At 46.2% G+C, this 115343-nt stretch carries 107 protein-coding genes and 4 pseudogenes (1 of these 111 running past the window's edge); 61 read left to right on the top strand and 50 right to left on the bottom strand.

Annotated features, from left to right (window positions below; genetic code table 11):
* On the top strand, window positions 1–1261 hold the 3' portion of the coding sequence (locus L876_RS0110045; RefSeq protein ID WP_028763693.1) for a Tex family protein. Its footprint begins 1085 nt before the window's first position; only the last 1261 of its 2346 coding nucleotides appear in the window; the start codon falls outside the window, past its left edge; its stop codon occupies window positions 1259–1261.
* A gap of 214 nt (window positions 1262–1475) precedes the next feature.
* Entirely contained in the window at window positions 1476–3458 is a 1983-nt protein-coding gene (locus L876_RS21510; RefSeq protein ID WP_051413066.1) for an LTA synthase family protein, read from the top strand.
* On the opposite strand, the gene L876_RS0110035 is transcribed toward L876_RS21510, so the two are convergent.
* Both L876_RS0110035 and bioH read right to left on the bottom strand, forming a co-directional pair.
* Complete coding sequence (locus L876_RS0110035; protein WP_028763692.1) at window positions 3455–3949, bottom strand: hypothetical protein; 495 nt, start codon at window positions 3947–3949, stop codon at window positions 3455–3457. The genes L876_RS21510 and L876_RS0110035 overlap by 4 nt on opposite strands.
* A gap of 58 nt (window positions 3950–4007) precedes the next feature.
* Complete coding sequence (bioH, locus tag L876_RS0110030) at window positions 4008–4784, bottom strand: pimeloyl-ACP methyl ester esterase BioH (protein WP_028763691.1); 777 nt, start codon at window positions 4782–4784, stop codon at window positions 4008–4010.
* A 4-nt stretch (window positions 4785–4788) separates the two neighbouring features.
* Between bioH and L876_RS23245 the strand changes: the two are divergent.
* Together L876_RS23245 and L876_RS0110025 are read left to right on the top strand one after the other, a co-directional pair.
* Window positions 4789–5016: pseudogene (locus tag L876_RS23245) on the top strand (double zinc ribbon domain-containing protein); the annotation flags it as partial.
* 9 nt (window positions 5017–5025) lie between these two features.
* Window positions 5026–5556, top strand: a complete 531-nt coding sequence (locus L876_RS0110025) for a ComF family protein (protein WP_345939979.1) — start codon at window positions 5026–5028, stop codon at window positions 5554–5556.
* Between the two features lie 18 nt (window positions 5557–5574).
* On the opposite strand, the gene L876_RS0110020 is transcribed toward L876_RS0110025, so the two are convergent.
* From L876_RS0110020 to hslR, 7 genes are all read right to left on the bottom strand, one after another.
* Entirely contained in the window at window positions 5575–6057 is a 483-nt protein-coding gene (locus L876_RS0110020; protein WP_028763689.1) for an MgtC/SapB family protein, read from the bottom strand.
* Between the two features lie 137 nt (window positions 6058–6194).
* The gene (locus L876_RS0110015; protein WP_028763688.1) at window positions 6195–6395 is read right to left on the bottom strand and encodes a helix-turn-helix transcriptional regulator; all 201 of its coding nucleotides are present in this window, start codon (window positions 6393–6395) and stop codon (window positions 6195–6197) included.
* A complete protein-coding gene (locus L876_RS0110010) occupies window positions 6392–6817 on the bottom strand; it encodes a hypothetical protein (RefSeq protein ID WP_028763687.1) in 426 nt (141 codons plus the stop codon). The genes L876_RS0110015 and L876_RS0110010 overlap by 4 nt, the downstream gene beginning before the upstream one ends.
* Window positions 6818–7050: 233 nt before the next feature.
* Window positions 7051–8253, bottom strand: a complete 1203-nt coding sequence (locus L876_RS0110005) for a dicarboxylate/amino acid:cation symporter (protein ID WP_037428376.1) — start codon at window positions 8251–8253, stop codon at window positions 7051–7053.
* Window positions 8254–8647: 394 nt separating this feature from the next.
* Window positions 8648–10189, bottom strand: coding sequence for a phosphoenolpyruvate carboxykinase (locus L876_RS0110000; protein WP_028763685.1), 1542 nt, complete (start codon window positions 10187–10189; stop codon window positions 8648–8650).
* Window positions 10190–10396: 207 nt separating this feature from the next.
* Window positions 10397–11257 carry an Hsp33 family molecular chaperone HslO gene (hslO, locus tag L876_RS0109995; RefSeq protein WP_028763684.1) on the bottom strand — a complete coding sequence of 287 codons (861 nt, stop codon included), beginning with the start codon at window positions 11255–11257 and terminating at the stop codon, window positions 10397–10399.
* A gap of 107 nt (window positions 11258–11364) precedes the next feature.
* Window positions 11365–11757, bottom strand: a complete 393-nt coding sequence (hslR, locus tag L876_RS0109990) for a ribosome-associated heat shock protein Hsp15 (protein WP_037428359.1) — start codon at window positions 11755–11757, stop codon at window positions 11365–11367.
* 262 nt (window positions 11758–12019) lie between these two features.
* Here hslR and gspC point away from each other — a divergent pair, with 262 nt between their 5' ends.
* The 12 genes from gspC to L876_RS0109930 all read left to right on the top strand — a co-directional run bounded on the left by gspC (window position 12020) and on the right by L876_RS0109930 (window position 23690).
* Window positions 12020–12937: a type II secretion system protein GspC gene (gene gspC / locus L876_RS0109985; RefSeq protein ID WP_028763682.1), complete on the top strand. Its 918-nt coding sequence runs from the start codon at window positions 12020–12022 to the stop codon at window positions 12935–12937.
* Window positions 12938–12962: 25 nt separating this feature from the next.
* The gene (gene gspD / locus L876_RS0109980) at window positions 12963–15083 is read left to right on the top strand and encodes a type II secretion system secretin GspD (RefSeq protein ID WP_028763681.1); all 2121 of its coding nucleotides are present in this window, start codon (window positions 12963–12965) and stop codon (window positions 15081–15083) included.
* Window positions 15076–16647 (top strand): type II secretion system ATPase GspE, encoded by a 1572-nt coding sequence (gene gspE, locus L876_RS0109975; RefSeq protein WP_028763680.1) that lies wholly within the window; start codon window positions 15076–15078, stop codon window positions 16645–16647. Before gspD ends, gspE begins: the two co-directional genes overlap by 8 nt.
* Window positions 16648–16650: 3 nt before the next feature.
* The gene (gspF, locus tag L876_RS0109970; RefSeq protein ID WP_028763679.1) at window positions 16651–17871 is read left to right on the top strand and encodes a type II secretion system inner membrane protein GspF; all 1221 of its coding nucleotides are present in this window, start codon (window positions 16651–16653) and stop codon (window positions 17869–17871) included.
* Between the two features lie 67 nt (window positions 17872–17938).
* On the top strand, window positions 17939–18373 hold the full coding sequence (gspG, locus tag L876_RS0109965) for a type II secretion system major pseudopilin GspG (RefSeq protein WP_028763678.1): 435 nt from the start codon (window positions 17939–17941) through the stop codon (window positions 18371–18373).
* Between the two features lie 15 nt (window positions 18374–18388).
* Window positions 18389–18967, top strand: a complete 579-nt coding sequence (gene gspH, locus L876_RS0109960; protein ID WP_028763677.1) for a type II secretion system minor pseudopilin GspH — start codon at window positions 18389–18391, stop codon at window positions 18965–18967.
* 90 nt (window positions 18968–19057) lie between these two features.
* On the top strand, window positions 19058–19429 hold the full coding sequence (gene gspI / locus L876_RS0109955) for a type II secretion system minor pseudopilin GspI (RefSeq protein ID WP_028763676.1): 372 nt from the start codon (window positions 19058–19060) through the stop codon (window positions 19427–19429).
* Window positions 19410–20159, top strand: coding sequence for a type II secretion system minor pseudopilin GspJ (gspJ, locus tag L876_RS0109950; RefSeq protein WP_028763675.1), 750 nt, complete (start codon window positions 19410–19412; stop codon window positions 20157–20159). Before gspI ends, gspJ begins: the two co-directional genes overlap by 20 nt.
* Window positions 20152–21150 (top strand): type II secretion system minor pseudopilin GspK, encoded by a 999-nt coding sequence (gene gspK, locus L876_RS0109945; RefSeq protein ID WP_394229749.1) that lies wholly within the window; start codon window positions 20152–20154, stop codon window positions 21148–21150. Before gspJ ends, gspK begins: the two co-directional genes overlap by 8 nt.
* A 90-nt stretch (window positions 21151–21240) precedes the next feature.
* Window positions 21241–22431, top strand: a complete 1191-nt coding sequence (gene gspL / locus L876_RS0109940) for a type II secretion system protein GspL (RefSeq protein ID WP_028763673.1) — start codon at window positions 21241–21243, stop codon at window positions 22429–22431.
* 1 nt (window position 22432) lies between these two features.
* Window positions 22433–22909 carry a type II secretion system protein M gene (locus L876_RS0109935; protein WP_028763672.1) on the top strand — a complete coding sequence of 159 codons (477 nt, stop codon included), beginning with the start codon at window positions 22433–22435 and terminating at the stop codon, window positions 22907–22909.
* A 22-nt stretch (window positions 22910–22931) separates the two neighbouring features.
* On the top strand, window positions 22932–23690 hold the full coding sequence (locus tag L876_RS0109930) for a type II secretion system protein N (protein WP_028763671.1): 759 nt from the start codon (window positions 22932–22934) through the stop codon (window positions 23688–23690).
* A 76-nt stretch (window positions 23691–23766) separates the two neighbouring features.
* On the opposite strand, the gene L876_RS0109925 is transcribed toward L876_RS0109930, so the two are convergent.
* Complete coding sequence (locus L876_RS0109925; protein ID WP_028763670.1) at window positions 23767–24042, bottom strand: DUF1145 domain-containing protein; 276 nt, start codon at window positions 24040–24042, stop codon at window positions 23767–23769.
* 59 nt (window positions 24043–24101) lie between these two features.
* Window positions 24102–24677 carry a 16S rRNA (guanine(966)-N(2))-methyltransferase RsmD gene (gene rsmD, locus L876_RS0109920; RefSeq protein WP_037428352.1) on the bottom strand — a complete coding sequence of 192 codons (576 nt, stop codon included), beginning with the start codon at window positions 24675–24677 and terminating at the stop codon, window positions 24102–24104.
* 248 nt (window positions 24678–24925) lie between these two features.
* On the opposite strand from rsmD, the gene ftsY reads away from it, so the two are divergent.
* The 4 genes from ftsY to rpoH all read left to right on the top strand — a co-directional run bounded on the left by ftsY (window position 24926) and on the right by rpoH (window position 29348).
* Window positions 24926–26473: a signal recognition particle-docking protein FtsY gene (gene ftsY, locus L876_RS0109915; protein WP_028763668.1), complete on the top strand. Its 1548-nt coding sequence runs from the start codon at window positions 24926–24928 to the stop codon at window positions 26471–26473.
* Between the two features lie 121 nt (window positions 26474–26594).
* Window positions 26595–27287: a cell division ATP-binding protein FtsE gene (ftsE, locus tag L876_RS0109910; RefSeq protein ID WP_028763667.1), complete on the top strand. Its 693-nt coding sequence runs from the start codon at window positions 26595–26597 to the stop codon at window positions 27285–27287.
* 10 nt (window positions 27288–27297) lie between these two features.
* Window positions 27298–28263 carry a permease-like cell division protein FtsX gene (gene ftsX, locus L876_RS0109905; RefSeq protein ID WP_028763666.1) on the top strand — a complete coding sequence of 322 codons (966 nt, stop codon included), beginning with the start codon at window positions 27298–27300 and terminating at the stop codon, window positions 28261–28263.
* Between the two features lie 227 nt (window positions 28264–28490).
* A complete protein-coding gene (gene rpoH, locus L876_RS0109895) occupies window positions 28491–29348 on the top strand; it encodes an RNA polymerase sigma factor RpoH (RefSeq protein WP_028763664.1) in 858 nt (285 codons plus the stop codon).
* 269 nt (window positions 29349–29617) lie between these two features.
* On the opposite strand, the gene L876_RS0109890 is transcribed toward rpoH, so the two are convergent.
* The 6 genes and pseudogenes from L876_RS0109890 to L876_RS0109865 form a co-directional block, all read right to left on the bottom strand.
* Complete coding sequence (locus L876_RS0109890) at window positions 29618–30160, bottom strand: hypothetical protein (protein WP_028763663.1); 543 nt, start codon at window positions 30158–30160, stop codon at window positions 29618–29620.
* Window positions 30161–30310: 150 nt separating this feature from the next.
* Complete coding sequence (gene menE / locus L876_RS0109885) at window positions 30311–31720, bottom strand: o-succinylbenzoate--CoA ligase (RefSeq protein WP_156029400.1); 1410 nt, start codon at window positions 31718–31720, stop codon at window positions 30311–30313.
* Between the two features lies 1 nt (window position 31721).
* Window positions 31722–32765: an o-succinylbenzoate synthase gene (menC, locus tag L876_RS0109880; RefSeq protein WP_028763661.1), complete on the bottom strand. Its 1044-nt coding sequence runs from the start codon at window positions 32763–32765 to the stop codon at window positions 31722–31724.
* Window positions 32762–33562, bottom strand: coding sequence for a 2-succinyl-6-hydroxy-2,4-cyclohexadiene-1-carboxylate synthase (gene menH, locus L876_RS0109875; RefSeq protein WP_245686951.1), 801 nt, complete (start codon window positions 33560–33562; stop codon window positions 32762–32764). Before menH ends, menC begins: the two co-directional genes overlap by 4 nt.
* Window positions 33544–35247 carry a 2-succinyl-5-enolpyruvyl-6-hydroxy-3-cyclohexene-1-carboxylic-acid synthase gene (gene menD, locus L876_RS0109870; RefSeq protein WP_028763659.1) on the bottom strand — a complete coding sequence of 568 codons (1704 nt, stop codon included), beginning with the start codon at window positions 35245–35247 and terminating at the stop codon, window positions 33544–33546. Before menD ends, menH begins: the two co-directional genes overlap by 19 nt.
* 116 nt (window positions 35248–35363) lie before the next feature.
* A pseudogene (locus L876_RS0109865) lies at window positions 35364–35786 on the bottom strand (Lrp/AsnC family transcriptional regulator); the annotation flags it as partial.
* 321 nt (window positions 35787–36107) lie between these two features.
* Between L876_RS0109865 and L876_RS0109860 the strand changes: the two are divergent.
* The 7 genes from L876_RS0109860 to L876_RS21500 all read left to right on the top strand — a co-directional run bounded on the left by L876_RS0109860 (window position 36108) and on the right by L876_RS21500 (window position 44703).
* Window positions 36108–37049 (top strand): LysR family transcriptional regulator, encoded by a 942-nt coding sequence (locus L876_RS0109860; RefSeq protein WP_156029399.1) that lies wholly within the window; start codon window positions 36108–36110, stop codon window positions 37047–37049.
* Between the two features lie 298 nt (window positions 37050–37347).
* Window positions 37348–38295 carry a DmsE family decaheme c-type cytochrome gene (locus L876_RS0109855; RefSeq protein ID WP_428829719.1) on the top strand — a complete coding sequence of 316 codons (948 nt, stop codon included), beginning with the start codon at window positions 37348–37350 and terminating at the stop codon, window positions 38293–38295.
* 14 nt (window positions 38296–38309) lie between these two features.
* A complete protein-coding gene (locus tag L876_RS0109850; protein WP_028763655.1) occupies window positions 38310–40277 on the top strand; it encodes an MtrB/PioB family decaheme-associated outer membrane protein in 1968 nt (655 codons plus the stop codon).
* Between the two features lie 26 nt (window positions 40278–40303).
* Window positions 40304–42856: a DMSO/selenate family reductase complex A subunit gene (locus L876_RS0109845; RefSeq protein ID WP_028763654.1), complete on the top strand. Its 2553-nt coding sequence runs from the start codon at window positions 40304–40306 to the stop codon at window positions 42854–42856.
* Between the two features lie 12 nt (window positions 42857–42868).
* Entirely contained in the window at window positions 42869–43537 is a 669-nt protein-coding gene (locus tag L876_RS0109840) for a DMSO/selenate family reductase complex B subunit (protein WP_028763653.1), read from the top strand.
* Window positions 43538–43586: 49 nt separating this feature from the next.
* A complete protein-coding gene (locus L876_RS21505) occupies window positions 43587–44228 on the top strand; it encodes a TorD/DmsD family molecular chaperone (RefSeq protein ID WP_051413062.1) in 642 nt (213 codons plus the stop codon).
* Window positions 44229–44238: 10 nt separating this feature from the next.
* The gene (locus L876_RS21500) at window positions 44239–44703 is read left to right on the top strand and encodes a hypothetical protein (RefSeq protein ID WP_051413061.1); all 465 of its coding nucleotides are present in this window, start codon (window positions 44239–44241) and stop codon (window positions 44701–44703) included.
* Here the strand turns inward: L876_RS21500 and L876_RS0109825 are convergent.
* On the bottom strand, window positions 44700–45131 hold the full coding sequence (locus L876_RS0109825) for an Lrp/AsnC family transcriptional regulator (RefSeq protein WP_028763652.1): 432 nt from the start codon (window positions 45129–45131) through the stop codon (window positions 44700–44702). The genes L876_RS21500 and L876_RS0109825 overlap by 4 nt on opposite strands.
* A 164-nt stretch (window positions 45132–45295) precedes the next feature.
* On the opposite strand from L876_RS0109825, the gene yjeH reads away from it, so the two are divergent.
* Window positions 45296–46558: an L-methionine/branched-chain amino acid transporter gene (gene yjeH, locus L876_RS0109820; RefSeq protein WP_028763651.1), complete on the top strand. Its 1263-nt coding sequence runs from the start codon at window positions 45296–45298 to the stop codon at window positions 46556–46558.
* Between the two features lie 38 nt (window positions 46559–46596).
* Here the strand turns inward: yjeH and L876_RS0109815 are convergent, their stop codons facing one another.
* Window positions 46597–47208, bottom strand: a complete 612-nt coding sequence (locus L876_RS0109815; protein ID WP_028763650.1) for an energy transducer TonB — start codon at window positions 47206–47208, stop codon at window positions 46597–46599.
* A gap of 273 nt (window positions 47209–47481) precedes the next feature.
* Here L876_RS0109815 and L876_RS0109810 point away from each other — a divergent pair, with 273 nt between their 5' ends.
* The gene (locus L876_RS0109810; RefSeq protein ID WP_081730675.1) at window positions 47482–48198 is read left to right on the top strand and encodes a methyltransferase domain-containing protein; all 717 of its coding nucleotides are present in this window, start codon (window positions 47482–47484) and stop codon (window positions 48196–48198) included.
* A gap of 15 nt (window positions 48199–48213) precedes the next feature.
* Here the strand turns inward: L876_RS0109810 and L876_RS0109805 are convergent, their stop codons facing one another.
* Window positions 48214–48669, bottom strand: coding sequence for a tellurite resistance TerB family protein (locus L876_RS0109805; protein ID WP_028763648.1), 456 nt, complete (start codon window positions 48667–48669; stop codon window positions 48214–48216).
* Window positions 48670–48764: 95 nt separating this feature from the next.
* Window positions 48765–49283, bottom strand: a complete 519-nt coding sequence (locus L876_RS0109800) for a DUF2780 domain-containing protein (protein WP_028763647.1) — start codon at window positions 49281–49283, stop codon at window positions 48765–48767.
* A gap of 164 nt (window positions 49284–49447) precedes the next feature.
* Here L876_RS0109800 and L876_RS0109795 point away from each other — a divergent pair, with 164 nt between their 5' ends.
* The 3 genes from L876_RS0109795 (at window position 49448) to L876_RS0109785 (ending at window position 53026) form a co-directional block, all read left to right on the top strand.
* On the top strand, window positions 49448–50161 hold the full coding sequence (locus tag L876_RS0109795; protein ID WP_028763646.1) for a hypothetical protein: 714 nt from the start codon (window positions 49448–49450) through the stop codon (window positions 50159–50161).
* 90 nt (window positions 50162–50251) lie between these two features.
* A complete protein-coding gene (locus L876_RS0109790; RefSeq protein ID WP_028763645.1) occupies window positions 50252–51676 on the top strand; it encodes a DUF4145 domain-containing protein in 1425 nt (474 codons plus the stop codon).
* Window positions 51677–51745: 69 nt separating this feature from the next.
* Window positions 51746–53026 (top strand): hypothetical protein, encoded by a 1281-nt coding sequence (locus L876_RS0109785; RefSeq protein WP_248674563.1) that lies wholly within the window; start codon window positions 51746–51748, stop codon window positions 53024–53026.
* Here the strand turns inward: L876_RS0109785 and L876_RS0109780 are convergent.
* Entirely contained in the window at window positions 53016–53363 is a 348-nt protein-coding gene (locus tag L876_RS0109780) for a hypothetical protein (protein ID WP_028763643.1), read from the bottom strand. The genes L876_RS0109785 and L876_RS0109780 overlap by 11 nt on opposite strands.
* A gap of 152 nt (window positions 53364–53515) precedes the next feature.
* Window positions 53516–54496 (bottom strand): LysR substrate-binding domain-containing protein, encoded by a 981-nt coding sequence (locus L876_RS0109775; protein ID WP_028763642.1) that lies wholly within the window; start codon window positions 54494–54496, stop codon window positions 53516–53518.
* Between the two features lie 118 nt (window positions 54497–54614).
* Between L876_RS0109775 and L876_RS0109770 the strand changes: the two genes are divergently transcribed.
* Window positions 54615–55817 (top strand): multidrug effflux MFS transporter, encoded by a 1203-nt coding sequence (locus tag L876_RS0109770; RefSeq protein ID WP_028763641.1) that lies wholly within the window; start codon window positions 54615–54617, stop codon window positions 55815–55817.
* An 86-nt stretch (window positions 55818–55903) separates the two neighbouring features.
* Here L876_RS0109770 and L876_RS0109765 read toward each other — a convergent pair whose 3' ends face one another.
* A complete protein-coding gene (locus tag L876_RS0109765; protein ID WP_028763640.1) occupies window positions 55904–56881 on the bottom strand; it encodes a hypothetical protein in 978 nt (325 codons plus the stop codon).
* Between the two features lie 255 nt (window positions 56882–57136).
* On the opposite strand from L876_RS0109765, the gene L876_RS0109760 reads away from it, so the two are divergent.
* Window positions 57137–57739, top strand: a complete 603-nt coding sequence (locus tag L876_RS0109760) for a tRNA-uridine aminocarboxypropyltransferase (RefSeq protein ID WP_028763639.1) — start codon at window positions 57137–57139, stop codon at window positions 57737–57739.
* A 190-nt stretch (window positions 57740–57929) separates the two neighbouring features.
* Here L876_RS0109760 and L876_RS0109755 read toward each other — a convergent pair whose 3' ends face one another.
* Complete coding sequence (locus L876_RS0109755; RefSeq protein ID WP_028763638.1) at window positions 57930–60035, bottom strand: putative bifunctional diguanylate cyclase/phosphodiesterase; 2106 nt, start codon at window positions 60033–60035, stop codon at window positions 57930–57932.
* A gap of 353 nt (window positions 60036–60388) precedes the next feature.
* Between L876_RS0109755 and L876_RS0109750 the strand changes: the two genes are divergently transcribed.
* The gene (locus tag L876_RS0109750; protein WP_156029403.1) at window positions 60389–60688 is read left to right on the top strand and encodes a hypothetical protein; all 300 of its coding nucleotides are present in this window, start codon (window positions 60389–60391) and stop codon (window positions 60686–60688) included.
* An 8-nt stretch (window positions 60689–60696) separates the two neighbouring features.
* Complete coding sequence (locus L876_RS0109745) at window positions 60697–61341, top strand: class I SAM-dependent methyltransferase (RefSeq protein ID WP_028763636.1); 645 nt, start codon at window positions 60697–60699, stop codon at window positions 61339–61341.
* Between the two features lie 16 nt (window positions 61342–61357).
* Here the strand turns inward: L876_RS0109745 and L876_RS0109740 are convergent, their stop codons facing one another.
* The gene (locus L876_RS0109740) at window positions 61358–62065 is read right to left on the bottom strand and encodes a flagellar brake domain-containing protein (RefSeq protein ID WP_051413060.1); all 708 of its coding nucleotides are present in this window, start codon (window positions 62063–62065) and stop codon (window positions 61358–61360) included.
* A 246-nt stretch (window positions 62066–62311) separates the two neighbouring features.
* Between L876_RS0109740 and L876_RS0109735 the strand changes: the two genes are divergently transcribed.
* The 3 genes from L876_RS0109735 to L876_RS0109725 all read left to right on the top strand — a co-directional run bounded on the left by L876_RS0109735 (window position 62312) and on the right by L876_RS0109725 (window position 65751).
* Window positions 62312–63643, top strand: coding sequence for a M16 family metallopeptidase (locus L876_RS0109735; protein WP_028763634.1), 1332 nt, complete (start codon window positions 62312–62314; stop codon window positions 63641–63643).
* On the top strand, window positions 63640–65088 hold the full coding sequence (locus L876_RS0109730; RefSeq protein WP_156029398.1) for a M16 family metallopeptidase: 1449 nt from the start codon (window positions 63640–63642) through the stop codon (window positions 65086–65088). The genes L876_RS0109735 and L876_RS0109730 overlap by 4 nt, the downstream gene beginning before the upstream one ends.
* Before the next feature lie 177 nt (window positions 65089–65265).
* Window positions 65266–65751 (top strand): hypothetical protein, encoded by a 486-nt coding sequence (locus tag L876_RS0109725; RefSeq protein ID WP_248674561.1) that lies wholly within the window; start codon window positions 65266–65268, stop codon window positions 65749–65751.
* Between the two features lie 4 nt (window positions 65752–65755).
* On the opposite strand, the gene L876_RS0109720 is transcribed toward L876_RS0109725, so the two are convergent.
* Window positions 65756–66790, bottom strand: coding sequence for a GGDEF domain-containing protein (locus tag L876_RS0109720; protein WP_028763631.1), 1035 nt, complete (start codon window positions 66788–66790; stop codon window positions 65756–65758).
* A gap of 214 nt (window positions 66791–67004) precedes the next feature.
* On the bottom strand, window positions 67005–67472 hold the full coding sequence (trmL, locus tag L876_RS0109715; protein WP_028763630.1) for a tRNA (uridine(34)/cytosine(34)/5-carboxymethylaminomethyluridine(34)-2'-O)-methyltransferase TrmL: 468 nt from the start codon (window positions 67470–67472) through the stop codon (window positions 67005–67007).
* A gap of 159 nt (window positions 67473–67631) precedes the next feature.
* On the opposite strand from trmL, the gene L876_RS0109710 reads away from it, so the two are divergent.
* On the top strand, window positions 67632–68564 hold the full coding sequence (locus L876_RS0109710; RefSeq protein WP_028763629.1) for a LysR family transcriptional regulator: 933 nt from the start codon (window positions 67632–67634) through the stop codon (window positions 68562–68564).
* Between the two features lie 205 nt (window positions 68565–68769).
* Window positions 68770–69363 (top strand): cysteine dioxygenase family protein, encoded by a 594-nt coding sequence (locus L876_RS0109705; protein ID WP_028763628.1) that lies wholly within the window; start codon window positions 68770–68772, stop codon window positions 69361–69363.
* Window positions 69364–69678: 315 nt separating this feature from the next.
* Here the strand turns inward: L876_RS0109705 and L876_RS0109700 are convergent, their stop codons facing one another.
* From L876_RS0109700 to L876_RS0109690, 3 genes are all read right to left on the bottom strand, one after another.
* Window positions 69679–70554, bottom strand: a complete 876-nt coding sequence (locus L876_RS0109700; protein WP_081730674.1) for a glycine betaine ABC transporter substrate-binding protein — start codon at window positions 70552–70554, stop codon at window positions 69679–69681.
* A gap of 113 nt (window positions 70555–70667) precedes the next feature.
* Window positions 70668–71111 carry a VOC family protein gene (locus L876_RS0109695; protein WP_028763626.1) on the bottom strand — a complete coding sequence of 148 codons (444 nt, stop codon included), beginning with the start codon at window positions 71109–71111 and terminating at the stop codon, window positions 70668–70670.
* A gap of 104 nt (window positions 71112–71215) precedes the next feature.
* A complete protein-coding gene (locus L876_RS0109690; RefSeq protein WP_028763625.1) occupies window positions 71216–72352 on the bottom strand; it encodes an alkene reductase in 1137 nt (378 codons plus the stop codon).
* Window positions 72353–72464: 112 nt separating this feature from the next.
* On the opposite strand from L876_RS0109690, the gene L876_RS0109685 reads away from it, so the two are divergent.
* Complete coding sequence (locus L876_RS0109685) at window positions 72465–73376, top strand: LysR family transcriptional regulator (protein ID WP_028763624.1); 912 nt, start codon at window positions 72465–72467, stop codon at window positions 73374–73376.
* A gap of 273 nt (window positions 73377–73649) precedes the next feature.
* Here L876_RS0109685 and L876_RS0109680 read toward each other — a convergent pair whose 3' ends face one another.
* The 4 genes from L876_RS0109680 to L876_RS0109665 form a co-directional block, all read right to left on the bottom strand.
* Window positions 73650–74228 carry a lipid-binding SYLF domain-containing protein gene (locus L876_RS0109680; RefSeq protein WP_028763623.1) on the bottom strand — a complete coding sequence of 193 codons (579 nt, stop codon included), beginning with the start codon at window positions 74226–74228 and terminating at the stop codon, window positions 73650–73652.
* Window positions 74229–74353: 125 nt separating this feature from the next.
* Window positions 74354–76417, bottom strand: a complete 2064-nt coding sequence (locus L876_RS0109675; protein ID WP_028763622.1) for a S9 family peptidase — start codon at window positions 76415–76417, stop codon at window positions 74354–74356.
* Window positions 76418–76497: 80 nt separating this feature from the next.
* The gene (locus L876_RS0109670) at window positions 76498–77388 is read right to left on the bottom strand and encodes a hypothetical protein (RefSeq protein ID WP_028763621.1); all 891 of its coding nucleotides are present in this window, start codon (window positions 77386–77388) and stop codon (window positions 76498–76500) included.
* An 84-nt stretch (window positions 77389–77472) separates the two neighbouring features.
* Window positions 77473–77862, bottom strand: a complete 390-nt coding sequence (locus L876_RS0109665; RefSeq protein WP_028763620.1) for a nitrous oxide-stimulated promoter family protein — start codon at window positions 77860–77862, stop codon at window positions 77473–77475.
* A 337-nt stretch (window positions 77863–78199) separates the two neighbouring features.
* On the opposite strand from L876_RS0109665, the gene L876_RS22960 reads away from it, so the two are divergent.
* The 6 genes from L876_RS22960 (at window position 78200) to L876_RS0109630 (ending at window position 82257) form a co-directional block, all read left to right on the top strand.
* Window positions 78200–78976, top strand: a complete 777-nt coding sequence (locus L876_RS22960; protein WP_028763619.1) for a hypothetical protein — start codon at window positions 78200–78202, stop codon at window positions 78974–78976.
* 176 nt (window positions 78977–79152) lie between these two features.
* A complete protein-coding gene (locus tag L876_RS0109655) occupies window positions 79153–79440 on the top strand; it encodes a hypothetical protein (protein WP_028763618.1) in 288 nt (95 codons plus the stop codon).
* Entirely contained in the window at window positions 79437–79736 is a 300-nt protein-coding gene (locus L876_RS0109650; RefSeq protein ID WP_028763617.1) for a DUF3630 family protein, read from the top strand. Before L876_RS0109655 ends, L876_RS0109650 begins: the two co-directional genes overlap by 4 nt.
* 8 nt (window positions 79737–79744) lie before the next feature.
* Window positions 79745–80737, top strand: a complete 993-nt coding sequence (locus L876_RS0109645; protein WP_162148996.1) for a serine/threonine protein kinase — start codon at window positions 79745–79747, stop codon at window positions 80735–80737.
* Window positions 80738–80862: 125 nt separating this feature from the next.
* Entirely contained in the window at window positions 80863–81474 is a 612-nt protein-coding gene (locus L876_RS0109640) for a thiol:disulfide interchange protein DsbA/DsbL (RefSeq protein WP_028763615.1), read from the top strand.
* Window positions 81475–82044: 570 nt separating this feature from the next.
* Window positions 82045–82257 carry a DUF1107 domain-containing protein gene (locus tag L876_RS0109630; protein ID WP_028763614.1) on the top strand — a complete coding sequence of 71 codons (213 nt, stop codon included), beginning with the start codon at window positions 82045–82047 and terminating at the stop codon, window positions 82255–82257.
* A 23-nt stretch (window positions 82258–82280) separates the two neighbouring features.
* Here the strand turns inward: L876_RS0109630 and L876_RS0109625 are convergent, their stop codons facing one another.
* Window positions 82281–82487: a cell division protein ZapB gene (locus tag L876_RS0109625; RefSeq protein WP_028763613.1), complete on the bottom strand. Its 207-nt coding sequence runs from the start codon at window positions 82485–82487 to the stop codon at window positions 82281–82283.
* A gap of 593 nt (window positions 82488–83080) precedes the next feature.
* On the opposite strand from L876_RS0109625, the gene L876_RS0109620 reads away from it, so the two are divergent.
* Window positions 83081–83857: a DUF1223 domain-containing protein gene (locus L876_RS0109620; RefSeq protein ID WP_051413058.1), complete on the top strand. Its 777-nt coding sequence runs from the start codon at window positions 83081–83083 to the stop codon at window positions 83855–83857.
* Window positions 83858–83902: 45 nt separating this feature from the next.
* Here L876_RS0109620 and L876_RS0109615 read toward each other — a convergent pair whose 3' ends face one another.
* Complete coding sequence (locus L876_RS0109615; protein WP_028763611.1) at window positions 83903–84511, bottom strand: outer membrane beta-barrel protein; 609 nt, start codon at window positions 84509–84511, stop codon at window positions 83903–83905.
* A gap of 206 nt (window positions 84512–84717) precedes the next feature.
* Here L876_RS0109615 and L876_RS0109610 point away from each other — a divergent pair, with 206 nt between their 5' ends.
* The 6 genes and pseudogenes from L876_RS0109610 to L876_RS0109590 all read left to right on the top strand — a co-directional run bounded on the left by L876_RS0109610 (window position 84718) and on the right by L876_RS0109590 (window position 91069).
* A complete protein-coding gene (locus tag L876_RS0109610) occupies window positions 84718–86064 on the top strand; it encodes an esterase/lipase family protein (RefSeq protein WP_028763610.1) in 1347 nt (448 codons plus the stop codon).
* Window positions 86065–86377: 313 nt separating this feature from the next.
* Complete coding sequence (locus tag L876_RS23020) at window positions 86378–86578, top strand: hypothetical protein (RefSeq protein WP_248674558.1); 201 nt, start codon at window positions 86378–86380, stop codon at window positions 86576–86578.
* A 31-nt stretch (window positions 86579–86609) separates the two neighbouring features.
* Window positions 86610–86798 (top strand): hypothetical protein, encoded by a 189-nt coding sequence (locus L876_RS23015; protein WP_028763609.1) that lies wholly within the window; start codon window positions 86610–86612, stop codon window positions 86796–86798.
* 1 nt (window position 86799) lies between these two features.
* Window positions 86800–86931, top strand: a pseudogene (locus L876_RS22735) (IS4 family transposase); the annotation flags it as partial.
* Window positions 86932–87291: 360 nt separating this feature from the next.
* Window positions 87292–90432, top strand: a complete 3141-nt coding sequence (locus L876_RS0109595) for a ligand-binding sensor domain-containing protein (protein ID WP_051413057.1) — start codon at window positions 87292–87294, stop codon at window positions 90430–90432.
* Window positions 90422–91069: a response regulator gene (locus L876_RS0109590; protein ID WP_028763607.1), complete on the top strand. Its 648-nt coding sequence runs from the start codon at window positions 90422–90424 to the stop codon at window positions 91067–91069. The genes L876_RS0109595 and L876_RS0109590 overlap by 11 nt, the downstream gene beginning before the upstream one ends.
* A 331-nt stretch (window positions 91070–91400) precedes the next feature.
* On the opposite strand, the gene L876_RS0109580 is transcribed toward L876_RS0109590, so the two are convergent.
* Entirely contained in the window at window positions 91401–96371 is a 4971-nt protein-coding gene (locus L876_RS0109580) for a S8 family serine peptidase (protein WP_248674556.1), read from the bottom strand.
* A gap of 264 nt (window positions 96372–96635) precedes the next feature.
* On the opposite strand from L876_RS0109580, the gene L876_RS0109575 reads away from it, so the two are divergent.
* From L876_RS0109575 to L876_RS0109565, 3 genes are all read left to right on the top strand, one after another.
* Window positions 96636–97256 carry a hypothetical protein gene (locus L876_RS0109575; RefSeq protein WP_028763605.1) on the top strand — a complete coding sequence of 207 codons (621 nt, stop codon included), beginning with the start codon at window positions 96636–96638 and terminating at the stop codon, window positions 97254–97256.
* On the top strand, window positions 97256–99703 hold the full coding sequence (locus L876_RS0109570) for a zinc metalloprotease (RefSeq protein ID WP_028763604.1): 2448 nt from the start codon (window positions 97256–97258) through the stop codon (window positions 99701–99703). The genes L876_RS0109575 and L876_RS0109570 overlap by 1 nt, the downstream gene beginning before the upstream one ends.
* 211 nt (window positions 99704–99914) lie before the next feature.
* Entirely contained in the window at window positions 99915–101738 is a 1824-nt protein-coding gene (locus tag L876_RS0109565) for a S8 family serine peptidase (protein WP_028763603.1), read from the top strand.
* A gap of 160 nt (window positions 101739–101898) precedes the next feature.
* On the opposite strand, the gene L876_RS21490 is transcribed toward L876_RS0109565, so the two are convergent.
* From L876_RS21490 to L876_RS0109550, 4 genes and pseudogenes are all read right to left on the bottom strand, one after another.
* Window positions 101899–102150 (bottom strand): MerR family transcriptional regulator, encoded by a 252-nt coding sequence (locus L876_RS21490; RefSeq protein WP_248674554.1) that lies wholly within the window; start codon window positions 102148–102150, stop codon window positions 101899–101901.
* A gap of 316 nt (window positions 102151–102466) precedes the next feature.
* Window positions 102467–102796 (bottom strand): tyrosine-type recombinase/integrase, encoded by a 330-nt coding sequence (locus L876_RS22955; protein ID WP_211237658.1) that lies wholly within the window; start codon window positions 102794–102796, stop codon window positions 102467–102469.
* Window positions 102741–103550: a tyrosine-type recombinase/integrase gene (locus tag L876_RS23180; RefSeq protein ID WP_211237657.1), complete on the bottom strand. Its 810-nt coding sequence runs from the start codon at window positions 103548–103550 to the stop codon at window positions 102741–102743. The genes L876_RS22955 and L876_RS23180 overlap by 56 nt, the downstream gene beginning before the upstream one ends.
* Before the next feature lie 312 nt (window positions 103551–103862).
* A pseudogene (locus L876_RS0109550) lies at window positions 103863–104294 on the bottom strand (FAD-dependent oxidoreductase); the annotation flags it as partial.
* Between the two features lie 329 nt (window positions 104295–104623).
* Between L876_RS0109550 and L876_RS0109545 the strand changes: the two are divergent.
* Complete coding sequence (locus L876_RS0109545; RefSeq protein WP_028763601.1) at window positions 104624–105415, top strand: TetR/AcrR family transcriptional regulator; 792 nt, start codon at window positions 104624–104626, stop codon at window positions 105413–105415.
* Window positions 105416–105560: 145 nt separating this feature from the next.
* Here L876_RS0109545 and L876_RS0109540 read toward each other — a convergent pair whose 3' ends face one another.
* From L876_RS0109540 to L876_RS0109520, 5 genes are read right to left on the bottom strand one after another with little or no spacing between them, the layout of a single operon-like run.
* Window positions 105561–106691, bottom strand: coding sequence for a hypothetical protein (locus L876_RS0109540; protein ID WP_028763600.1), 1131 nt, complete (start codon window positions 106689–106691; stop codon window positions 105561–105563).
* A 45-nt stretch (window positions 106692–106736) separates the two neighbouring features.
* Window positions 106737–107204: a DUF3299 domain-containing protein gene (locus L876_RS0109535; protein WP_028763599.1), complete on the bottom strand. Its 468-nt coding sequence runs from the start codon at window positions 107202–107204 to the stop codon at window positions 106737–106739.
* A gap of 58 nt (window positions 107205–107262) precedes the next feature.
* Window positions 107263–108000 (bottom strand): cupin domain-containing protein, encoded by a 738-nt coding sequence (locus L876_RS0109530; RefSeq protein WP_248674552.1) that lies wholly within the window; start codon window positions 107998–108000, stop codon window positions 107263–107265.
* 30 nt (window positions 108001–108030) lie between these two features.
* Window positions 108031–108384: a cytochrome c3 family protein gene (locus L876_RS0109525; protein WP_028763597.1), complete on the bottom strand. Its 354-nt coding sequence runs from the start codon at window positions 108382–108384 to the stop codon at window positions 108031–108033.
* A gap of 9 nt (window positions 108385–108393) precedes the next feature.
* A complete protein-coding gene (locus L876_RS0109520; protein WP_028763596.1) occupies window positions 108394–109896 on the bottom strand; it encodes a flavocytochrome c in 1503 nt (500 codons plus the stop codon).
* A gap of 187 nt (window positions 109897–110083) precedes the next feature.
* Here L876_RS0109520 and L876_RS0109515 point away from each other — a divergent pair, with 187 nt between their 5' ends.
* On the top strand, window positions 110084–110842 hold the full coding sequence (locus L876_RS0109515; protein WP_028763595.1) for a TetR/AcrR family transcriptional regulator: 759 nt from the start codon (window positions 110084–110086) through the stop codon (window positions 110840–110842).
* A 222-nt stretch (window positions 110843–111064) separates the two neighbouring features.
* Window positions 111065–112156, top strand: coding sequence for a branched-chain amino acid aminotransferase (locus L876_RS0109510; RefSeq protein WP_028763594.1), 1092 nt, complete (start codon window positions 111065–111067; stop codon window positions 112154–112156).
* A 275-nt stretch (window positions 112157–112431) separates the two neighbouring features.
* On the opposite strand, the gene L876_RS21480 is transcribed toward L876_RS0109510, so the two are convergent.
* From L876_RS21480 to L876_RS0109495, 3 genes are all read right to left on the bottom strand, one after another.
* Window positions 112432–113124 (bottom strand): GntR family transcriptional regulator, encoded by a 693-nt coding sequence (locus L876_RS21480; protein ID WP_051413056.1) that lies wholly within the window; start codon window positions 113122–113124, stop codon window positions 112432–112434.
* A 265-nt stretch (window positions 113125–113389) separates the two neighbouring features.
* Window positions 113390–114340: a 1-acylglycerol-3-phosphate O-acyltransferase, YihG family gene (locus L876_RS0109500; protein ID WP_028763593.1), complete on the bottom strand. Its 951-nt coding sequence runs from the start codon at window positions 114338–114340 to the stop codon at window positions 113390–113392.
* 29 nt (window positions 114341–114369) lie between these two features.
* Window positions 114370–115254, bottom strand: a complete 885-nt coding sequence (locus L876_RS0109495; protein ID WP_028763592.1) for a 1-acylglycerol-3-phosphate O-acyltransferase, YihG family — start codon at window positions 115252–115254, stop codon at window positions 114370–114372.
* Window positions 115255–115343 lie beyond the last annotated feature (89 nt).

Here is a 115343-nt window from a genome sequence, read left to right as displayed (position 1 = left end):
GCCACAAAATCAGTGGGAGAAATCACTGCGCACTCTGTCTAATCTAGTCAAAATGCACAAGGTTGAGCTGATTGCGATTGGTAATGGTACCGCCTCGCGTGAAACCGATAAGCTGGCCGGTGAGTTGATTGCCACTGTGAAAGCAGAGATGCCACACCTGACTAAGATCATGGTGAGCGAAGCGGGGGCATCGGTCTATTCGGCGTCTGAGTTAGCCGCGGAAGAGTTCCCTGAGTTGGATGTCTCTATTAGAGGTGCGGTGTCTATCGCACGTCGCCTGCAAGACCCTTTGGCGGAGCTGGTTAAGATTGAGCCTAAATCAATTGGTGTGGGCCAATATCAGCATGATGTGAGCCAGAGTCAGTTGTCCCAGTCGCTTGAGGCCGTGGTCGAAGATTGCGTAAATGGCGTAGGTGTTGACTTGAATATGGCCTCAATGCCACTGCTGGCACAAGTGGCAGGATTAAATAAAACCTTAGCGCGTAATATCGTCGAGTATCGTGACCAGCATGGGCAATTCTCTAGTCGTAAGCAGCTGCTCAAGGTTGCCCGTCTCGGGCCGAAAGCGTTTGAACAAGCGGCGGGGTTCTTGCGTATTGCTGACGGTGATAACCCACTCGATGGCAGTGCTGTTCATCCTGAGGCTTATGCGTTGGTTGAATCTATTGCCAAGGCACAACAACAAGCCGTTGATAGTTTGATCGGCAACAGCGATCTCTTAAAACAAGTCGATGCCAAAGCCTTTGTTACAGAGGCGTTTGGTTTGCCAACTATTACCGATATCTTGGCTGAGCTAGATAAACCTGGACGCGATCCCCGTGGTGAGTTTAAAACCGCAGTATTTAAAGAGGGCGTGGAGGAGGTGAAGCACCTCAAGCCTGAAATGATCCTAGAAGGAGTGGTGACTAACGTGACTAATTTTGGTGCCTTTGTGGATGTTGGGGTGCATCAAGATGGGTTAGTGCATATCTCATCACTTACCGACAAGTTTGTTAGCGATCCCCATACCGTGGTTAAAGCGGGTGATGTGGTGAAAGTCAAAGTGATGGAAGTCGATGTTGAACGCAAGCGGATTAGCTTAAGTATGCGCCTCGATGAGAAGTTGTCAGATAAAGCCAATTTGCCAAGACCTGCCCAGAACAAAACTCATAAAGGTGGACAAGGTAAGCCGCAGAAGTCTTTTAACAAGCAAGCGAAGGCGCCAGCCAATGCGGCCATGGGCAATGCGTTTGCCGATGCATTCGCGAAATTGAAAAAGTAGGGCTGCCAGAAAAGTTAAAGCCGAGTCATGATGACTCGGCTTTTTTGTCTCTCATCGTGGTGAATGAGTCTTGTCCGTTCTTCTTTGTAGCTTTCCTTTTACAATTTTAGAACTTCTTGTTTGTTTTTATGTCAAACTGCCACAGACAGTAACATCAATAATAAAGTGCTCCATCTCGAGAGCGTAAAACAACAAATATATTGCTAGGAAAATCATGGGTAAATTAGCGTTCAGTTCTAAACTAGGGCCATTTCGTGCCATTGTTTATTTTGGCTTGATAGCATTTGCTATCACCACTTTAAGCCGTATTGGCTTAGGTGTTTGGCAGGCCGATCGGGTTGCAGCGGTTGATGGTTGGTCCCATCTGTTGATTCAAGGCTTGCGTGTCGACTTTGCGACACTGTGCTGGTTATGGGGTGTCGCGGCACTAGGCACCGCAATTTTTAGTGGCGATCACTTCGTTGGAAGACGTTGGAATCAGTTGCTGAGAGTCTGGCTGACCCTTGGGCTGTGGTTAATGGTTTTTTTGGAAATTTCAACGCCCTCGTTTATTGAAGAATATGGCTTACGTCCAAACCGTCTCTATATCGAATATTTAATCTATCCCAAAGAAGTTATCTCTATGCTTTGGGCTGGACGTAAAGGCGAGCTGCTTTTAGGTTTTCTGGTCAGTAGCGTCACCTTGTGGGGCGGCTGGAGATTAAGTGGCCACTTACTACGACATGTCACTCAGCCACGTTGGTTATGGCGCCCTGTTCTCGCACTGCTAGTGATTGTTATTACCTTATTAGGGGCCAGATCGAGTTTGGGGCATCGCCCGCTTAATCCCGCTATGGTTGCATTTGCCGATGATCCACTCGTTAATAGCTTGGTGATTAACTCCTCCTATTCACTGTTTTTTGCTATCGATCAGATGAGCAGTGAAGATAATGCCGCTAAGGTTTATGGCAAACTTGAGAAACAACTGATCATTGATACGGTTCGCAAGGAGAGTGGCCGTCCACCAGAGGCGTTTACCTCAGAGACCTTGCCGAGTGTGACGTACAACCCGGCGACTTATCAGGGCAAGCCAAAAAATCTAGTGATTATTTTACAAGAAAGCTTAGGGGCGCGTTTTGTGGGTCACCTCGGCGGCTTGCCTTTGACCCCAGAAATAGATGCATTAGCGCAACAAGGTTGGGCCTTTGACAACCTCTATGCCACCGGCACGCGTTCGGTACGTGGAATTGAAGCGGTTACCACTGGGTTTACCCCCACACCAGCGCGTTCGGTGGTCAAGCTAGGTAAAAGCCAAACTAATTTCTTTACTATTGCTGATCTGCTTAAGCAACGTGGCTATGAAACACAATTTGTTTATGGTGGCGAGAGTCATTTTGACAATATGAAGAGCTTTTTCTTAGGCAATGGCTTTAGCAATATTGTGGATGAAAAGAGTTATAAAAACCCAGAGTTTGTTGGTTCTTGGGGGGTATCGGATGAGGACTTAATGCGCCGTGCTAACCAAGAGTTTGAACAGTTCCATCAGCAAGGTAAGCCGTTTTTTAGCTTAGTGTTCAGTTCGAGTAATCATGATCCATTTGAGTTTCCTGATGACCGTATCTCTCTTTATGAAGAGCCAAAGCAGACACGTAATAATGCGGCTAAGTATGCGGACTACGCTGTGGGTGAGTTCTTTAGGTTAGCCAAGAATGCCAACTACTGGAAGGACACCATTTTTGTCATTGTGGCTGACCATGACAGCCGTGTGGGCGGTGCCGATTTGGTGCCGATATCACGCTTTAGGATCCCTGGTATTATCTTAGGTGATGGCATTACTCCTAAAAAGGATGAGCGAGTGGTTAGCCAGATCGATCTGGCCCCCACTTTACTGTCACTGATGGGCGTCTCGGCTAGCTATCCTATGTTGGGGTACGATTTAACTCAGGTTGCTGACGATTGGCCTGGGCGTGCGTTAATGCAGTATGACAAGAATATGGCCTATGTACGGGGAGATAATGTGGTGATCTTACAGCCTGATCGCGCCCCTTCTGGGTTTAAATATGATTTCGCTTCACAGAAGCTATCGCACAATGAGCAACCAGATGAGATGAAGCAGGCGGCACTGGCTTGGGCACTGTGGGGCAGCATGGCTTATCAACAACAACTCTATCAAACTCCACCGTTGGCACAGCCTACAGAGCAAACGACCTCGCCTTAGATAAAGGTCGATAACCCAGGTTCGCCCTTGGGGTGAGCCTGTTGCTGATAGAAGTGTGACACATGAGCGGCGACCGTCTCATAAAATGAATTGGATTGTTCTGGCTGCGCAGTCGGTGCCTTAGTTGGAACTGGGCGAGGTTCGGCTTGTGGGCTGCGAATATCTCGCCGTGCAAGTGCAGGTTTCATCATCAGTGGTCGAATGATGGCTGGTGCGGCTTGTTGCGCCTGATTTTGCTGCTGTTTACCCTCTTGCTGTTGTTGACCTGCTCCCTGCTGTTTGGCCTGCACCTTTTCATTGAGTTTTGCTTGAATATGGGCTTGATCGGCTGTGCGCTCATTTTGCGGATTGAATGAGCGTTCTTCATGGCTTTTAGCCAGTTGCGGGGCGGGGATGATTGGTGGTCGCTGCTGACTTTCTACCCGTGCAGAGTCTGTCGCGACATTAGTTGTCGCGATGGGAACCTGAGGATAGTTGGTGACCACTAACATAGTTTAACTCCAGCTGTAATGCTTAAATAATAAACAATTTTTCAACTAAGTTAAAGTGCTATCTCGGCAAGGCTGCCAGCCAATCAGTCAAGCCGGTCACAAATTCGCGTTTGTGTGAAAAAAATGGTGCATGAGAGGCTTTAGGCAATACCAGATCGCTAAAGGCTGCCTTAGTTGGCATCAATGGCTGTACTCGACGTGAGACCAACCCGTCTAAGCGTCCCCATACTCGAAACCAAGGCAGTGTTAGCTCATCGAGCTGCGGCCTTAAGTCGACATCTTTCAGCATGGTTAACCCTTGTTTTAACGCGATTGCATCAGGTAACGGTTTAGCCATCACCAGATCCCTGAGTTGCTTGATATCTTGCTTGGCAGTTTCACTGCCCATGGCTTGAATAGCCAAAAAACGTTCGACCATTTTGCCTAAGTCGCGGTCTAATTGGTCCCCAAATTGCCCTAAAACCTGTGGTGGAATACCTGGCCAGCCCTCATCATCTCGTGCCATAAAGCAGGGGGATGAAGCGATAGTCGCTAGCGCCGCGACCTGCTTGGGATAGCGCAGTGCTGCACGGGTGGCAACTAAGCCCCCTAGTGACCAACCTACCCATATTGCCTGTGACGGAACCTGAGCCATAATGTAATCAACCCAGGCATCTAGGTCTCCCTCTATGGCTGAGCTGTTGCCAAACCCAGGCAGATCCACATAGTGAATTTGGTAGTTGTGCATTACATCATGGAGCGGATTAAATACGGCACTGTTAACGCCCCAGCCATGGAGCATGACGATTGGTCGGCCTTGTCCTATAGTTTCAATATGCAAGGATTGCTGAGTCACTAAAATGCCCTTATCTAAATGGAATTTATCTTGGTGGAAACGTTGGCGACAACTGCCGCATGTTGTACACACCTTATTGCTCGCTAGTCTACCTAATCGGTGTTTGATCTGCCATCAGCAGGTGAACCCACCTCATCACGGTATCTGTCATATCTGCTTGACTGCTTGTCTCTATGCTGAGCCGACCTGTCTTGGCTGTGGGAGAGCCCTAGTGATACAGCGGCGCTATTGTGGATCTTGTATGGCAAGTGCCCCGTTAGTGGTTGTGGCGCCATGCAGCTATCACGATGGAGTGGGTGACTATGTTGCCGCGATGAAGTATCAAGGGCAATTTGCGATACTGCAAGCGTTAGTGATTGCTTTAATAGAGCGTCTTGAGGCGCTTGAAGCTGAAGGGATAGTCGAGCGGCCTCAAGTATTAATACCTGTGCCATTACATTCAAGCCGCTTACGTGATCGTGGGTTTAATCAAGCTTGGATTATTGCCAAGGCTTTGAGTCAGCGATTACAGATTCCGCTTGTCGATGATGCCGTAATGCGGGTGACTAATACCCGTCCACAGGCGGGATTAACCGGTAAACAGCGACGCAGAAACCTAGAGGGAGCTTTTGCATTAAAGCGTCACTTTCCCTACCAACGTGTGGCAATTATTGATGATGTGGTCACCACAGGAACTACAGCCAACGCGCTAGCTAAACTGTTTGAGTCGCGCTATATCCATGTACAAGTGTGGTGCCTCGCAAGGGCGGAAGCACCACATTTGCGTGATTAGCAGCGCGCTATCCCTAGGCTAGTAACCGTTACGTCGCCAGTTACGGTACTTGGTATGCACGCCGCGCGTAAAGGCTGAAGAGTACTCTTCTAGTAGATCGACACCATAAAGGATAGATACCACTATGAGTGAAAGTTTAATGGCTATCCAAGGATCGATCACGGCAATGCAGACACCAATGGCAGCCAAAGACCATATTGCTGCCGCAGAAGTGACGCCTACGACAACTCCCTCTTTTGCTAACATGACCCCTGCACCGAGGAAGCCGATTCCCGTCACCACTTGACCAATAATCCTTGAGGGATCAGACATGCTGGTGGCGACTGACATTGATGCGGTAATAAATATATAAGTACCCAATACAATTAACGATGAGGTTCTAATACCGACGGGTTTTCCGCGAAGTTGTCGTTCCAAACCGATAATAATACCGCAGGCAATAGCACAACCTAAAGACTCCCAGGTAAAAGGAGCGATTGTAAATAAGGTGTCAATATTCATGCCGGTAAAACCCTATAGAGTGATCAATATAACCGCTCACTGCACGGCTTTTTCGCGGTGAGATAGCGGGGAAATTTTCGGCGATTTTAGTTTAAAACATTTAGCTGTCAATAGGATTTTGAGTCGTTGGACTGCAATTACATTGACTGACTGTCATCGAAGATCTCTTCGATGGGCAGTTGAAACAATTTGGCTATTTTAAAGGCTAGCGGCAAACTGGGATCGTACTTATCTTTTTCTATCGCATTAATTGTTTGTCGTGAGACGTCGAGTTGGCCAGCAAGATCGGCCTGGGTCCAGTTGCGCTGAGTGCGCAATAGTTTGAGTTGATTCTTCATCCGTAACGTACTCTGCCTGAGATAATGCCTACCATATAAGTGATGGCGAGGGTGACGATTAAATAAGAGGCTTTGAGATCGGGAAGTATATTAGCGATGTCCAGTACCGAATATGATGAAAAGCCAACGATAGTCACGCCCACCGCTAACGCCAGTGCATCCAGCTGTATTTTGCGCTCCATCTCATCGAGTTGGGTTAAAAAGCGCTTGAAGGCCAGTGTCATCAAGATACCTATGCTGCTGTGCAGGATAAACAGGGTGGCAATTAACCAAGTGGCTGGTACCGGTGTTAGCTTTAATAGGTAAGTGGTCAACACTAAGCTCCCCGCCCACATTAGTGCCAAAAGGTTAACTTTGTTGGCATTTTTAATATCTTTGGCTGGCAGTCCTTTGGCACAAATTGCATCGAATATGTTTTTCATCATAACGTCCCTCTTAGTGGCTTTAAAAGTAAAGCTTATTTGACATTAAAGGTAGTGTTTAACTAAACTCATGTCAAGTGTGTTTTACATAAAGATTGGTTTGCTTTACATTTTTTGGTAGCAAAAGTAGCGTGGTATCTTAGCGGGAGAGCGGCAGCTTATTGTGGGAGTTATGCTGTGAGGAAACTGGGTGGACACGTATTCGCTAGCGTCCACCCAGTGTTTAGCTGTCATTATTTGCCTTGAGTATATTTATCCATGATGAGGGCACAGGCGGCGTCACCCGTGATATTGAGTGAGGTTCTGATCATGTCAAAGATACGGTCGAGTGCGAACAAAAGAGGTAAGCCATCGATGGGAATTCCTGCTGCAAGCAGTACTGCCACGACTAAAAACGAAGGGCCAGGTACACCCGCTTGGCCGATTGCCCCTAAGGTGGAAGTGAAAACAATCGCAGCATAGGCTGTAATCGAAAGATCGATGCCATACATTTGTGCAAAAAACATCGCGACTAGGCCGTAGTAGATAGCGTTACCACTCATGTTAATGGTTGCACCAAGCGGCAGCACAAAAGCAGCTGTGGCTTTAGAAACCTTGAGCTCGTTTTCGCAGGTTTCCATATTAACTGGCAGTGTTGCCATTGAGGAAGCCGTAGACAGCGCCATTACCTGAGGCTTTTTCATGGCAGAGATGAATTGCTTGGCACTGACCTTAGAAAATAGCTGCACTATCAGCGGAAAGAAGAGAAAGCCGTAAATTAAAATAGCTGCCACAAAGACGGCAAATAACTTAAACACTACTTCTAAGGCATCAAAGCCAAAGGTACCAACAGAGTCTGCCATCAGGCCAAATACCCCAATAGGTGCAATGATCATCACGCAGTTAATCATCCATACAAACGCATCGACGATGGTGTTAAGCGTTGCGAGGATGGGTTTAGCTCCGTCACCCTTTACTTTGGTGAGTGCGATACCAAAGAAGATACTAAATACCAATATTTGCAGTATGTTACCCCCGGTTAACGATTCGAACACATTGGTGGGGATCATGCCGATAAAGGTATCCATGACACCGGGTAGCGCACCATGTTCATTGGTGACCACCATCAAATTTTGACCCGAATGGGCGCTAAATTCTATGCCGCTACCAGGTTTAAATAGGTTACCCATGAACAATGCCAATGAGACTGCGATGCCTGAGGTGACAATAAAAAATCCAAACGTGCCGATACCGATTTTTCCAGCTGACGGGCTGTCGCCAAGACTTGCCGCACCAGAGATGATGGACACTAACACCAGCGGGATGACTAACATCTTGATTAGGTGAATGAAGATGGTGCCGAGTGGTGCAAAGATGCTGGCATCTTCCCCCATGATAAAGCCGACCAGAGCACCGATGATCATGGCGATCACCACCTGTACGCCGATATTGCGCATGAGTTTGTTCGTTTTATTCGCCACGTTGGCCTCTTAGTTAACTGAGCAGTGAATTGGGTAAAAGTATAGGGTTAAAGTTGATGACTTTGGCGGCGTTAAACTAGCATGTTGCCGATATAGAAATTGTGAATAGGTGCGGATCCTTCATTTAATTATGGTAAAGATCGGTTTTATGCTGAATTTATTATGCTATTGATAAAAAAATGGCGTCAAAAATAAAGATTGCTCAATATGCATGGTGCTTAAGGGGGAGGTATTATGGAATCGGCAAAAATGCTCTATTAATGGTCAAAAAATAGTGATCAAAAAAATCCCAACCAAGTAAACTTGATTGGGATTTATAACACTCGTTAACCTTGTTTCAGGTCATTTAGCCTTGATGTTGATTAAGAAGTTAAGCCTTAGGGCCTGCACTCTTAATTGCATCAGAAACATCGTATTTAACGAAATTTGCCGCAAACTCTTCTGCTAGTTGCTGGGCATACTTGTCATACTCTGCTTTGTCAGCCCAAGTGTTTACAGGATTCAGTAAGTTGCTATCAACACCTGAAATAGTCACAGGGACTTCGAGGTTAAGTTTGTCGATATGCACGGTCTCAACATCTTTCAACTCACCACTAACGATAGCATCGACAATTGCACGTGTAGTTGGGATATCGAAACGCTTACCCACACCATGTGGCCCCCCGGTCCAACCTGTATTCACTAGGTAAACCTGACTGCCAAACGATTCTATACGCTTCATAAGTAGTTCAGCGTAAACACCCGCTGGACGTGGGAAGAAAGGCGCGCCGAAACAGGTTGAGAAGGTAGACTGAATAGCTGAAGTTGACCCCATCTCAGTTGAACCGACTTTAGCTGTATAACCCGACAAAAAGTGGTAAGCCGCTTGCTCTTTGGTGAGCTTAGACACTGGTGGTAAGACACCAGATACATCACAGGTTAGGAATACCACTGCATTTGGCTCGGCGCCACGGTTTTCCTCTTTGCGTTGAGCGATATGCTCAAGCGGGTAAGCGGCACGGCTGTTTTCAGTTAGGTCAGTGTTGCTGTAATCAGGTACACGATTGTCATCCATGGTCACGTTTTCTAGCACGGTGCCAAAACGGATTGCATCCCAAATGACGGGCTCATTTTTCTGACTAAGGTCGATACATTTTGCGTAGCAACCGCCTTCGATATTAAATACGCCACCAGGTGCCCAACCATGTTCGTCATCACCGATAAGGAAACGCTTAGGATCGGCTGATAGGGTCGTTTTACCTGTGCCAGATAGACCGAAGAACAAGGTGGTGTCGCCATCAGTGCCTACGTTTGCCGAGCAATGCATTGGCAATACGCCCTTTGCTGGCAATAGGAAATTTTGCACTGAAAACATAGATTTTTTCATCTCGCCTGCATACTTCAAACCTGCGAGAAGCACTTTACGGTCGGCAAAGTTGATGATAACGGTTGCATCAGAGTGAGTGCCATCACGTGACGGGTCACAAGTGAAACCTGGTGCGTTCATGATCTGCCAGACAGGCTTGTTTGCCGCGTTAAACTGCTCTGGTACGATAAACAGGTTGCGGGCAAATAGCTGATGCCAAGCCGTCTCTGTGGTTACATTAATTGGCTGATAGTGCTCTATGTCGGCACCCACTTCTAGTTCAGAAACAAAGGTCTCTTTGTCTGAAAGATAGGTTTCAACTCGATCCCAAAGTGCGTTAAAGGCATTCATTTCAAATGGCTTATTTACTGGGCCCCAGTCGATATCATTTTCTGAGCTTGCTTCTTTGACGATAAATCTATCATTGGGTGAGCGGCCTGTGCGTTCACCGGTTTTTGCCACTAATGCACCATTCGCCGTTAGCTCTCCTTCGCCACGAGCGAGTGCAAACTCAATGAGTTGTGCTGTTGAGGGGTTTTTATGAGTTTGCTTAGATCCATCCGCCATCTGTAAGGTCTCCATCTTTTGAGTAGGTTAAGTTACCGGTCTATGCCAGCTTGTTATTGTTTTTTCTGCATGCTAGGAGCAGAGCCGTGATTGTAACGTAAGCGCAACGGAATGTGTGAGGAAGATCGTGAAATTAGCTAAAAAAAGAGGGTGCTCACAGGCACCCTCTTAATGGTCTAGTTTGACAGCGTCAATAATGGCGCGTCGTTACTGCTGGGTATCAGAGGTCGGAGCGTTATTAAATAAGGCTTCAACATCAATAGAATCAAAGCTATAGTTGCTGTTGCAATACTCGCATCCCATATCAATTTTGCCTTGTTCTGCCAAAATTGAGTCAAGTTCAGCTTTTGCGACCGTACGAAGTGCCTGACCGCTACGTTCACGCGAGCAGGTACAAGAAAACGTGACATCAATGGGATCGAACAGGCGAACCTCTTCTTGATGATACAAACGATGCAGTACCTCTGTGGCGTCAAGCTCAAACAACTCTTCAGCTTTAATGGTACTAGTGAGCTGCTCTAGGTGCTCGAACTCTGCATTGTGGTCGCTTTCACCTGGTAGCACTTGTAGCAACATCCCCGCGGCTTGCTTGCCGTTAGCAAATAAGCGAATCGCTGTGGGTAGCTGCTCTGATTGGGCAAAATATTGCTCTAAACATTCAGCTAAGGTGGGTTTGTCTAGTGCAACTACACCTTGGTAGCGCTCACCATTGGTGGGCGTTAGAGTGATCACCATGTGACCTTGACCCATGAGCTGAGCAATATCGGCATCGGCTGGAATATCACCATCCCAACGAGACACACCGCGCAACTGCTGCAGGTTGTTACCGTTAATCACTGCGAGTGATACTGGGCCAGTACCTTGTACCTGAACACTGATATCACCATCGAATTTCAATGTCGCGGTCAGCAGTGATGTTGCCGCCATCAACTCACCTAACAGGCCTTGGATTGCTGCTGGGTAAGTGTGGGCCGCAAGGATCTCTTGGTAGCTTTTTTCAAGTTGAACGATTTGACCGCGAACATCGGCATTGTCAAATAGGTAACGGTTTAATGTATCTTTACTCATTTCAGTCTCACGGTTACATTTTGTAGACGCCGATTTTTCAGCATCAATTAAATTGCTATATGGTGTTTAGTGGCCAATTTTTCAACGGTTATACCGCATTAAAATCACTAACTTTCTTTAAAACGGATCAGCTGACGACGCTGTTTCTTATCTGGCTTGGTATCTGGCGCTGGGTTATTCAGCACGTTTAAACGTCTGGCTTCGGCATAGGTGGCTCTTTTGGCGATGCTTTCACTCGTTTCTTCATACAAGGTTTGTGCGATAGCCGCCTTGTGACGTTGTTCGGATAACTGCTTAATGACGACCTCTCTGTCGTCATGCCCCTGTCTGAGCCTAATGATGGCATTGACCTCAGCCTGTTTACTCGACTTGGCGCGTTGACCGTTATAGTGTACTTTCCCGCCATTGATCATCTCTTTGGCGATGGCGCGAGTTTTATAAAAGCGCGCTGCCCATAACCATTTATCTAAACGAACTGAAGAGGGGGGTTCAGATCCCATGGTTATTACCTCTACTTAAGTGTATAAAGATGGGTGAGTTCACATGCTGGGCAATAAGTTCCCTGTATCACGGTGCAATCACCTAATATAGCGACCGACTTCACACCCTTTTTAGGCGCGTAAAGTTAGCATATTTAGCCCTTATAGGCCAATTTAGCTAGTGTTATGGGCTTGTTGCCGATAGCAGGGTAGGTTAGCATGAGTCACAAGTTCCTAAATTATCATAATCAGATTAGAGACCTGTATAGAGGGTCCACATAATATGGATTTATTAGACAAAGTTATATCTAAGGCTGCGGCCATCCCGCACAAGCCTTTGAGCGCCGCAACTTTTTGGCTAGGACTAATCGTTGCTATCTATTTGTTGGCGCAGATCACATGGAAGTTAGTGCCTGTTTCGGATACGCCGCAGACCTGGCAAGCTAATCCTATTTCCAGTAGTTCATCTGAGCAGGTGAGCCTTTCTGCATTGCAAAGTCTTGCGCTATTTGGCAAGGCGGACCTCAATGGCGGTAAGCCTAAAGTTGCGCCTGTCGAAGACAAAATTATCGATGCACCCAAAACGTCACTCTCTATTCAGCTCACGGGGGTCGTGGCATCTACCTCCGAACAGAACGGTTTAGCTGTGATTGAGTCTAGCGGTAGCCAAGAGACGTATGGCTTAGGCGATAAGATTAAAGGCACATCGGCTTCGCTTAAAGAGGTGTATGCCGATCGCATTATTATCTCTAACAGCGGGCGATATGAGACCTTGATGCTTGATGGTCTTAAATATGAGACTCAAAGTCAGGCTAATCGTCAGTTACAACAAGCCAAGCGTTCGCGTGGTGTCGAGCAAATTGATCAACGAGACAATCAAGCTGTCGCCGAAGAGCTACAGAGCTCACGTGATGAGTTACTTGCCGATCCAAGTAAAATTACAGACTACCTTGCTATTTCACCGGTTAACAGCGGTGGAGAATTACAGGGGTATCGTTTAAACCCTGGCAAGGATAGAGAACTATTTAAACAAGCTGGCTTTAAAGCCAACGATTTAGCAAAATCAATCAACGGCTATGATCTGACTGAAATGAGCCAAGCATTGGAAGTGATGGCGCAACTGCCAGAATTGACCGAGATCTCCTTGATGGTAGAACGAGAAGGTCAACTGGTTGAGATCATGTTTAGTTTGCCGCAATAAAAAGGGTTTTAGGGGAAGTCATTAAATGAATAATAACAATATTCGCCGCAATCTTATCGCTGGCGTTGTGATGGGGGCGTCTTTGCTGGCACCGCAACTTGCGTGGTCTGAGCAATATGCGGCTAACTTTAAAGGTACGGACATCCAAGAGTTTATCAACATTGTTGGTAAAAATTTGAATCGCACCATCATCGTTGACCCAACGGTTCGCGGCAAGATTAACGTGCGCAGTTACGACTTACTTAATGATGAGCAGTATTATCAATTTTTCCTAAACGTATTGCAGGTTTATGGTTATGCGGTTGTCGAAATGGACAACAACATCATCAAAATCATCAAAGATAAAGATGCTAAAACTTCAGCGATTCGCGTTGCCGATGATGACGCGCCAGGCCTTGGCGATGAGATGGTAACCCGTATTGTTGCCCTCTATAACACCGAGGCAAAACAACTCGCACCACTGTTACGCCAACTTAATGACAATGCTGGGGGCGGTAACGTAGTTAACTACGACCCTTCCAATGTCTTGATGATTTCTGGCCGTGCAGCTGTAGTAAACAAGTTGGTTGAGATTGTTCGCCGTGTCGACAAGCAAGGTGATACCGAAGTACAAGTGGTGCCACTTGAGTTTGCTTCTGCCGGTGAAATGGTGCGTATTATCGATACGCTTTACCGCTCAACTGCCAATCAGTCACAACTTCCAGGCCAAGCGCCTAAAGTGGTTGCCGATGAGCGCACTAACGCCGTGTTGGTCAGTGGTGATGAAAAGAGCCGCCAACGTGTTGTTAGTCTAATTAAGAAGCTCGATGCTGAACAGGCCACAACAGGCAACACCAAAGTACGCTACTTGCGTTATGCCAAGGCAGAAGATTTAGTTGAGGTGTTAACTGGCTTTGCCGAAAAGTTGGCGAGCGACCAAGATAGTGGTCAAGCTCAGGGGGGCCGCAGCAAGCGCCGTAATGAGATCAATATTATGGCTCACGCCGATACCAATGCCTTGGTGATCAGCGCTGAACCGGATCAGATGCGTACCATTGAGAGTGTCATTAACCAGTTAGATATTCGCCGCGCGCAAGTATTAGTTGAAGCCATTATTGTCGAAGTCTCTGAAGGCGATGATGTAGGCTTTGGTATTCAATGGGCGACCGAAGCGGGTGGCGGTACCCAGTTTAATAACTTAGGTCCAACTATCGGTGAGATTGGTGCGGGTATCTGGCAAGCTCAGCCTACAGAAGGTGATTATATTCGGGATCCGATCACTGGTGAATATGATAAGAAAAATCCAGATAAAAAAGGTGACATTACACTACTTGCTCAGGCGTTAGGCAAAGTCAATGGTATGGCGTGGGGCGTGGCGATGGGTGACTTTGGCGCGCTGATCCAAGCTGTGTCGAGCGATACTAAATCAAATGTACTTGCAACGCCTTCTATCACCACCTTGGATAACCAAGAAGCCTCATTTATCGTTGGTGACGAAGTGCCTATTCTGACAGGTAGTCAGAATTCCAGTAACGGTAACAGTAATCCTTTCCAAACGGTTGAGCGTAAAGAGGTGGGCGTAAAACTTAAAGTCGTACCACAGATCAACGAAGGCACCACAGTTAAGTTGACCATTGAGCAGGAAGTCTCTGGCATCAATGGTAAGACAGGTGTCGATGTCACCTTTGCGACTCGTCGTTTAACCACGACTGTCATGGCCGATTCAGGTCAAATCGTGGTGCTAGGTGGCCTAATTAACGAAGAAGTACAAGAGAGCGTGCAGAAGGTGCCTTTCCTCGGTGATATTCCGGTTATTGGCCACTTGTTCAAGTCATCTTCAAGCGGTAAGAAAAAGAAAAACCTGATGGTGTTTATTAAGCCGACCATTATCCGTGACGGTATCACCATGGAAGGCATTGCTGGCCGTAAGTACAACTATTTCCGCGCGTTACAGCTTGAACAACAAGAGCGTGGCGTTAACTTGATGCCAAGTGCCGATGTTCCGATTTTGGAAGAGTGGAATCAAGAAGCGTACCTGCCACCAGAAGTGAATGACGTGCTGCAGCGTTATAAAGATGGCAAAGGGCTAGATACGCAAATGCGTGAGACTGACCCTGCACTCAAGCATATTTCTGACAACAAACAGCAAGATGCGACCGATGAGTGATCTGCAAGCCGCTCAGAATGATGAGTTAGCCCAAGTATCGAGTGAACTTGGGTTAGCCTCAGAGGCCGAATCCGATGAAGTTTTTCACTCAAGTAGCCGTGAGCGCTTGCCGTTTGCGTTTGCCCACAGATTTGAATTGGTGTTAGACAAAACCCAAGATGGTGCATTAACACTGTATCACACGGCGACAACGCCACTGGAGGCGATGTTAGAGGTTCGCCGTTATACGGGGCAGGAATTGGCATTAAGCCAACTTGACGCGAATGTGTTTGAAGCCAAACTCACCCAAGTTTATCAAGCTAACTCTTCTGAAGCGCAACAGCTGATGGAAGATATTGGCAACGAGATGGATCTGTTTACACTGGCTGAAGAGTTACCACAAACAGAAGATCTGCTCGAGGGGGATGATGATGCACCGATCATTAAATTGATCAACGCCCTACTGTCTGAAGCGATCAAAGAGGAAGCGTCTGATATCCACATCGAAACCTACGAGAAGCAACTTGTGGTGCGTTTCCGTGTTGATGGTGTACTCAAAGAGGTGCTTAAACCTAACCGTAAGCTGTCGTCGCTCTTGGTCTCTCGTATCAAGGTGATGGCACGTCTGGATATTGCAGAGAAGCGTGTGCCGCAAGATGGCCGTATCTCATTACGTATCGCTGGTCGTGCGGTCGATGTGCGTGTCTCGACAATGCCATCGAGCCATGGTGAGCGTGTGGTGATGCGTCTGCTGGATAAAAATGCCGGCAACCTTGACCTCAAACAGCTCGGTATGACAGATGCCATTCGTCACCAGTTTGATGAACTTATCCGTAAGCCGCATGGTATTATTTTGGTGACCGGTCCTACGGGGTCGGGTAAGAGTACGACCTTGTATGCTGGGTTGACTGAAATTAACTCCATCGACACCAATATTCTGACCGTCGAAGATCCCATTGAATATGAGTTAGCCGGTATTGGCCAGACACAGGTGAATACTAAGGTTGATATGACCTTTGCCCGTGGTTTGCGTGCAATCTTACGTCAAGATCCCGACGTGGTGATGATTGGTGAGATCCGTGACTTAGAAACAGCTCAAATTGCTGTACAGGCTTCATTGACGGGTCACATGGTGATTTCGACACTGCATACTAATACAGCCTCGGGTGCGATTACTCGCCTACAAGATATGGGTGTTGAACCTTTCTTGGTCTCATCGAGTCTATTGGGTGTGTTAGCGCAACGACTGATCCGGACCTTATGTCCTAAGTGTAAGACACCACACACACCCGATGCGCGTGAATGTGAACTATTAGGCATAGAGCCTGATGAGGCACACACCATCTATCGTGCCAATGGGTGTTCAGCTTGTGGAAACAATGGCTATCGCGGTCGTACTGGTATCCATGAGCTCTTGGTGGTCGATGATCATGTTCGTGAATTGATCCACACTGGACGCGGCGAGTTAGCGATTGAAAAACATATTCGTCTGTCTGTGCCCAGTATTCGTCATGATGGTATGAGTAAAGTGCTTGCAGGGGTGACTACCCTAGAAGAAGTGCTGCGCGTTACTCGCGAGGAGTAAATCATGCCAGCATTTGAGTACAAGGCATTAGATGCCAAAGGTAAACAGCAAAAAGGGGTTGTCGAAGCTGATACGGCGCGTCACGCTCGTGGTCAGTTGAGAGAGCAGCGGCTAATGCCGCTTGAAATCACGCCTGTTGTTGAAAAAGAGTCTAAGACTAAGTCTGCCAGCTTCAGTTTCAAGCGTGGCATATCGGTGGCCGAGCTTGCATTGATCACTCGCCAAATCGCCACACTTGTGGCGGCGGGCTTACCTGTTGAAGAAGCATTGAAAGCGGTCGGTCAGCAGTGTGAAAAAGATCGCCTTGCTAGCATGGTTATGGCAGTCCGCTCTCGTGTTGTCGAAGGTTATAGCCTTGCCGACTCTATGGCAGAGTTCCCTCATATTTTTGACGATCTCTATCGCGCCATGGTGGCCTCCGGTGAAAAGTCGGGCCATCTTGAAGTGGTATTGAATCGTTTGGCGGATTACACAGAACGTCGTCAGCAGTTAAAGAGCAAAATGACTCAGGCGATGATCTATCCTGTGGTACTCACAGTGGTCGCGATCAGTGTGATTGCTATCTTGCTCGCGGCGGTTGTTCCTCAAGTTGTCGGCCAGTTTGAGCATATGGGGCAAGAGTTACCTTGGACTACCCAATTGTTGATTGCCTCATCTGACTTTATTCGTGACTACGGCGTGATTGTGCTGGGAGTTATCGTCGCTCTGTTTATTGCAGCGAAACAGCTGTTGCGTAGTCCCGCTAACCGAATGAAATTTGATGCGGCTATGTTGGTGATGCCCGTGATTGGCCGCGTCAGCAAAGGCCTTAATACTGCGCGCTTTGCCAGAACATTGAGTATTCTAACGGCCAGTTCGGTGCCACTGCTGGATGCCATGCGTATTGCCAGTGAAGTATTGATGAACGTGAAAGTTAGAGCTGCGGTCGAAGAAGCCACAGCCAGAGTGCGTGAGGGAACCAGTTTGGGGGCGGCATTAGCCAACACTAAACTTTTTCCACCAATGATGCTCTATATGATCACCTCAGGTGAAAAAAGTGGTCAGCTGGAGCAGATGCTAGAGCGCGCTGCAGATAACCAAGACAGAGAGTTTGAGTCTAACGTTAACATCGCCTTAGGGGTGTTTGAGCCATTATTGGTGGTCAGTATGGCAGCAGTGGTACTGTTTATTGTATTAGCGATTCTGCAACCGATTTTAGAACTAAATAACATGATCAGTGGTTGATGTATTGCATCAAATCACAGGGTTCTAACGCTCAGGCGTTGGGGCATTTTTTATAGAGGAAGTATTAATGCAAGTAAGAAACAAGCAAAAAGGTTTTACCCTATTAGAAGTGATGGTCGTTATTGTAATTTTAGGGATCCTTGCTTCTATGGTTGTACCTAATCTTATGGGTAACAAGGATAAAGCTGACCAACAGAAAGCGGTATCTGACATTGTTGCATTAGAAAATGCGCTCGATATGTATCGTTTGGATAACAGTATCTACCCGACCACTGAGCAAGGGTTAGAGGCTTTAGTACAGAAGCCAACCATCTCACCTGAGCCACGCAACTATCGTGAAGATGGTTACGTGAAACGTCTTCCGCAAGATCCATGGAGAAATGACTACTTACTGTTGAGCCCTGGTGAACAAGGTAAAATTGATGTCTTTAGTGCGGGCCCTGATGGCCAGCCAGGTACCGAAGATGATATCGGTAGCTGGAACCTACAAGACTTCCAATAAGTAGAGTCTGAGTTAATGAAGATGTCACGGCAGTTTGGTTTTACCCTAATGGAAGTGCTACTAGTGGTACTGATAATGGGGTTAGCTGCATCTGCGGTGACCTTTACCACAGGTGGAGCCGATAAGCAGCAAGCGCTTGAGCGTGTTGCCCGCCAGTTTATGGCATCCACCGAGTTGGTGTTAGATGAAACCGTACTAAGCGGCCACTTTATCGGCATTGTCATCGACAAAGATCATTATGAGTTTGTCTTTTATGATGAGGGCAAATGGAAACCGTTACAGCAAGATAGATTACTCGCTGCTCGTGAAATGGAATATGACGTGCAGATGCATCTTACTCTAGAGGGGATGCCATTATCGCAAGAGGACGAGGAGCAAGACTCTTGGTTTGATGAGCCGCTTATAGAGCCATCGGCTGAAGACAAGAAGAAGTTTCCTGAACCACAAGTGATGTTGTTTCCTAGCGGCGAGATGAGTTCTTTTGAATTGGCTTTTGTCAGTAAAGATGAAAGGGGCAATGAGATAGAAGCCTTGGTGATTGGCGATGCATTAGGGCGTTTGACTCTGGGGAGAGACGATGCATTTGATGATTAGGTTATTAAATGTCAAAACGTTACCAACCATAGTGATCACTAAGCGGCTTGGACAATGTGGCATGTGTCGTTTAAGCATCGAGGTAGTGATGTGAAGCACAATCTACAGGGCATGACATTGTTGGAAGTGATCGTGGCGTTAGCTGTGTTTGCTATTGCCGCGGTCTCAATTACTAAGAGTCTTGGCGACCAAATCGCGAATATGCCGATATTGGAAGAACGCACCTTGGCTCAATGGGTCGCCAGCAACCAGATGGTTGATGCGCGCCTTGAAGGCAAGTTTCCCGAGCTGGGTAAAAAAGAGGGCAGCGTCGATTTGGCCGATAAAGAGTGGTTTTGGCGTAAAGAGGTGATTAAAACCACCGATGACAACTTTCGTATGATACGTATTAGTGTCAGTGATGATGAGCGTTACGGCCGTATCATTGCCCAGGTCAGCAGTTATGTGCTCAAAACAGAATAAGCGTTTACAGGGGTTTACCCTGTTAGAGATGCTCGTGGCAATTGCCATTTTCGCCATGCTAGGACTCGCAGCAAACTCAGTGTTGCATACCGTGATGCAAAATGATGTCGCGACCGAAGAGTTTGCAACTAAGCTCAAATCGATGCAGCAAGGTTTTGGGGCATTAGAGCGTGATTTTGGCCAGATGGTCGCCCGCACACCGCGATTATTAGAGGGTGGACGAGGTAATACCGTGTTGCAGACCGGATCGGATCTGTTTGATTCGGAGTCAGAGGCGATTGTGTTTTATCGTATTGGTTGGCTCAACCCCGATGGTATTTTGCCGCGAGGCAGTTTGCAGTCAGTCGCCTATGTGGTGCAAGACAATAATTTAGAGCGTTGGTACTTTCCCTATCCTGAGCCCGAGTTTGGCGCTGAGCCAATTAAAACCATCGTCATTAGAGATGTGTTATCGGTGGAATACTCCTTTTTTGTCGAAGATAAATGGGAGCGTAAGATTGACGCCACCTCTTTGCCTAAAGCCATTGCGATGGAGGTCGAGGTCGAAGGTTTAGGTAAAATACAACGGAAGTTTTTGCTGCCATTAGGTGCCAGTGTTGCTAAGAGTGATGATAGCGACGGCAATAACAACGACAAAGGCGACGAGAACAACGACGGGACTAGTGACACCGACAGCAACTCGAATGATGATGACGAGAATGGTCGTAAGAGGGGAGACGGTGTTGATTAAATCTCCTCAAAAGCAGCGCGGTGTTGCACTGATTGTCGTACTGCTTATTGTGGCGATGATTGCAATCATCGCCACCAATATTAATAGTCGTAATCAGATATCAGTGCGTCGTACTATCAATTTGGCACAATATGATCAAGCTTATTGGTATGCGATTTCGGCCGAAGAGTTAGCTAAAAAAGTATTGAAGCAAGATCTAGATGATGCCGATGAAGGCAAGGTGCATCGCCAGCAATATTGGGCGCAAGCCGATGTGGTCTTTCCCGCTGAGCTCGGAGAGATAGGCGGGCGAATTAGCGATATGCAGGCATGTTTTAATATTAATGCCCTATCGATAGAGACCAAAGAGGTTGAAAATGGTCAACCTAAACTGCCACTTGCAGCCACCCAATATAAAGGACTGCTTGTTGCACTGGGGATGGATGATTTCTCTGCGGAGCGATTAACGCACACCCTCAAAGATTATATTGACGAGGATACGGTCGCCAGCCCATTTGGGGCAGAGGATGCGGATTATGAATCGCGCACTATTCCTTATCGAGCGGCCAACACCTTAATGAATCATCGCAGTGAACTGCGTGCGGTGATTGGCTATAGCCAAGATATTTACGTTAAGCTTGCTCCCTATATCTGTGCAATCCCAGGGAATGACAGACAAGTATTGAATGTTAACACCATTGAGGTTGAACATGCGGCGCTATTGGCGGGGATGTTTGACAATAAGATCAGTGTGGGAGAAGCCGAAAGCATTATTAACCAGCGCCCTGGTGATGGTTATGACAGCATCGAGGATTTTTGGGCCAATGGCTCTATCTCTAGCCTGCGCACTGAGAAGAATTTGGAGTCGAGTTTTAGCCTGAAAAGCAGCTACTTTTTATTGGAAGCTGGAGCCAAGGTTGATGGCGCTACTTTTCGCATGGAAAGTGTGATGCGAGTGGCTGGTGGCAATCAGCTTGATATCTTGACGCGTCAATATGGCGGCCAGAAATAATCAGCTTGTTGGTGCCGTTAGGCACAACAGGTTATGTAGAATAAGACAAGCTCATTGAGAGCAACTTAATGAGACTTGTGGAGAAAGACATTGAGTGAACGACTATTTATCCGTTTAGGAAGAAGCATAGAGGACAGCTGCTCTTGGCTAGTGTGGTCCGAGCAAGAGCAAGAGATCATCGCATCAGGAGAACTCGCGGATGCCAAAGCTTTGCCGACCTTAACTGAGCGAGCGGGTAATCGTCCGGTCGACATCTTAGTGCCATCTTCTGCTATTACGTTAACGTCGGTGCAGCTGCCTGAGAAGGGTCAACGCCAAGCGGTCAAAGCATTACCCTTTATGCTGGAAGAGAACCTCGCCGAAAACGTTGATGAGCTGCATTTTGTCACGGGTCCTCGCAATGGCGAGTCCCTCAGCGTGGCGGTTGTTGCCCATGAGCAGATGCAAAATTGGCTGAGCTGGTTAAGCGATGCGGGCATTAAAGCCAAGCAGGTAGTGCCTGATTGTTTGGTCTTGCCATTAGTACAATGCCAGTGGGCGGCGATGAAGTTTGGCCAAGACTACTTGTTGCGTACCAGCCAAGGCGGTGGTGTATGCCTTGATGCCACTTGGTTTCAAGCCACCCTGCCTAAATTAGCCGCCAAAGAGCAAGATGAAACCATAACCTTAGCTAGCTATAGTGATTTTGATATCGACGGCGTTGAAGTCAAGGCTCAGCCTTTAGATCTACCTATGTTGGTTTTGGCTAAAGGCATACTTAATGCGCCTTTAAATTTACTGTCTGGCGTTTACACACCAAAGCGTGAATATGGCAAACACGTATTATTGTGGCGCAATGCTGCCATTGTCATCGGTATTGCGATTGTGCTGTCGCTGGTCAATAAAGGGCTAAACATTCATGAAATGAATGTCGAGCGTGATCGTCTACAAGCTCAGAGTGAAGCGATTTTTAAGCAGGTTGTCGGCAGTTCTCGTGTCGTCAATGTGCGCTCGCAGATGGAAAGTCAGTTACGCAGTCTGCAAGGTTCAGGCGGTGGTACGGCATTTTTCACTATGCTGGATGGATTGAGTGGCGCATTTGCTAAAGTGCCGGCATTAAAGCCGACCAGTTTGCGCTTCGACAGCGGCCGTAATGAACTGCGCATGCAGATCACCGCTAAGAGTTATGCACAGATAGAGCAGTTTAAAGAGATTGTTGCAGCACAGTTCGCGGTTGATTCTGGCGCCATGAATAGCAGTGACGATGAAGTGACTAGCACCTTAACCCTGAGGAGCAAGTAAGATGGAAAACATTAAGACTTGGTGGAATGGGTTAATTCTGCGCGAAAAGCAAATGGTGTCTGTGGGTGGTGTCGTGTTAGCGATAGGGATCCTTTATTGGGGGATTTGGGCACCGATTAGTGGTGCTGAAGCCGATGCTGAACGCGCACTACAGGCGCAACAAAATACCTTAAGTTATGTTAAACAGACTGCCAATAAGATAGCGGGTTTGAAGCAATCGGGTGGTCAAAAGGGGTTTTCGGGCAGTTTAAGTGCCGCGGTGACTCAGTCGGCAAAAGCCTATGGGCTTGAGATCACGCGAATGCAGCCGCAAGGCAAAAAAATTCAGGTGTGGATGGACGAAGTGCCGTTTGATTCACTCTTGGGTTATTTGAGTGACTTAGTGCAAAAGCAAGGGCTGTCGCTTGAAAATATCGATCTAGCTCAATCCGATACACCAGGTTTGGTGAAAGTTCGTCGTATTCAGTTGTCGCAGTAATTAGTGGTTTTAAGGTGTCGTTGTGAGTCTAGTTAAAAAAGTATTAATTGGTGTCGCGGTTTATCTGGTTTTTTTAATCGCCTTGTTTCCCGCCAGCCTAGCCGTTAAATTGGCGCCGCTGCCCAAAAATATCGTGATAAGTGGTGTGTCAGGTACCATCTGGTCAGGCAATATTGATGCACTAACGGTGCAAAAACGTCAGTTGGAATTGATTCAGTGGCAGTTAAGCCCATGGGGGCTGCTGTTAGGTAAAGCTAACCTAGATCTTGTAATTGGTAATCGGGCGAGTGTCGCGAATGGCAAGGGGTTCGTATCACTCTCTATGTCAGGTGTCGATGCATCAGACTTAAGATTTGAAGCCCCCAGTGATTTCTTAATCGGTAATGCGCGTTTACCTTTTAGAACGAAAGTCGACGGCCACTTTAGCCTGATGGTACAAACACTAGAGCAAGGCTTACCTTGGTGTGAACAGCTAGTAGGTAAGTTGTTTGTCCAGGGGTTGCAGGTCAATAACCAGTTTGGTCAATATCCACTTGGTGATATGGCGGTGGGCTTAAGCTGTGTCGATGGTAATATAAAAATTGCCTCTGATGAAACCATGAATCCACTAGGATTGACGGGTCATGCGCTGCTCAAAGCGGATAAGCAGATTCAGGTGACCGCGAAAGTGAGAGAAACCGACGCACAGCCAAACGATCTTAAGCAGGCGCTAAGTTTCCTTGGTAAAAAAGATAGCCAAGGCTACTACCCTATAACTTATCAAGGCCGTCTACCGATATAATAGTAAACAGGCTCCCATAAAAAAGCACCGATCTCGGTGCTTTTTTGTTTTCAGTTGAGAGCCGAAATTGTTGCTATTACTTCTCAGATGCCAGTACTTGTTGGCGATAGTCGAGTAGGCTAAATACACCAAACAGCAGCACTTGCAGATAGGCCGCTTTACTAAGCGGGAGCAGGCTTTTAAAAAGCGTGTGAAAAATCAATACCTGTAGGCTGTGCATCACCACTGTGATGGCCAGCAAAATCTTGATTAATAAGCCAATATTTCCCTCTACCGGCGCCACAAGGTTATAAAGCATCACTCCCCAAGCAAATAGCGTGACGGCTTTACCCGCTAAAATTATAAATTTCATCATCTACTCTCTTTTCACAACCATTGCGAATTTTATACAGATTGGCTCAATAGCGTGGTTTATGCTTGATATTGATACAAACGGTAGATCACTTGACCTGCCTTTTTCTCTTTTAACTGCACCCAATTATTGGGGACCCTAATGTGTGATAACTCACTCTCTGTCTCAACATATATTTGAGCATTATTGTTAAGCCACTGATTACTATCGAGCAGCACAACACTTTGTTCTGCTAGGCCTTTACGAAATGGCGGGTCGATAAACACAATATCAAACCGATCGTCAGGCGGGGTTGCTAATAAGGCTAAGGTATCCCCTTTGATCACATCGGCATGTTCGCATTTTAGGGTCACTAAGTTCTGTTGCAACTGTTTGGCAGCGCTGGCTTGAAGCTCAAACACTTTGGCATATTTGGCATAGCGAGACAGGGCTTCTAAACATAATGCACCGCTGCCGCCGAAACAGTCGAGCACGCGGGCCCCCACAAGATCGCCTGCTAACCAATTAAACAGCGTTTCTCTGACGCGATCTGTTGTCGGACGTAATCCTTCTAAATCTTGAATCGGCAAACGACGTGAGCGCCACTGTCCTGCAATGATACGAACTTGTCCGCTTGATGGTTGATTTTTAGCCATCTCATACCTGTAAATGTGGTGAAATTAGGGGCGCGTTTTAGCCTGCCAAGAGAAAGTGATAGACTGTAGCGCTAGCTTAAAGTCACTATTTTAACTCAAAGCAAGCTCCAATGGTGCAACGCCCATGGAATAAGCATAAAAATGGTGCGTTTTTCTGCATATTTGAGTCCGCTATCTGGTTATAATGACGGGCGCAAAATGACTTTATACCGAATTTTAAATCAGTTAGTTGAGTACTGGTATTACACATGGCAAAGAAAGGTTTTTTTTCCTGGTTCCGTAAAGACAAATCGAAAGAGGAAGTCGCGGCGCCAGAAGTTGAAGTAGGTGATTCATCGGACGCTCCTGCGACTGAGTCTGTTAAAAGCGAACATGATAATGGCGGCTTGGTCGCCGAGCAGGCAGAGCAGGCAGAGCAAGCGCGTTTAGCTGCAGAGCAGGCCGAGCAAGCCCGTTTAGCTGCAGAGCAGGTCGAGCAAGCCCGTTTGGCTGCAGAGCAGGCCGAGCAAGCCCGTTTGGCAGCAGAGCAGGCCGAGCAAGCCCGTTTAGCTGAAGAGCAGGCCGAGCAAGCGCGTTTAGCTGCAGAGCAGGCCGAGCAGGCCCGCTTGGCTGAAGAACAGGTCGAGCAGACCCGTTTGGCTGCAGAGCAGGCAGAGCAGACCCGTTTGGCTGAAGAGCAGGCAGAGCAAGTCCGTTTGGCTGAAGAACAGGCCGAGCAAGCGCGTTTGGCTGCAGAGCAGGCCGAGCAAGCGCGTTTGGCTGCAGAGCAGGCCGAGCAAGCCCGTTTAGCTGCAGAGCAGACCGAGCAGCAGGATGTTGCGGATGAGCAACAGCCTGAGCCACAACAAAAGCCAAGCAAAGAGGGTTTTTTTGCCCGCCTTAAGCGTGGTCTAAAGCGTACAAGTGAAAATATTGGTAGCGGTTTTGTTGGCCTATTCAAAGGCAAGCAGATCGATGATGATCTCTTTGAAGAGTTAGAAGAGCAGCTGCTGATCGCCGATGTTGGCGTTGAAACAACCACGCGCTTGATTAGCAGTTTAACTGAGCAAGCTAGCCGCAAGCAGCTTAAAGATGGTGAAGCCCTCTATGAACTGATGCGTGAAGAGATGCAAAAGACATTAGAGCCAGTCAGCATCCCATTAGTGCCTGAAAACAGTGAAGGGCCTTTCGTTATTTTGATGGTGGGTGTCAACGGTGTCGGCAAGACAACCACTATTGGTAAGCTTGCTAAGCAGTATCAAAAACAGGGTAAGTCTGTTATGTTAGCAGCTGGGGATACTTTCCGCGCTGCGGCAGTAGAGCAGCTGCAAGTGTGGGGACAGCGTAATGATATTCCTGTTGTCGCACAGCACACTGGCGCAGACAGTGCGTCAGTATTGTTTGATGCGCTGCAAGCGGCTCGCGCACGTAATGTCGACATTTTGATTGCAGATACAGCGGGTCGATTGCAAAACAAAGCGCACCTCATGGACGAGCTGAAAAAAGTGGTCCGAGTGATGAAGAAGCAAGATGAGTCGGCACCGCACGAGGTGATGTTGACCTTAGATGCAAGTACTGGTCAAAATGCGATTAGTCAAGCGCAGCTGTTTAAAGAAGCCGTAGGTGTAACAGGCATCACCATCAGTAAATTAGACGGTACGGCAAAAGGTGGTGTTATCTTTGCGATTGCTGATAAGTTTGGTATACCTATTAGACACATAGGTGTGGGCGAGCAGATTGATGATCTACGTCCATTCGATGCAAAAGACTTTGTCGATGCACTCTTTAGCCATGAAGGTGATGAGTCAGCGTCATAATGGATATTCGCCCACTAAATGAGGGCGATATGTTGATGCAAAATGCATAACTTTAGTGCCAGTTAAATTAACGATGTGTGCTATCTATTAGTGAGATTGGTATCACTGAGATTGGGTATTTATGATTCGATTTGAGCAGGTAAGCAAAGTTTATCCAGGTGGACAGAAGGCGCTCACTGATGTGAGCTTTCACTTGAAGCGTGGAGAGATGGCGTTTTTAACTGGTCATTCAGGGGCTGGTAAAAGTACCCTGCTTAAATTGATCACCGTGATTGAGCGTGCCAATGCTGGTCGCGTATCAATCAATGGTCATGATATTGCCGCTATTCGTCCTAAAGATGTGCCTTACCTTCGCCGTGATATCGGCATGATTTTCCAAAACCACCATCTGCTAATGGATCGCAGCGTCTTTGACAATATTGCTCTACCTCTTGTGATAGAGGGGTTTGCGCTACATGAGATTAAGAAACGCGTATTGGCTGCGTTAGATATGGTTGGCTTATATGGTAAAGAGCGCCATTATCCTATTATGTTATCTGGTGGTGAGCAGCAACGCGTTGGTATTGCTCGCGCGATTGTAAATAAACCACCACTGCTGTTAGCCGATGAACCGACAGGTAACTTAGATCCCAAGTTGTCGATGGATATTCTTCGTTTATTTGAAACCTTCAATGATGCGGGGACCACAGTGCTGATAGCTACCCATGATTTAGGATTGATCGCGCGAATGAAGTACCGCACGTTAACCCTGAAGCAGGGACGAGTGTTAGGTGGGGACGAACTAGCGACTCACACACCGTTTGCGACGACTTAAGGAGCCTGGTATGAGTCAAAAGCCTCAATTGGTGCGCAGCAAGTTACCGTTTACTGGTAGAATTGTGATGTTCTTTATCCGCCACATTCAACATGCCATGGGAAGCATGGGGGAGTTATGGCGTAATCCTGTGTCATCGCTAATGACCATGGCCGTCCTCGGTGTCAGCCTTAGTTTGCCCGCCGCATTGCAGGTACTGGTTAAGAATGCGGAAACGATCACTCAATCGTGGAACAGTGCTGCCGAAATCTCGTTGTTTATCGATGAAGGGCGCAGTGAACGCACAATACAAAGCCTTATCAGTCGGATTAGTGCCTACTCGGAAGTCAGCGAAGTTAACTATATCAATCGCGATCAGGCTTTAGAGGAGTTTCAGCGTCTATCTGGGTTCGGCGAGGCTTTGGCTTACCTAGATGAAAACCCGTTGCCAGCGGTCGTGATGGTGACTCCTAGTATCAAATATGCCAGCCCAAATGGGGCGCGTGAGTTACTTAAAAAGCTCGAACTTGAGCCGGAGGTAAGTTTTGGCCGCCTCGATATCGAGTGGCTAGAGCGCCTGCAAGCGGTTGTGCGTCTACTAGAGCGAACGGTATTGGCGATAGCCGCCTTATTGGTGTTGGCTGTGGTGCTAGTGATAGGTAACACTATTCGTTTGGCCATTATGAATCGCCGTACTGAGATTGAAGTGATGAAGCTGGTGGGCGCAACAGAAAGCTTCATTCAGCGACCTTTTCTTTATACTGGTATCTGGTATGGGATTATTGGTGGAATTTTGGCCTGGGTGATTATCAACCTACTGGTTTGGTATCTCGATGGCGCTTTAGCCCAGCTGTTAGGTTTATACGGTAGTAGCTTAGAGATGCAGTCGCTAACATTAGTAGAATTGGGGCAGTTAGTGATGCTTGCATCTTTCTTAGGTTGGCTCGGCTCTTACCTTTCTGTGCGCCAGCACTTGCGCGCGATTGAGCCCTCTTAACCAAGTCAAAATCAGCTTGATGAACTAATGTTCATTTGCAATGTCTATAATTTTGGTTGAAATTAGTGACTGTTCGTTTGCATCTGTTGACATAGACTGGCAGATCACCGATAGTTCATCAGCTTGTCCTTGTATAACAGCGTTTATCATGCGGACACGCGCCCAGTACTCTGGGCGACAAGCGTTAAAATGAGTTAAATTTTTAGAGATAAGAAGTAGGAGCGTTAATGACAAGTCAAACGCAATCAATGGCACTAGTTGTCCCTCAAAGCAGTGGTAGTTTAGAGGCTTATATCCATTCTGCGCACAACATTAGCATGTTGGAGCCACAGGAGGAGTATGAGTTAGCGAAGCGCCTGCAAGAGACTGGTGACATTCAGGCTGCGAAGCAGTTGATTATGTCTCATCTTCGTTTTGTTGTTCATGTCGCTAAAGGTTACTCTGGTTACGGTCTCCCACAGGCAGATCTTATCCAAGAAGGTAACATTGGCTTGATGAAGGCGGTGAAACGTTTTGATCCTGATGTTGGCGTACGCCTTGTCTCATTTGCAGTGCATTGGATTAAAGCTGAAATTCACGAGTACGTGCTTAAAAACTGGCGTATCGTTAAAGTTGCTACAACTAAGGCGCAACGTAAGCTTTTCTTCAACCTTCGTAAAGCAAAGAAACGTCTTGGTTGGTTTAGCGATGAAGAAGTGACTATGGTCGCTGAGAACCTAGGTGTATCGAAAGCCGATGTGACTGAAATGGAATCACGTATGGCGGCGCAAGATCCAGCATTCGATCTTGCAAGCGACAACGATGATGACCAAGATTACTCACCAGTTCATTATTTAGAGGATCACTCTTCAGATCTTGCTTCTCAAGTTGAAAATGACAACTTAGAAGCTGATAACCAGACGCGACTGTTGGCAGCAATCAAGACCCTTGATGAGCGTAGCCAACACATTTTACAAGCACGTTGGTTAGATGAAGAGAAAACGACCTTGCAGGAGCTCGCGGCAACTTACCAGGTGTCGGCAGAGCGAATCAGACAGCTTGAAAAGAATGCCATGAATAAGCTCAAAGGGCGCATGGAAGTTTAATCTGCTTATTGCAAATAAAAAACCTGCTATTTAGCAGGTTTTTTTATGTCTAGCGTTTAGCTCTTTCATCTGTCATGCCAATTAATTGTCAAGGTATGGTCGCTGAGCCAGAGTTTAGCGATTCTGAGGCAAGGCCCTAAATTGCTGCTGCATTAAGGGTATTCACAAGGTCCCTGTTGATTGCAACGAGTGAAGAACATAGCCACTCTACGTTTAAGCTGGTTAACACTGCATCAAAGGCGCAATAACTCGCTGAGCAGATCACTTTCTTATACTGATTGGTTAAGCCCCATATTACGATTGGCTTGGCGCTGTTGGCTGCGAGCCGCTTCAAGCTGAGTATTTATTGTTTTTAATAAATTGCATAGTTGCCTGCTATGGTCGCTGAGCATATCGTCATCTCGCTGTTCATTTTGAACCTTGTCGGCAGGCAAGTGACTGTTTGCATTGCCACTATCTCTTTCTTGGAGTTCGGTGCTCCATTGGTTGGCTATTGCTAATATCAGGTGCTCAGATTGTGTCAATTGGCCTTGATTTAACTCTTTAACAAACAGTAATCGACTCGCTTCAAATAAACAATGTAGGGTTAGCTCAGAGGATAAAACTTGCTCTGAAGTATTATCCATGGGCGGCAACCAAATTGGTTGGCCTTGGGTAAAAACTAAAGCCGCTACAGAATGAGTTACCGTGCTTAATGAGGTTGCACCTGCAAAAAGTTGCTGCACGTTAGTTGAGTGCAACAAGCTTAAATTTAGCCTGTGTGCCAAGGTCGCTTTCGTCCATTGTTGACCGAGAGATCGTATTAGTGTCATCGCTATTCTATCAATGAGGAGAGCCATTAATTGGCGCTGCCAAGATTACATCGGTGGCATTATGCCTCCGGGGTTAGGGGGCTACAACTATTACCTTAAAGGTTTGTGACCTATTCAGGTCGTTGTATCCCATATGACTTTGCAAGTGGTTTAGGAGCTCTCTTTATGATGCAATGCAGCTTGTATAATTTGCTTGCGAGATACTTTAAGGCTAATGGTTTCCACTTCTGGCCAAGGCAGGTAATACCTTGGGCGTTTGAAGCGCGCAAGTGTTTGGCTGATAAAACTCTCTAGCTCAGCTTCGTCTGGCATTGTACCTTGCACGATTGCGGCGGGTAGTAGGCCAAATTCGCTATCTTTCATCGGAAATACGATAGCATCGCTAATCATCGGGTGGCGCTTAAGGGCTGCTTCAACCTCTTCGGGCTGAATATTTTCTCCGCCACAAATGAACATATTATCTACTCGGCCAGTGATCACTAAATCGTCTTGTTGATCCCAGTAGCCGAGATCTTTAGTGGCAAACCAGCCGTCTTTATCTAATTCTCGCCGTAGTCCACTTTGTCCATCAAAGGTTAGATAGCCGAGAAACAAAGTATCGCCTTTAACGTAAATAGCATGGTCGACAATTTTCAGTTGCCGATTGGGCAGTAGCTTACCGCTACTTCCTTTGGTGGTGGCTAGGCCTGTCGTAATTTGCGAACTCATTTCAGTCATACCATAACTGGTATAGGCGTTAATATTGAGTGGCTTAAGTTGTTCGAGCAGGGTAGAAGAAATAGCGCCCCCCCCGAGTAATAGGGCTTTAATGTTTTGCAGCGCATTGGCATCTTGACGCAATATTCTAACCAGTTGAGTCGAAACGAGTGATAGATGGGTCAATTTTATTTCGCTCAGTTGCTCCACCATGTCGACACCTGTCATTGCAATAGTGAGCGCTGCGCCAGCCACTGCGCAGCGATTCACAATGGCTAATCCGCCTATATGGAACAATGGCAGTGACAGTAACCAGTTGTCGTCTTGGGTTAACTCGATAAGCTGGCTTGAGCCTTGTGCACTGGCAATGTGGTTAGCTAAACAATGCACGGCGGCTTTAGGTTGACCACTGCTGCCAGACGTTAAAATGGCATTACAGGGCGTATCCAGGTTGACTGTTGGCGCTTGGGAGGAAGCATCAGTACTGAAGTCTAATACGATACAAGTGTCAGGACATTTTGCACAAAAATCTGCAGACGCCCAGAAATGGCTAAGGCGATATGACACTGCTAGCTCGGCGATCTGTTGCTGAGGAAAACGGCCCGAGAGCGGACAAAATAGCACCCCAGTATCGATACATGCCCAATAGAGAACAATTAACTCAACCGAATTATTGTCTATACATGCTAAACGATCACCTTCTTTTAGGCCTTGTTGTTTAATCTGGCTGGCTATTGCACAGACTTTTTGGCTTAATTCTAAGTAGGTGAGGCAGATATATTGCTGGCCATTCCACACATAAATAGCGGTTGCGTTTGGCGTTTGCTGAGCGCATAAATGCAGGGGGGACAATGTTGGGGTCACCTTAGATCTCCGCCTCAAGATGGCTGAGCAAGGTCAACTCTTCAGCGCTCAAACAGCGTACTTTACCGCTGCTGACAATCAGATCGCAATTAAAGGCGGACAAGGTATCGAGCCCTGGCGGTTCGTCAGGGGTTAATGCTTGGCTCGACACTCGCAGTGCATCAATGCCTAAGCTAGTCTCTAGGCTAGAACTCATGATGGTTCTTACACCATGAGAATGTGCCGTATCGATAAGTGCTTGCAAGTGTTCAATGCTGCCAATCAACATGGGCTTTAATATTAATGCTGTTAACCCCGGTAACATCGAAAATTGATAATTGGGGTCATTTAGGCTCTCGTCTAAGGCGTAAGGAATACCTATAGCGTTAAACAGATGTTGATTGTCAGTCGCTTTTTTACAGGGCTCTTCTATATACTCCACGGCATCTAGTGGTAAGCAGGCACAAAACTCTATGGCCTGTTCTAGCTCAAATGCTTGGTTAGCGTCGAGTCTCAATTTAAGATCTGGGCGAATGGCAAGTACGTGATGGATCAGTTGGATCTCATCTTCCATTGAGGTTTGACCCACTTTAATTTTAACGCGATGAATAGAGGGGGCTAGTTGGCTCACTCGCTCAGTTAGATACTCAATGGGTTCATCTTGGCGGCGATAGAGTAAAGGAATTGAGTTGTGAAGATTGTGCCGACTATGGCTGAGATGCCCCTCCAGCTTGGCATGGAGTAAGCTGAGTCCAAAGGCCATGGAGGGAAGGTTTGTTTGCTCAGTAAGATCTAATAACTTATCGATTGGCTGATTTATCAGCGAGTTCATCGAATCGAGTAGACACTGACTGACCTCTTGTAGACTCTCTTGGCTAAACCCACCTAATGCTTGCCCATCGATATCAATGCCTGACAGCGGCGCAATCTCTACTGAATGCAGTTGGTCGCCACTTGTCGCCTGTAATACCAAGCCTTCGCGAGTGTCGATTCTTTGCTTGCCTACTGGCAGTAGTTTGTCCAAGGGGATCTGGTAACGCAGCAGCGTTAGGCTAGTAAGGTTCATTGAGTATCCTGTATGAGTTGCTGGATAAGCCGTTCGCAAAACGCTTGCCCATTAGCTAAGTGCACATTGTGACCCACGTTATCGAAGTGGTGCAGTGTGATGCTTGCTTGCTGTTGCCATGCTTGTGCTAAGTTTGAGAACTTACTGTCATCTTTTCCGACAAAATAATGCCATTTTATTGCTGATTGATTAGGAATATTTGACAAATCTTGCTGCAAACCGAGAGAAGTTGCTAAATAAATTGCGCCTAATGCGGCTGGATTATTATGTTGGCGACGTTCGATAAGTCTACTTCGAGCTACCTCCGATAAGTCTGCAAAAACCCCTTGTTGATACCAGCGTGCGAGAAATGTTGAAATAGGGCAAGTTGTTAGTAGCTGATGCCATTGTTGATCGCTTTGTAAGCGTGCATGTTTTTCAGCTTCGATGGTTAAACCTGGGTGGCAAGACTCTAGCGTGACACTGAGTAATTGTGCTGGAAATAGTTTTGCTAGGTGCAGGGCAATGCGACCACCTAGCGAATAGCCAAGCAAGTGAAACTTATCGATATGAATACCTGCTAAGGTTTGTTGGATCAGCTGTGCAACTTGTTCAAAGCCTGGAGAGACTAGCTCGATGTGAGGGCTGGCTCCGTGTCCAGGGAGATCGATACAGACACAGTGGAAATGCCGACTCAGTCTAGGCATTAAGTCGTGCCAATCTGCCTTGTCCCCGAGAAACCCATGCAGCAACACTAAGTTAGGCTGGTTTGAGTCTCCATAACACCTCACGGCAAGCATTAGCTTTGCTTTATCCATGAGGCGAGGCGGGCAATTTGTGTACTGGCTTGGTCTTGGGCAACGGTCACTTCAATGACTGATGCACCAGGATGGGCAATGGCATCACGGTATACCTCATTAAAACTGACAATGTCATCAACTTGATTATAGGCTAAACCAAACATAGCGGCGGCGTAACCAAACTCAAAACCGTGGGCGAGTCGATAATAGTCATTGCGCAGTTTCTCATCTGGAACGGGCAGTAAGTTAAAGATATTGCCGCCATCATTATTGAGCACCACGATCACCAACGGACTCGTTAGTTGTGCTGCAATCGCTAACGAGTTCAGGTCGTGCAGTTGAGAAATATCGCCAATAATCAGCGTTGTCGCCTGCTTATTGTGAGCCGCGATACCACAGGCGGTAGCCAATAGACCATCAATTCCCGATGCTCCACGATTGGTGTAAACCTGAGCCGAAGTACTGGAGATAGGTGCGTACATATCATAGAGCCTGATTGGCAAACTATTTCCTATGAACAGTTTCTGGTCAGTTTGTGTTGCAATGCTGCGTATCACTTGGGCTTCGCCAAATTCACCATTATCGATCTGTTGTTCAAACAGCGTAGCGAGTCTTTCATTGAGTGTGGTGAGGGAGACTGACCAGTTTGCCTGCGATGAACGTGGCCATGGCAAATTACTAAAGGCACTGATAGAACTTAACCACACCTGCTTAGTGGTATGACTTGGATCTAATCGCTGTTGCCTAGGCAATACTTGCCAGTAGCTTTTCCATTTATGTTCGCTAAGAAATGCCATGAGTCGTTTTGATAATAACCGCCCACCAAACACCAAAACCTTATCAGCCTGATCAAGTAGAGCGATGGCCTTAGGTTGCAATAGTAGCTGATCAATGTTGCCAATGGTGGCACCGTGCTGACGCAGTTGTGATTGTGCATCAGTGAGTATTGGCCAGCCGAGCTTCTGTGCAAGTTCGACAATCAACTCTGGTTTTTCATGGGCTGCTAAGGTGCCAGCAACGATCACGCCTTTGCCGTGCACAAACCTAGCTAATGCATCGGCTGTCGGCGCACTCTCTAACTTAGGTTTGCCATATTGGGTATAAGGCTGTGAGACATGTTGCCAATTGCCTAAGGTGCTTAAATAGTCTGAAAAATCCGCGCTCATGGTCTGCGGATAAAGCGGCTCGCGATACATACAGTTGATGTGTACCGGTTGAGATTGATTGGCAATAGCATTGTCTAGCGTGGTTAATAGAGCCTCTGGACGAATACTCTGATCGGGTGTGGGCAGGTTTACCTGTTGAGCGTAGTTACCAAATATCGCAGGCTGAACGATGGCCTGATTGGCACCGCAATCAAGCAGTTCTGGTGGCCGGTCTCCTGAAAGAACGATTAACGGGACATGAGTTAACCAAGCTTCTACGATTGCAGGATAAAGATTGGCGACAGCGGTACCAGAGGTGGTGATAATCGCTACTGGCGCGAGGCTCGCTTTGGCTAATCCTAATGCCAGAAAACCTAAGCCGCGTTCATCAAAATGCAGATGCTGTTTTAACTTGGTCTGCTTTGCCGCTGCCAATGTTAAGGGGGTAGAGCGAGAGCCTGGAGCCATACACACATGCTGTACGCCCAGACGTGCTAGCTCTTCAAGTATGAGCGAGCCCCAAAGGAGATTTAGTTCGGCTGTTTTTTCAATCTGCATAGTAGCTTGGCCAAGAGAATGATTGTATTAGTTTATCTTGAACTTAATAGTAAGGGAAACTGGTCTCATAAACTGTTACCGAGCGCAGGCTTATTGCGCTTAAATAAGCTTTGGCATTAGCCGCGATTATCTATCCACTCACTCATTACCACATGGGTTTTTATTTTGATGATATCGGTTTGTGCATCGATATATTCACGAATCTCATGCAGTCGCCGCATTGAGTCGGCTTGAACATAAACGAGCAGGTCCATGTCGCCGGTGATACCCCGGCAAGTGACCACTTCAGGTATGGATTGAAACACGTGTACCACATCGGCACAGCGAGGACAGCGATGCTGGATCTCAAAATAGGCTGACACTCCCTCTTTTTGAGATTCGCTTAAAAGTACTTGATAGCCACGAATAATGCCTGTGTGTTCAAGCTTTTTTATACGTTCAGAAACGGCGCTACGTGACAGACTTACTGTGTCAGCAATACTGGAGATACTTTGCCTAGCATCTTGGCGAAGTGCGGTGATAATAGCTTGATCGAATTTGTGAGATGTATCTCATGAGCAATCAAATCGTCGGGGGATTCTGGTTATTTAGTCATTTTGGTTGTTAGTCAGGTAATTTGCAGGGGATAAAAAACATCTTGCAAAAATTGAAATGTTTATAATTGATAAGAAAGTGAGGCCAATATAGAAATATTGGCCTTGCATATATTTTTCTATGCTAACTTGCAGGAAATTTTATGTTTATGTGATGGTATATCTAATTGAAGTGCTGCATCAATATATGTTTGATTAAAGTGTTATTTAGGTTGTTATTTTATATTTTGTAAAGTTACTTTTCATTTTTATAAAGGTGGGGGATTTATGGTTTGTGATATTACGGCGCTCTATGTTTTCAAAAGTCTTTATGAGAGTGGTAGTGCAAAAGTTGTATCAGACATTTACGGTATGTCGCCATCTAAGGTTAGTCGTTATATAACTATTTTGAGAGATTCTTATTCTGATACTTTGTTCATAAGAAAGCGAGCTGGTTTCATTCCATCTGAAAGGTCGAGGAGTATATATCCTATGGTTTGTGCTGCGATTGATAAGATTGAGAGTACTGGTTTGCGTTGTAATAATTCTGAATCAAGAAGTGAAGTTGTTATTATCACTCCTGATTTCATGGCTCAAGGTTTACTTAGCTATTTGGAACGGTTTACATCTATGCAAAGTAGTCAGTGCACTATTGTCCTAAAATCAAATTCATCAGATTTATATGGTGATATGCTAAGCGGTCGTGTCTGTATGGCATTAGGGTATTTGGATGAAGAGAGTGTTTCCTTTTTTAGGTCGAATAAGTCATTGAAAGTGGAACTGATTGATTGCTGTGAAGAAGCGTATCTCATTGCTTCAGAAGTTAATCCTATTTGGCAGGATAGATTGTCGATTGAGAGTATTGCCGATAGGCCATTTGCTTCAATTAACCATAATGGTGATTGTAAAGTTAGAGAACCATTTGAAATGTATTGTAATAACAAAGGTCTAGATCTAAATGTAAAGCTTAAGACTAATAGCGCCGATTGTTTGTTAGGTATTATATCAAATACATACACAGTATCTATTTCTCATTCAACATTCTTTGCAAAATTTATGAGTAAGCATGAAGGAATAAGGGTGAAAGCTATTCCTCCCGAGCAAGTTGATAAATTATCAGGGTTCACTCAATTTTCAAAATGTTATCTTGTTTCAAATAATGAAATGAAAGCTATTCCTATCAATAACATTGATGATGGTGTACTGATGTACTTAAAGGGTCTCTGTTAATTTTTGTATGTGTCCTGTTACTTTCTGTTTTATAAATTTCATTATTATAGATGTTAGTTCCATTTTTTGAAGTTGCTAACGCGTATTCCTTTAACTGTATGTTCTATATGCTTTTTTGTGTTTAATTATTTTTAGTTGATTATTTAGAACGTGATCACAATTCCTTTAGTATGTTGATGTTTGCCAAATTATTATAACTTCATGTTACTTGGTTTTTTTTAGTTGGTTATTTTGTTGTTGCTGGAGTTGTTTACGGTTTTACAACTTAAACATTTAAATAAAATAAGGCGAATTGATGATGGAACGTAAAATAGCTAAGTTGGTATTGGGGGTTGTGTTTATACTCACTACATCCTTCAGTGTGCATGCAGTCCCTTGGGATGATTTAACTTCTAAGCAGTTAGAGGACAAACTTGTAAGTAAATTTAATGAAGGAGAATATTCAAAAAAAGGTGCAGATTCTTGTTTGGCATGCCATAAGAAAAGTGCTTTGGTGATGAGTATATTTGATGGTGTCCATGGCCAGATGAATAATCACTCTTCACCTATGGCTGGGCTGCAGTGTGAAGCGTGTCATGGCCCACAAGGAACACACAATAAAGGAGGTAAGGAGCCAATGATTAGCTTTGGCTCTAACGGCAAGCTATCCGCAGCAGCTAAGAATACAGTATGCCAAGGCTGTCATAATGATTCAAAACAAATGGCGTGGCATAACGGTGCTCACAACTTATCAGAAATTGCTTGTAGTGATTGTCATGTTATTCATGCGGCAACGGATCCGGTTTTAGATCAGTTAACAACAAATGAAGCATGCACAAGTTGTCATAGCAAAGAAAAAGCTGACATGAATAAGCGTTCTTCACACCCCCTTAAGTGGAACCAAATGACATGTATTGATTGTCATTCTCCACATGGATCGATGAATGAAAGCTCTCTCTCTCAACCCAGTATTAATGAAACTTGCTACAGCTGCCATGCAGAGAAAAGAGGTCCTTTCCTTTGGGAACACGCTCCAGTCACTGAAAACTGTATCAATTGTCATAATCCTCATGGGAGTGTGAATGAAAACCTAATGAGTAGTCGTGCTCCACAGCTCTGCCAGCAGTGCCACGCACCAAACGGCCACGCCAGCCGATTGGTGAGTGAGTTAGGCGAAGATGTATTTGGCTCAGGACAAGGTTGTATGAATTGCCACAGTCAGATTCATGGTTCTAATCACCCAGCTGGCAGTATGTTGCAACGCTAACGGAGAGCAATGCTATGTTATATAAATTAAATTTAGTTACTCTATCTATTTTAGTCGTATCGACCAATGTAATGGCAATAGACTTTAGTGTTAAACAGGCTAATTATGCTGCCGTTAATATTGCGGCGTATGAATGTAAGCGTTGTATCGATAACGATCTTTACCAAGGCCATGTCAGCGTATCATCTGACGCAAATAGTATTGATGATATTCATGCTGGTAATCAATTGGGTACTGCTGACAATGGTCCAATTGGTGCTATCAGTGGTAATGTAATTTATCAAAGTGAGGATGGTTATTATAGTTCAATTAAAGCTCACCAGCTCGGTTTTGATAATAGCTATCTAATTGCCAGTATTCGGAAGTACGATGATTATGATTTCAGTCTAGACTATTCATCAATTGAAACTTATAACGCAAAGTTACTAGGTGATGAATATCTCATTGATGATAATGTAACGGAATTAGGTGTAAAGCGTAATAAAGCAGTGGTTTCTTTCGATAAAAAAATTGGTGTATTTGATAGCTTTATTCGTTATAGCGGTGAAAAAAAATCAGGTAAGTCTAAGGGTAGTGTGTTACTCCCAACTGTGAATAATATTGCTAATGACATTAAATCAACAACACAACAATGGGATCTAGGCGTTAGTTTTAATAATGGGAGTTGGAATTCAGAAATAAGCTACAATGGTAACTTTTATAATAATGGTGTTAGAGACCAGTATTATCCTAGTTTAGGTGGTGTACTCGCTAAGTCACCTGATAGTCGTGCTCATCGTTTTACACTAGCAAGTAATTATCGTTTAAATGCCACAACTTTGAGTGGGTATGCGGCTATAGGTCGGATACTACAAGATGATGATCTAATTCAGGTAAAGGGTAATCCGCTAGAGTATTGGGAAGGTGAAGTTGACACTCTGGATGCACGTATTGCTGTGAACTCAATGATTAACCGTCGTTGGCGTGTTGGTGGGAGTATTGACTACAGTGATCGAGATAATAAAAGCGTTATTGAAAGCTTTCCGCAATATAGCTTTAATCATTTATCTGGCCAATTTAGGCAGAATCGACCTCAAGATATTTCAAAAACCACATCAGAAATCCATACTTCATATAAAATTTCAAAGACTTATGGATTGCAAGCAGGTTTAGAGCACGATGAGATTGAACGTAGCCATAGTGATCGAGAAGAAAACGTTGAAGACACTTTATGGATGAAGTTAAATCTTCGTGCACTAGATGTACTTACCGTAAAATTGAATGCAGAACATAGTAATCGTGATGGTTCGGAGTATGGGTCAAATAAAATGACTTCATATGAAGAAAATCCTCTTATGCGAAAGTTCTACTTGTCAAATAGAACGAGAAATGAGTTTAAATTGCAGGCATATTATGCTCCGGCTGATTGGCTGAATGTTGATTTTTCCACTAGATATGCGAATTCTCAATATGAAGAAACATCGATAGGTTTAAAAGAGGCGAAAGACTTTGGTTATGATTTAAATGTTAGTGCTCAACTTAGTAAGTATTTTAATCTGTATGGTTTTTCATCTCAGCAATGGATTGAGTCTACTCAATATGGTAGTGATGATTATTCAAGTCCAAATTGGATGGCTGATATAGAAGATGAGTTCATTAATTTTGGGGTTGGTGTTAATTATTTTGGCCTTATGCAGGGGAAATTAAGATTAGGCGCTGATTATCAGTTTAGTAATTCAATTAGCGAGACATATTTAACCGCGGATGAATATATTCCCTATGATGATTACTTTAGTTATAGCCATAGTGCTAAGGTATTTGCAGATTATAAGTTCTCTGCAGATATGGCAGTCAAAATAAGTTATCGCTATGAACGCTATTTCGATACTGATCCATCTATTGTTGGAGTTAATGCTATTCCGGGCCTTGTTACTTTGGGTGATATTAATCATGACTATAACGCTCACCAAGTCATGTTGTCGTTTACCTATCAGTTGGATTAGACCGAAATCTGCAAGAGGAAAATACTATGGAACGTAGAAGTTTTTTAAAAGCAAGCGCGGCTCTAAGCTGTGCGGCAACGATTACAGCCTGTAAAACTAGTTCAGATGATACTCAACCAGAAAAGCCACCAATCGAACCGCAACCACCGGTTTCTGAAGAGGTGATGAACTGGTCATCATGTTTAGTCAATTGTGGTTCAAACTGCCCTGTAAGAGTATTTACCCGTGATGGCATTATTACTCGGGTAGAAACAGACAATGAGGGTGACGATAAATACGGAAATCATCAAATTCGTGCCTGTGCTCGTGGACGTTCACTAAAGCAACGTACCTATTCATCAGACCGTTTAAAGTCACCGATGAAGCGAGTCGGTAAACGCGGTGAAGGTAAATTTATCAACATTAGTTGGGAACAAGCAATCGATGAAATTCATGAGAAGCTGGTACAAGTTCAAGCGGATTACGGGCCAAGATCAGTATTAATGCACTACGCATCAGGTGCTTACTATAATGTCCACTCAAGTGGCTCAATGAAAACCGTTTTAAACAAATATGGCGGCGTCATAAATACTTATGGCAGCTACTCTTGGGCACAACAGGGCTATGTGTCAAGGTTAACGGGCATGGGGAGCACTTCCGGATCAAACCTAACTACGCTAAAAGACAGTGACCTATTTTTGAGCTTTGCCTATAACCCAAGTGAGATGAGGCAGAGTGGCTCGGGGGGAGGGTATGATTTTTTAGTCGCGTTGAAGAACAATACCAACCTTAAAACCATCATGGTCGATCCACGTTATACCGACTCTATGCTTGGTAAAGAGAGTGAATGGTTGCCTATTCGCCCAGGGACTGATGCTGCATTTATGGAAGCGTTGGCTTACGAGATGATCAGCTCAGGTTGGGTCGATGCAAACTCGAAAGCGTGGTTGGATAGTCACGTCCTAGGTTATGACTATGCCTCTATTGCTAAGCTAAAAGCAAAATGGACTGCTGGCCTTGCGGACGGAAGTATTGACCTTGGAGGAGACGAAGAGTTGTATCTTCCATATATCAAGCCTGAAGATAATTATAAAGATTATATTCTGGGTGAAGGCAAGTTCCAATCAGATGGACCGCGAACGCCAGAATGGGCCGCTAAAATCTGTGGGATCAGTGTTACTAAAATAAAAAGTGTCGCTCGCAATTTGATGGCGGCTAAAGCACCGTACATTGTGGTTGGCGCAGGAATAAACCGGCAAGCAAATGGTGAGCAGCATATGCGCGCAGGTTATGCACTTGCAATGTTAACGGGGAAAATTGGTCAACCAGGGGTGAGTAATGGTGCACTTCCCCAAGCATCTGGCAGAATTACAACCTATGGAAATCGTACCGGTTATGCTGCGAACCCGCAAAAAGGCTACATGTCTTTTTATTCATGGGAAGAGGCGATTCGTCGTGGCAAAGAGATGACACCACGTAAAGATGGTATCAGTTATGGCGGTTGGGGCAAGAGACAATTGGATGAACCATGGGGGTCCAATATTAAAGCCATTTTCAACTTTAATGGCAATGCGTTAATCAATCAGCACTCAGATTGCAATGGCACCAAAGCCACTCTAGAAGATGAGTCCTTATGCGAGCTTATTGTGGTCAGTGATTGTTGGATGACGGCTTCAGCCATGTTTGCCGACTACATCTTACCTGATTCTACCTGGCTGGAGAAAAATGATGTTGTTACGGCCAGTTATGCTGCCGGATTAACCTCTCAGCTAACAGCCATGTCAACGTCAATGAAGCCATTGTTTGATACCAAGTCAATGTATGACATTGCCGCCATGTTTGCGGATAAATTGGGTTGGAAAGAGGGATTTACTAAAGGTAAGACCGCCGATGATTGGGTTATCAAAAATTATGAAGATGATGCGGTTTGGTACAACAATGACCGAGGCCCTGCAGGATTCAGAATGTCTGAAACCTGGGAGGAAGGGAAAAAGGCTGGTGTATTTAAGCATTTTCAACAAGATGTAAGGCTCTGTCCATCAACTGCGGCTAATACAGCGTCTGGCCTATTTGAGATGTATTCAACAGAGCTGGCGTATAAATCAGCCGAATATGTTCTGGATGAAACTATACCTGGTAACACTATCGATTCTCTTCCAAAGTATCAAGCCTGCTGGGGCGGCTATGAAGATGAGGCATTGGCTGCAGAGTACCCACTTCAATTGTTTGGATACCACACTAAAGGTCGGACACACTCCAGTTATCACAATGTTCCTTGGTTAAGAGAAGCTGTTGAAGATGCCATTTGGATGAACCCTATCGATGCGGAAGAGCGTGGGTTAATGGGGGGAGATAAAGTACATGTGACGAGCTCCGAGGGCACAATCGAAGTCCCAGTAAAAGTTACACCTCGAATAGCAATTGGCACAACAGCACTTGGTCAAGGTGCATGGTATAAGCCTGATTCATCGAAGAAGGACAAGCATGGTACATCGATTGATGTTGGCGGTTGCCTTAATACGTTAACTCGTTATCAACCGAGCCCATTGGCTAAAGGTAATCCTCAGCATACTAACCGCGTGCAGATAACAAAGGCTTAATGGAGAAATATAATGACTAGTTCAATACAGAAACAATATGGTTTTTATGTCGACACCACTAAGTGCACCGGCTGTAAAGCTTGCCATGTAGCTTGTAAAGATCGACAAAGTAATCTATTGCGTAAGATGGATTACAGTAGTCAAGGAGTGCCGGAATTAAAAGGGGTAACTTGGCGCCGAGTGTATGAATATGGCGGGGGGACTTGGAGTTTAGATAAGGATGGTTGTTTTGAGCAAGATGTTTATGCCTATTACACCTCTATTGGTTGCAATCATTGTTCAGAGCCTGCCTGCGTTAAAAGTTGCCCTACAGGTGCTATGCATAAACGTGAAAAAGATGGATTCGTTCATATTGCGTCAGAACTCTGTATAGGGTGTGAGAGTTGTGCAAAGTCATGTCCATATGATGCGCCTCAGATGGATATTGAGCGTAAGGTGATGACTAAATGCGACGGTTGTTATGACAGGATTGAGTTGGGGCTTAAGCCTGTATGTGTAGAGTCTTGCCCTATGAGGGCGTTGGATTTTGATGACATGGAAGTATTGCGAGAGAAATATGATGGCGGTGATAAGCATGTGTCGCCGCTACCTCCGGAAGGACTGACGCAACCCAATTTGATCATCAAGTCTAATCCGTTAGCAGCCATTGGCGGCAAAGTTTTAAACCCTAACGAGGTTTAAATATATTAGAAGGGAGAGTTATCTCTCCCTTCTATCTAGAGGAGTTTTCATGAATATTGCAGACTTTAATTTACTAGGTGCTCAAGCTCATGTGTTACATATTTTGTTAACTAAATACCCTGAGAAGGATTTTATTCGTAATCTTAAGGAGGAAGAAGTTTTTTCATTGTGGCCTAGCTCCGATGGCTTAGCGTTGAAAGCTATTGATACTGCTAATAGATATTTGGCAGGTTGCTCTACACTAGCAGAGCCTATAGATATTAAATTAGATTTCACAAGATTATTTGTAGGGATTGGTGAGCCAATAGCGCCACCTTGGGGCTCTGTATATTTATCTCCATCTCAATTAATTAATGATGAATCTACTTTGGAACTTATGTTTTTCTATAAAGTTAATGGTATAGAGGTTAGTGTTGAGTCAAATGATCCTATCGATCATGTTGGATTGATGATGCTAGTACTATCTAAGTTCTTCTTCGAGATGCATCGTGAAGGAGGGAGGTTATATGAATCATGTGTGACTTTTCTAGAATATCACTTTCTTCCTTGGATTAATAACTTTCTAAAAAAAGTTGAGACTCATTCATGTACTGACTTCTATAAGGCAGTTAGTCTGCTTACTCAGTCATACTTGATTGATTTATATAAGGTCATGCCACTAAGTGTAATTGATAGAAAAATATATGTATAGGTGAAGAGTAATGAGCTTTGTTCAGTCTTTAAGTTTACAGTGGAGTAAATCCATATTGTCAAATAGATTGTACTTGAGTTTTTCTCAACATGTTGGAATTTTGGAGTGCTTTGATGGTGCCACGAATTTAAATACAGTTACCAATGTGATGTCTGCATTGGTTTTTTCAGAAGGAAACCCTGTATGGTTAAATATAGATGAAGATGATGAAAGTGTATTGCCGTCAAATATCATTGCAAATTGCTTGTTTGAATCTGTGCGTTTGATTTTTATTCGGGTTTTAACACGTGGTAATTTAAGCCAAGCAGAGCACCTGGTTATCAGTGTTGCGATGCAATGGTGTGAAATACATCAGGTTGAGTTAAAAAATGATGAGTATAGCCTCAAAATTTACCATCTGATGAAGAAGATTTTCTCAGAATACACAGTTATAAATACAAACTATCGTTCACGTAACTCTAATATGATAACCTAGTTCGCTAGGTTATTGATCCATTCGCTCATAACAATGTGGGTTGTTATTGTAGTAATATCGTTTTGTCCCTCAATGAACTCATGTATCTCATGTAGCCTTTTCATCGAGTTCGTTTTAACGTAAACCAATAAATCCATTTCGCCACTAACCCCTCTGCATGTGACTACTTCATTTATTTCTTGGAATATGTGAACAATGTCTGCACTTTTAGGGCACTTATGTTGAATTTCAAAGTAGGCTGCTACTCCTTCTTTTTGAGATTCACTGAGTAGAACTTGATAGCCACGAATAATACCTGAATTTTCTAATCGCTTGATTCTTTCAGATACTGCACTCCTTGATAGGTTTACTTCATCAGAAATACTAGAAATGCTTTTTCGTGCATCTTTTCTTAAGGATGCAATAATAGCTTTGTCGAATTTATCCAAGTTAAATGCTTCCGTATTAAGTACTGCCGTCATAATGTCGGGGATACTCCATTTTTAAGGTAAATCGTAGGCGGAAATACCAAATAACATGTGCATTATGGCAGTATGTTTCCAACTCTATAATTATAATCGTAAACATCTAAATCACCAATGAAATTATCACTATGCATATTTATGGAACTATTAGCCGTTGGCAAGGTGTTGGGTTAATGGTTACGACCTTGCTAGGCACTGGGGTGTTTATTTTACCAGAGATGACCATTTCTCTTGGAGGGGATGATGCGTTTTATGCATGGGTGTTGCTAACATTCGCCATGATTCCAGTTGCATCAGTTTTTGCGTTATTAGCCAAGAGCTCCTCCCATAAGCATGCCGCGGGTTCAGCATTCTTTGTGGAAAAGGCATTTGGACAAGTGATGGGACGGACCACTGGATTGGTTTTCTTACTGGTTATTCCTATATGCGCACCAGCTGCGATAATGATGACGTTTAAATTTGTAAACTCTTTAGTGCTTATTACAGATTTACAAGAGTTAATCTTAGAATTACTAGTTTTGATACTACTTTTAGTATTAAACCTAAAGGGGATGCAATCGTCTGCTGCGATTCAGTTTTCGTTAACTATAGCGATCGTTTCGGTAGTCATGCTAATGCTTAGTAATATTGAAGTACATAGTGTTGATGTTATGAGGTTTTCATCATTTGAGGTGGAAGGCTCAAATATATTGAAATCGATGAGCATTGCTTTCTGGAGCTTCTTGGGAATTGAAGCGATGACTTATTTGATACATGATTTTAAACGCCCAAAAGATGATATTCAGTTTGTCATGATACTGGGAACCGTGCTGGTCGGCTTGGTTTATGTGGCTTGCACTGTGTTGCTATTGTTTGTTCCACCCACTGATGGATTGGCAATGGTCGCTGCCTTTGATCGACTACTTGGTGGTTATGGTGCGCAGATCATTGGTGTGTTGGGGATAGCGGGTGGCCTCTCAACAGTCAATGTGTATACCGCCAGTGTGGCAAGACTAATCTGGAGCTTTAGCCGCGAAGGTGTGTTGCCGCGTTATTTCGACCAGCGCAATGAACATCAGGTGCCAGTTCGTGCACTGGTATCTGTGCTAAGTGTCATGGCCTGTGTGATTGTATTAACTTATCTATCAGGTCAAGAGCTAGAGCATTTGATAGCTTGGACCAATGGTGTATTTGTCATCATCTACTTCGCTTCTATGATGGCCGCCGCCAAGTTGCTCAGTAAGCGCTATTTGCCTCTGGTCGTTTGTGGAGTGTTGTTTTGTGCCATGATGGCTATCGCATTAGGTGCAAGCATGCTTTATGCCTTAAGTCTGGTTGTGATACTGGCCCCGTTACTGTGGTGGCAAAAGACCCATCATACGCGCAAGCAAGTCAGCTTGATTAACACCTAAAAAAAATGCCCACTAACAAGTGGGCATTTTTTTAGGTGTTAGATCTGTTGGTCTATCTTGAAATCCAATTGTACCTGCTGATTGGGCTGGTGGACGGCTTCACCATTTTCAAATTTTGGTTTGTATTTCCACTTCTTTACCGCTTCAATTGCCGCACGATTAAAAATGCGCTTAGGCTTAGCTTGGATAATTTTGATGTTCTCTACTCTGCCCGTACGGGAGATGTCGAAACCGACGACTACGTAACCCTCTTTACCGTCTTGGGCCGCAGATACGGGATATTGTGGAGAGACTTGAATCATTGGATAGGCATCAGAATTATCATTGCCGCGGTTGTAGTTGCGTGACGGAGTATCAAGTCGTGGCATCTCTACCGGAATGACATTAAAGCCATTGTTTTCACTGGCTGGCTCGCTGCGCCGGATTGGTGGAACGACGATAGGGTCGTGAGGTTTTATCTCGACCACTTTTTCAACCACTTCAGTCTCTTTGGGCGTGAAGCTCAGATCGATGTCTGGCATTGCAATGGCATAGGTTTGTTGTGGGTGCTCTGTGTCAATGAGCTTCGCCATAAAGGCAAATAATGACAGGGTGATCACTGCACCAAATAGGGCAATAGTGGTTCTTTTTATCAGTGAAGTTGGTTTCATAATCGTATCCTTACATTATGTACTTGCCTTAAAAATAGCGAGATAAACTTGACTACTTTGTAAGCAAATATGAAAACACCCTATTAGAGTTATCACTGTTTTTTAGCGTTGGCTAATAAAAAATCAATATTAGCGAAATTGAGATATATTAACTTACATCTTCATAACCTGGCGTTTACATTTTGGCGCTATCCTAAGTCGAAATTGGTATATTGGAGCGTGATAATGAGGCATTTTTGGGCTGTTTTAATCTGTGTTGTTGGAGGGAGTACCATGGCTGCACCAAGCTATGCACAGTTGCCAGAGTCAGCTATCGTTGCAGCGATTAGTGCGGAAGATCGGCTTGCTCGTGATCTGTTGCGAGATAGCACTCGACATCCACAGGCCGTGCTCACTTTCTTTGACGTCGCACCTGGTCAGCGAGTGCTGGATCTATTTTCTGGAGGTGGTTACTACAGTGAGCTGCTGGCTCGAGTCGTAGGCGAGGAAGGTAGTGTCGTGGTGCATAATAATCAGGCTTATTTGCCTTATGCCAAACAGGAGTTATTGGAGCGGGATTATGCGACGCGCATGGATAATGTCGAGTTGCTCATCAGTGAAGCTGATGATTTAACTTTAGCGCCTAGCAGCTTCGATCGTATCTTTTTCATCTTAGGTTTTCATGACATGTTTTACCAAGAACCTGGCTGGCCTAGGATAAACAGTGAACGATTGCTGGCCCACCTGTTTGCGAGTGTGAAACCAGGCGGCTTAGTAGCGATTATTGATCATGATGCGCCGAAGGGGAGCACTGTCGATACTGCACAATCATTGCATCGACTAGCAAAAGAACACGTAATGCGCAGCATGCTGGTGGCTGGGTTTGAGTGGGTTGGGAGTTTGGCGGTATTGGAAAACCCAGATGATGCGATGCTTGTGTCAGCTTTTGATCAGTCGGTTAAAGGAAAGACAAATCGTTACGTGCTTAAATTTAGGCGTCCAAAAATTTAAATCCATCGCTACCAGTTATTCACCTAGGGCGTTAATTGCCGCATTTCTCATTTGAATCAATTCGCTGTGTTTAAGGTAGAGTAATTCTGCGGTACGGCGAATGATTTGATCTTCATAGCGACAAAGCTGCCCATCGGCATAGGCCAACTTCCACATTGCTAAGATCAGTTTTTGCTTCTGCTCTATGGTGCACTGTTCATTAATTTCATTGGTGAATTCATAGAGAGAAGTGGCATTACCTTGTATCGATTTGGCTTCATCGATTAATGCTTGCGCTTCGGTTAGCGTGAGTGCTAATGCAGAGGTGAGTAGATCAGGTAATAAGCTGGCTTCTTCATCATTAAGTGTTTGATCAGCGTAAACGACTTCTAGCAGTAAACTGACTGCTGCCAGTTTAAGGTGTTTGGCTTTCTCTTCAGGCGTTACCGCTTGTGCATGTGATGTTAAAAACTGCTTTAGTTTTGCGATCATAGGGTAACCTCTTATTTCGTTCAATATTGGTTAGAGCCTGATAGCGCTAAAGAGTTCATCTCTTCAGGGAAAGATGAACTCTTTTTCATCTCTGATTAAAGGATTGCACCTAAGCCTTGCATCAGTAGATCTGTAGTGCCTTCGCCTGCATTGGCATCGAGATACCCTTTAACGATATCCACCATAGGCTTGGCGAGTTCTTTTGAAATCCCCAGCTTTTCAAACGAATCGTATACTTGTGCGCCGCCTTGTAACGATGAGCCTAAGTCGCCAGTTTTAGACAGTAATCCAGACATGCCGGAATCAGTATCTAATGCAGGTGCTGCTCCCAATAAGGTGTCTATGCCAGGAATCGCACTGGCGATTGGCCCAAAACTATCACTGCCTAAGGTCGATTTGGCTAGCGTCAGTAAACTACCTAGGCCACCTTCTGCTTGGCCTTGGTTAAGACCGAGTTGTGACATCACATTGCCCACGAGATCATTATTCTCGGTTTGCGTGGTTTGAGTTTGTGTTTCCTCTTTCTTGGTGAGGTCATCAAACCAACCAGCATTCAAAGGTGCATTAAGTAAGAGTGTGGTGAAAAGTAAGGTTAAAGCAGCGGATAATTTCATTATTTGCCATCCTATGGTTACAACATCCAATTTTGAACGTCATTCTAGCTTATATGTGTGCAAATTTTGTATCTATTTTTAGACATGTGTTGTGCATTAAAACTCAAATTTCGGTATCCTGTCGGACTTACTGTGTTATTTAAACTTATCTAATGGAAAGGCACATGTCATTGTCAGCGATTTTGACCGAAGCATATAACTTCTTTCGCAATCATATTAGCCAGTTAGCAATTTTAACTGTTCCTATTTTGTTCATACAAGTTGGGATCCAGCTATGGTTAGGGATGGAAATCAACAATGCAGATTTAGAAAATCCGCAATTTGGCGCACCACACATGGTTGCCATGATGGTATTGCTGTTGGTTTTTTCTCTGCTTATTGCCTCATTGACGCTGTTTATGGAGGTCAGATCTCACGGCCATGAACCGTCAGCGGGGATGATCCTTAAAACCAGTCTTAACTTTGTACCTGGTTTATTGCTAGCAGGGGTCTTTTCAGGCCTAGCGATTCTAGCGCCCGTGATGCTGTTTGCCGCTTTCGGGCCGCTATGGTTAATTGGTTTAGTGATGAGCATCTATGTGTTTGCGCGTTTGGCTTACGTTAACTTTATGGTGGTTGTTGAACGTTTAACGCCGCTGGCAGCGATTAAAGGTAGTTTTAAGTTTAGTGGCCCCATTGCCTTTAAAACACTGTTGGTGTTGATGCTTTATATTCCACTGTCTTTGATTGGTGGCACACTGTCTCAACTTGCACAATCGGTCGGCTTACCGCTGATGCTGGTTGTCGAAGTTGCCGTTGCCTTCTTTGGTCTCTTTGTGAACGTTGCACTATTTCGTCTCTATATGGTGTCACGTCCAACAGTGGATGAGCAGGTTTAATACCCACTGCCCACATTTAAAAATGGTGGGCACAAGTTGTACCCATAGGGCCTAAATAGGCCCTCATTTTCTTTTTACGGAGTCTGTATTGTGCTGACCGATATTGAGTTTGTCTGCCAATTTTCAACGGATCTCGGTGAAGATTATCGCATCGCCAAAAGCTATGTTCGCGACGTGCCGACTCAGGCATTGCTGCATATCCGAAGCTTTACTCATAAGTTAACGGATGCCTTAGCGCAGGCCAACGGCGTGGTGTTCGATAGCCCAAATCTTTATGACCGTATCGAGGCGTTAAACGCCCAGCGAATCATTAATGTGAGGACCACCCGTGCTTTGCATCGTTTGCGTGGCGACGGCAACCGTGGTGCCCACCCTGAAAAATATCACCTCACCGCTGATGCATTACAAACCTTAGCTGAACGCGCTATTGAGCGATTACTCAAGCTGGTTGATGACCTTTATCCGCTAATGCAGGGGGCTGACACTCCATCTTATATGTTTGAGCCTTTTGATTCATTTGCGGGTAGAGATCTTTGCTATCGTGCCGTGATGGAACATGATGCTCAGGCTCAATATCTAGTTGGCATGTCGCTGAAAACCCGTGCCTTGATGCAGCGAGAGCAAGAGCAAGCCTTGGCAGAAAAACAGGATGGCGTGCAATCAGTCAACCGTAGCGATGAAAGCTTTCGTCAAGCAGCGCATTGGTTCGAACAGGCTGCCGAACATCTGCCCGATGCCCTGTATGAGCATGGTGTTAGTTTAATTCATGGCTACAGCGGCGAAGCCGATGTGGCAGCGGGTGAAACCCATATCATAAGCGCGGCAAAGGCGGGTGTGGCCAATGCGATGGCCTTATTGGGTTATTTCTACTTAGTGGGTGGTGCATATATAGAGGTTAACCAAGTTGAAGCGCTGCACTATTTGCAAGCAGCAGCAAGATTAGAGCAGTCAGAGGCGATGGCAAACTTGGGTGTGCTTTACTATCAGCAAGCTGACTACGGCCAAGCCTACCATTATATATCGAGCGCAGCGCAAGCGGGATTTCCTCATGCGCAGTACCATTTGGCCTTAATGTTAGCGCGCGGGGAAGGTTGCCAAGCTGATGCCTTAGCGAGCGAACAATGGATGGCAGAAGCCGCGGAGCAGGGGCAGCTCGATGCCATGCTCAATCGTGCGCAACAGATGTTGAATAATGAAAATGCGTTAGGCAATGACTTTAGTGTGGCAGAGCGTTATCTGCGTGAAGTGGTTAAGTATGGTCATAGCGTTCCGGCAATGATAGAGCTAAGTATCGCTTTGGCTGATGGCATTTTGGGGCGGATTGATGTGGTTGGCTCTGCAACCCTGCTTAAGATGGCCAGAGAGCGCGCCGACGAGCGTGAAGCCGCAGTGATTACGCCACTATGGCGATCGCTAGCGGAGCAAGTTGAGAAAGTATTACAGATGACAGATGCTTCAGATGAACGGCTCGCTTTGCACAAAGCACAAGAGATATTAGCAGAACCGAAATGTTAAGCTATGTTTGCATGCAATATACAATGTAGGGTAAGTTACTCCGTCATCTTATGATTTCCTGGAGTCATTTTGTCATTAGTCACCTTTATTAATTGTCCGATTTGTCAGCAGTATGATTGCAGCCATCACTGTGTGGTACGCAATAGTCAGATCGATAACCTTGCTCAACAATATGTCACTTTAGTGCTAAATGTTGGGCTTCATCAGCCGCTTTATGTCGATGCCTATTATGGCCCAGAAACGTGGCGGCAAGGGCTCAGTTTACAGCCTCTGCCACAACTGCGCGAAACGTGCCAATCATTGTGTGTTGAGCTTGGCCGTATCAGTACCATGCCGCTGAGCCACACCTTGTCTGAACGTGTCTCTTTTCTTGCTAAGCAACTTGATTCAGTTGCAGTTTTCTTGCGTAGCCTTAGCGGTGAGCCGTTAAGTTTTACAGAGGAATCTCTAGGGCTTTATGATGTTCGGGCACCTAAATATACTTTAGACAGGTTTATCGAATGCCGCGATCAGTTGGCTAAATTGGTGCCAGGTGATGGCGACTTAACTGCTCGTTTTACGGCGTATCGACAGCAGTTTATTGTGCCATCAGAGCGCGTTGCAGCGGTATTTAGTGCCGCAGTCGAGCGAGCCAGAGCATTGACGGCGATGCATATTGATCTGCCTGAGAATGAACGTTTTAGTATTGAATACGTCACCGATAAGGTCTGGACCGCCTACAACTGGTACCAAGGCAGTTGCAGCAGTTTGATTGAGCTCAACCAAGATCAACCATTGTATTTAGAGCGCGCGTTAGAGTTGGCGAGTCATGAAGGTTATCCGGGCCACCATGTATTCAATCTGCTGCAAGAGCGTGATTTAGTCAGTGGCCGTGGTTGGTTGGAATATGCTATCTATCCTCTCTATAGCCCTATCTCTTTTCTCTCTGAAGGTAGCGCCAATTATGGTTTGAGCCTGCTGATGTCGCAGCAAGAACGGCTTGAGTATGAGCGAGATGTGTTGATGCCTCTGGCGGGAATAGAAGGTGATATTGTTCAATATTATCAAATAATGACGTTATATAAGCAGCTAGCTTATTTGGATAATTTGGTTTGCCAACAGTTGACCGATGGCGAGATAGACGATGTTCGCGCGGCAGAAATGTTAGTGGAATTCGGCTTATATACCGACTCAAAGGCAAAGCAGCGCGTCGCTTTTTACCGCAGTAATCGCAGCTATGTGATCAACTATAACTATGGCGAAGATTGCGTGAGGGAATGGGTTGAGAAGGAGCCTGATTCAAAAAGGCGATGGCAGCGTTTTGAGGCCTTGTTGAAAAGGCCTCGCACGGCGTCAGGGTTTACTCGTTAGGATTATGTTCGAAAGTACGCCCTGGTCGGTTGCTGGTACTTTTGAATGGGGCTTGACGGTCAAAAATAGAGTGACCATCGGCGGCAGTCGGTTCTGCATGATGTTGAAAGCCATTTTGTGCTTGAGTTTGTTGACGAAATTTAGCCAACTGACGCTTTAAAAATACGCGACCAAATAGACTCAAGGTGATAAAGCTCAACGCGCCGATAAGGATAACGAAAGGCAGCGCTAGCAAGACCAATGTCATCACAACTAACCCTATCACAAAGGCTAACCAGCCGCGTGTGCCAGAGAATCTATGCTGGAAAGGCGTTTGCTGAAATTGATGATAAATCATAGTTTCTCCAAGGTTAGGGACTGATTCGATTCTGCACATTCTGGCGACGGAGATCACGTTAATTTAGGTTAATCTTCGCCTGAAACTGTAACTGAATGTCTCGTCCCTTAAAGGGGGTCAGTGGTAACTATGATAGCCGATGTAACATTAACCTAGGCTGAACCATAGCCATCTTGCTGATTAAAAGCTTGCGCGACACTCTTACAGATCGTCTCTCTTATCCACTTATGCCCAGGTTCATCGTTGTTCCTTTCATGCCACAGCAGGACATACGCTAACGGAGAAAACGCCATCGGCAGCGGTAGCTCTATTAAGGGGTATAACTTCTGAGCATGGCCCGCAAAGCTTGATGGCAGGGTAAAAATCAGATCGCTATGAGCGCAAACACTGGCGGCACCATAAAAATCTGGGACTGTGGTGCTTAAGCGGCGTCTATGCCCCAAATTGGCTAGATGATAGTCTAATGCCCACCATTCGTTGCCTTCACATCTCACTTGTACGTGCGACATCTCTAAATAGGTTTCTAAATCCCAGCGTCCGCCATTGATCGCTGCCAAAATAGGGTGGTCATCACGTACCAAACACACCTGATGATCTTTGAATAGGGTTTGATGGGCGATGCCTTCGGGCAGACGGTCTATGATTAAATCTGATTGTGGATTTAAGTCTCGGCCAGTGATTCCAAAATCTATCTGTCCTTGCTGCAAGGCGGGAAGCGACTTCTCCATCCACAAATAGGAGTCCAGACGCAAATTGGGCGCGTTGTTAAGTAGCGGCCCAATAAAATAGGGAATTAAGGTTTCATAGGCACTTTCTACCATTGAAAACGAAAATTGACGTGTACTGCTAGCTGGAACAAAGCTAGGAGGCTGGGTCAATTGATAGAGCCCCTGCAGCATATTGGGAAGTTGAGCACTGAGTTGGACAGCATGCGCGGTGGGCTTTAACCCATGGGTGGTGCGAATAAACAGGGGGTCGCCAAGGGTGTCGCGTAGACGATTCAAACTTTTACTTAAAGCGGACTGGCTGACGTGCAAACGGCTCGCTGCACGGGTGACACTGCGCTCCTCTAGCAAAACTTGTAACATGACTAGCAGGTTGAGGTCGATGCGGGCAAGATTGTCGAGATTCATAAGATATTCCTATATGGAAATTCGCTTGTGACATTATACCATTTCTATTCATAACAGGTGTCTATTACAATAGCCGTTATCGTCATACCGCCCAATACAAATAATATAAAGAGAACCCATGCGTCGAAATCTGTTACCTATCCTGATGATGATGGTGGTGCTTAGCCCACTAGCAATCGATATCTATCTGCCCTCTATGCCAACCATGGCGGCAGAGTTTGCTGTGTCAGCGAGTGATGTGCAATCGACCTTAGTGCTGTTCTTGTTTGCAATGGGTGTGGGTCAAATTTTGATTGGCCCTCTGGCCGATCGTTATGGTCGTCGTCCCATCGCAATGGGCGGCATACTGCTTTATATCGCCAGTAGTATTTTGGCTGCGGTGGCTATGGAGTTTCATTGGCTGCAAATCGCCCGCGTACTGCAAGGGTTGGCGGCTTGTTCAACCTCGATTGTGGTGTTTAGTGCAGTGCGAGATTGTTTTACGCCTAAAGAGGGGGCGCGTTACTACAGCTATCTTAATGGCGTTATTTGCGTGATCCCGGCGTTAGCGCCGACATTAGGTGGCTTATTGGCGTTGCAGTTTGGCTGGCGCTCGACCTTTGTGTTTATGATGCTATACGCTATCGTAATTATGGTGATTGTGGGCTATCGGTTACCCGAAACCCGTCCCGCTAATACGGTGACAACTGGACCTCTGTATCGCTGGTCGCGCTATAAACCTGTTTTGGTTGAGCCGCATTTCCTATTCTACGCTTTTGCTTGTATGGCAGGTATGGCATCGATTCTTAGCTATGTCTCTTATGCGCCAGTTTGGTTGATTGAAAACATAGGTGTATCGGAGCTGACTTTTAGTGGACTTTTTGGCCTCAATGCTGTGGTCAATATTATTGCTTGTTTTGCTGCGCCCGTGATCATCGCTCGTCTGGGCAACCGTCCAACGGTGATTGTCGCGCTTGTTGCGCTACTTGTGTCGGCGATATTAGAAGTGGTGGTTCAATTGGTGGGGCCACAAACAGGCTTAGCCGCTGCCTTTAGCTTTATGCTGCCTATGATGTTGTTGTGTGTGGGCTTTGCCTTGTTACTCGGTCCAGCAACCAGCATGGCTCTGTCGGCATTTGGTGAGCGAGCAGGTACAGCAACGGCCATGTTAGGTTTTATTCAGATGAGTGGCGCATCCTTGCTTGCAGGGCTTATTCAGCAGACCGATTTGGCCGCACCTTATGCAATTGCTGTGGTAATGGGCAGCTTAGCCATTATCTTGCTGGCGATGATGGCCATGAGCCGCTTTGATGGCTGGCATCAAGAGCAGCATGCACATTAATTATATGGATGACGCCCAGTTATCTGAAGCCTAATACCCTTTTAGCCTGCACTGTTTGACCATAGTGCAGGCTTTTTTGTGTTAATTTAGAAGCGCGCGTTAGCCGAGATGCCGATAAATATGCCATCATCGCCACTATCATTGTTTAAGCCAAATTGCTTCGCGGCTGAGAATTTAGCCGCAAAAGTGTCTGATATTTGCCACCAGTAACTTGTCGAAAGGGCGAAGATATTATCGCTGCTGCCACGATTGCTTTCATCGCTTGTGTTATTGGAAATATAGTGAGTACTGCCATCAAAATCATGCCACAGGTAGCTAGCACCAACTGACCAGGCTGGATTGATATACCAGTCTGCAGTTAGATTGAGTTGATTTGAGGTAGATTCAAAGTTGTAAGAGGCATTCGTAAGATTATTGAGAGTGGAAATGTATTCACCTTGTCGCTCAATACGATTATAGCTGGCTTTTAGATCGAGTCCTGAGAAGCTTTGCATCGCAATAAACGTACGAATATGGGCACCATACAGGGTTTCATCGTAGTCATTGGCTATCGTGATTTCTTGTGGCCATTCTTCACTATTCCAGCTTGAGCTGCCATTATTGTCGTAGATGAAGGCAACTTCTGAAGCCTCGTTAAAGTAATAACCTATTGTCGCGCCATAGCCTTTATTATCACCTTCGGTGGTGCTTATATTATCCCATTTGTTGTCAACATCCGTGTATCGATAGTTGGCGCCGATAAACCAGTTAGAGGGCAACACATAAGCCCCATCTATGGCATACATAGTTGTATTGTTGTAAGTGTTAGGCTGCGCCACCATAGCGCCAATATTGCTGTGTTGAGCAAGAAAGCCTGCTAGTGCATAGGGCCCTTTTTGTGCATCGACAGGGGTAAAATAAAAGCGATAATCTAAGCTCCAAATGCCATCACCAAAATCCTCACTGTGTGTACCAAAATTCACATTGGCGTCATGTTGAAAGGTGTTGCTGGTTGCTTCAGCGGCGACCAGTTGAAAGCTGCTAATACCGAGCAGTATTGACAGGGTGCATAGATTCTTTTTCATTGTAGTTTCTTCTTCCTTGTATGAGAGAGGCAATAGGCAGCGACAGAAATTGAATCTTGATGATTGGCCTTCCTGGTTGTGAGTATCAATTGCTGACCTCTCGCTATCCTAGCGACAGAAATGTACCATATATGATAATAAATGTAAGGATAATGTTGCATTTTAAGTGGGGCAAAAGCTTGTTTGCATCGCGGCTGATTTAGTTTAGGAATGGTTATACAATAGGACTAACTATTGGTAACCCAGATTAACGCCGTGAGTCGTCCAAATTGCCCTCAATGTTTATACGCTGCTAACGCCTGCTTGTGTGCCAAGCTGCGCCGGATGTCAACCGAGGTAGAGGTCATCGTTTTACAAGATCCGACTGAGGTGAATCACGCCAAAAACAGTGTCAAATTGATGCGTTCGGTACTGCCTAACCTACAGGTCGTTGTGGGAGAGACCGCCGCTGACTTTTCGGCGCTGCGTGAGCAATTAGCCAGCACTAATAAGGCCATTTTCCTGCTCTACCCTAGCGAGCAAAGTCAATCCTTATCGACCCAGACGACATCTGATAACGTGATCTTATTGTTGCTTGATGGAACATGGCGCAAGGCGTACAAATTACTGCAACTTAATCCGTGGTTATTAGATTACCCAGCAGTGCATCTGGATTTGACAGAGGCCTCCCATTACACCATCCGCAAGGCGAAACGTGAGGACAGTCTGTCGACATTGGAAGCGACAGCCATGGCGATTAAAGCGGTAGAGCCAAGTACAGACGTTGCGCCGTTAACGGATGCATTGGCCGCATTAGTTGAGCAACGCCTACAGGCTATGCCCGCATCGGTCAGAGCACGATACAAGGGTTCAAAATAGCTTTTGTGTAAACTTGTGATGCATATCAGAGAGTACTGAATAAACACACGTGATGGATCACGATAATCGTTTTTGAATTAGTGTCTAATAAACTCAGTCACTTGGAGACAAGTGGCCAGATAGCTGTGTCAGCACACTGTCCATGCAGGGAGTCAGTGTTGCTGTTTTGCGAGCTGGCACAGCTATCGGTCTAATTATCAAAATTGGCCGAGTTAAACTGTTCAGCGCTCTCCGGGTGACCAAAGAAATACCCTTGACCAAACCCTTTGCCCATAGCGGCTAGAATCTGTTTCTGTTTGAGTGTTTCAATCCCTTCGACTACAAATTGAATGTTAAGCGCCTGGGCTAATTGAATCATCGCTTGGCACAACTCTTTACCTTGTGGCTCGCTGAGTCGTTTGGCAAACCCAGCATCAATCTTCAAGGTATCAATAGGTAGACTTCCAAGCTTACTCAAGGAGGATAGTCCCGCACCAAAGTCATCTATAGCAATCCGCACACCGATAGATTTGAGTTCGGCTAATGTCGATTTCACTCGCTCTGGTTGCCGTAGTAAGGCCGATTCGGTGATCTCGAGTACTAAGCTGTCAGGTGCCAGCTGGCTCTGTTCCAATGCATGATGCACATGCTTGATAAAGTCAGGGTGTTCCAGCTGCAGAGGCGATACATTTACGCAGGCTTGTAGTTCACTGTGATGTTCTGTGCGCCAATTCGCCACTTGAGTGCAGGCCTGCACTAAGACCCACTGCCCCACAGGGATCAATAAACCGGTTTCCTCTAAATAGGGAACAAACTCACTGGCGGGTATGATAGTGCCGTCAGATTGCTGCCATCTTAGTAATGCTTCTGCCCCTATGACGCTGTTACACTCGAGGTTGACGATCACTTGGTAGGCAAGTTTAAACTGCTTGAGGCTATGAGCATGACGCAAGTCGCTTAGTAACTTGAGCTTTTTCTCTGCTTGGCGGTGCATGTCAGCATCATAAAACAGCACGTGGTTAGGGCTCTTTTTAGCGCAATACATTGCTGTATCTGCCAAACTTAATAGCTGTGACGCTTGGGTGCTGTGCTCGGGAAAGAGGGCGATACCGACGCTGGAGCCCAAATAGAACTTTTGTCCGTCAATTTCAAATGGTGCATCAAAAATGCCTAACATCTGCTGAGAGAAGGCTTCGACTTCAGCGCGATCATGGCAATCTTGCAATATGAGCGTGAACTCGTCACCACCTAGGCGCGCAATATCGGCCTTTTCAATACAGCTGGCTTCTAATCTTGCCGATACCAGTTGCAGTACCTTGTCGCCAGTAGCATGTCCAAAACAGTCATTGATATTTTTAAAACCATTTAGATCCATAAACATCACAGCACCCAAAGTACCTGGAGCGTTACGCGATTCAATGAGTGCTTGGTTTAAGAGCTGTTTCAGGTGGTGACGATTAGGGAGACCTGTTAAGGTGTCAACCATGGCTTGTTCGGTGAGCTTTGATTCTAGCTTTTTCTTAGCGCTGATATCACTAAACAGGGTGACGTAAAAAATGTCTTGATCAACCAGAATTTTTCGACAGCTTTTCCATGCGGGGAAATGAGTACCATCAGAACGTTGCTTAACGGTTTCACCCTGCCAACTACCTCGTTCAGCTAAGCTGAGCTTATAACTGTTATCGTTATCTAATGTGACCTGGTGTAGGCCTATGCTTTCTGGTTTTTTATGCAATAGTTGGTCGGCGCTATAACCACATATACGGCACATCGCCTTATTGACCGCAATAATTTCATGCTGATGGTTGGTGATATACACCGCCTCGGCACTGTCTTGTAAAATCGTCGACAATAATTGCGAAGGTAAGTTTTCAAAACCGTTAGAGATATTTGTCCGTGCGCGGCTGCGGCGATTGACGGGTTCAAATAGCGCTAAAATAGCCTGTTCTTCGGCGAGCATTACTGGATATAAGGTCACCTTGGTAGGTAACTCTGTGCCGAGTTGGCTCATGTGTAACCAGTTAAAGTGGACGACTTGGCCCTGATTGGCTTGTTGGATGAGTTGCTGGGTATATTCGACGCTATTTTTGCCAGAAGATTGAATACGTGGCGAGAAATCATAAGGCGTTGCATTGATAAAGCTATCTTCTTGAGTTTGAAAATAGCGGATGACGCCTTCATTGGCACCAATAAAGGCGTAACCTTTAAGGATGGCTAAGTATTGAGTTTCTGGTTCGACTTGCCACTGTGCGAGCTGTTGCTCCACACTTGGCAACGTCGTTGATAGCTGACTCAGTAATTTGACCCAATGGTTCATCCACGCCTCTCCGTGCTAAAACTCGCGACATTGAACAATATGCACTGAGTAGCCAACTGGTTACCAAAGATGTTGCAAAATTGCACTTGTGTTAAAAGTACCCTTATTTTTATACATACTCAAATGAGCAATGCATTTTTTGCAATAAATTACCGATATTTACCTGGTAATTGTCGCTAAAACGCCGTTGATGGTAATTCTGTCTCCATAAGTTTGGCTTACGGTGGCGGTATCGCTAACCAAACGGTGATATTATGCTGCTCAAGGGTTAATGGAGGGGGAAAGCCATGGGTAGGATGACGAGACAACATTGTTACTTAGCACTGGGCTTTTGCTGTGTATTGGGGCTGGCCATGCCCCATACTGTTACTGCCAAAGAACATAAGACCTTAACTCAAAAAGCTGATGATTCGCGCCAACTCTCTCGTCAGACAGAGCAAGAGCAACTGGACAAAGCGCGTCAAGCTGCAAACGATACCAGCCAACGTGAGCAAGAGGTGCTTAAGCGCCAAGCTGATGGTGATTGGGAGGCTGAGCAGCGAGATAAAGCGCAAAAGCAGTTTAATGAGCGTGAAAGCCGCGAAGAGAAGTACCTGCGTGAGGCCAAGGCGGCCGCTGCGAAAGCGCGTAAAATCCCTAAGCCGACTAAATAGGAACATTTGTGAGCGTTTGCCCTTTATGTCATAGCGACAGCTTGTTGAGTTTTGATCAAGACAAGCACAGAGAGTATATGATTTGTGCCGTGTGCGATTTAGTGACGGTGCCCGATCAATATCTATTAAGCGAAGCCGATGAAAAGGCGTTTTACGACAATCATCAAAACAGTAGTGATGACATGGGTTATCGCCGCTTCCTCAGTCGTACTTGGACCCCATTACTGCCGCGCATTAAACCGGGACAGCATGGGCTTGATTTTGGTTGTGGGCCGGGGCCGACGATAAGCGTAATGGCCAGCGAAGTCGGTATCGCTATGGAAAACTATGACCTCTACTATTTCAATCGTCCATCTCTGTTAGAGAAAACCTACGACTTTATTACCATGACCGAAGTGATTGAGCATGTTGCCGACGCTGATGCACTGTTGCGGCGTTTGTCTGCCATGCTTGCCAAGGGTGGAGTACTGGCCATCATGACCAAGCGTGTGCTAGGAAAAGAGGCCTTTACTCGCTGGCACTATAAGCATGATTTGACCCATATACGCTTTTATTCGGTCAAAACGTTTGAGTGGATAGCGCAGCATTTTCAGCTGCAGCTAGAGATTATTGATAACGATGTGGTGTTCTTGACTAAGCAGTCCGCTGCTTAGTCAAAATATTTGCATGTTAGCTTTTAGGTTGCTGCATTAAGTGGCTGAGTACCACTTTTTGCACAAACTCCTCGGCGTCGACATCATTGTCACTATTGATGGAAAAACCATACTGGCATTCCTTGCTATCATCACCAGGGAGTTGAATATTCTTAACGGTAATGGGCATGGCTATTGTCTCCATAGACTGCTCAATTTTGACCTGTAGCTGTAAGGCTTGGTCGGCTTCACAGCCCTCAATAAGGTTGCCCACATAGGCACCGCCCTTAATCGAAATATCATGCAAATTGCCACTAGAGATCGGCTTACTCTCGTAGCCATCAGGTTTGAGTGCGTGCAGTGATGCGCTGACCATAATGGGGATGCGTGAATGTTGCCTAAGGGCGACACTCTGCAGTTGGCTGGGATAGTCGATAATCAACCATCGACCCGCATGATTAAGTAGTGTCTTGATTTTACTTCTAAAGGCAATGATATTCGCTTCAGGATCATCGCTATTGATGATACGCACAATTACCCCTTGTCCTTGGGTGATAAACTCCTTTGCCGCTAGCCATTGTCTGTCGGTACCCAAAGCAAAGATCACCGCGTTTTCAGGATTGATGCCAATAAATCGGGTGCGAAGCCTGATGGGCTGGGTGGGGGTCAAGATCTGCAGTTGAGCTTCGGTATTGCAGCTCATACGATTTAGGTAATTAAAATTACCGTCATTGCTATTTGGCACCCAGCTTCTCCTTGTGGCGGCCATAATTCACTGTGCTTACAGGTTAGTTTAGGTTAATCAGCATGGCACATAAGCAATAAGTTACAATTAAGTCTGTGGTTTGTCATCACAATAGACTTGATCTTATCGCCATTATCGCCTCTTATACCCATTCCAGTAACAAATGTTGGCTAGCAGCTTGTTAGCTCGAATACTGGCAAAATTTTTGGATAAATTTTTATCTGCTCACTATAGAGGGAACGACAGATGATGCGAAAGATAATCGCACTGTGTATCTCCATTGGCGTTAGTTTGACCTCAATGGCGACTCAGGCAACAACAGCGGAAGATATAAAGAGCTTCACGCTGGATAATGGTATGAAAATTATGGTGCTAGAGGATGCTTCAATTCCTAATGCCAATATGTACCTTTTTTGGAAAGTGGGCTCGCGTAATGAGGTGCCAGGCATCACTGGGATTTCACATTTTTTTGAGCATATGATGTTTAATGGCTCAAAAAAGTATGGCCCTAAGATGTTTGACCGTACCATGGAGGCTGCTGGTGGGGCTAACAATGCCTACACGACCGAAAACCTCACCGTCTACACAGATTGGTTTCCTGCTAACGCCCTAGAAACCATTTTTGATCTAGAAGCCGATCGTATCGCCAACCTTGATATTAATGCCGAGATGGTGGAAAGCGAACGTGGGGTTGTGGCGTCTGAGCGCACTACCGGGCTTGAAAACTCAAATTGGCGTACCTTGCAAGAAGAGATCAAAGGCGCTGCGTTTAGAGCACATCCTTATAGCTGGTCTGTTATTGGCCACGAATCAGACATTGCCGCATGGACGTTGGACGACTTAGTGCAATACCACAAAACCTACTATGCCCCGAACAATGCTGTCGTGGTGATTGCGGGTGATGTAAAACTGGCTGAAGTGAAAACCCTAGCTAATAAATACTTTGCGCCTATTCCTGCGCAGGCCCCGCCACGTGAAGTTAAAACCGTCGAGCCGCTGCAAAAAGGTGAACGACGTGTGTATGTGCAAAAAGCTTCAGTGAGCACGCCTAATGTGATGTTGGCGTATCATGTGCCTGCGACATCAAGTGATGACTACTACGCGCTGGATCTGCTCTCTTCTGTATTAACGACTGGCAATAGCTCGCGTCTCTATCAAGGTCTTGTTGAAAAACAAGTGGCTATCGAAGTCGAAACCTATATGCCAATGAGTTTCGACCCTAACTTGTTCTACGTTATGGGGGTGGCAAACCCAGGCATCACAGCGACAGAGCTTGAGAAAGGCATGATTGCCGAAGTGAATCGTATTGCCCGCGAAGGTGTCACTCAGCAAGAGCTAGACAAAGTAAAAAATATCAAGCTGATGAACTTCTACCGTGCCATGGAAACGATTAACGGCAAAGCAAATACCTTAGGGACTTATGAGCTTTACTTTGGCAGTTTCGATAAGCTGTTTAATGCGCCAGAGGCTTACAACAAGGTCACACCTGAAGATGTTCAACGTGTAGCCCAAACCTATTTACGTCGCGCCAATCGCACCGTTGCAGTTCTGGCGGCTACAGAGGAGAGTGACGAATGAGACAGTTAATGACCCATCTACCTAAGAAACTAACTCAGTTAGGTACTGCTTTGGCAGTGGCTGGCGCGTTTGCATTAACTGGATGTGCAACCACCACCGCGCCAACGACAGTGGACACTGGTAGCTTTAAAATGCCTGCATACGAGCAGTACCAGCTGGATAATGGCTTAACCATCTACTTGATGCCACAACGCGAAGTGCCACTCATTACCGTTAACGCGGTGATCCGTGCGGGGGCCGTAAACGATACCACCTCAGGTGTGGCTGGTATGACGGCGCAATCTCTGTTGCTGGGAGCAAATGGCAAGTCAAAGTCAGATATTGAACAGATGGTCGATTTCCTCGGTGCATCTATTGGTGCAGATGCTGGCAAAGAGGGCAGTTATATCGGTGCCGATTTTATGGCCAAAGACCTCGACAAGATGTTACCCCTAGTACGTGACGTTATCATAGCGCCAGATTTTGACAGTGCTGAGTTTGATAAGCTGCGTCAACGTGAAATTGCTGGTTTGGCGCAAGCCAAGGAGAGCCCGCGCAGTGTCATTAGTCGCTATTTCGACAAGATGATCTTTGGTGAGCATCCTTATGGAAATCCAAGTTCAGGTACGCGCACCTCTTTGGAGGAGCTTAATGTTTCGCAGTTAAGAGCGTTCCATAAGAGCTATTATCAGCCTGCTAACAGTGCCATTTCCATCGTGGGTGACTTCAATAGCCAAGAGATGAAAGCCAAGGTTGCTAAGCTTTTTGGTGATTGGGGGGCAGGTGAGTCGATAACGCCAGCTAACTTATCTGCGCAGCAGCCCTCGCTAAGTGCCAGTAAAGTGTTGTTGGTCAATAAGGGTGATGCCATTGAAACTACCTTCTTGATTGGTGGTAAAGGGATCTCGCGTGATAACCCTGATTACGTCGGTCTACAGGTGGTCAATACTATCTTAGGCGGTCGTTTTACCTCTTGGTTGAATGATGAACTACGTGTGAATGCCGGTCTCACCTACGGCGCTCGCTCTGGCTTTACCGCTTACTCTCAAGGTGGCGTGTTCAGAATCAGTACCTTTACTAAGAGCGAAACTACTAAAGAAGCTATCGATCTTGCCCTGAAAACCTATGCACGTTTATGGGAAAAAGGTATTGATCAAGCAACCTTAGATTCGGCTAAGGCCTATGTGAAAGGGCAGTTCCCGCCAAAGTTTGAGACCAGTGGTCAGATGGCTGAGTTACTTGCCGACATGTACGTTTACGGTTTCGATGATCGCTTTATCAATGACTTTCAAGCAAAAGTTGATGGGCTAACCTTGGCAGAGACCCAGCGTCTAGTGAGCAGCTATTTTCCTCAGGAAAACCTTCAATATGTGTTGATTGGTAACGCTGAGAAGATTGCAGAGGTTGCCGCACAATATGGTGATGTCACTCAGGTTGAGATTAACGAGATTGGCTTTGGCCAGTAATCCTTATCTTGGTTTTTGCTAACCTAAAGTGCTAATTAAAAACCACAAAGCAGCCTGCTTTGTGGTTTTTTTTGCGGTGGCATTTCTTACCTAAGTCAGCTAAGTTTAAGACTCTACTTTGCATCGATAATCGTGAAATAATTGAAGACCTTATTGTTATGCTTGCTGATCTTTTGCGTGGGCGTTATTAGCATACCGTTACATGCCGAAAAGATTGAGTTAGCCCCATTTTGTCAGGCGCTAGTTGGGCAGTGGCGAGGAGAGGCATCTCGGCCACAAGGTGTGCCTAAAACGATAACAATCGATGCTATTTGCTCTGCCGATCATCGTCAGCTGATTATCTCTGTTAGTGAACATGCCAGCCATAATTTGAGTGAAACCTGGTGGTTTCGGCAAGCGGATTTTCAAGTTGAGCTGCTCTATTTTAACGGTGTCGATGACGACAAACGTCAGCAGTTTTCCCTGTACCAAGAAGGAGAGGGGTTTTCTTTACTCGGCAAAGGTATGGTTAAACAGCGACCAGCGTTAATACAACTGCGCTTCGACCCCCGCGATACAGGCTGGCTATGGTTGCAAAATGTGCAGTACCTAGATCATGACGATGATGGCTATCAGCTGTATCGAGCGTTAGCGTTTACTCCTGCAGGAGGCGTTAAGCCCTAGTGGTTCAATAGTCGCTTAAAGGTTGATGCATTTTAATCTGGTTCCGCCCACTCTCTTTAGCGTCGTACAAAGCATGATCGGCATACCTCATCCAGTTATCGTCATCGATATGGGCGAGCGCCATACTGATGCCAATACTCACCGTTATTGGGTGGTTATCGATAATCACCTCTTTCTCAATTATTTTACGTAGTTTTTCAGCGACTTGTTTGGCCGTATGACTATCAATGTTGTGCATCAACAACAGGAACTCTTCGCCACCGACTCGGAACAAGAGATCAGTCTCTCTGATATGTTTAAAAAGCAATTGTGTGACACGTTTGAGGACCATATCGCCTGTGCTGTGGCCAAAGGTGTCGTTTATTTTTTTGAAATGGTCGATATCCAGCATCAAGATCCCTGAGTCGATATCATTGCACTGCTTCTGCGCGAGACAATTGCTGAGGTGACTGCCGAGTTGGCGTCGGTTAAAAGCATTGGTCATGGGGTCACGAATCGATTCGTTAATCAAGTTTTGCTTGAGACGGTTGATATGTAAAATGATCAGCCCAGAAATAATGATGGTTAATGCCAACGCGACGCTGGCCCTAATAGCTGATGCGCTGTCGGTTTTAATAAAGGCTTCAAAGGTGACAATGGCTAAGATAATGCCGTTGAAAGTGAGTGAAGAGCGAAATGGCAGGATATAGATAATCGAAATCACCATAGGAAACGCCCAATAAATGGCACTTGCTCCTATTTGATTGATGGTAATCCCAAGGCTAGCTACCAGAATGGTCATCACCGCATTTTTATTAATGGGAAGTACCTGGCCACGGTGCAGGGCTAGTACATCGATAATCACTAATAAAATAAACAGGCCTAACAAACACGCTAACAGGTAGTTCTCAACCAAGATGTTTTTGATAGCCAGTGGAACAAACATCACACAGACGATAGTGAGAATCACAAACAGGGTTTTTTTACTGCCTTGCAGTAAAAAGGCTGCGTCGTTATCTTTTTCGCTTAACGCATGCTGGAGTCGCTTTATTTTGCCCATAACCTCTCCCTCTGCTGGGGCGAAATTATAGTTGTCACATCAACGCCTCCTTGAACACTTTAGCTGGTTTATGGCGTTAAGTTCTACAAATATAGGGGGTGAGAGTCAGTTTTTAGTGGGATTGACTAATTGTTTAACGTTTTTGTGGGGTTACGTTTGGTAGTCAGCCTGAAAATGTTAGGTGTTCAGGCTGACGCTGAGACGGCTACTGACGTTAGCTTAATGCGCCTTCATACCCAATTTGACGCCATGCCTCATAACTGATGATAGCAACCGCATTTGATAGGTTTAGACTGCGGCTGCTTGCCGCCATGGGGATCCTTAGACGCTGTGACGTGGGTAAGGACTCGATAATCTCTATGGGTAAACCACGGGTCTCTGGGCCAAATAACAACACATCATCTTTCTCGAAGCTGAGTTCGCTGTGAGGTCGACTGCCTTTAGTGGTGCACGCCATGATGCGTTTACCAGCCATCACCTCTAAAAAGCTGGCGAAATCCTTATGGCGTGTTACGTGAGTGAGGTCGGCGTAGTCGAGCCCCGCGCGACGCAGCTTTTTCTCTTCGAGGTCAAAACCGAGTGGTTCGATAAGGTGAAGCTGGCAGCCATTGTTGGCGCAAAGTCGGATAATGTTTCCAGTGTTGGGCGCTATCTCTGGCTCATAAAGGGCAATGTGGAACATAGTGGCTTACCTTAGTATTGGGGAGCGGCGATTATACGGCAAAAGTCACCGCTGGAAAACGTCACTGTGAGTGGGATCGTGATTATCACCATCGCTATCAACATCGTCTCCATTTAGGTTTATATTGCCAGTAGCGGTTATTAATTCGATGAGATAGGTATGGAGCTGGCTAAACTTTCACGCATTAGCATGAAACACTTAATTACGTTACACGTGATGCTGGACACCTTGAGTGTGACAGACAGCGCTCGGCGGCTTTGCCTTAGTCCCTCATCTGTCAGCAAGACGTTAAGCCAACTGCGTAATAGCTTAGACGATGAGCTATTTTACCGAAGTGGTAATAAGTTAGTGGCCACGCCAGTGGCTCGCCGACTTGGCCCGAGTGTGCATCAAATCATTAATGACATGAATCAGATGGTCAGCCAAGAGACCTTTAATCCTGCCCTGTATGAGGGCTGTTTTTCATTGGCCATGCGTGAAAGTACTTTTGAATTACTGGCGGCGAAATTAACAGCCAAGGTGCTGAAAATCGCCCCCAATATTCGCTTAACCATCTGTGCAAAGGAGGGGATAGGGTTTGATGGGCTAGTACGAGGCTCGTTAGATTTCATTGTACTTCCCCATGATCGCAGCCAGCCGCCCATCACCCAGCAAGATTTGGTATGGGAAACCCTAATTGATGATCAGATGGTGTGTTTAATGAATTCGACCCATCCGCTGGTAGGTATAGAGACGATCACCATGGCTGACTACTTAGCTTTTAGCCACGTCGGAATAAGCGATGCAGATTTAAATATTCCCTTTTTTGAGATGCAGTTGGCCCAACAGTCCTGTCAACGTGCCACTCCTGTTGTGGTTCCCGATTTTGGCAGTGCGGCGTTAATGTGTCATCACAGTGAACTGCTGTTTACCTGTTCACGCCACTGGGCCAATAGTGCATGTCAGGCTAAAGGATTGGTGGTCCGAGCATTGCCCTTTGACTATGGCAAGGTCGCTTATAGTTTGGTTTGGCACCGTCAGAGTATGAATGATCCGGCCTCACGTTGGTTGCATCAACAGATTGTTGAATGCAGTCGAGCGGCTTTTGAGTGAAGGCCTATGACATTTTATTTTTAGCGTCTGCGCGAGCTGGTTTGGGCTGAGTGATGTATCTCCTCGATTAGACTGCATTTGATGTCATCGGGTTGTTTCTTGGCAACCACCTTTAGTTGTGATCTTGTATCGACCTATTGCCTATTTATTGGTGTGTTCAAATCACCTACGCTTGTTTGAACACCAGTCTATAGAAGATGATGTAATGGAAAATAGCGCTAGATTGCGGACGTTTATTCAGTCGTTCACCCAATTAATTGAGCAAGCTGATAATGACGAGGAGCGTATCTTTGTCGATGGTAAAAAGCTGCTCTCATCGCTTATTCATCATGATGATTGGTTGCCAGAGGCGTTTGCCAAGCCGAGTGTAGAAAGGTATCAGCAGTACTTGCTCTATTGCGATCCGTTGGAGCGTTTTTCTTTGGTGAGTTTTGTTTGGGCGCCGGGGCAAACCACCCCTGTGCACGACCATACGGTGTGGGGTATGGTTGGCGTTATGCGTGGCGCCGAGCTCTGTGAGGAATATGAGCGAGACCCTGCAAACGCTCGCTTGCGTGCAATGGGTTCACATCATTTGCCCACAGGTAGCGTTGATCTTGTCTCACCGCGCCTTGGCGATATCCATAAGGTATCAAATGCCCTTAAAGATAGTGTGTCGATCAGCATTCACATCTACGGCGGAAATATCGGTGCGGTAAAGCGTCATGTGTATGACGCAGAGACAGGGAAGAAACAGCCGTTTATTTCAGGGTATACCAGTAAGGTAATACCTAACATATGGGATCGTTCTGTGGAGTAAGGTTTGGAGTTTTAGCGTTTTGCTGCGTGGGTATTGGCGAAGTGTGTTTGAAGGTCGAACCTTCAGTGGAAGTTAATTGCTTGCAGCAGAACTATCTGTACATTCCTCGCCGGACACGCGATCGATAATAATTAAGGTGATAAACACACGATACCCATATCACCTTGGCCAAACACGACACACTTAACATTGGCGCTTCCCTGCGCTACAGTTTATCTATTTGTGTGCTAATTGGTTAGTGCCAGACAAGAATTTTCGTTAGATTTTGAACAAAAGCCTAAGGGCTTGCACAAAGTTAATCATAGTGTTTCTAGCTTATGAGGGGTTAAGCAATGGCGCTAGCCAAGCAGCCAAATGTTGAGGGTTAGCCATTAACCAGTTTGCCGCTGCCTCATCTTCACTTAATCCTTGTCGATTAGCGGCATAATCAAGTTCAGCAACAATCTGATTCGACAGTACGATGTTATCAAGCACTTGAATCTGTGTTGGCGAAAAATTAAGCGTCAATGTTTGCTCATTAGCCAGCAACACAGCGTTGTCTTTACCTCCCAGCAACCCTTTTGGGTCTTGGAGATCACGTATAGGGTATTGGTGATGTAAAAATTGCGGGTGCCAAAGCGGGACAACCACCCAATCATTGACGGCAGTGGCAGCTTCAAAAGCGGCGACACAATCGGCTTGCGTTCCCGTTCTAAATTGATAACCTGCCGCGGTTAAACCGTATTGCGTCATGATGTCTTTGGAAAAGCGGGTGATACCCGCGCCTTCACCAATTCCTTGGATGATCGGCCGCATACGTTGTTGAACTTCAGGTTTTAGTAAGTCTTCAATGCTAGCGACTAGTTCCACTGGCACGTAATCTGGCACCCCCCACAATGCATAGGCTTCATAGTGGAGGCCGAGTTGTCGAGTGGAGATCTGCTCTTCAACATGTTGTCGATACATTCCATGGCTATGGGGTAGCCAGGCGGAACAGATCATATCAACTTTGCCGTCCCCTAGCTGATTAAAGTTAGCCTCATGCAGTGCATAGCTTGGTTGCACCTCTTTGCCCATTATTCTTATCACATGGGCGACTACAGCTGCGGTGACTCGGTGGAAACTTAAATCCGTGACCCCCATGCGAATGACTTGCTTATCCTGTGCGCTTTCGTTACTTAGGCCTGTACTTCTCTCATTCATTGAATTCATTGCTATCACGCCTTAATTAAATAGTGAGTCAGTGGCCAATTGATCCAACGTTGGCCTCTGTTTCGTTGTTGGTTGAAGGAGCGCTCCTTCGTTATAGATTGTCAGCTTTATGCCTAAAGCGTTGAATCTGTTGTCGCTGCCCCAGCTGAGGCGTTGCGCTGTGTGAGGGGGAAAATCACTTCCACAGTGATGCCATTGGGATCTTGTAGAAATAACTGATGCTCCCCAATCTCAGGTACGATTCGTTCTTGAAACATGATTTCGAGTTGAGACAGGTGCTGCTGCATTTGGTGTAAGTCACTGCCGCGAAAAGAGAGATGATCAATGCGCCCAGAGCCATAGCCGTTTGTGCTGCCACCTAAATAGGTGTCTAGTGCCACAGTGCCAGCTTCGACTAAATGCAGAATGGGCTTGTCCGCGGCATAGAGCCAATGCCCAGCAAAACCAAACGGCGGACGCCAACCTATTTGTAAGCCAAGGACAACTTGAAAAAATGTGCGCGTGTCATCGAGACGTGAGGTTCTGATAGTAAAGTGATCCAACCCGATTATATTCATGTTTTTACCCTCTGGTTTGCCTACTTAACACTGGCTATTTCGGTGCCTATTGCGTCGGCAAACCATTAACGGAGACAGGTATAAGCCGTATCGATCGCTTCTTTCTATGCTACTTCGTCGTTATCAGCAGAATTAAGAGGCGCTAACGCCTCGCTATAGGCTGGATAGTCGGTATAACCTGCAGCACTGCCGCCAAACAAAGGACCTTTATCAAATGCCGATAAAGGTAATTGATGCCTCAAACGGTCAGGTAAATCAGGATTAGCGATAAAGGGACGACCAAAGGCGACCAAGTCTGCATAACCTTTGTCAATAACGTCGTTGGCGCGAGGCACATCGTAGCGACCCGCAACGATAATGGTGCCCTTAAATACGTTTCTAAGCGCTATCCTAAAGGACTCAGGTATCTGCGGGGCGTCATCCCAATCGGCCTCTGAAAGGTGCAAGTATGCAACCCCTAATGCTGATAGATGCTTGGCCGCTAACAAAATGGCGTCTACAATTTCGGGGCACGCCATATCTTTAAAGGTCACATAAGGCGCGAGGCGAATGCCTATTTTATGGGCGCCAATTTTTGCACTTACGGCTTGAACTATTTCAAGTAATAAACGGATACGGTTTTCTACCGAACCACCGTAGGCATCAGTTCTGTGATTAGAGTTGGTGCGTAGAAACTGGTCAATCAGATAGCCATTACCACCGTGGATTTCGATACCATCAAATCCAGCTTCTACCGCATTGACCCCAGCATTAACAAAATCGGCAACCACGCGGTCAATATCGGTTTGCTGCATCGCTCTAGGTACTGGGCAATCTACCATGTGTCCATCAGGATGTGCTTCATCGACAATCCACACTTGAGTGTCAACGGGAGCAATAGCCGAAGGCGCAATTGGGGCATTACCTTGCTGGAAAATAGGGTGTGACACGCGGCCAACATGCCAAACTTGATTGAAGATTTTTCCACCAGCTTGATGCACTGCGTGGGTGACCGTTTTCCACCCTGCTATTTGTGTCGCAGTATAGATGCCGGGCGTAAATGAATAACCCTGACTGTCATCGGATATCTGCGTCGCTTCGGTGATGATTAAGCCTGCGGAGGCGCGCTGAGCATAATATTGCGCCATTAATTCATTAGGTATGTTGCCTGGTTGGGTAGTGCGAGCCCGAGTCATAGGGGCCATTACGATGCGATTATTTAAGGCTAGTGACGCCAATTGGTAAGACTTGAAGAGATTCATTACATACTCCGAACCAGAAATTAAGATGAAATATCAATAGCGCTATTGTGTATTAGTTAACCCATGTTGATAATAGGGCTATTATTTAAATCATTTTCAAAAATAATTTGACATGTATCATCTAAATGATCTGCAATTGGCGCTGCGTATCGCAGCATTAGAGAGCCTGTCGGCGGCTGGCAAAGAGATTGGTATGACTCCGGCCGCAGCGAGTGCGGCGCTGCAAAGGTTAGAGAAAAAACTAGGCTGTCAGTTATTTGCCCGCTCAACGCGGCGTTTACAACTCACAGAAGAGGGGCGGATTTTTCTCGATTCAGCTAAACCTGCATTGGCGTTGCTCAACACTGCTAGCGCCAATTTAGCCGAACACAGGGGAGAGCTTAAGGGCGAAGTGCGTCTCGCTCTGCCGTCCGATATCGGCCGTAACCTTATTCGAACCTGGCTTGATGAGTTGATGGACAGTGCCCCAGAATTAACTGTGCAGCTCTATTTTGGCGATCACATGACCGACTTAATCGATCACAATATCCATTTGGCATTACGCTATGGGCAGCTTGACGACTCAAGCCTTAAAAGGCGGCAGCTGGCCATGACGCCTCGGGTATTAGTTGCTTCCCCTGAATATCTGGCGCAGCATGGCACCCCAAGTTCGTTAAATGAGCTTAGCCAGCATGCAGTGCTCATCTTAAATCGGGGGGGGGAGCCATGGCAAAAATGGAAATTTAATCATGATGGTGCGCCAGTTGATATTGAGGTCAAGGGCAGGCATTTTTGTAACGATGGTGCAGTGATCCGTGATTGGGCATTGGACGGCAGAGGGATTGCCTACAAGAGCTGGCTAGACGTCGCACAGGATGTGACTCAAGGCAGGCTAAACCTTATATTAGCCGATAAAATGGCACTGCCAATTCCATTGCAATTGGTATACCTACAAACCGACTACCCTAGCCATAAAATCCGTCGCACCATTGAGTTTTTGGCGGAAAAACTTGGCCAGTTTACTAGTCATTACCCATTACCTTAGGATTCATCATGTTAGTGCTTATTATCCTAGGCTCGTTGCGCTCAGAGTAATGAAGCTCAACGATACAGTGACTCCATTTATATGCTAATTGGTTAGCATTAGACTGCAAGAAAGAGGAGTTCATTCACCTCCAGTGATCAAGACATTGCTGCATGCAATTCAAAGCCTTGAAGGTGAACGCTAATCTGCCCCGCTTTCGATGACGTATTGGCTGAATTAGGACGACGTTAAAATAGAAGGTAGGAAGCCATCTGGCTCCCTACGAGATGGGAGTTATTTTGGGTCAAACGTGAATGACTGCCCTGCAAGCGCCGCTTCATACATTAAACCGCCTTTGGCGGCGGTAAAAATTGCCATGCCGTTAATATAGGCGGCACTAGCGGCTTTATTGCTTCCTGATTGGCCTGCACCAGCAGAGTTACCTGTTGTACCGACTTGGGCATTAGCGCCAACGTTAATGGCCACTGCTGATGCAGTAGCACCAAACTCAAAGCTACCACTGGTGAACTCTTCATAGGCTTTGGCATTTTTAAAGAAGATGATTTCGCTGTAGGCTTGGCCGCCTAATTGAAAACCAATAGAGAGCTGCGACAAACTGGTGTCGCCGGTATGGACGCCACCTTTATAAACCCGGCCTTTACCGTATGCGGCGCCAATGCCGATACCGCCTTTACCTACTGTTGGGAAGATGGCGTAGCCATAAGCGCTATTAAAGAATTTTTGTGTGTCGGGGGCTTTTTGGAAATTTGCTATGGTTTCGCTATAGCTGTCGGCGGCCAGAGTGGTTTGGCAAAATAGTAATCCAACTAACACACAACAGCTGGTGGTAAATTTAGATAAGAAGGTTTTCATGAGGCTCTCCATTTCATTCAGTAGCATTACTTAGCATACGCCTAGCAATAGAGAAGTTGAATGAATATTGCATAAAAAAGCACCTAAAAAGGTGCTTTTATCATTCTATGTCAGCTGAGGTTCAGTTACTCGGCGGCTTTACCTAGCACATAGTGTTCAAACCACTTTTTATCCCAGTCCATCTTGGCTGCTCTATGTTGATACTTGCTTAAACCGTGACCCTCGTTGGGATAAACCACTAGCTCAACAGGTACATTAAGATAATGCTTTAAAGCGCGATAAAGCCCTTGAGCATGGCCCACGGGAACGCGCTGATCGTTCTCGCCAATGTGGATAAGGGTAGGTGTCTTAATTTTGTCGGCATGGGTCAACGACGAACCGTGGGTGTACGCCTCTGGTTTTTCCCAAGGTAGGCCCTCCATAAAGTTGACGACATGGCCTGGAGTATCTTCAAGCATCCACTGCAGACGTTGATCAAATACGCCAGCGCCAGAGCTGGCCGCTTTAAAGCGATTGGTGGTGCTGATTATTGCGTTGGTAAGATACCCACCGTTACTCCAACCCATTACCGCCATCTTGTCGCCATCGACAATGCCTTGTTCGATAAGGTGATCGACACCCGCCATAATGTCGGCTACTTCAATGTCGTGCTCTTTACCCACTAAGTCGGTAAGGAATTTGTCGCCATAGCCGGTCGAACCACGATAGTTAGGCGATAGCAGTGCCCAGCCGTTTGCGGTAAAGGTTGAGCGACCATAAGAACGGTGCTGTAACGCATAAGGTGTCGCCGACGTCGGGCCACCGTGAATTTGGACAATTAATGGTAGTGGGCCATCGCCTTTTTTATAGCCAGCCGGTAGGTCGAGAATACCTTCCACTTGTGTTCCGTCTGGCGCGGTCCATTTGGCGATTGAAATCTGCGGTAATATCCAGCTATCAACCTGTGGGTTAATATTGGTTATGCGCTTATATTTGGCTTTTTTACTGACGGCATCGGCAATAAATAGATCACCAAAATGCTCTAAGCTGTTGTGGCTAAAGGCCAGCTTTTTACCGTCTTGGCTAAAACTGTAGCTACCTATGACTAGGTCTCCCTGAACAACGGTACGGGTATCACCTTGCTTGTTATCATCTATTTCGCTGCAGAATAGCTTCACGCGAGCATGATCGGCACCGCGATAGCAAATCTCATTGCTGTTAGGGCGCCATTTGATATCACCCGAGTTAAGGGTAATATCACCACTGCGTGCCACTTCTATGACGTTGTCGTTTTTAGGTGTTGCTACAAACAACTTACCTGGGTGGCCGTCGAAATCGATTCTAAATGCTAACTGTTGGTTGTTGTCGCGCCAATCAAGCCCGAGCAACCAGCCATAAGGTGAGGGAGCGTTGTCGCGCCAAGCGCTATCTGACAGAACTTTGTTGCTAGCGGTTTTGGTGTCAAACACCTCTATATCTGACCAACCTTCTAAGTTAACCAGTTCGTTGTCTGTGGTCGTAATACGGGCAATTTTACTGGCATCATCATTGACGCTAAATTCCCATACCACTTTGTTGTCATCGAGAATCAAGCTTTGCTGATAGTGCGCTAAGTCTAATTTATACAGCGGATTAGTGGTGACTTTACCATGGCCATATTTAGGTGTTGAATGCGTTGTACGCATACTCGCCCAGATATCCTTGTCTGTGGTGGTTTTATTGCCTAGAAAGTATAAGGCCTTACCATCTTGACTGAGTTGGAACGCATTAACCCCTTCGACCTCTTTGGTCATCGGCACACTTTCACCGCTGGCCGTGGTGAGCCTAAACACTTGCGATTTTCCGTTATAAGGGGCTTTTTTGTCTTCTTGAGTTTGTTTGCCTAAGTAGTAGACATACTCCCCATCTGGGCTCCACTGTGGGCTCGACTCGCTCTCGTTGGTGAAGGTCAGTCGTTTGGTGTTACGAGACTTGGTGTCGACTAACCAGAGATCTTTTTGCGCTTTATCTAACTCTTTGTCCCAGCGTGACTCTAACCAAATCGCTTGCTTACCATTGGGGCTTAGTTGTACATTCCCCATGTTGCCAATGCCGAAAAAGTCGTCGTTGGTGATGGTATGAGTTCGCTGCATTGCGAACGTGTTGCTGCTCATGCCAAGCAGCCCAGTGGAGATCACCGCAAGCACGGTGAGTTTGTTTACCCTTCCCATCTTGATCCCTTCTGTTGTTGATAAGCTTAGTTTTTATTTTGTTTAAAACACCCGCTACATTACCGCAAAAATCGACGGGCTTAAATCTGTTCGTTTTTTTTATCGCTTTGGTGGATTTGTTGTAGGTAGTTGAGCTCTTCACTATCGAGGAGTTGAACGCTGGATTTTTGTGACACATTGGTGCGTGTCGGGGAGGTTAATTTACCTCGAATAAATGCCGCCGTGGTGATCTGCTTTAACCCATATAGTGCTAGTAGATAGATAGTGAGCAACAGAAATAAGCGTGTAGCGGCCTGTGCGGTAACACTTACCGTATCGCCAAAGTAAAAAGGTAACAGCACTAACACTGTTCGCACCAGCCAGTTACTCATCATGGCTAAGGTTAGCGCCAGTAACCAACGAAACTTAATATCCTTGAGGTTGTCCTGATGGATGCGCCGCGCCTTGCCTTTAAATTGCTTTAACAGTCGCAGAATCAGCACGAAGTAGATAATCGTTTGAAGGCTTAATAATGCTGGTTGGATAGAGCCTAATAGGGTGACATGGCTCATAAACTCTTGCGGTACACTGGCGACTTTAAGGTGGAAATCAGCGTTAAACAGAAACACTAAAGTATTGAGCAGGGCGAAGGCTAGTGCAGGATAAAAATGCCGCGACAGGCTGATATTGCGCTTGATGTTATGCAGACTGCGGTAACAGTAGAGGTATAACATCGGCATAAGTAAAAAGTAGGCCGGAATAATCAATATAAACACAAGTTGCAAGGGAATGGGGGTGTTGTGTTTGGCGATAAGCCCAGTTAAAAAGTAGAGTGCCAGTAAGCTAAATATTGCGCCCAATAGTTTGTGATTGTTATTGCGGTCACGATAGATATAGCGGATATAGATCCCCAACCCGATGCAATGCATTGCACCAAGTAAAGAGAGCCACCAATACCCTTCATATAAGAAGTCGTTGTAGGTCATATCCATATGGGGTCATTGTTGACGCAATCGTGGTTGTGGCGCAAGAAGATTGTGTTATTTTTCGGCCGCCGATGACGTGTAGTGACGATGCTACTTCTGTTTACCTAGTCTGGCATGACGGTTTGAACTTGCTGCGGGTGGTTTGCCCGGCACAGGGGCGCGTTCAGATAAGAGGTGTTGAATTGCCATGATGGGGTGGGGCAATAACATTCTAGGCCCTGCGAACACCATGATCTCTCTCGCTTTGGCCTTTAACTCTGGCTTGTAGCAATGTACTGGGCATTTATTACAGGTTGGCTTTTGCTGTCCGTAGGGGCAGCGATCTAACCTTTTGTGGGCATAGTCTAAAAAATCGCTGCAGGCTTGGCACTGGGCGATATCACCTTTTGCGTCGCAGTGAGCCTTACAATAGATATGCACCATGGCTGAAATTGTTTTGAATTCCCGCAGCAGTTTACCGCTTAGCAGATCTGACGCCATAGAGTACCTGACTAGTTAACTAGGTTTTAAATTATAGTAACGCTGTGATTGAGTGAACACAAAAAGGGATGATGGTTTTATGAAGATGCGCACAAAATAGTGCTTTAATTATTACTGAGAAGCGAACGTTCAGAATTGGCTGGTTTGATGATAACGGGGCATAAACAGTGGCAAAAAAGTACATAAAACGGCTATTTTTTGATACCCGATCGAAAAAGAGGTATAAATAATTGATTTATAGCAAGAGAATCGATTATTAATATCGGTTACTATCTGTACACACAACACATACAAAATCGAACCTAAAATGGGTGAGATAAATCAACGGTGGATGATAATGAAATTTCTAGGCATTATTTTACTCGTAGCAGTAGGGATATACCTTTACCGACGCGCGCAGCGACTTGCACAAGAAGAGCAGCAAGAAGCCGAACAACCGGCCGAAAAGATTGTGTCGGATGCCACTGTTGATGTAGCAGCTAGCGAGAGCGAGGCGGTGAAAGAGGAGGTGTCTACGCCTGTTGATGAGGGGATCACCTTTGAAACTGCCGATACCGTTGCTGAAGTTGTGGTTGAAGAGGCGGCGGTAAAAGCTGCTGCAGAGCCAGAGCCAGAGCGAGAGCCAGAGCCAGAGCCAGAGCCAGAGCCAGAGCCAGAGCCAGAGCCAGAGCCAGAGCCAGAGCCAGAGCCAGAGCCAGAGCCAGAGCCAGCATTTAAAATGGTAGCCGTGACTGATGAGTCATGGGCCAATGACAAACTAGCCAAAGCATTGGCTGAGTATCGCAGCGAGCCAACAGCAGAAGCTAAGCACCAGGCGTTACTGATAGCGGTTGCCGAGTGTTACAAACAGCGTAAACAGAGTGAATATCGTGAGTATGGCGCTGCACTTGCGCCCTATTATCAATCTTTGTTTGCCGCCCTTTCGACTAAGGAGAGTGAGAAGGGAGCAGGCTTTATGCAGCTTGCTACCTTACTCAATGATTGCGGTGATTTTGATGGCGCGCTGGGTGTTTGCCAGACTGCGATAGGTTATGGCTTGAGTGATGGAACCGTCACCGGCTTTGAAGGGCGTATGACGCGTATTGAGAAAGCCAAGGCGAAAGCGCAGCAGTAATTACATAGACCCTAGTGTAGAATAGCTATATTAGTCGTGAAAAAAGGCGAACCGAGTTTCGCCTTTTTTATGTCTGGAACATTTATGCCCATTTACCATGGATGAGTCAGATGTCCGTTTAGACACAAAATAGTGTGTTGATACACATAGATTGGCAACCCATTTTTGGAGGTGTTATGCGTACTTTATTACTCGGGGTTATCTTAGTTGGGTTAACGGCGTGCACTCAGTCGCCGCAATGGACACTGTTTTATTACCCCGATCAAGCACAGGTTTCCGAGGGCGCGTTAGCGCCATATATTGCCGGTTACTACGAGAAAGCCGAGCAATGTATTGCTAAAGGGGCAGGTATGGTAAAGCTGAGTCAGTCAGGTGTTGGGGCGTATCAATGTGGATACCAATGCACTGACAATGGCGCAGGCGATGTGCAATGTGAGCGATTCGAACAGACGACTGTCTTATGAAGTGCTTACTAGATGCGGCATCGAAAAGCCTTAGCATTCGTGACACGATAGATTTCGACCGCTTTGAGTTGTTTGCTGAGCCCTTGGTTCTATCACTCGACTGTCGAATCATTGAGCGTCATTGGGGGGCTGATAGACATCAGTGGTTGTTAGAGTTTGAAGGCACTTTGCTGCAGCTCAATTATGAGTTTTATGGTGATAGCTGTTGGCTATCGGTAGAGCGCAGCGAGGATGTCGAGGTGCTTGAGTATCTAGAGACATTGTTGAGCCAATCACGATTGAGTAAAGCATTATGAGTGACATGATGCACAGTTCAGCTTTTCACTATCAAGCGTTAACGCCTGACTTGATCCTCGATGCCATCGAGTCTTTAGGTATCTATCCTGAAACAGGTTTGTTGGCGCTCAACAGTTATGAGAATCGGGTTTATCAATTTCGTAGTGATAGACAGCAGCGTTACGTGGTGAAATTTTATCGACCAGAGCGTTGGAGTGATGCACAGATACAAGAGGAGCATGACTTTTCTGCTGAGCTTGCCGAACAAGAGATTCCCATCGCGACGCCAGAGATTATTGATGGCCGCTCGTTACATCACTATCAAGGATACCGTTTTGCACTGTTTCCATCGATGGGTGGCAGAGCCTTTGAGGTAGACAACTTGGATCAGCTTGAAGAGGTTGGCCGTTTTATTGGACGTATTCACCAATATGCCAAGTGTAAACCGTTTCAATATCGAGAAACCCTCTCTGTACAGCTGTTGGGTGACGAATCATTGCAGTGGTTAAAGGCGTCTGGCCACGTGCCGCCGGGTTTAGAGACCGCTTACTTCACCATTGTTGAACAGGTGCTAGCCAAGTCGAAACAGCTATGGCAAGCCGTTGATACACAGCTGATCCGCTTGCACGGCGACCTACACCCAAGCAACATTCTATGGACCCCGGATGGCCCAGGTTTTGTCGACCTTGATGACGCAAAAATGGGCCCCGCTGTGCAAGACTTATGGATGATGTTGGCCGGCGATGCCTCTGCTCAGCGACTCCAGCTTGAGGTGTTACTCGAGAGTTATGAAGAGTTTTGTCAATTCGATGCGCGTCAGCTTAAGTTGATTGAACCGCTACGCGCCATGCGGATGATTCATTACAATGCGTGGTTGAGCCGTCGCTGGGAAGATCCCGCTTTTCCAATGAATTTTCCTTGGTACGCCGAAGAGAAGTATTGGGAGCAGCAAATATTAGGATTTAAAGAGCAGTTAGCTAAGCTCGATGAGCCGCCGCTGAGTCTATTACCGCAGTATTAGTGCCACCGAGTGCTTATTTTGTAACACAAAAATGAACTAATGCGCTTGAGGTAGACTCCAAAGCACATTATGTTATGGTCAAAATTCTTATAGAAATGGTGTATTAACACCGACAAGGAATCATTATGAAAAAAGCTTTATTGGTCGCGTTTGCATTATTGATGGCGCCTATGGCCGCCATGGCTGTGGACTTCAAAGAGGGTGTTAACTACACGGTAGTGAGTGAAGGCCCAGGCACAGCGAAGCCTGAAATTGCAGAGTTCTTCTCTTTTTACTGTCCTCATTGCTACAACTTTGCTAAGGCTCAAGTGCCGCAAATTAAAGCGAACCTGCCAGAAGGTGTTGTGTTTAAGCAAAACCACGTAGAGTTTATCGGTCGTGAAATGGGTACCGAAATGTCACGTGCATTTGCGGTTGCGCATCAGCTTAAAGTTGAAGATAAAATTGAGCATGCACTGTTTTCAGCTATTCACGATAAGAAGCAACGCTTCGTTAGTCGTGATGATATCCGTCAGGTGTTTATTGCGAACGGTGTTGAAGGCAAAGATTTCGATGCGGCGGCAAACTCGTTTATGGTGAGTGCGCAAATGGCACAAATGAAGCGAGCTACCGAAAATGCTAAGTTGTCGGGGGTTCCAGCAATCGTGGTTAATGGTAAGTACCGCGTTGAAATGGGCTCACTAAAATCTTTTGATGAGTTAACACAACTGACTGATTACCTTACTAAGCTAAAGTAATACGATTTAGAGCTCATCAGTATGCGAATTATTGATCTGGATAGTCGTTGAATAAAAAAGGAGCCATAGGCTCCTTTTTTAATGGGTTTAACTTATCGGGCGGAATATACCCGCTAGATTGAATTTTTGCGACATATGACGAAATGGATTTACGACTCAGGATGGCAGGTCAGAGTAAGGATTATCTTCAGCTTCAGCTACTCAATGTGCCAACGGGTTTAGAGGCTTACCAATACTTTGAATGCTCGCTGAATGGTCAGGGTTTTTATGCTGTGGGTATGACATCAAGCAAAAAAAAACCGCATTCCCGGTCGCTTTGGAAATACGGTCATTGAGCCATATAGCTCTATTTACCCTGAGTAACTTTGCTAATCTACCAGCGTGTCAAAAAATTGGCAAGTGACATTTTTTTGTTGGTGGTTAGCTATTGGTCTGATAGACAAATAGTTTTTTAAAAGTTATGGGTTCAGTTGCACTTTTTTACAAAAAAACAATAAAAGCGATGCAACTAACATGGTAAAAAGTGTGTCCAAACTAACAATAATAAAAAGTAGGGTTTTTGGAGGTCATATGAGAATTTTTCCCGTGTATGCACCCAAGCTCATCGTCAAGCATGCCAGAATTTTTGTATCAGGCGTGGTTTGGGTGAAAGATCTAGGTCGTTTAGAGTTCGATAAGGGAAGGTTTTTATTGCCGCGGCAAAGTTTGCCTCAGGTAAAGCAGGCGATTGTCGAGCTAAATCAGATGATTGAATTGCAGCATAACGAAGCGAAGACGGCTTAGGTCTTCGCATTCAATCCGCGAGATTATTCGCTTACTTCATCATTCAGCAGGCCAACAAGTCCAGTGACTTTCTCGTTCCACGAGTTAAGGTCTTGGCTTAATTGTTGGTTCTGCTCACTCAGATTGTTGTTCTTCTGCTTCTCTTCTTCAAGCTCCATTTTTAGTAGCTCAATGGTTTCGAGTGCAGCTTGGATTTTTGTCTCCAGCTTGGACAGTAGTTCAAGGCTCATCGGGAGTCCTAATAGTTTCTGGATGGGTGTTTGATTCTATCAGTGCCGTGAATAGAGTGGATAGCTAATTTGTGCTAATTGAATAAAAAAACGTCGATTAACAGATTAAATTTGTTTTATTTGTCATCAGTAGTAAATAACCCACCTTTTTGCTCTCAGTCTTTGGTGCTAATCCCTTTATTTAGCTCCATCGGCTGCGGGTTGTTGGGTTATTTGAATGCTTGTCAAACAGTGCTCATTCGCTGAGGTTGTTTATCTCAACACGGCTAAATCCAGCATCTACATCGGTAACGGTAACAGTGAGGGGGAGTCTGCTCACTTTTAATCTGCGCTATTGGTGCCCCACAGTTTCACAGCAAGCACTCTGGTTTACTAGGGTAACGTTTCAGTGCCACGAGTATTGCCAGAGTTTTTGAGCCATCACTCAGCGCTATTGCTAATAACTTGGATGTAGGCTAATTCGAGATGGTTGTCAGTATGGCATGTCATCGTTTAGTACGTTTGCAGTGGTTGCTCCAACAATTTTTGCAGTAATGGATGAATGCAAAGCCAACCAGAACGGGTCTTACTATAACAAATCGTAGGAGCGCCAGATGCCAATCAGTCAAATATTTTCAGCCTTGGTCGGCTTAATGTTTACCGCCAACGCTTTTGCTGGGCAAACACTGGATGATTTTGCTAAGCGTAGTGAAGTCACACAACCTGTGATCATAGAGTTATATACCTCTCAAGGATGTAGCAGTTGTCCTCCAGCTGAGACCTGGTTGTCAGCATTTTCATATGAGCCTGGGCTTTGGCGTGACTACTTTCCGCTCGCATTCCACGTCACCTATTGGGATTATATTGGCTGGAAAGATCCCTATGGGCAAAGGGCATTCAGTCAGCGTCAGTATGACCATCTTAAGAAAAAGCATATTAAACAGGTGTATACGCCTCAATTTGTGATTAATGGGGTAGAGTGGAGAGGTTGGTTTGATAGAGTGTTAGGTGAGGTGTTGACGCTAAAACCACGATCTGTCGGCGTACTCGATGTGAATATATTGGGTAAACAGTTGCGTGCAACTTTTACATCGAGATCAGACTCATCTGAGGTTGCACGTTTGCATTTGGCGTTGGTGGGGGTTGGGATAACCACGGACATTAAGCGTGGCGAAAATCGGCATAAACGTTTGGCACACGACTTCACGGTATTGAGCCATCAAACCTTTGATGCTAACGAGCAGTCTAAAGGTGAGTTTGTGGGTAAAATCACATTACCATCTGACTTAATGACCAATGCAGAGCGCTTGGCTTGGGTGGCTTGGATTGAACAAGAAGGGCAAGCCATTCAAGCTGTCGGTGATTGGCTGGTGCCCAATAACATTCATTAAGCAGAGCAAAAAGCCCCAATAAAGGGGCTTTGGGGTGATGACCGATTAGAAGCGGTAATCAACAGAGAGGTATAGCTGTTGGCTGTCGTTCAGTGAAGCCTGTTCTGTAAAACCAGTTCCCATTGGCGTAGGTTCACCATAAGACCCTGACGCTTCGAAGTCTTGTTTTAAGTAACGGTAACCAATCTCAGTGCTCACGTTATCGTTAATATTATACATTAAGCCTGTTTGACCACCCCAGACGAAACGGTTCTTTGAGCTGTATTCTGCCGCATCAGGGCTGACATGATTCATACCTGCTGTAGCACCGATGAACCAGTTGAACTTATTGTTTGCGTCGAGGCCGACTAAGTAATCGTACGACACTAATAGGCTTTGCTGTCTGGTTGCATCGTCTGAGTTATAAGAGTAAGTACCATATACACGGTTGTTGTCATTGAGGTATGCACCAGCGCGTAGTTCATAAAGAACGTTATTTTCTGTCTCTTTGAAGTTCTCGGCGTTAAACCCTGGGTCCACATTTTGGGTGACCGAACCTTTGTAAGTATTTTGCTGTGCGCCAACACCGCCACCGATGAACCAGTCTGCAGCCATGGTTGGGGCTGAAAGGGCGGCTGTCATTATTGTTGCTAGGGCTAATGTCTTAGTGTTCATAATATGCTCTCTCTTTAAAATGGGCTGTGTTCGTTTTCGTTGAGGGCATAGTAGAGCAAATAAGCTGAACGATAACTGAATGATATATCAGTGAGGTAAAAGATATGATTTTTGTATTACTGTCTAAGGTACTTGCACCATGATATCGAAGGTTCTGCAGTCAGTGTGGTATAACGAGGATCACCACTTTTGTTTAGGGATGAATAATGAAACTTGTTTTTATACATGGATGGAGTGTCACCAGCACGCAAACTTACGGTGAATTGCCCCAAGCACTGGCCAGTTTGGCAGGCTCTTCATTAGCCATTGAGATCACGCATATTTATCTCGGGCGTTACATCAGTTTTAACGATGCGGTCACGTTGGATGATATTGCGATAGCATTTGAGTCTGCTCGTCAACGAGAGCTCGACGGTTGTGAATTTTCGGTGATCACCCACTCAACTGGTGGCCCAGTGATAAGGGCATGGTTATCTCGGTTTTACGGAAATCATCTTGAGGATACGCCGTTAAAGCATATGATCATGCTGGCTCCTGCTAACCATGGTTCATCCTTAGCACAATTGGGTAAATCACGTATTAGCCGTCTTAAATCATGGTTTGATGGGGTTGAGCCTGGTCAAAAGGTGCTAGATTGGCTAGAACTTGGCAGCGATGGTCAGCACTCTCTAAATCGTGAATGGCTTGATTGGAACTGCCTTGAAAAGGGGATTTATCCGTTTGTATTTACTGGAGAGACTATCGACAAAGCACTGTATGACTATATGAATAGCTATACCGGTGAAGTGGGGAGCGATGGTGTGGTGAGAGTGGCGGCAGCAAACTTAAACTTTAACTATTTAGCATTGGCGCAGCAAACGGTGCAAACATGTATGAGTTTCGACGGTCAGTGCGCTCAGCTACTGCAGCTAACGGAGCAAAAATCATCACTTAGCCAATACGTGTTCGATGTGATCCCTAAAGCGAGCCATAGTAATAAAAAAATGGGGATCCTCAATGCTATTACACGGCGAAATGCCCACAATAAACCTGTGGTGCAGCGAATACTTGCGAGCCTTTCAGTCGATTCTACCTCTGATTACCATGACGTTCGTAAGCAGTTTGTTGATAGCAGTCAGCGCAAAGGTATGGGACGTTATTGCATGGTGGTGGTAAGGGTGTGTGATGACTTAGGCCACAGGGTGACCGATTTTGACTTTTTCCTCTTGTGTGGCGATGACTATCATGCGGGTAACTTGCCTAGTGGACTTGTCTTGGACAAGCAGCGTAACAGTGTCAATGGCAACACCATTACACTCTACTTAGATGCCAATAAGTTAAATAGACTCAAAGCAGGAAAACTAGGATTCAAGGTCTCGGCAAGACCTGATAGTGGCTTTAGCTACTATAAGAGTGTCGAATTTCACTGTCAGCCAGACCAGGTATCGCAATGGCTGTGTGCTGACCAGACCTTGATGTTAGACATTACTTTAAAGCGATACATTGCCGATGACACATTTAGCTTTGCGCGGGTAGGTGATGAGCCGAGCTTTAAGTCTCTGACGGGCGATTAAGTCTTAATGGGGAGAAGAGCATAGGATGATAAGGGCCAATTAACCCTAATCACCCACTTACTTTTATGACGGCTATTTTTTAAAGTTAGATGTCGGGGGTTCTGTGAGCGAATAACGAAGATAGATGGCACAAAGCAAGCGCTTCGCTCAAATTGGGATACAAGGCAGCTAAGAGGCTTAATCCATTGTCAGTCTATTTGCCTTAGTGACGAATATCCACTCTGATGAATTGCTTTACCTCATGTTAATGATTTCAATATGTTGACTTTCTGGATGTTTTTTTACAAAGCTCAGGTTTTATTTGTTAACTGCGATGACACATATCACAGCTGGTCTTGGGGGCATCTGCTCAAAGATGGAAGGTCGCTTTATTTTGGGTTATGCCGATGGTTTGAATAAACCAGAGACACCTATAGAGCTCAAAGATGATGCCGCCAAGGAGGCTTTAGATTTCTTAGCACAACACTCAGAGACCAAGCAACGTTTTGATAAAGTCGCTATGCCACTACACTAAGCTAATTGAAGGGTATGAGTCTCAGAACGGCATGAAACTACTGTCAACGGTTCACTGGGTTGTGACACAAGAGTCTGATACTGCACTGTCTGCTGAAGAGTTAGTTAAGCGGGTTCATAGCTGGAATGCGAGAAAGGCTACAATGAAACCCGCTCATATTCTTGCAGCATGGGAACGCTTAAGAGAACAAGGCTGGCTGCAGTTAAAAGCACAAGTTTGATTTGCTATCAATTGTTAGACTTGGAAAGGAAGTACGCAAAAGAGGCAAGTATCTGGTAAAGGAGACAATTTTTCGCTGGGCATTTATCGAATATATAAAATTAGTTCACGACACTGGAAAACCTCAATTATGAGGGGATCCCCCAGTACCTGATATTAGGTTTCATCAAGAGCCCAACTTAAAAAGCGCATTAATCTGAGTTAGCCACCGTTAGGTCAGGAAAGATAAGCCCAGCTCCAGGCGTCCATGATAAGACATGAATGCCATGGCTAATCCTGCCATGGGTCTGCACCTTTCTGACTGAAGAAAGACCTGGATAACAGAGGCCCGGCTCAGGGGATTTCGTTACTGAAGCCCCACGCAGATTTCAATTGATGCTGACATTTACCCCACCTGATTTAACCGGACGACTTTAACAGGCTGATATGTTATCAGCCTGTTGCAATTCATATCTGTCGATGATAGCGTTGCCGGGATATTTAGCGGGGGGACGATGTCTGCAGTAATAAGAACACTCATTTATCTGATGCTGCTCCACCTTGGCAATGCCTGGGCTGCACCTCAGAAAATTGCGCATCATTTAGATTTTGATGCAGACAATATTTCCGCACTCCTGTTTGATAAGCAGGGATTTATGTGGCTGGGAACCCAGGATGGACTGTTCTTGTACGATAACTACCAACTGGAGAAATTCAGACCGGATGCGAGCGTACCGGGAACCATCGCGGCCCTGGATATACGCAATCTGTATCTAAGTCGTGATAACAGTGTGTGGATATCTACCAACAGCGGAGGGCTGAGTCGCTTCAATGCTGAATCCCGAACGTTTACCAACTACCGACACAATTCCGAAGATATCAATTCACTCTCCAATGACAGTGTGTATGACGTAACAGATGGCCCAAACGGAGATCTGTGGGTAGCCACTCAGATTGGATTAAACCGTTTAAACCCGATAACCGGCCAGGTAACCCGGTACTTTAAAGAAGACGCCAATGCTGGAGCCCTGCCCTCAAACTACATTTACAAACTTTTTGTCGACAGCCACAACAGACTTTGGGTGGGAACCATTGGAGGGGGGCTGGCATATTGGGCAGGCGATAAGCTGGGATTTCTCAGTTTAGAATTGCCCGACGGAATAGAGGATATTTTTTCCATCGTTGAACAAGATGGGAAATATCTGTGGGTAGGCACACGCCAGGGGCTACTCAAAATAACACTGGAAAACCTGCTCGTCAGCCCTGTCAGTCTTGCTGATGGCTCAGAGCCGGAATTGATGATTATTTCATTACATCTGGACGCCAATCAGTTAGTGTTGGGAACCTTTGGTCATGGGTTGCTGTTTTATGACACAGGCACAAAAAGTCTTAGTCATGACAGTCAGGACACCATGAGTGCCAAGGACACCATAACCAGCATTGTTAAGGACAGCACAGGACAGCTTTTTTATGCTACCTGGGGGCAAGGAGCTTATAAGTTGGATGCGAGTGTACGAAATCAATCTGCAAACAGCGCGGCTGAAAGTTGGTCGCACTCCTTGCCCAATGTCAACGCAGTCTACGCCAAATCCGGCAGCAACAGAGCATGGGTAGGTTCTTTCAGTCATGGCTTGTACTGGCTTGATCTGGACACCCAACAGCTGAACAGGTTTACACCGAATACGCCCGCAAAGAACCTTAACGGGGTCATGAGCATGGCTTCCGTCGGAGAGGATGAACTGCTGGTTGGCACATCTGAAGGCCTATGGCACCTATCTGGCAATGGCACAGTTAGAGCACATTTCTCTCACCAGTCTCAACAGATAGATTCTATTGGAAAGGGATTTGTAAGAGTGTTGCAACCCGATGACAGTGGCGATGTCTGGGTCGGCATTGGAGGCGATGGCCTTTATAAATACCATCCTGACAGCGGGACTTTCAGCGCATTTAAGCACAATCCATCAGATCCCAAGTCCCTGAGTGGAAACTACATCACCTCTTTACTGGTGGATGGTGGCTACCTCTGGGTAGGCACCCGATCAAATGGTTTGAATCTGTGTGAGAAGGACAACATGTCATGCACGCGACTGCAAGTAAACAACAGCGGGTTAAGCCACTACTACATCTCTGATATTGCAAAGGATAACCTGGGTAATATTTGGGTCGGCACTGACGGCGGAGGTTTACACAAGGCTGAAATCCATCAGACAGGCCGCGAGACCAAGGTTAACATAGTGCCAGAGCCTAGCTTGATTGCGGATTCCATAAAGTCCATTTTACCGGGAGTGTCCGACGAAGTTTGGTTTGCAACCAGCGACGGATTATTTACCTATAACCCAAGCCAAAAGCGCTTTCAAAAGGCGACGGACAAGACACTGAACGACCTGGGCGGGTTTTCTCAACATTCCCGTTCACGCACTGACGGATTCAATCTCCTTGGCACCAACAATGGCGTATATCTATTTTCAGGGACATCCAAATTAGAGCCGGATAACCAATTCCCTATCCGATTCACCCGGATTTTATCAGATAGTTTGACGAGCCCAATTCTGAACACGTCAATACACGACTCTTTTCAGATGTCAGTTCCTTGGGGCGGCTGGTTAAATTTGGAGTTTGCGCTGCTGAACTACGGCTCATCAAGCCAAAGCTATCAATATCGCATGTCTAGCGACAGCGAATGGATAACCCTGAATAATATGCACCACCTGAACTTCTATAAACTAGACCCTGGAGTACACCGACTTGAAGTGCGTGGAAAAGGCGTAAACCAAGTTTGGAGCCAACCGGCCACACTCAAGCTCACCGTAATCCCCCCCTGGTGGCGCAATACAACCTATATCGGCCTGTTACTGGTGTGCATTGCATTTGTGGCGATAAGCTATCACAGGTTTCGGATGGCAAAATGGGAAAGGTATACCCGTCGCCTCAATGCGCTAAAAGAAGAGAAACTCGCAGTTATTGAAAAACTTAAACAGAATGAACAACATCTTAAATCCGCGTTGGAAGGTATGCGTAATCTCGCTACCCGGCTCCAATATGCCAAGGAAGAAGAGCGCAAATCCATTTCCCGGGAGCTTCATGATCAGTTCGGCCAATCACTCACTGCCACCCAGATAAGCCTGCAACTATTCCGGCGCCAACACCCCAATGACACCAGACTGATAGATACCTGCATTACGACAATCCAATCCATGATTAAGCAGGTACGGGCAATCTCGTTCGATTTACGCCCAAGTTTGCTGGATGACGTCGGCTTGGTGGCGGGTCTTAACCACCAGCTGAGCAAGATGTCTTCATCACTGGCAAATCCCATCATCTTTAAAGCCGATGATCATATTCCTGAACTGAGCCCCGATCTGACTATCACCCTGTTCCGGGTAATACAGGAATCGGTAACCAATGCCATTCGCCATGCGAACGCAACCAGTATAACGGTGAGGCTTTATCTGGATGGGGACAAAATTAAGGCTGTCATCTCAGACAACGGCATTGGCTTTGAGCTCAGCAACATTAGCAGCAAAGTCAGTGGCGGAGGCCATTTGGGGTTATTGGGCATCGAGGAGCGTGTTAAGTCGATGAATGGCAGTTTGACCATCAGTGCCATCCGCAATGGCGGTGTATCCATTTCAGTTGAGTTTCCTTATGAAAAATAGCAATAGCGTTGTATTGGTAGATGACCATGAACTGGTTCGCGCAGGTATATGCACCTTATTACATACAGTTGACTCAATCGAAGTCATCGGTGAGTGTGGTGATGGCCTCGAAGCAATTGCCATGGTAAAGCGATTACAGCCCAAGCTTCTGGTGCTGGACATCTCTATTAAAAGCCTCAGCGGGATGGAAGTTGTAAAGTTGATTTCAAACCAGTCAATTCCGGTGAAAATCCTCATCCTTTCTATGCACAATAACGTCGAATATGTGGCCAAATGCTTGAAACACGGGGCCCATGGATACCTGTTAAAAGATGCTGCAGTAGATGAGCTTGAGCCTGCCATCAGAAACGTTTTGCAGGGCCACAGCTACATCAGCAAAGAAATTGATATCAGTCTCCTGGATCAATTGCTGTCCACCAATCAGTCCGCGACATCCCTTCTGGATCTATTAACCAACAGACAAAAGCAGATCCTTCAACTAATAGCTGAGGGTTATTCCACCAGACAAATTGCCGATGCTATCTATGTCAGTATTAAGACAGTCGAGACACACAGGGCACACATAATGGCAAGATTACAAATATTTGATGTTGCTGGTCTGGTGCGTTTCGCGTTGCAAGAAAAGCTTATTCACTGACGAATTCGAAAGGAGGCAAAAGAAGCTGGTCATAATGTCATCATCATCGAAAATGACTGGCGAAGATACTTTCGAAAAGATATTGCAGGGTAGAACTGGTAAATTTATCTATGACAGTGATGGGTTAACCGTCTAGCGGATATACTCACGTACTACATGACCAATATAAACTTAGTCAGTATGTGATGTGAGGGTTCTTTGCGCAAAAATCCAACTGAACAATCACTATTTTTACAAGAGGTCGTTTGAGGTGAAAAATAAAGGGAGCATTCAATGCTCCCGTGTTTTAAAAAAGCCTTCACTTAAGAAGGCCTTTCCAATTACGCTTTGATCAGTTACTCGGCTTACGGCGTCTGATTGAGGCAAACCAACCCAACCCAGCAACCCACAGCCAACCGAGGCTACCACCGCTGCTTTGCGCGGGGACAGGCTCAGGGACAGTCGGAGTCACTGGAGCTGGCGGTTCGACACCATCAGAAATTACCGTCAGGGTAAAACTGGTGCTGGCGATGTCATCCGGATTGAGGCTGTCGTACACTTCAACTGTCACCAGCGTTTCGCCGTGGAAGTTGGCGTCAGGAACCAGATTTATAAGGTCACCATTCACTTCGGCACTGACGTGCTCGGCAGTTACCCTAACTTCATTTGGCACCTTGTCAGCATCGATATACACAACCTTGATACCGTCCAAACGACCGTTCTCAGGCACTTCCATGTCCGCCAGCGACGCTAGCTGGATATTACCCCTGACTTCAAGCTGATGAACAAGCTGTGTCACGCTACTACCCTCAAGGCTGGCATCAAGCGTCAGTGGCAAGGTCTTGCCCATTGCCTTTGGCTGCACTGCGGCCTTGAAGCTGAACTCGACTTCGCTCTGCTCTGGTCCAACGTAATCAAAACACAGCACCAGATCTTCACTGAGCACAGTATCCAGATTGTCGAATCCGAGCATGGTGTATAACTTACCATTTTTCGGACCGGCATTCAGAGAGTACGCAGAGTCGAAACCTTCAATAAAGATGGTGCCTTCTGCGGTATCTGCGCCCAGGTTCTTATAGGCGTAGATCACTTCGTACTTGCCAGGATGATCGTCGATACCGCTGCGCAGTATGGTCTGGAAGTCAAACTCCTGGCCGGTGTACATGTCGGTAACGTTATCAAATTCCAGGAACAGCAGATCACCCAAATCAGGACGATCTTCAGCATACTGGCTGGCAATGGTCAGGCCCCATGGGGCTTCCCAGTGACGGCGATACTTCATCTCAAAGCTGCCACGCCAGAATGGCGCCAGCGCCTCTTCCAGGAAGCCCGGTCCACGGTGGTACTGCATCATCCAGTAACCGGTATTGAACTGCAGCGCGCCCACGGTGTGCATTCTCATGTAACCGGCGTTTTCCTGGTTATAGAGTTTGAACTCGGCATCGGCGTTATAGAACAGCCAATCGATAGGCACATCGTAGTTCACCCAAGCATCGCCCTGCATCCATTCGGCGTTTGGCTGAATACCAAATTCCGCAAACAGATCGATATAGCCACCGGTAGAGTATTCGTCAATGAGAGGGGTATGGCACATCTCATCGGTCAGGTTAGAGGTCACCTTGTACTCACGGGTGATGTTGCGGGTGCTGGCCTGACGACCATTGATGGTCAGGCCCTGCTCAGTGGCCTCGATGGCAGCTTCAACCTCAGAATTGTTGGAGCGTAGGGTCGATGGTGCCAGACGAATACCCTCAGGCATCTGCAGTGTCAGCTGATAATCGCGATCGTTTGATTCCAGATTTGGTGCCAGACGCACAGTCACATCAATCACATCTTCACTGCGGGCCTTGTCCTGGCTTACCGTCCAGGTCAGGGCATCGTCACCACGGCGAATATTGAGTGCGGTAAAACCAAACGAACCCTCAGCGCCCGGGCCTGTGCCCAAATCCATACCACCGTAGTACACATCCCCCTTGGCGGCATCGGCAATGTTCCACGCCAGTGTCAGCGGATAATCGCCATTACCGTCGTGTGTAGCCGGGCCAGACACACTGAGCATGCCACGATCGTCACCAGCCAACAGCACTGCATGTCCGGTCTCCACCTCAAACTTGCCTTCTCCATAAGCCATTGCGGTCGCAAACCAGTACTTACCGGGTGCTGGACTTTCTATGCTGCAAATGTTGTTTTCGGCCTGACTGGAAGAAATACACACCACTTCCTGATCGTATTCTTGCTTAATTGCCCTGTCGTTTTCTGCTATCTCTTCTTCTGATGGTATGAAGCCACCGTTATCGTTCAGGTCACGCCCCACCATGATGAAAGGATGTGGCTTGGTGTAACGAGGGTTCATTTCCTCCAGGGTGCTCGCGTTCTTGGCATTAAGCACTTCCACCACCAAACGCTTGGCGCCCTCCGCAACTTCAACCATCTGAATATCCCAACCCACCTGGATTTGTTCAACATCCAGGAACGGGAAGACTGCCTCCAGCGTCGCATGGGTCACGGTCGGCTTAACCGGACCATAGAAACGAGGCGTCAATGCAGCATAGGCACCGGTATTCATATAGATGGTTTCGCTGCCTTGATTGCGCTGAATGTCCAGATCAAGCGAAACAGGCATGGCATCGGCTTTACTGGCAACAACCACAGGCATATTCAGCACAGGACCCGTGCTGCTCGCTTCAGTGAGGGTGAGCTTACCGTTAAAGAACGCATCTTTATTTTGAATGTGCTCCCAAGGTGCGCCAGGCTCAGAGGGGTTAACATTCGACTGAATAAGACCTGGCACCTTAGCGGTAATCACCAGTGTCTGACTTTGGCCTTTTTTCAGACTGAAAGTAGCAGGGCTAACATTCAGCTCAAAGCCTTCCTCTTTGGCCAGCGCCTCGGCAGACCAACTGCCGTCACGGGTGGCGGTAACGGTACGCATCCAGGTACAGCTCTGCTCACACTCCATTTCCACCATAGATGGAATGTTAAGCCAGTTCGGCAACCCTCCATTGCTGGGATCGGCATTACGGTAATTCGCAATAGCCTCGTCCATAATCAGGCCAGTATTCGCCGCCTGAGCAACATTAATCGCACCGGCACCGGCCATAAAGTTGTAGTAAGGCTCAACGATCTCATAACCCAAATTCAAGTAGACAGGACCGGCCGTCAGCATCAGTGCAGATTGTACTTCGGCCGGGGTCCACTTGGGATGCAGCTGCATCAGCAACGTCATCGCACCCGTCACATGGGGGGCTGCCATCGAAGTGCCACTCATGAAGGTCCAGTCAGAGGCTTCCGGTGATTGAGTAAAGGGCTGGTCATCGGCGTTGGCTGCGTAGATTTCAACACCCGGTGCCACCAGGTCCGGAACCAGGGTATTGTTGGTTCGGCTTGGTCCCATGGAGCTGAAATATGCCAGATTATTAGCCAGTTTCTCGTCCAGAGTATATTCGTTGGTGTAATCAGAAATAGTGGCTGTTGTAGTACCTGGCTCACTGTAATTAATCCAGTTTCTGAGCGACCAGCGGGTTGAATAAGGCACATGGATACCAGGGATCACGTAGGACTCGGCAACCACGTTATCGATGTCGTAACGCACGTTTTGCAAAATAAAACCACCTGCGCCACCGGCGGCAACATTCACCGCTTTTTCCACCCGGGCAATGTCACCGCGCTCACACAGCACGATTTGATCGGCCCTGAAGGTTCCTTCAGGGAAAGGTACATTACAGGACGCCGAGCTGTATTCATCGTACGGATCTGGATCCGGGTAGTCCTCAGCCAGCACTACTTCGCCTGTAATAGAACCGGAGAAGCTCTTACCTTCGATATCCTTGTAGGGTTTAGAGCTCGAATTAACACCGAAGTTGCTTAAGGTTTTGTTACCTGCTTCCAGTTTGCGGTCGTGAGATACAGCTCCCACGGTGGTCACCCAGGGAGAACTGTGGTCAGCGCTCCAGTAGGCTCCGGCGTTACCAGCTGCGGCGGCGACAGAAATCCCGGCTTCACGGGCGGCCAGGAAGGCCAATTCGACAGGGTCACCCCAAGGCAGATTTTCCTGACCACCGATGGAGAAGTTAATCGCATCTACGCCATCGGCAATGGCGTCTTCAAAGGCGGCCAAAATCGCCGATTCAGGACAACCGGCGTAAGGGTCGCCACCATTTCCTGGCCAACATACCTGATACGAGATCACGTGGGCGCGGGGGGCGACACCACTGGTGGAAGCAAAGGTAAATGGCAGGTTGATACCATCGCTTGTTGGCTGTCCGTCGCTTGTTTGCAGCGCAGTATCTTTCAGCTCGTTACCCGCCACGGTACTGGCTGTGTGGGAGCCGTGACCATGATAGTCCTCACCATTGGCCGGACGGATCATCTCAGGTCTCATCCAGGGATTTTCCTGGAACTCAGGTGCGGCATAGACATCGGTAATTTCAGGGTATGAACGAACCCCAACCAACTTGTCGTTACACAGCACTGGAGATTGCACACAGTCACCAACAAAGTTGCCGGGACCAAAGGGATTGAGCTTTGTGTATTCTTCATCGCTGGCAAAGGCCGGATGGTCAGTGTTGATGCCGGTATCAATCACACCAACCAGCATGCCCTCACCCTTGGCAGCAAGGCCTGTGGTGGGATCTTCACCGCGCCATACAGACTTGGCACCGATAAACTCTGGGCCACGGTCGGTGCGCAGTTCAAAAACGCGGTTTGGGGTAATGCGTTTAACACCTGCCTGCTGCGACAACAAACGGGCATCCTGCTCGGTCATCTCAACCAACATTGCGTTGCTAGCCACAGTAAAGCGCTGCTTTACCGCAATGTTTGCACCGGCCGTTTTAGCACGGGACAGTAAGGTATTCTGTTTTGTTTCAAGATAGTTTTGATACTGAGCCGCGTTTTGAGTTTTAACGTTTACTCGGCCTTTACCGATCACGGAACGGTTTTTCGGCGCTGCTGTCGCCGCAAGCCCCGGAATGCCGCCCTGATAGGTCGCCATAGGCTCGTCATCCAGTTGCACGATATACTGCTGCTGTCCCTGGCGACTGGGATCTGGTTGAAAAATTTGTTCTGGTGAACGTGCCTTTAACTGCAGGTTCTTTTGACCCGGCTTGCCGACAAAAATATCGCCATCGAGACTGGCCTTGTGAGTGGCATCGATTTTCCTCACATCGTCAGCAGTAAAGCTTGGCTGATAAAAATTTCCTTTACCAACCGCTACCATACCCGGTGCGGCGGTGCTGGATGTTACTCCCCCGATATAAATGGCTGTCAAACTTGCCAGTAGCGTTTTCCGTGTTAAAAGTTGATTTCTTGTTATATTGGACACGCAAGGTTCCTCTTGTTTTTGGAATTAACTATCCGTGAAAAGACGCAACAACAAGAGCTTGTTTATCCAGTTATAAACAAGTCTTACGCCTGGAATATCTAACTGAAAATAGGCCATAACTTTTTCCTATTTGCCTAAAGGATGTCAAGCCGCACCAAAAAAATCAGGGATTCCCTGATATATGTCCAAAGTCCGAATTGCTAGCTTGAAACCATGGTAGTAGCCCTACCAAAGCCCAAGTTATAAAAGCAAAAAGGATATTTCATGAACTTCAAACTCTACCTGTTAGCGCTGCTTCCCGCGCTGATGTTGCTTGGCACGCCGGTTCAGGCAGCAAAACTCAAACCTCAAAATTTAAAACAACTAATCACTGAGTCTGAAAGCATTCTGTCCGGGCAGGTTCTGTCTGTTACCGACGGGATATCTGAGCAGGGTGTGCCCTACACTGAGGTTACGATTAAGGTGAATAACGCTGCCAAAGGCCAGCACGACAAAAACTCCACCTACACATTTCGCCAGTTTGGTTTAACCAAACCCCGCACTAATGCAAATGGCAATAAGTTGCTTGCCGTCTCTCCCGAGGGCTTCCCCCGCTGGAATGCCAACGAAACTGTCATTGTGTTCATGCACAAGGCAGCAAAGCTGACTGGATTACGTACTACTGCCGGTATGGCTAACGGCAAGTTCGTGATTCAGGGCAGCAAAGTCAGCAATGAATTCAATAATTTTGGCGTGTTCAATGACATCGAGTTTGCTCAAGGCCTGTTGTCCGAGTCAGAAAACTCCATGCTGAAAGCAACCGGCGCCGTTAATGCGGCAGACTTTATGAGCTTGGTGGGTAAAGCCGTTTCCGAGCAATGGATCAGCAATGGGAAGATGAAATAATGAAAATCAATAAATTTACTGTTGCAATACTTGGCATGCTGGGTACGGGCTCTGCGCTGGCTGCCGGCCCCCTGTTAACCTCGGACGACGCCAGTCCCAAGCCCTATGTGTGGGACACCTCAAAAGGGTCCATTCCCGTTTACGTTGATGGTGGCGACGCCTTTACCTACGACTATGATGGCAGCGTGTTTTTATCTATCGATCGCGCCAGAGAAATCACCCAGTTTGCCTTTGACCAATGGAACAATGTTGAAACCTCCACGTTCCGGGCTGATATTGCTGGTACAATTCAAGAAAAAACAGGCATCGCCGATGTGACCGGCGCTAATGCGGCCGAAATCTATACCAAGCAAAATGGTTATGGCTTCTGGGTACTGTATGACACTGATGGCAGTATCCTAGAAGACTTTTTCGGGGTACCGAAAACGGCTGTGCTGGGTATCGCCTTCCCCGAAATTGCAGATGAAAACAACGTGATCATCGAGGCAACCGCAGTAATCAATGGTTGGAACGTCTACGTTAACGATACCGAAGGCAACCAGGTTGCAGGGGTATTTACCCATGAATTTGGTCATGCAATAAACCTGTCACACTCCCAAACCAATGGTCAGTTGGGTTACATCAGTAACACCTTTGCCCCACTCTACCCCGGCGTTGCCGGTTGCGGTGTCGAGCCGATACACGCCTACAATTGGCCGGACTGGTATGGCCCAACCAATCCTGCTGATCCCGAAATAATTGAAACCATGTTCCCCTTCATCAGCCACAACGACGCAGGCGGAACGGCCCAAAGTACTGTCAACGTACTGGATGACAAAGTCTCAATTTCCAATCTCTATCCAACTGACGCTTACAAAACCGGCTTTGGTGCAATTGAGGGCAGACTGCGCCTTAAAGATGGCCAGACCGAATACAGTGGCGTCAATATCATCGCCCGTAACCTCAGCGACCCACTGATGGATGCGGTGTCTGCACAGTCAGGTTACCTGACTCAGGGTAAAGTTGGCCCGGACGGATACTTCAAAATCAACGGCCTCACCCCCGGTCAAAGCTATGTGCTTTATACCGAGGAGATCCATGTTGGCGGATACCCAACACGCCAAATGCCCATCATTTCGGTGGCCGAATATTGGAATGAGAACGAAGGGAGCAACCCGGTTTCTGACAACAAGTGTGATGTCACGCCAATCGTTGCCGAAGCCGGTAAGAGCAAACAGGCCGATCTCACCTTCAACGGCTACGATGACGGCATCAACTTCCGCCCCATCGTCAACGCATTCCTGACCGATCTTGCCAAAAATGGCCGCTCGTCCATGGGAACCATCATGGGTTATGGATTTACCTGGGATGAGACCAAGGGATTTGAAATGCTGCCTGATTATGTCACCGCAGAAGCAGGTCGCATGAACCGTAACGGCACCAAGATCCTGGTGAATTCCGATCACGATCGCAATGGCGTCAGCGCTCCGGCAATCTGGTCTGATTCAAAGGGCGTAATGCCCCTTGGCGACTTCACCGGTAACAGCTGTGGCGGTGGCACACAACATGGTACCGAAGCTGCGTCGGCCTGGGACATTGATGATGCCGGTAACACGGTTGTCGGCTTGGCTTACAAAGATGTCGACGGTAACGGCATGTGCTACGAGTACGATAAGGGTGAGCTGGTTCCTTTCATCTGGACGCCCAAAGAAGGTATGCATGAACTGGACACCCAGGATGTTGACTGGAACATTAACTCCTGGGTACGTGCCCATGCCATTTCCGGTAATGGCGAAGTGGCTCTGGGTTCACTTGATGGTTGGGAAGCAGTCGCCTGGGTAAAAGAAGGGAAGATGATCAATCTGTACCAAAAAGCCGGTGCAATTGAAGCAAATGCCGCTTCTTACGATGGCAAAAAGATAGCCCTGGCCACCGAGACCGGTAACGTACTGCTTTGGGATCACAGCAAGCCTGACAGCAGCGCCTTCACCGATATTGGCGGTCTCAAATGGTGTGAAGACTTGCCATTTATACTGTGGGGAATGAATGTCTGTGAAGACATGGGCATCGATTGGGTACACAGCATTTTTGGTGAATTCGCAGGCCTTGTGCCATTCGACATGAGTGACAACGGTGATGTCATCATAGGCCGTGCCGGTGACTTCTGGGCAGGTTTTGTTGGTGCAATCTACATCAAAGAGCTGGGCTGGATGACGCTGGATAACTTCTTCAGTAAGCAGGGTGTTTTGGAAGCCGAAAACGCAGCCATGAATAACCCGCTGTCTATGAGCGCCGCAGGGTCAAAAATGGTCGGTGGTATCGCTGGCGCCATGATTTCCTTCCATGTCGATATGACGGAAGTGTACGTGTGCGAAAACGGCAACTCCATCAAGACTGGTTTCCCTAATGGTCTTATCAACAAAGTGAAATCCGGCGCGCAATTCGGTCGCTGCGAACACTTGAATTAACAGCAAGATGTCGGGAGACGCCCTGATGGGCGTACTCCTTGACACAGTCGCTGAATCGTCAGGACTCAAGCAGCGCCGGGCTTTGTCAGTTGGCGCTGAATATGGCCAAAGAATTTAAGGAATTAGCAGTGTCAGAGCGGCAATGAAGGAATTGACCTCAAGCACCTTGCTCAATGGGCCTGCTATTTACCACACACTTTCAGGAACAAACATGAAAACAATAAATAAAACCTTATTAGCGCTGGGTATTGGGATGGCAATGACCGCCAATGCTGCCGACGACCGTTACGTTATTCAGGTCGATGCTGAGCATAAAGGCGTGGTGAAAGCCCTTGCCAAAAAAATGGGCGGCGAAATCCACGCCGAAGGCAAGCACTTTTTCTCAGCCACCTTCAGCGGCAAAGATCTTGCGGCCATAAAAGGTCTGCTGAATAACCCACACATCCAACTCATCGAAGAAGATGCCAAACGCCAATTGATGGGTTACAGCGATGATGTTGGCGACCCACGTTACAGCCAGATCTCCCCCTATGCCGTATATCAATCCCAGGCAAACCAGCTCACGCTGCAAGCAAACTCCGGCGTGAAAGTCTGTGTGATTGACTCCGGCCTCGATCGTTCAAACGCTGACTTTTTATGGCAAAACATTACCGGTGACAACGATATTGGCACCGGACAGTGGGACCAACATGGCGGCCCCCATGGAACCCACGTTGCCGGCACCATCGGCGCAGCCGATAACGGTATCGGCGTTATCGGCATGGCTCCCGGCGTCGACATGCATATCATTAAAGTATTTAACGCAAATGGCTGGGGCTACTCGTCTGATCTCGCTGTTGCAGCAGAAAAATGTGCCGCTGCCGACGCCAACATCATTAACATGAGTCTCGGTGGCGGTCGACCAAACAGCACCGAAGAGAACGCTTTTAAAGCATTCACCAACAATGGCGGTTTGGTGATTGCCGCTGCTGGTAACGATGGCAACAATGTCAGAACCTTCCCTGCCGGTTATGAATCAGTGATGATGGTGGGGGCCAACGACGCGAATGACCAAATCGCACCATTCTCCCAGTACCCGGCCTGTAGCATCATCTACTCAGGCAAAAACAATAAAAACAACCAGCAAATTCTGGACACTACCTGTGTAGAGGTAACAGCTGGCGGCGTGGATACCCTGTCAACCTATCCTGCCGATATGGCGGTGGCGTCTGTATTAAACGCCGATGGCCAGGTGCTTGGCTCGTCCGGAATGGGCTACGCTGCACAAGGAAATGTCACCGGTAACGGCTATTACATGGGGCTTGGCAAGGCCACAGACTCCGGGGCCGACGGAAAGGTCTGCTTGATTGATCGCGGCGAAATTTCCTTTAATGACAAAGTCATGAATTGCGAAGCCTCTGGTGGTATTGGCGCCATTATCATCAATAACGTCGCAGGTATGGTGTATGGCACCCTGGGCGCCGACACCACGACCCGTATTCCCGCCGTTGGCGCCACCTTGGAAGATCGCAGTGCTATCCTGGCTGCAAGTGCATTTGGCGTGGAGATAAGCACCTCAGACTACGGCTTCATGAGCGGAACCTCTATGGCGACCCCTGCCGTCAGTGGTCTGGCCGCCGTGCTGTGGTCAAATCATCCGGAGTGCAGCGGCAGCGATATTCGCGACGCCCTGAAAAAGACCGCGTTTGATGCAGGTGCCAATGGCCGTGACGACTACTTTGGCCATGGCATTGTCAAAGTGGCTGACGCGCATCAATACCTGTTAAACAACGGCTGCAAGGCAACCCCCGTCGTGGACATTCAATTGACCACACAGACATACGCCGGCAAGCGCGGCGAACAGGTTGAACTCAATTGGTCCGGCGCAACAACCCGCAAGGTAAACGTGTTTCGCAATGGCGTGATGATGACGGCCACCGCGAACGACGGCGGTTTTGTCGATACGCTCAACAATCCTTATGGCATATACACCTACCATATATGCGAGGATGGCACCGGCAACTGCTCTGATATTTCGAGTGTCACATTCAACTGACAGTCAGCCTGTAATAGCAAGAGCGCCTAAGGGCGCTCTTTTTTATGCTACGTATTACTTCATATGCATCGCTGCCAAGATTCCAGATAACTACCGGGTATTCTGCATAACAATTTAAGAAGCTGCTGCTGGGAGTAACACCTGTACTCGTAGAGAGTGTTTATAACTCAACGCCCAAATTGGCGCTACAATCATCTTCTTTTAGCCGCTTGAGAATGCAGCAATCCCGGACATGATGGGTATCGCAGGCGACCAGCGACGAGAGTGAAGCATCCTGCTTAGCCAGCTCACGCTGGGTCTGTCGAATGCGCTCAAGTTGCTCGGCAATAATGTCATCGACCACGGCGCTGGAGCTGCGAGGGTGTTGCTGCACCTCAACCAAACGGCGAATGTCGCACAGGGCGATATTCAACGGCGGATAAAAATCAAGGTTTCCAGGTCCTGCGGGCCAAGTGACTCTCTGTTCGTGATAAAACAGGAAATAGCAAAGGCTGGTGGATACATTCCTGGCGCTAAAGTATTGCTTTAAGACACATACAGCTTAAATGTTAGCCTTGTACTCATGAGTGCAAGGCTAACAGCAGCTCGTTTGGATCAAGTAGATGTAATTGAGGAAATCATCTCTGATAGTTTTGTAATGGCCTATTTACGCTAATCTAAATAATTATGCTGGTTATAAATCCCTTCAACATCCTTTAGTTTGTGGTTGTGGCAGACTTCATCGGTGATCACTGCACCACATTTTCGATCATCAGAGTTTCGAGCTTGTCACCCCAAGCTTGTAATACTGATAACAGCTCCTCTAAGTAATCATGGTGGTTATAGACTCGCAACATTCCAGGAAGTTGATGACCAACCGTTTTTTCAATTGCCACAATATCGAGTCCCATTTCACTGCATCGACTGATAAAAGTGCGGCGTAAGTCATGAGGTGAAAAATGCTCAAGATTTGACGGAAGGTTGCGTTTGATATTCGAGCGAATTGCGGCAGGCTCTTGCTGTTTATCTAAGGTTGCTTGAGGCCCATACCAACTTCCAATGGCTTGGAATACTATCACGTTGCTCTAGCGGCTGTTTAATAAGGTAATCACTTAATGGCACCTTACGACTTTCTTGGCTCTTCGTGTGCCGCTCTTCTGAGCTCGCAGGCAGCAACCAGAGCTTTTCATCAAAATCAACCTCACTCCAGCGCATTTCAAGTACCGCACTGATCCTTTGTCCGCACCCAAGTAAGAAATTTAATAGCCGAATATTGGCATCATCCATTCGCCAAGAAGGCAAGCTTGTTAGCAATATTTTCAGCTCGGAGAAGCCCCGATTTCGCTTGGTGATTTTCGTTCCCCCTCCAACATCTCTCGCCCTCAATAGCGGCGCAGGATGCGTATCGATCATATTCAACGCTAAGGCATGCTTGATGACCTGATTAATGATCTTGTGACACACCCCTATCGCACCAGCCATCTTCCGACCGCTTTTGTCCACCTTAGCATCAAACACTTTATTGAGATCATTCATTCTCAAATCAGCTAATTTAATGCTACCAATATAAGGCTTTATGTCGCGTAAATAGATGGCTCTTGCTTGAGAACCTCGCAATTGCTTTGATAGCTGCTTCTCATCAAAACTCACAAAAGCATCATCAAATGTTTTAGCTTCCTCTTGCTCGCGATGCTCTCTTAACAATTCTTGCTTGGGATTTTTGTTATTTTCTAGCCAACTACGGAAACGCCCCGCCTCTTTTCTTGCTTGCTCAAGTGTCATCCCCCGTTTCTGGTCTCGACTTGTCGTATCGGCCCATTGATATTTTTTCATGTTTCTTACCAACTTGATAACGAAATGTCCAAGTCATAGTGCCGGTTGGGCGGACGCGAATGTTGAGCCCCTCAATTTTTTATCTGGGATTAGGTACTCTTTATCTTGCGGACTCAATGCTTGTAATGTGGCATTGCTGCTAATTCGCTTTGTTGTCATGAGTAAACCTCAACAATTCTGGGTACGGCGCCGGGTACGGATAAGAGTGATTTTTTATTGTATTCCTAGAGACACCCATGGACAATAAAAATCATTAAACATAGTTAAAACAATATATTGATACACCACCATAGACGAATGCAGACACCTAAAGATTGACTTACCCATACACAGGTCATAAGCATCAAGTGAGCGATTAGCAATTTGACGCAATGCCGCTTCATTTTGCATGCCACGACCTGAGATGATCTGATCTTTTACTAGCTCTTCGGGTGAGTCGTCGTTGATGCCTTGGGCCAACTGAATGGGGTTTTTAGGGATGGCCAACCAACCGCCATTGATGGCGGAATTGCCACCAATAACTTGCATCTTTTCCAACACTAATACCGAGCCTAGGTTCTGACGTTTGGCGTTTAATGCGGCCGATAGACCAGCAAAACCAGAACCCACAACAATGACATCCTGAGATTCATCCCACTCTATTGGGTTACATTCACTGGCCGATACGGTTCCCGGCATGGTGGCGGCTATTCCACCAAATGCGGCACCTGCGCTGAGTTTTAAAAAGTTTCTTCTGTTGTGCATTTGATTGTCCTCTGCATCTCTGTGAGAGCAAGATAGAGGTTCTGCACGTGGTTAAAGGTGAAGTAAGTCACGGCTTTTTTTCAGTGGCAAACTTATTCGTGAGCCAAGTCCCGAATATCTTTTTCTGAATGTTTCATTCGATGGGAATTGTTGCGGGGAGTTTATAGGGGCTAGGCATTTTTTGCGTGAATGTTTGTTTTACGTAATTCACAAAGCCTATCAATAAAGCCCATTTTGCGTGAGGTTTATCCCGATACTCTGAGCATCGGCTGTTATTGAGATCTACTGTGAGGGCATACTTCAGCAAAATATTTATTAAGGTGAAGAGAATGAAATGCCCTACGGATACATTACCTATGATGCGTTGCAACCAGATCCTTGATGCGGCGGAGCAGCTCATTGAGTCTCAGGGCATAGTCTCATTTAAGTTCTCTCAGCTTGCTAAAGAGGTTGGGTGCTCTACTGGCACCTTATATAAGTTCTTTGAGCGCAAAGAGGATGTATTGGTTTGTTTGTTTTTAAGAAGTGCAACTTCGAACCATCTGCCTATTTTTATCGATCAATATCCATCGCTTACCGAGCAAGAGAAAGTGTTACTACCTATCATGTTCACCTTCGAAACCATAAAGCGTTCAAAAAGTTTCTTCACGCTACGATCTGTTTCAGTGAATACCATGGTGTGGCAGTTAGCCAGTGATGAAAAGGTTGAACGTTTTAAAAAGCGTATCAATGCGTTTTGGGGCTGGTTTACCGATGCTCTCCATGCGGCGGTGGCAAACGGCGAACTTGAGGCGACGCCACTCCAAGTTAAAGAATTGGTTCAGGGGATCACCTTCTATTTGACAGGCGCTTTGACGCAATTTGAAAGTCAACTCATCGCGCCAGAGTATCTGTCTAATCGTCGTGAAACTTGCTATCGCCATCTTGCTAAATTGATGGGGCCATATAAATGGCAGCAGCCATTGACCCATGAGCTATTTGATAGCTTAGAGGCGCGTACGGTGAAGTTTTTCGACCAACACTATCGTGATCATATGACCTGTGCTGCATGCAGTGCCCTCTCTCAGGTGAAATTAACTCAAGCGACAAGTTGCGCTCGACATGCCTTAAAAGCGAGTTAAGCTTAACCAAAGAAAAAGCCCTCGATTGGGTCAAGGGCTGGGCCAAAAAGTGTCGTAGTGGTGTGATTTGATGAGCAATATCGCGGCCCGAAAGTGTAAGTGAGTTAACGAGAGCATTGTTAACTCACTTATTATTCGCTATTAACTAGAAGTAATAGCCGAAATTAATGTTGACCCGCTTGTCCCAATCATCGCCCACTTCAGGTAAGCCGACATGGTCGTTGTTTGCAGTAGAGAAGGTCATGTTTTTACCCATGATGAAATCAACCATGGTGTAAGTTGGCCCTGCAGAGATGGCGCAGCCAGTCACATTTTGCATGCTATCGTCGTAGTGACTGTCTGCTACGTCGGGTGTCATTAGGCCAAAGTCGTTGTAACACTTAACGCTGCCCCAATCAGTGCTAAAAGTCTTGGCAATATTGGCACTGTAAGATTGGCCCTTAGAAGCGATCTCATATTGCCAGCTTACCACTGACACCCCAATTTTGTTGTCGTCAGCAGCATCGGCGGCATCGTATTCATACTGCATTGCTTGTAACTGCAGGTTCCAACCTTTATAGCTGCTATCTAAGTGCAGGGCCGCGGCATAACGGTCGCCAGTGTTACCTGTTTTACTGTTATAGATTTGACCGTACTGGACCGAACCACCGATAGTCGTTTGGCCACCCTCATGCTCAGCTGTGTACGTTTGACGAAGGTTAAGTTGGTTGGTTTCTTCGTTATTATACTCGGTGCCATTGATGGTGCCTGTGTAGAGGTCTGTAGCATAACGCTTGTTTTCGCTAGCGCCATACTCAGGGTTTTTATAGAAAGCGAGATCAGTGTGCCAACCATTTTTCTCATAAACAGCTTTGATACCTACATCATGGTCATCTTCAAATCCAAGGTAATACGGAATACCAAACCAGAAGCTATTGGAGATAAATCCTGGATTACCAAACGGAACTTTGTTGATGCCAAACTGCAGTTGCCAGTTGGGGTCTATGTCGTAAAAGCCATACCCATATTTGATGTAGTCAGTGCTAGAGGTGAAACGGTACTCTGCAGCCAGTCCCCAATCTCCCTGTTTGCCATTGAACTTAATAGCGGCCATATCGAAACTGAAATCGCCGCCCTTATCCTTGGATGATTCGCTATAGTCTTTGTAGGCATAATTAACCCTTACAGCGCCCCCGATATCCATACCGTCTTCGGCAGCGACTGGAATCGATAGCCCCACTATGCTTATTGCAGCCATGAGCGCGGAAAGCGCAAAGTGTGTCGTTTTCATCATCATCACCTTAATTCTTTTATTGATTGTTTATCTTTGTTGTTTTTTTGCTTATTCGTGTTGGTGATCTTGCTCTGTACTTGGTGTGCTAATTTTTGTTGGGTATGCGATGGCCTCAATGCCTTTTAGGTGATATCCAGTTTTTGCAAACCCCGCTTGGGCACTCTTTACCCTTAGCGTTCCGGCGATATACATAGGTTGCTGTAGATCGGGTATGGCAATAGGTACATCAAAGGAGACATGGATCAACTGGTTCGCTGGCGAGGGCGGTTTATGGAAGCAGGCACCTTGCTGCGGCGTTAATAGAAAATTCTTAACATAGCCACTGTTCTTGCCATCTAATGGGACCACAAACCCAGGTATGATCACCTTTTTTCCATCTAGAGCAAGGTTGACGTTGGTTTCTACTGGTAAGTCTGCAGCTCCCGGCGCTAGGTTGTGCCAAAGGATTGATATCGCTTCTTCGGCTAATAGGCTGGGGCTAATGAGTAGGCTAATTGCCAAAATAAGTTTTTTCATATTAGTTAATGAGGCCAAGATCACCTGACCTCATTCTCCGCTTAAGCGTTAAGGTTGATTACTTAGATTTTTGAACCACATCCCAGCCGTAACCACCATTCCCTGAACGTACTAACTTGGAGTTAGTGTATGGAATGAAGTCAAACATCAACTGTTCGCCTGGACCTACATCTTGTGGCCACTGGTACTTGAAGGTAGAGAACTTGCCATCTAGCGGGAACCAATACATATAGATCAGATCTTGGTCATCATAGGTGTTTGGTGTGTAGTGCATCGCTTTACTTGGGATTTCGATGTAGTCCCCTGGGCCGAATGGTTGCATACGCTCTTGTGCCCAAGTTAGGCCTTGGCCACTTAAGCCGTAATAACATTCCATTTCACGATGGTAGTGCGGTGCCGCAGTACCCGGCGCCACACGAACCAGGCCGATAACCGTTGGTTCATCGTTAAGCTCTTTCCAGCACATGCCAACTTCTGTTGCCGCAGCACCACCTTCAGGACATGGAATAAGGTTGCTTGGATCATCCACGCGCCATGTTAGCCAGCCTGATTCGTTGGCACCCTTACCGCCATGATCATTCGACTTAATGCTGTAGATATCTTTTTCACCCGATTGTAGCTCTTTAAGATATGCCATCGCTTGCTCTTGCTTACACACCATTGGCATAACCTTGGTTGGCGCATTAATTGTTGAAAGCGTTGGCTTTTCATTGTGCCATGGTTTGTCTGCAGGCTTATCGGCAGCGACTGCACACCCTGTCATCAATACGGCTGAGGCAATTAGTAGTTTTTTCATCATCATTTCCTTTGGCTATTTATCTATTTTCTAGTGTTTGAATTTAGGGTAATCAAAGTTGTGGCAATCCATGCAGATTGCTTGCTTTGGTTTATGTTCTCCGTGACACTCCATACAAGGCGCTTCTTGGCCGTAATGCATGCTGTCATGGGGATTCTGTTTTGCGTCGTGGCCTTCGCGCTTGGTTTGCTCTGCGAGCTCAGCCATGTCGTGGCATTGCAGGCAGGCCTCATCTGACGGGAATCGCTTTGTTCCTTGGTCATGGCAGGTTTTACAACCTGAGTCGTAAACCATGTCGTGGTAGTCGCGTTTATCTCGAGCTTGTACAGAGAGAGCGATACAGCTAGTCAATGCCAGAACAAGTAATAGGTTGAGTTTATTCATGTTAAATCCTTACGCTTCCATGATTGAGCGAGCGGCGGTAACGCCAAACGCCATGCATTCAGGGGTTGAGCATCCACCTAGTCGGCTGACGCCATGGACGCCACCAGAGACTTCGCCCGCTGCGTAAAGACCTGGAATTTTCTCACCGGTTTTTGCTGCAATGACTTCTGCTTTGGTATTGATTTGAATGCCACCTTGGCAGTAGTGCACTTTTGGCCACAGACGCTGCACAATGAATGGTGCGGTAAGGTAGATGCCGGTACTCATGTTCATGCGTTTGCCAAATTGAGGGTCTTCGCCAGCTTTTACATATGTGTTCCAATCGTCTATCTGTTTCTTAAGCGGCTTGAAAGGCACATCAAAGTGCTTGGCGATAGCTTCTACTGAGTCAAATTCCCACGCGACCTTGTAGCGCAGTACATTGTCCATAGAGGGATCTTTTTGTGCTTCGTGCTTAGGTGCAATCAGCAGTGCTGGGTTTGGTTTGCCATCTTTATCTCGGCGTTGAACCTCTAAGTCAGCACGGGTTTTTCGGTCAGCGGTTTCGTTCATGAAACGTTGACCAGTTGAGCGGTCAATGGCGACTGAATGAGGGAAGTTATACAGTGAGAAGCCAGCACCATAGCCAAATCCGCCTTCATCTGGTGATGCCCAGGGGCCAGATTGAATAAAGCTCAAGTGCACGGGCATAGCACCCTCTGCGAGCATGGCGATAAGGCCATCGCCGGTTGCACCACGCGCATTGGTGCAACCCACTTCAGCACCAAGATTTGGATCGAGTGCTTGGCGGAAATTGACGTTGGCACCAAAGCCACCAGTGGCAATAAGCACCCCTTTATCGGCTTTTACATTGATCAGCTCACCTGAGTTTTCGTGACCAAAATGGTAGCCTCGACGCACTTTGATTCCTAAAACCTGACCGTCAGCAGCGGTGATCAAGCCTTCGAACTTATGACGAATTTTGGTTTTTACACCGTAACTGCGTGCGGTTTTCAACATAGGGCGGATAAAGCCAGAACCACTGCGCTCAATCACTTGGTGACTGCGAGTGGCACTGGTGCCGCCAGTATTGATGATGTGATCGCGGTAAATGCAGCCGCAATCTTTGGTGAGTTGGTAGATGTAGGGACCAAGCTCAGCACTATGACGCAGGAGTTCTTCGCTTGCGTAGCCACGGCCGGATTTGAGCTGATCTTGCACCATCAGTTCAGCGCTGTCTTCGATACCCAGCTTCTTTTGTAAGTCGGTATTAGCAAAACAGGCTTGGCCTGCGTTGAGTGTGCTGTTGCCGCCGTAAACACCGAGCTTTTCAAATACTACAATGTCTTTCGCTCCTAGCTTACCCGCCTCTACGGCTGCAGCGAGGCCTGCGAAGCCTGAGCCGACAATAACAATCTCATGTTGCTCATCCCATTTGATATCCGATGGACTGGCATTTGAGCTGAAGGGGACTAGTGCGCCAGCAGCTGCAGCACCAGCGCCTAGTTTTAAAAATGAACGTCTTGTTTGCATTTGTTACCTCCGATTAACTTGGGGTAACAATATGGTTTGTGGGCAAGGCTAATTATGCGCGAAATCACACTTTGGATTGGGGGAGAAAGTTTTATGTGATGATGGTTGAGAAAATGTTTCTTTTAAGTATCTAATTAGTGCTGGGACCATAAAATGGCATGAGATTTATAAGTTAAATGGTATAAATATGCGGTGTCCTAAAGACAGCTGTGAAGCACTACGATGTAATCAACTTCTCGATGAGGCTGAAAAATTAATTGATAATCAGGGTGTTGTGTCTTTTCGTTTTGCGCAGATAGCCAAGCAGGCAGAATGTTCAACTAATACGCTATATAAATATTTTGAATCTAAAGAAGATGTTTTAGTTTGTCTTTTTCTAAGGAATACAACTTCTAGTCGAATTCCAGTATTTATTTCAGAGAACCCTCAATTTAATATTCAGCAATTATCTGTACTGCCTATTTTATTTACTTTCGAAGTTGTTAAAAGAAGCCCAATTTTTAATATTTTGCGAGTTGTATCGATAAATAGTATGTTCTGGCAATTGGCGAGTTCGGAAAAAATTGAAATATTACGTCATCGCGTAAATCTGTTTTGGAGTTGTATTCGAGCGCCTATCGAAGAGGCGGTTGCCCAAGGTGAATTAATGGCAACCGAGATGGACATTAAGGAGTTGGTACAGTCACTGTATTTCTTCTTAGCGGGGGCGACATCCTCTTACGAAAGCCGGTTGATGGATGAGTGTTATTTTACTCCCGATGATGAGACTGGTTTTCGCCACATTAGTCGTTTAATGAACCGCTATGCGTGGAAAACACCGATCACCCAGGAGATGATGTGCGATATGGTGGTGAGGATCAGCGAGTTTCTCGATAGAGGGGAAGGTAAGGTTCGAACCTGTGAAACCTGCTTAGCGACCGGTAAACGTCATGATTGCCGAGGCTAATCTTGCCTCATTTTTTGCTATAAAACTATTCACTGATAAGGTCATTAACATACGTTGGCCTGAATCAGTGTGTGGTGCAAACCGTCTCATCATACTTTTCGTTTAACTGTTTCAAAATCTGTACTCCTTTCTTGATGAAGACTTTGATGACAGCCCCCATTGTGCTTGACTTTATAGCGGTGCATCCATAGTCTGCTTATTCAGTAATCAAGGTGGTATGCAATGCACATAAACTATAATTTAAAACCTGCGTCTGAGCGCCGTACTGAGCAGTTTCAGCCTGAAACCAATGTTGGATTCGGTAATTTAAGAACTGATCATATGTTTTTGATGGATTATCGCGATGGGGAGTGGCGTGATCCGAGAGTTGTCCCATATGGACCTTTTGAGGTCGCCCCTGGCGCGATAGCGCTGCACTATGGGCAGTCAGTGTTTGAAGGTGCCAAAGCCTTTATGCATGAAGATGGTGAAATATATACTTTTCGTTTAGACAAAAATGCCGAGCGTTTAAACCGCAGCGCGGACATTATTTGTATTCCAGCGCTTCCAGAAGCGATGCAGCTTGAAGGCATTAATGCCTTAATTGACGTTGACCGTTTGTGGTTTCCAATGCAAGAGGGCGCGTGTCTTTATATTCGTCCCTTTATCTTTGCCACAGAGGACCGTCTATCTGTCAGCCCAAGCCAGCAATATACTTTTTGCGTGATGTTGAGCCCAAGCGGCGCGTATTACGCAGATGGTTTTGATAAGGCGATTCGCTTGCTGATCACTGAACGCTTTCACCGTGCGGTGTCCGGTGGTACGGGGGCCTCTAAAGCCGCTGGTAACTACGCGGCATCGTTGAAAGCCGGTAAGGCAGCAGCAGAGTATGGTGCAGCGCAAGTGCTCTACCTTGACGCTAACAACAAACAGATTGAGGAAGTGGGTGCAATGAACCATTTCCATGTGCTCAAAGATGGCACCATTATTATTCCTAAATTTACCGACACCATTTTGAAGTCAATCACCTCGCAATCTATTTTGGATTTGGGTGAGGTGCTGGGCTGTGAAGTGCGCCAAGAAACAGTGATGTTGGATCAGTTTATTCGTGATATCGAGTCAGGTGAAATCATCGAAGCGGGTGGATTTGGCACCGCTGCCGTTGTCTCGCCGGTGGGCTCTTATATCTTTGAAGACAACCGTGTTGTGACGGTCGGTAATGGTGAAGTGGGTGAGCATACTCGCCGAATTTATCAAGTGTTAACCGACATTCAAAAGGGCAAGCGTGAAGGCCCTAAAGGTTGGATTCAACACGTTGAGCGTATCGTGGGTTAATCCAGTAAGTATCTGGTTAAAATGCTATTTTACTCACTTAAAAGGCGTTGATGGCGCCTTTTTTATTGGCCGTGGGATGGGGTTTTAAAATGAGAAAAAGCCTCGCCGGAAGGGTGGGGCGAGGCTGTCTCATGTCAATGGCTACCAGTTCAACACTCGATAACCATGAACCCTGTGTCGAGGGCTCGGTATACCAACGGCATCAATAAATCACGCATCTATTGAATGACATTTGTATGACTCGTGCACTCATTAAAATTTGGATAATCATTTTTCTATTGGCTTTGCTGTAATGTCGCTAAGCGTTTCTCTGTATTCTTTCTGCCCTGCTCAATATGGCGTCGCATTAATAAACTGGCTAACTCACCATCTCGCTGGGCAATCGCTTCGACAATGCGCCGATGGTCAGCCAAGGCCTTGGTCGGCCGGTTGATGTTGGTGCATTGATAACGATACATTCTCAGTAGGTGATAAAGACCACCAATCAAGGTTTCTTGAAGGTGTTTACTCCTACTGGCCTGAATGATTCGATAGTGAAAATCCACATCGCCCTCTTTTTGAAAGAAGGTATCCCCAGCCGCTAATGCCTGCTCTTGTTTGACGAGCAGTGCCTCTAACTGTGCGAGTTCCTCTTGATTGATATGTTGTGCCGCAAGCTCACAGGCCATGCCTTCTAATACGCTGCGCAGTCGATATAAATCGTTAAGCTCCTCGATTGTTAATTCTGCAACCCGCGCGCCAATATGGGGTGTTCTGACAATGAGGCGTCGTCGCTCTAGGGTGAGCAGTGCTTCTCTTGTCGGCCCGCGACTCATTCCATATTGCTCAGCTAATGCTTGCTCATTGATTTTACTGCCTGCAGCTAACTCGCCCTTAATAATACTGGTTTGTATTGCAAGCAAGGCCTTATCAGCCAAGGTTGCACCAGATTTTGTCGGGTGACTTGTTTGATGCTTGGACAGGTTCAAATGATTCTGCTCTCGGTTTTGTGTGCACTGGTAAAATTAGAGCGACACATGTCTATTGTCAACAATCTAACTGTTAGACATAAGTCGCAATGGCTTTGGTTGGTGATTTAAGTTGTTGTTTTTTTTGGTTGTAGATGATTTTTATTGTCGAGTTCAAGGTGGGTTGTATAGCTTGTTTATGGCTTTATTGTTGACAATTTTTTGTGCGATAATAAAAAAGTCGCCCTGAGGCGACTTTGTGTGGCTGCCCTCTAAGAGGCAAAGATTAGTGAGACTCTATTGCGTCCGATTCTTGTTTTGAACCAGAGAGTTGCTTAGAGTTGTACTTGAGCAAAATTTGATGGATCTGTTCATCTTTTTGTTGCCACACGCCATTAAGCCAGCGTTGAAATTGTGCGCGACAATCAGCGTCACTAAAGTATTTAGCATCATCGACTTCAGGTACTGGCATGGTCTCAATGCGCACCACAATGCGTTTTATTTTTCCGTGCATCACTTCAGTTAGTGTGTCATCTGCAGAATCTGGATACACTAAAGTCACATTGAGTAAGCTGGTAAACTGTTCGCCCATTGCTGAAATAGTAAACGCGATACCACCGGCTTTAGGGCGAAGGAGATAGCGGTATGGAGAACGCTGACGGGCATGTTTCTCTTTGGTAAAACGGCTGCCTTCGACGTAGTTGATAATAGATGTAGGCATGGTTTTGAACTTCTCGCACGAACGACGAGTCGTTGCTAAATCTTTTCCTTTCAGTTTAGGATTCTTACGCAACTGCTTAGCGCTAGTACGGTTCATAAATGGCATATCAAGCGACCAACAACCTAACCCCATGAAAGGCACCCAAAGTAGCTCCTTTTTTAAGAAGAACTTTAACATTGGGATGTTATTGCGCAGGACATACGTGAGCGCAGCGATGTCGAACCCGCTAAGATGGTTGCTAATCAGTAAATACCAACCATCTTTCTTAAGCCCCTCTAAGCCCTCAATATCCCATTCTATCTTGGCGATAAGATAGAGAATACCGCCATTGCAGGTCGCCCAGCCCCACATAAAGCGGTTCATGATGATGGTTATTATTCGTCGAAATCCAGCAATAGGCACCAATAGTTTTACTAAGCCACCAACACAGATCAAACTGCTCCATAGTACGGTATTTATCACCAGCAACAGTGAACTCAATGCAAATAAGATGGGGCCTGGTAAAAAATTTAACATCTTTCTGAAATACCTTTGTTTAGTACAAACTATTGCTTAGCCAATTTCTCTAATGTGAGATCTTTGTCTTTCCAAATTTGGTTAAGCTCATTTTGGAAACTAATTTTAAACTCTCTATCATTCATATAGTCACCGCGCATGGCTGGGGCGATTTCAGACACTTTAATGTCGACTCTAACTTGTTTCACTTGGCCAGAAATATATTCCCAATAGCTAGGGGTTTTACCTGGATAGTAAATGGCAACATCAACCAGCTTGTGGATCTGTCCGTCCATGGCTGATAAGGCAAATGCCATTCCGCCCGCTTTAGGCTTGAGTAACCGTTTAAATTCAGAGTTTTGCTTGCGGTGCTTTTCGGCACGAAAACGTGTGCCTTCGACGAAGTTCATGATACTGACGGGTTTAGATTTAAATTTAGCGCACGCTTTACGGGTGATCTCGATATCTTTCCCTTTGAGTTTAGGGTTTTTTCGCAGTTGTGCGCTGCTGTAGCGTCGCATGAAAGGAAAATCTAATGCCCACCAAGCAAGGCCTAGTACCGGCACATAAATCAGTTCTTGTTTGAGGAAGAATTTTAAGAATGGGATCTTATGATTGAAGACTCTCTGTAGCACAGGGATATCCACCCATGACTGATGATTTGCGATCACCATATACCACTCTTTGGTCGAAAGTTGTGCATCACCTTCAATAATGATTTCAACGGGATGAAATATGCGCTCGATAACCGTATTGACACTTATCCATGCTGTGGCGCAGTGATCAAGTAGATAGCTACAAACAGTTCGCAGTGGCGTAATAGGGATAAGTTTTATTATACTTACCAATAAGATAGGTATTACCCAAAAGATGGTATTAACGATATAGCAGCTAAAAGCTATGCTGCCTCTTATCCGTGATAAAACCGAGCCCATTTAATTCCCCATTAAAAATTCGGAGACCTATGTTACTCGCCCTAGCGCTTGAGCTCAATGATCACGTGCTAACCTCTGTGCCGATATGG

Origin of the sequence: Shewanella colwelliana ATCC 39565 (assembly GCF_000518705.1) — a bacterium.
GTDB classification, from domain to species: domain Bacteria; phylum Pseudomonadota; class Gammaproteobacteria; order Enterobacterales; family Shewanellaceae; genus Shewanella; species Shewanella colwelliana.
Note: the sequence above shows the minus strand (reverse complement) of the source record. Positions and strands in the feature narration are given on the sequence as shown.

Bases quoted from the DNA above. Each gene is read 5' to 3' on its own strand.
- L876_RS0109525 (WP_028763597.1), bottom strand. From the start codon at position 108,384: ATGAATAAACTCAACCTATTACTTGTTCTGGCATTGACTAGCTGTATC.
- L876_RS0109855 (WP_428829719.1), top strand. From the start codon at position 37,348: ATGGAACGTAAAATAGCTAAGTTGGTATTGGGGGTTGTGTTTATACTC.
- menC (WP_028763661.1), bottom strand. From the start codon at position 32,765: ATGAACCTTACTAGCCTAACGCTGCTGCGTTACCAGATCCCCTTGGAC.
- L876_RS0109815 (WP_028763650.1), bottom strand. From the start codon at position 47,208: ATGAAACCAACTTCACTGATAAAAAGAACCACTATTGCCCTATTTGGT.
- L876_RS0109595 (WP_051413057.1), top strand. From the start codon at position 87,292: ATGTCTGCAGTAATAAGAACACTCATTTATCTGATGCTGCTCCACCTT.
- gspE (WP_028763680.1), top strand. From the start codon at position 15,076: ATGAGTGATCTGCAAGCCGCTCAGAATGATGAGTTAGCCCAAGTATCG.
- L876_RS0109675 (WP_028763622.1), bottom strand. From the start codon at position 76,417: ATGGGAAGGGTAAACAAACTCACCGTGCTTGCGGTGATCTCCACTGGG.
- gspJ (WP_028763675.1), top strand. From the start codon at position 19,410: ATGTGCTCAAAACAGAATAAGCGTTTACAGGGGTTTACCCTGTTAGAG.
- L876_RS0109800 (WP_028763647.1), bottom strand. From the start codon at position 49,283: ATGAAATTATCCGCTGCTTTAACCTTACTTTTCACCACACTCTTACTT.
- L876_RS0110010 (WP_028763687.1), bottom strand. From the start codon at position 6,817: ATGAAAAACATATTCGATGCAATTTGTGCCAAAGGACTGCCAGCCAAA.
- L876_RS0109655 (WP_028763618.1), top strand. From the start codon at position 79,153: ATGCGTACTTTATTACTCGGGGTTATCTTAGTTGGGTTAACGGCGTGC.
- L876_RS0109935 (WP_028763672.1), top strand. From the start codon at position 22,433: ATGGAAAACATTAAGACTTGGTGGAATGGGTTAATTCTGCGCGAAAAG.
- L876_RS0109720 (WP_028763631.1), bottom strand. From the start codon at position 66,790: ATGGGCAAAATAAAGCGACTCCAGCATGCGTTAAGCGAAAAAGATAAC.
- L876_RS0110025 (WP_345939979.1), top strand. From the start codon at position 5,026: ATGGCAAGTGCCCCGTTAGTGGTTGTGGCGCCATGCAGCTATCACGAT.
- L876_RS0109750 (WP_156029403.1), top strand. From the start codon at position 60,389: ATGCCCCATACTGTTACTGCCAAAGAACATAAGACCTTAACTCAAAAA.
- L876_RS0109645 (WP_162148996.1), top strand. From the start codon at position 79,745: ATGCACAGTTCAGCTTTTCACTATCAAGCGTTAACGCCTGACTTGATC.
- L876_RS0109775 (WP_028763642.1), bottom strand. From the start codon at position 54,496: ATGAATCTCGACAATCTTGCCCGCATCGACCTCAACCTGCTAGTCATG.
- L876_RS23015 (WP_028763609.1), top strand. From the start codon at position 86,610: ATGAAACTACTGTCAACGGTTCACTGGGTTGTGACACAAGAGTCTGAT.
- L876_RS0109515 (WP_028763595.1), top strand. From the start codon at position 110,084: ATGCGGTGTCCTAAAGACAGCTGTGAAGCACTACGATGTAATCAACTT.
- L876_RS0109795 (WP_028763646.1), top strand. From the start codon at position 49,448: ATGTCATTGTCAGCGATTTTGACCGAAGCATATAACTTCTTTCGCAAT.
- L876_RS23180 (WP_211237657.1), bottom strand. From the start codon at position 103,550: ATGAAAAAATATCAATGGGCCGATACGACAAGTCGAGACCAGAAACGG.
- gspD (WP_028763681.1), top strand. From the start codon at position 12,963: ATGAATAATAACAATATTCGCCGCAATCTTATCGCTGGCGTTGTGATG.
- L876_RS0109565 (WP_028763603.1), top strand. From the start codon at position 99,915: ATGAAAACAATAAATAAAACCTTATTAGCGCTGGGTATTGGGATGGCA.
- L876_RS0110020 (WP_028763689.1), bottom strand. From the start codon at position 6,057: ATGAATATTGACACCTTATTTACAATCGCTCCTTTTACCTGGGAGTCT.
- L876_RS0109860 (WP_156029399.1), top strand. From the start codon at position 36,108: ATGGTTTGTGATATTACGGCGCTCTATGTTTTCAAAAGTCTTTATGAG.
- L876_RS21510 (WP_051413066.1), top strand. From the start codon at position 1,476: ATGGGTAAATTAGCGTTCAGTTCTAAACTAGGGCCATTTCGTGCCATT.
- L876_RS21500 (WP_051413061.1), top strand. From the start codon at position 44,239: ATGAGCTTTGTTCAGTCTTTAAGTTTACAGTGGAGTAAATCCATATTG.
- gspF (WP_028763679.1), top strand. From the start codon at position 16,651: ATGCCAGCATTTGAGTACAAGGCATTAGATGCCAAAGGTAAACAGCAA.
- L876_RS0109755 (WP_028763638.1), bottom strand. From the start codon at position 60,035: ATGAACCATTGGGTCAAATTACTGAGTCAGCTATCAACGACGTTGCCA.
- L876_RS0109925 (WP_028763670.1), bottom strand. From the start codon at position 24,042: ATGAAATTTATAATTTTAGCGGGTAAAGCCGTCACGCTATTTGCTTGG.
- L876_RS0109530 (WP_248674552.1), bottom strand. From the start codon at position 108,000: ATGAAAAAACTACTAATTGCCTCAGCCGTATTGATGACAGGGTGTGCA.
- L876_RS0109850 (WP_028763655.1), top strand. From the start codon at position 38,310: ATGTTATATAAATTAAATTTAGTTACTCTATCTATTTTAGTCGTATCG.
- L876_RS0109630 (WP_028763614.1), top strand. From the start codon at position 82,045: ATGAGAATTTTTCCCGTGTATGCACCCAAGCTCATCGTCAAGCATGCC.
- gspG (WP_028763678.1), top strand. From the start codon at position 17,939: ATGCAAGTAAGAAACAAGCAAAAAGGTTTTACCCTATTAGAAGTGATG.
- L876_RS0109700 (WP_081730674.1), bottom strand. From the start codon at position 70,554: ATGAATTCAATGAATGAGAGAAGTACAGGCCTAAGTAACGAAAGCGCA.
- L876_RS0110000 (WP_028763685.1), bottom strand. From the start codon at position 10,189: ATGGCGGATGGATCTAAGCAAACTCATAAAAACCCCTCAACAGCACAA.
- L876_RS0109770 (WP_028763641.1), top strand. From the start codon at position 54,615: ATGCGTCGAAATCTGTTACCTATCCTGATGATGATGGTGGTGCTTAGC.
- L876_RS0110015 (WP_028763688.1), bottom strand. From the start codon at position 6,395: ATGAAGAATCAACTCAAACTATTGCGCACTCAGCGCAACTGGACCCAG.
- yjeH (WP_028763651.1), top strand. From the start codon at position 45,296: ATGCATATTTATGGAACTATTAGCCGTTGGCAAGGTGTTGGGTTAATG.
- L876_RS0109705 (WP_028763628.1), top strand. From the start codon at position 68,770: ATGGAAAATAGCGCTAGATTGCGGACGTTTATTCAGTCGTTCACCCAA.
- L876_RS0109685 (WP_028763624.1), top strand. From the start codon at position 72,465: ATGTATCATCTAAATGATCTGCAATTGGCGCTGCGTATCGCAGCATTA.
- L876_RS0109690 (WP_028763625.1), bottom strand. From the start codon at position 72,352: ATGAATCTCTTCAAGTCTTACCAATTGGCGTCACTAGCCTTAAATAAT.
- L876_RS0109590 (WP_028763607.1), top strand. From the start codon at position 90,422: ATGAAAAATAGCAATAGCGTTGTATTGGTAGATGACCATGAACTGGTT.
- L876_RS0109695 (WP_028763626.1), bottom strand. From the start codon at position 71,111: ATGAATATAATCGGGTTGGATCACTTTACTATCAGAACCTCACGTCTC.
- L876_RS0110035 (WP_028763692.1), bottom strand. From the start codon at position 3,949: ATGTTAGTGGTCACCAACTATCCTCAGGTTCCCATCGCGACAACTAAT.
- L876_RS21505 (WP_051413062.1), top strand. From the start codon at position 43,587: ATGAATATTGCAGACTTTAATTTACTAGGTGCTCAAGCTCATGTGTTA.
- L876_RS0109810 (WP_081730675.1), top strand. From the start codon at position 47,482: ATGGCTGCACCAAGCTATGCACAGTTGCCAGAGTCAGCTATCGTTGCA.
- ftsY (WP_028763668.1), top strand. From the start codon at position 24,926: ATGGCAAAGAAAGGTTTTTTTTCCTGGTTCCGTAAAGACAAATCGAAA.
- L876_RS23020 (WP_248674558.1), top strand. From the start codon at position 86,378: ATGACACATATCACAGCTGGTCTTGGGGGCATCTGCTCAAAGATGGAA.
- L876_RS0109610 (WP_028763610.1), top strand. From the start codon at position 84,718: ATGAAACTTGTTTTTATACATGGATGGAGTGTCACCAGCACGCAAACT.
- L876_RS0109670 (WP_028763621.1), bottom strand. From the start codon at position 77,388: ATGGATATGACCTACAACGACTTCTTATATGAAGGGTATTGGTGGCTC.
- L876_RS0109510 (WP_028763594.1), top strand. From the start codon at position 111,065: ATGCACATAAACTATAATTTAAAACCTGCGTCTGAGCGCCGTACTGAG.
- L876_RS0109615 (WP_028763611.1), bottom strand. From the start codon at position 84,511: ATGAACACTAAGACATTAGCCCTAGCAACAATAATGACAGCCGCCCTT.
- L876_RS0109730 (WP_156029398.1), top strand. From the start codon at position 63,640: ATGAGACAGTTAATGACCCATCTACCTAAGAAACTAACTCAGTTAGGT.
- L876_RS0109765 (WP_028763640.1), bottom strand. From the start codon at position 56,881: ATGAAAAAGAATCTATGCACCCTGTCAATACTGCTCGGTATTAGCAGC.
- L876_RS0109500 (WP_028763593.1), bottom strand. From the start codon at position 114,340: ATGTTAAATTTTTTACCAGGCCCCATCTTATTTGCATTGAGTTCACTG.
- L876_RS0109625 (WP_028763613.1), bottom strand. From the start codon at position 82,487: ATGAGCCTTGAACTACTGTCCAAGCTGGAGACAAAAATCCAAGCTGCA.
- L876_RS0109680 (WP_028763623.1), bottom strand. From the start codon at position 74,228: ATGAAAACCTTCTTATCTAAATTTACCACCAGCTGTTGTGTGTTAGTT.
- menH (WP_245686951.1), bottom strand. From the start codon at position 33,562: ATGGATAAAGCAAAGCTAATGCTTGCCGTGAGGTGTTATGGAGACTCA.
- rsmD (WP_037428352.1), bottom strand. From the start codon at position 24,677: ATGGCTAAAAATCAACCATCAAGCGGACAAGTTCGTATCATTGCAGGA.
- L876_RS0110005 (WP_037428376.1), bottom strand. From the start codon at position 8,253: ATGCGCAATATCGGCGTACAGGTGGTGATCGCCATGATCATCGGTGCT.
- L876_RS0109665 (WP_028763620.1), bottom strand. From the start codon at position 77,862: ATGGCGTCAGATCTGCTAAGCGGTAAACTGCTGCGGGAATTCAAAACA.
- L876_RS0109575 (WP_028763605.1), top strand. From the start codon at position 96,636: ATGAACTTCAAACTCTACCTGTTAGCGCTGCTTCCCGCGCTGATGTTG.
- L876_RS0109520 (WP_028763596.1), bottom strand. From the start codon at position 109,896: ATGCAAACAAGACGTTCATTTTTAAAACTAGGCGCTGGTGCTGCAGCT.
- hslO (WP_028763684.1), bottom strand. From the start codon at position 11,257: ATGAGTAAAGATACATTAAACCGTTACCTATTTGACAATGCCGATGTT.
- L876_RS0109640 (WP_028763615.1), top strand. From the start codon at position 80,863: ATGAAAAAAGCTTTATTGGTCGCGTTTGCATTATTGATGGCGCCTATG.
- L876_RS0109495 (WP_028763592.1), bottom strand. From the start codon at position 115,254: ATGGGCTCGGTTTTATCACGGATAAGAGGCAGCATAGCTTTTAGCTGC.
- L876_RS0109535 (WP_028763599.1), bottom strand. From the start codon at position 107,204: ATGAAAAAACTTATTTTGGCAATTAGCCTACTCATTAGCCCCAGCCTA.
- L876_RS0109650 (WP_028763617.1), top strand. From the start codon at position 79,437: ATGAAGTGCTTACTAGATGCGGCATCGAAAAGCCTTAGCATTCGTGAC.
- L876_RS0109710 (WP_028763629.1), top strand. From the start codon at position 67,632: ATGGAGCTGGCTAAACTTTCACGCATTAGCATGAAACACTTAATTACG.
- menD (WP_028763659.1), bottom strand. From the start codon at position 35,247: ATGCAGATTGAAAAAACAGCCGAACTAAATCTCCTTTGGGGCTCGCTC.
- L876_RS0109845 (WP_028763654.1), top strand. From the start codon at position 40,304: ATGGAACGTAGAAGTTTTTTAAAAGCAAGCGCGGCTCTAAGCTGTGCG.
- L876_RS0109735 (WP_028763634.1), top strand. From the start codon at position 62,312: ATGATGCGAAAGATAATCGCACTGTGTATCTCCATTGGCGTTAGTTTG.
- ftsE (WP_028763667.1), top strand. From the start codon at position 26,595: ATGATTCGATTTGAGCAGGTAAGCAAAGTTTATCCAGGTGGACAGAAG.
- L876_RS0109840 (WP_028763653.1), top strand. From the start codon at position 42,869: ATGACTAGTTCAATACAGAAACAATATGGTTTTTATGTCGACACCACT.
- L876_RS0109570 (WP_028763604.1), top strand. From the start codon at position 97,256: ATGAAAATCAATAAATTTACTGTTGCAATACTTGGCATGCTGGGTACG.
- gspH (WP_028763677.1), top strand. From the start codon at position 18,389: ATGAAGATGTCACGGCAGTTTGGTTTTACCCTAATGGAAGTGCTACTA.
- gspC (WP_028763682.1), top strand. From the start codon at position 12,020: ATGGATTTATTAGACAAAGTTATATCTAAGGCTGCGGCCATCCCGCAC.
- L876_RS0109780 (WP_028763643.1), bottom strand. From the start codon at position 53,363: ATGATTTATCATCAATTTCAGCAAACGCCTTTCCAGCATAGATTCTCT.
- hslR (WP_037428359.1), bottom strand. From the start codon at position 11,757: ATGGGATCTGAACCCCCCTCTTCAGTTCGTTTAGATAAATGGTTATGG.
- rpoH (WP_028763664.1), top strand. From the start codon at position 28,491: ATGACAAGTCAAACGCAATCAATGGCACTAGTTGTCCCTCAAAGCAGT.
- trmL (WP_028763630.1), bottom strand. From the start codon at position 67,472: ATGTTCCACATTGCCCTTTATGAGCCAGAGATAGCGCCCAACACTGGA.
- L876_RS0109805 (WP_028763648.1), bottom strand. From the start codon at position 48,669: ATGATCGCAAAACTAAAGCAGTTTTTAACATCACATGCACAAGCGGTA.
- ftsX (WP_028763666.1), top strand. From the start codon at position 27,298: ATGAGTCAAAAGCCTCAATTGGTGCGCAGCAAGTTACCGTTTACTGGT.
- L876_RS0109545 (WP_028763601.1), top strand. From the start codon at position 104,624: ATGAAATGCCCTACGGATACATTACCTATGATGCGTTGCAACCAGATC.
- L876_RS0109890 (WP_028763663.1), bottom strand. From the start codon at position 30,160: ATGACACTAATACGATCTCTCGGTCAACAATGGACGAAAGCGACCTTG.
- L876_RS22960 (WP_028763619.1), top strand. From the start codon at position 78,200: ATGAAATTTCTAGGCATTATTTTACTCGTAGCAGTAGGGATATACCTT.
- L876_RS0109540 (WP_028763600.1), bottom strand. From the start codon at position 106,691: ATGATGATGAAAACGACACACTTTGCGCTTTCCGCGCTCATGGCTGCA.
- L876_RS0109620 (WP_051413058.1), top strand. From the start codon at position 83,081: ATGCCAATCAGTCAAATATTTTCAGCCTTGGTCGGCTTAATGTTTACC.